Annotated in this window: 96 protein-coding genes and 2 pseudogenes; 74 read left to right on the top strand and 24 right to left on the bottom strand. The window is 72.4% G+C overall.

All coding sequences use genetic code 11. From position 1 onward, the window contains the following. Positions 1 to 119: 119 nt before the first annotated feature. The 7 genes from ACFHWS_RS09145 to ACFHWS_RS09115 all read left to right on the top strand — a co-directional run bounded on the left by ACFHWS_RS09145 (position 120) and on the right by ACFHWS_RS09115 (position 8773). A complete protein-coding gene (locus tag ACFHWS_RS09145) occupies positions 120 to 422 on the top strand; it encodes a hypothetical protein (protein WP_416551704.1) in 303 nt (100 codons plus the stop codon). Beyond that, positions 385 to 840, top strand: coding sequence for a hypothetical protein (locus tag ACFHWS_RS09140; protein WP_416551706.1), 456 nt, complete (start codon positions 385 to 387; stop codon positions 838 to 840). The genes ACFHWS_RS09145 and ACFHWS_RS09140 overlap by 38 nt, the downstream gene beginning before the upstream one ends. 442 nt (positions 841 to 1282) lie before the next feature. Next, positions 1283 to 1903, top strand: coding sequence for a C39 family peptidase (locus tag ACFHWS_RS09135; protein WP_416567989.1), 621 nt, complete (start codon positions 1283 to 1285; stop codon positions 1901 to 1903). A gap of 517 nt (positions 1904 to 2420) precedes the next feature. Next, complete coding sequence (locus tag ACFHWS_RS09130; RefSeq protein ID WP_281550622.1) at positions 2421 to 2891, top strand: SAV_6107 family HEPN domain-containing protein; 471 nt, start codon at positions 2421 to 2423, stop codon at positions 2889 to 2891. A gap of 123 nt (positions 2892 to 3014) precedes the next feature. Continuing rightward, positions 3015 to 3812 carry a hypothetical protein gene (locus ACFHWS_RS09125; protein ID WP_353850346.1) on the top strand — a complete coding sequence of 266 codons (798 nt, stop codon included), beginning with the start codon at positions 3015 to 3017 and terminating at the stop codon, positions 3810 to 3812. 37 nt (positions 3813 to 3849) lie between these two features. Continuing rightward, positions 3850 to 5445, top strand: a complete 1596-nt coding sequence (locus ACFHWS_RS09120) for a DNA polymerase Y family protein (RefSeq protein ID WP_416568015.1) — start codon at positions 3850 to 3852, stop codon at positions 5443 to 5445. Then, a complete protein-coding gene (locus ACFHWS_RS09115) occupies positions 5438 to 8773 on the top strand; it encodes an error-prone DNA polymerase (protein ID WP_416567988.1) in 3336 nt (1111 codons plus the stop codon). Before ACFHWS_RS09120 ends, ACFHWS_RS09115 begins: the two co-directional genes overlap by 8 nt. A gap of 23 nt (positions 8774 to 8796) precedes the next feature. Here the strand turns inward: ACFHWS_RS09115 and ACFHWS_RS09110 are convergent, their stop codons facing one another. Both ACFHWS_RS09110 and ACFHWS_RS09105 read right to left on the bottom strand, forming a co-directional pair. Next, the gene (locus ACFHWS_RS09110; protein WP_416551715.1) at positions 8797 to 9792 is read right to left on the bottom strand and encodes an HAAS signaling domain-containing protein; all 996 of its coding nucleotides are present in this window, start codon (positions 9790 to 9792) and stop codon (positions 8797 to 8799) included. After that, on the bottom strand, positions 9789 to 10121 hold the full coding sequence (locus ACFHWS_RS09105; RefSeq protein ID WP_123602621.1) for a PadR family transcriptional regulator: 333 nt from the start codon (positions 10119 to 10121) through the stop codon (positions 9789 to 9791). Before ACFHWS_RS09105 ends, ACFHWS_RS09110 begins: the two co-directional genes overlap by 4 nt. Before the next feature lie 148 nt (positions 10122 to 10269). Between ACFHWS_RS09105 and ACFHWS_RS09100 the strand changes: the two genes are divergently transcribed. From ACFHWS_RS09100 to ACFHWS_RS09090, 3 genes are all read left to right on the top strand, one after another. After that, positions 10270 to 11016 (top strand): methyltransferase domain-containing protein, encoded by a 747-nt coding sequence (locus tag ACFHWS_RS09100; protein WP_416551716.1) that lies wholly within the window; start codon positions 10270 to 10272, stop codon positions 11014 to 11016. Beyond that, positions 11013 to 12203, top strand: a complete 1191-nt coding sequence (locus tag ACFHWS_RS09095; RefSeq protein WP_416567987.1) for an alkaline phosphatase family protein — start codon at positions 11013 to 11015, stop codon at positions 12201 to 12203. Before ACFHWS_RS09100 ends, ACFHWS_RS09095 begins: the two co-directional genes overlap by 4 nt. Positions 12204 to 12485: 282 nt before the next feature. Beyond that, on the top strand, positions 12486 to 12872 hold the full coding sequence (locus tag ACFHWS_RS09090; RefSeq protein ID WP_416567986.1) for a DUF3040 domain-containing protein: 387 nt from the start codon (positions 12486 to 12488) through the stop codon (positions 12870 to 12872). A 257-nt stretch (positions 12873 to 13129) separates the two neighbouring features. Here the strand turns inward: ACFHWS_RS09090 and ACFHWS_RS09085 are convergent, their stop codons facing one another. The 3 genes from ACFHWS_RS09085 to ACFHWS_RS09075 are packed head-to-tail and all read right to left on the bottom strand — an operon-like array spanning position 13130 to position 18006. Then, positions 13130 to 15637: a transglutaminase TgpA family protein gene (locus ACFHWS_RS09085; protein WP_416567985.1), complete on the bottom strand. Its 2508-nt coding sequence runs from the start codon at positions 15635 to 15637 to the stop codon at positions 13130 to 13132. Next, complete coding sequence (locus tag ACFHWS_RS09080; RefSeq protein WP_416551721.1) at positions 15634 to 16932, bottom strand: DUF58 domain-containing protein; 1299 nt, start codon at positions 16930 to 16932, stop codon at positions 15634 to 15636. The genes ACFHWS_RS09085 and ACFHWS_RS09080 overlap by 4 nt, the downstream gene beginning before the upstream one ends. Positions 16933 to 16935: 3 nt before the next feature. After that, complete coding sequence (locus tag ACFHWS_RS09075; protein WP_416551723.1) at positions 16936 to 18006, bottom strand: AAA family ATPase; 1071 nt, start codon at positions 18004 to 18006, stop codon at positions 16936 to 16938. Positions 18007 to 18455: 449 nt separating this feature from the next. On the opposite strand from ACFHWS_RS09075, the gene ACFHWS_RS09070 reads away from it, so the two are divergent. From ACFHWS_RS09070 to leuS, 8 genes and pseudogenes are all read left to right on the top strand, one after another. Further along, the gene (locus tag ACFHWS_RS09070) at positions 18456 to 19118 is read left to right on the top strand and encodes a universal stress protein (RefSeq protein ID WP_416551725.1); all 663 of its coding nucleotides are present in this window, start codon (positions 18456 to 18458) and stop codon (positions 19116 to 19118) included. 75 nt (positions 19119 to 19193) lie between these two features. Then, a complete protein-coding gene (mbhE, locus tag ACFHWS_RS09065) occupies positions 19194 to 22037 on the top strand; it encodes a hydrogen gas-evolving membrane-bound hydrogenase subunit E (RefSeq protein WP_416568014.1) in 2844 nt (947 codons plus the stop codon). Next, positions 22034 to 22357, top strand: a pseudogene (locus ACFHWS_RS09060) (sodium:proton antiporter); the annotation flags it as partial. The gene mbhE and the pseudogene ACFHWS_RS09060, both read left to right, overlap by 4 nt. 146 nt (positions 22358 to 22503) lie before the next feature. Further along, on the top strand, positions 22504 to 24012 hold the full coding sequence (locus ACFHWS_RS09055; protein ID WP_416551727.1) for a monovalent cation/H+ antiporter subunit D family protein: 1509 nt from the start codon (positions 22504 to 22506) through the stop codon (positions 24010 to 24012). Between the two features lie 113 nt (positions 24013 to 24125). Continuing rightward, complete coding sequence (locus tag ACFHWS_RS09050) at positions 24126 to 24548, top strand: Na+/H+ antiporter subunit E (RefSeq protein WP_416551813.1); 423 nt, start codon at positions 24126 to 24128, stop codon at positions 24546 to 24548. Positions 24549 to 24586: 38 nt separating this feature from the next. Further along, complete coding sequence (locus ACFHWS_RS09045) at positions 24587 to 24802, top strand: monovalent cation/H+ antiporter complex subunit F (protein ID WP_416551814.1); 216 nt, start codon at positions 24587 to 24589, stop codon at positions 24800 to 24802. Then, the gene (mnhG, locus tag ACFHWS_RS09040; protein ID WP_416551728.1) at positions 24799 to 25179 is read left to right on the top strand and encodes a monovalent cation/H(+) antiporter subunit G; all 381 of its coding nucleotides are present in this window, start codon (positions 24799 to 24801) and stop codon (positions 25177 to 25179) included. The genes ACFHWS_RS09045 and mnhG overlap by 4 nt, the downstream gene beginning before the upstream one ends. Positions 25180 to 25451: 272 nt before the next feature. Beyond that, positions 25452 to 28292, top strand: coding sequence for a leucine--tRNA ligase (leuS, locus tag ACFHWS_RS09035; RefSeq protein WP_416551729.1), 2841 nt, complete (start codon positions 25452 to 25454; stop codon positions 28290 to 28292). Here the strand turns inward: leuS and ACFHWS_RS09030 are convergent. From ACFHWS_RS09030 to ACFHWS_RS09020, 3 genes are read right to left on the bottom strand one after another with little or no spacing between them, the layout of a single operon-like run. After that, positions 28276 to 29019, bottom strand: coding sequence for a TVP38/TMEM64 family protein (locus ACFHWS_RS09030; RefSeq protein ID WP_416551730.1), 744 nt, complete (start codon positions 29017 to 29019; stop codon positions 28276 to 28278). The genes leuS and ACFHWS_RS09030 overlap by 17 nt on opposite strands. Further along, positions 29016 to 29714, bottom strand: a complete 699-nt coding sequence (locus tag ACFHWS_RS09025; RefSeq protein ID WP_416551815.1) for a type 1 glutamine amidotransferase — start codon at positions 29712 to 29714, stop codon at positions 29016 to 29018. Before ACFHWS_RS09025 ends, ACFHWS_RS09030 begins: the two co-directional genes overlap by 4 nt. A gap of 40 nt (positions 29715 to 29754) precedes the next feature. Continuing rightward, positions 29755 to 30975 carry a MurT ligase domain-containing protein gene (locus tag ACFHWS_RS09020; RefSeq protein ID WP_416551816.1) on the bottom strand — a complete coding sequence of 407 codons (1221 nt, stop codon included), beginning with the start codon at positions 30973 to 30975 and terminating at the stop codon, positions 29755 to 29757. A gap of 84 nt (positions 30976 to 31059) precedes the next feature. Here ACFHWS_RS09020 and ACFHWS_RS09015 point away from each other — a divergent pair, with 84 nt between their 5' ends. From ACFHWS_RS09015 to ACFHWS_RS08895, 25 genes are all read left to right on the top strand, one after another. Further along, positions 31060 to 32553, top strand: a complete 1494-nt coding sequence (locus ACFHWS_RS09015; RefSeq protein ID WP_416551731.1) for a hypothetical protein — start codon at positions 31060 to 31062, stop codon at positions 32551 to 32553. After that, positions 32454 to 33161 (top strand): AAA domain-containing protein, encoded by a 708-nt coding sequence (locus ACFHWS_RS09010; RefSeq protein ID WP_416568013.1) that lies wholly within the window; start codon positions 32454 to 32456, stop codon positions 33159 to 33161. The genes ACFHWS_RS09015 and ACFHWS_RS09010 overlap by 100 nt, the downstream gene beginning before the upstream one ends. A 591-nt stretch (positions 33162 to 33752) precedes the next feature. Beyond that, positions 33753 to 34184 carry a division/cell wall cluster transcriptional repressor MraZ gene (gene mraZ / locus ACFHWS_RS09005; RefSeq protein ID WP_123602607.1) on the top strand — a complete coding sequence of 144 codons (432 nt, stop codon included), beginning with the start codon at positions 33753 to 33755 and terminating at the stop codon, positions 34182 to 34184. 265 nt (positions 34185 to 34449) lie between these two features. Beyond that, on the top strand, positions 34450 to 35583 hold the full coding sequence (rsmH, locus tag ACFHWS_RS09000; protein WP_416567984.1) for a 16S rRNA (cytosine(1402)-N(4))-methyltransferase RsmH: 1134 nt from the start codon (positions 34450 to 34452) through the stop codon (positions 35581 to 35583). 11 nt (positions 35584 to 35594) lie between these two features. Beyond that, entirely contained in the window at positions 35595 to 36173 is a 579-nt protein-coding gene (locus ACFHWS_RS08995; RefSeq protein WP_123602605.1) for a hypothetical protein, read from the top strand. A gap of 5 nt (positions 36174 to 36178) precedes the next feature. Next, positions 36179 to 38413 carry a penicillin-binding transpeptidase domain-containing protein gene (locus ACFHWS_RS08990; protein WP_416567983.1) on the top strand — a complete coding sequence of 745 codons (2235 nt, stop codon included), beginning with the start codon at positions 36179 to 36181 and terminating at the stop codon, positions 38411 to 38413. 55 nt (positions 38414 to 38468) lie between these two features. Next, positions 38469 to 40058: a UDP-N-acetylmuramoyl-L-alanyl-D-glutamate--2,6-diaminopimelate ligase gene (locus ACFHWS_RS08985; protein WP_416567982.1), complete on the top strand. Its 1590-nt coding sequence runs from the start codon at positions 38469 to 38471 to the stop codon at positions 40056 to 40058. Next, the gene (locus tag ACFHWS_RS08980) at positions 40055 to 41500 is read left to right on the top strand and encodes a UDP-N-acetylmuramoyl-tripeptide--D-alanyl-D-alanine ligase (protein WP_416551736.1); all 1446 of its coding nucleotides are present in this window, start codon (positions 40055 to 40057) and stop codon (positions 41498 to 41500) included. Before ACFHWS_RS08985 ends, ACFHWS_RS08980 begins: the two co-directional genes overlap by 4 nt. Beyond that, the gene (mraY, locus tag ACFHWS_RS08975) at positions 41497 to 42621 is read left to right on the top strand and encodes a phospho-N-acetylmuramoyl-pentapeptide-transferase (RefSeq protein ID WP_416551737.1); all 1125 of its coding nucleotides are present in this window, start codon (positions 41497 to 41499) and stop codon (positions 42619 to 42621) included. The genes ACFHWS_RS08980 and mraY overlap by 4 nt, the downstream gene beginning before the upstream one ends. A gap of 228 nt (positions 42622 to 42849) precedes the next feature. Next, entirely contained in the window at positions 42850 to 44256 is a 1407-nt protein-coding gene (locus ACFHWS_RS08970) for an FtsW/RodA/SpoVE family cell cycle protein (RefSeq protein WP_416551817.1), read from the top strand. Between the two features lie 127 nt (positions 44257 to 44383). Further along, complete coding sequence (gene murG, locus ACFHWS_RS08965; RefSeq protein ID WP_416551738.1) at positions 44384 to 45490, top strand: undecaprenyldiphospho-muramoylpentapeptide beta-N-acetylglucosaminyltransferase; 1107 nt, start codon at positions 44384 to 44386, stop codon at positions 45488 to 45490. Between the two features lie 21 nt (positions 45491 to 45511). After that, a complete protein-coding gene (gene murC, locus ACFHWS_RS08960) occupies positions 45512 to 46945 on the top strand; it encodes a UDP-N-acetylmuramate--L-alanine ligase (protein WP_416551739.1) in 1434 nt (477 codons plus the stop codon). A gap of 188 nt (positions 46946 to 47133) precedes the next feature. Further along, a complete protein-coding gene (locus tag ACFHWS_RS08955) occupies positions 47134 to 47871 on the top strand; it encodes a cell division protein FtsQ/DivIB (protein ID WP_416551818.1) in 738 nt (245 codons plus the stop codon). A gap of 290 nt (positions 47872 to 48161) precedes the next feature. Further along, positions 48162 to 49280 (top strand): cell division protein FtsZ, encoded by a 1119-nt coding sequence (gene ftsZ, locus ACFHWS_RS08950; protein ID WP_416551740.1) that lies wholly within the window; start codon positions 48162 to 48164, stop codon positions 49278 to 49280. Further along, positions 49277 to 50017, top strand: coding sequence for a YggS family pyridoxal phosphate-dependent enzyme (locus ACFHWS_RS08945; protein WP_416551741.1), 741 nt, complete (start codon positions 49277 to 49279; stop codon positions 50015 to 50017). Before ftsZ ends, ACFHWS_RS08945 begins: the two co-directional genes overlap by 4 nt. 186 nt (positions 50018 to 50203) lie before the next feature. After that, a complete protein-coding gene (locus ACFHWS_RS08940; protein ID WP_416551742.1) occupies positions 50204 to 50881 on the top strand; it encodes a cell division protein SepF in 678 nt (225 codons plus the stop codon). A gap of 25 nt (positions 50882 to 50906) precedes the next feature. Next, the gene (locus ACFHWS_RS08935) at positions 50907 to 51212 is read left to right on the top strand and encodes a YggT family protein (RefSeq protein WP_123602596.1); all 306 of its coding nucleotides are present in this window, start codon (positions 50907 to 50909) and stop codon (positions 51210 to 51212) included. 40 nt (positions 51213 to 51252) lie between these two features. Beyond that, on the top strand, positions 51253 to 52062 hold the full coding sequence (locus tag ACFHWS_RS08930) for a DivIVA domain-containing protein (protein ID WP_416551743.1): 810 nt from the start codon (positions 51253 to 51255) through the stop codon (positions 52060 to 52062). A 52-nt stretch (positions 52063 to 52114) separates the two neighbouring features. Further along, positions 52115 to 52687, top strand: coding sequence for a hypothetical protein (locus ACFHWS_RS08925; RefSeq protein WP_416567981.1), 573 nt, complete (start codon positions 52115 to 52117; stop codon positions 52685 to 52687). Positions 52688 to 52772: 85 nt separating this feature from the next. Next, entirely contained in the window at positions 52773 to 53063 is a 291-nt protein-coding gene (locus ACFHWS_RS08920; protein WP_416551819.1) for a DUF167 domain-containing protein, read from the top strand. A 397-nt stretch (positions 53064 to 53460) separates the two neighbouring features. Then, positions 53461 to 53880 (top strand): TraR/DksA family transcriptional regulator, encoded by a 420-nt coding sequence (locus ACFHWS_RS08915; RefSeq protein ID WP_278174555.1) that lies wholly within the window; start codon positions 53461 to 53463, stop codon positions 53878 to 53880. A gap of 56 nt (positions 53881 to 53936) precedes the next feature. Next, a complete protein-coding gene (gene lspA, locus ACFHWS_RS08910) occupies positions 53937 to 54563 on the top strand; it encodes a signal peptidase II (protein ID WP_416568012.1) in 627 nt (208 codons plus the stop codon). Further along, positions 54560 to 55501: an RluA family pseudouridine synthase gene (locus ACFHWS_RS08905; protein ID WP_416551745.1), complete on the top strand. Its 942-nt coding sequence runs from the start codon at positions 54560 to 54562 to the stop codon at positions 55499 to 55501. Before lspA ends, ACFHWS_RS08905 begins: the two co-directional genes overlap by 4 nt. 59 nt (positions 55502 to 55560) lie before the next feature. Further along, positions 55561 to 56844 carry a hypothetical protein gene (locus ACFHWS_RS08900; RefSeq protein WP_416551746.1) on the top strand — a complete coding sequence of 428 codons (1284 nt, stop codon included), beginning with the start codon at positions 55561 to 55563 and terminating at the stop codon, positions 56842 to 56844. Between the two features lie 200 nt (positions 56845 to 57044). Continuing rightward, positions 57045 to 58523, top strand: coding sequence for an AAA family ATPase (locus ACFHWS_RS08895; protein ID WP_416568011.1), 1479 nt, complete (start codon positions 57045 to 57047; stop codon positions 58521 to 58523). Positions 58524 to 58773: 250 nt separating this feature from the next. Here the strand turns inward: ACFHWS_RS08895 and ACFHWS_RS08890 are convergent, their stop codons facing one another. Then, a complete protein-coding gene (locus ACFHWS_RS08890) occupies positions 58774 to 60357 on the bottom strand; it encodes a hypothetical protein (RefSeq protein ID WP_416567980.1) in 1584 nt (527 codons plus the stop codon). Positions 60358 to 60550: 193 nt separating this feature from the next. On the opposite strand from ACFHWS_RS08890, the gene dnaE reads away from it, so the two are divergent. Together dnaE and ACFHWS_RS08880 are read left to right on the top strand one after the other, a co-directional pair. After that, positions 60551 to 64093, top strand: a complete 3543-nt coding sequence (dnaE, locus tag ACFHWS_RS08885; protein ID WP_416551748.1) for a DNA polymerase III subunit alpha — start codon at positions 60551 to 60553, stop codon at positions 64091 to 64093. Positions 64094 to 64114: 21 nt separating this feature from the next. After that, on the top strand, positions 64115 to 64936 hold the full coding sequence (locus ACFHWS_RS08880) for a DUF2567 domain-containing protein (RefSeq protein WP_416551749.1): 822 nt from the start codon (positions 64115 to 64117) through the stop codon (positions 64934 to 64936). Here the strand turns inward: ACFHWS_RS08880 and ACFHWS_RS08875 are convergent. Beyond that, the gene (locus tag ACFHWS_RS08875; RefSeq protein WP_416551750.1) at positions 64851 to 65552 is read right to left on the bottom strand and encodes an LON peptidase substrate-binding domain-containing protein; all 702 of its coding nucleotides are present in this window, start codon (positions 65550 to 65552) and stop codon (positions 64851 to 64853) included. The genes ACFHWS_RS08880 and ACFHWS_RS08875 overlap by 86 nt on opposite strands. Before the next feature lie 87 nt (positions 65553 to 65639). On the opposite strand from ACFHWS_RS08875, the gene hisD reads away from it, so the two are divergent. From hisD to hisF, 8 genes are read left to right on the top strand one after another with little or no spacing between them, the layout of a single operon-like run. Next, positions 65640 to 67022, top strand: a complete 1383-nt coding sequence (hisD, locus tag ACFHWS_RS08870) for a histidinol dehydrogenase (protein WP_416551751.1) — start codon at positions 65640 to 65642, stop codon at positions 67020 to 67022. Further along, entirely contained in the window at positions 67019 to 68203 is a 1185-nt protein-coding gene (locus tag ACFHWS_RS08865) for a histidinol-phosphate transaminase (RefSeq protein WP_416551752.1), read from the top strand. The genes hisD and ACFHWS_RS08865 overlap by 4 nt, the downstream gene beginning before the upstream one ends. Continuing rightward, positions 68203 to 68814 carry an imidazoleglycerol-phosphate dehydratase HisB gene (gene hisB / locus ACFHWS_RS08860; protein WP_416551753.1) on the top strand — a complete coding sequence of 204 codons (612 nt, stop codon included), beginning with the start codon at positions 68203 to 68205 and terminating at the stop codon, positions 68812 to 68814. The genes ACFHWS_RS08865 and hisB overlap by 1 nt, the downstream gene beginning before the upstream one ends. Position 68815: 1 nt before the next feature. Next, positions 68816 to 68986 carry a hypothetical protein gene (locus tag ACFHWS_RS08855; RefSeq protein ID WP_416551754.1) on the top strand — a complete coding sequence of 57 codons (171 nt, stop codon included), beginning with the start codon at positions 68816 to 68818 and terminating at the stop codon, positions 68984 to 68986. Further along, complete coding sequence (gene hisH / locus ACFHWS_RS08850; RefSeq protein WP_416551755.1) at positions 68986 to 69651, top strand: imidazole glycerol phosphate synthase subunit HisH; 666 nt, start codon at positions 68986 to 68988, stop codon at positions 69649 to 69651. The genes ACFHWS_RS08855 and hisH overlap by 1 nt, the downstream gene beginning before the upstream one ends. Beyond that, positions 69648 to 69974, top strand: a complete 327-nt coding sequence (locus ACFHWS_RS08845; protein WP_416551756.1) for a hypothetical protein — start codon at positions 69648 to 69650, stop codon at positions 69972 to 69974. Before hisH ends, ACFHWS_RS08845 begins: the two co-directional genes overlap by 4 nt. Before the next feature lie 27 nt (positions 69975 to 70001). After that, entirely contained in the window at positions 70002 to 70748 is a 747-nt protein-coding gene (gene priA, locus ACFHWS_RS08840; protein ID WP_416551757.1) for a bifunctional 1-(5-phosphoribosyl)-5-((5-phosphoribosylamino)methylideneamino)imidazole-4-carboxamide isomerase/phosphoribosylanthranilate isomerase PriA, read from the top strand. Then, the gene (hisF, locus tag ACFHWS_RS08835) at positions 70745 to 71527 is read left to right on the top strand and encodes an imidazole glycerol phosphate synthase subunit HisF (protein WP_416551758.1); all 783 of its coding nucleotides are present in this window, start codon (positions 70745 to 70747) and stop codon (positions 71525 to 71527) included. The genes priA and hisF overlap by 4 nt, the downstream gene beginning before the upstream one ends. Before the next feature lie 33 nt (positions 71528 to 71560). Here the strand turns inward: hisF and ACFHWS_RS08830 are convergent, their stop codons facing one another. After that, positions 71561 to 72034, bottom strand: coding sequence for a hypothetical protein (locus tag ACFHWS_RS08830; RefSeq protein ID WP_416551759.1), 474 nt, complete (start codon positions 72032 to 72034; stop codon positions 71561 to 71563). A gap of 56 nt (positions 72035 to 72090) precedes the next feature. On the opposite strand from ACFHWS_RS08830, the gene ACFHWS_RS08825 reads away from it, so the two are divergent. Beyond that, positions 72091 to 73608: a beta-N-acetylhexosaminidase gene (locus tag ACFHWS_RS08825; protein WP_416567979.1), complete on the top strand. Its 1518-nt coding sequence runs from the start codon at positions 72091 to 72093 to the stop codon at positions 73606 to 73608. Here ACFHWS_RS08825 and ACFHWS_RS08820 read toward each other — a convergent pair. Then, on the bottom strand, positions 73583 to 74314 hold the full coding sequence (locus ACFHWS_RS08820) for a YczE/YyaS/YitT family protein (protein ID WP_416567978.1): 732 nt from the start codon (positions 74312 to 74314) through the stop codon (positions 73583 to 73585). The genes ACFHWS_RS08825 and ACFHWS_RS08820 overlap by 26 nt on opposite strands. A gap of 59 nt (positions 74315 to 74373) precedes the next feature. Between ACFHWS_RS08820 and ACFHWS_RS08815 the strand changes: the two genes are divergently transcribed. Continuing rightward, entirely contained in the window at positions 74374 to 75834 is a 1461-nt protein-coding gene (locus ACFHWS_RS08815; protein ID WP_416567977.1) for a PLP-dependent aminotransferase family protein, read from the top strand. Between the two features lie 25 nt (positions 75835 to 75859). Here the strand turns inward: ACFHWS_RS08815 and ACFHWS_RS08810 are convergent, their stop codons facing one another. Continuing rightward, positions 75860 to 77686: an AMP-dependent synthetase/ligase gene (locus ACFHWS_RS08810; protein WP_416568010.1), complete on the bottom strand. Its 1827-nt coding sequence runs from the start codon at positions 77684 to 77686 to the stop codon at positions 75860 to 75862. 370 nt (positions 77687 to 78056) lie between these two features. Here ACFHWS_RS08810 and ACFHWS_RS08805 point away from each other — a divergent pair, with 370 nt between their 5' ends. Beyond that, positions 78057 to 79271: a S8 family peptidase gene (locus ACFHWS_RS08805; RefSeq protein ID WP_416567976.1), complete on the top strand. Its 1215-nt coding sequence runs from the start codon at positions 78057 to 78059 to the stop codon at positions 79269 to 79271. A gap of 276 nt (positions 79272 to 79547) precedes the next feature. Continuing rightward, on the top strand, positions 79548 to 80951 hold the full coding sequence (locus ACFHWS_RS08800) for a S8 family peptidase (protein WP_416567975.1): 1404 nt from the start codon (positions 79548 to 79550) through the stop codon (positions 80949 to 80951). Positions 80952 to 81109: 158 nt separating this feature from the next. Here the strand turns inward: ACFHWS_RS08800 and ACFHWS_RS08795 are convergent, their stop codons facing one another. The 3 genes from ACFHWS_RS08795 to ACFHWS_RS08785 form a co-directional block, all read right to left on the bottom strand. Continuing rightward, the gene (locus ACFHWS_RS08795) at positions 81110 to 81241 is read right to left on the bottom strand and encodes a hypothetical protein (RefSeq protein ID WP_416567974.1); all 132 of its coding nucleotides are present in this window, start codon (positions 81239 to 81241) and stop codon (positions 81110 to 81112) included. Positions 81242 to 81410: 169 nt separating this feature from the next. Beyond that, positions 81411 to 82355 carry a terpene synthase family protein gene (locus ACFHWS_RS08790; RefSeq protein WP_416551765.1) on the bottom strand — a complete coding sequence of 315 codons (945 nt, stop codon included), beginning with the start codon at positions 82353 to 82355 and terminating at the stop codon, positions 81411 to 81413. 87 nt (positions 82356 to 82442) lie between these two features. Then, complete coding sequence (locus tag ACFHWS_RS08785) at positions 82443 to 83072, bottom strand: TIGR03085 family metal-binding protein (protein ID WP_416567973.1); 630 nt, start codon at positions 83070 to 83072, stop codon at positions 82443 to 82445. Between the two features lie 175 nt (positions 83073 to 83247). Between ACFHWS_RS08785 and ACFHWS_RS08780 the strand changes: the two genes are divergently transcribed. Together ACFHWS_RS08780 and ACFHWS_RS08775 are read left to right on the top strand one after the other, a co-directional pair. Further along, the gene (locus tag ACFHWS_RS08780) at positions 83248 to 85179 is read left to right on the top strand and encodes an ABC transporter ATP-binding protein (RefSeq protein WP_416551767.1); all 1932 of its coding nucleotides are present in this window, start codon (positions 83248 to 83250) and stop codon (positions 85177 to 85179) included. 113 nt (positions 85180 to 85292) lie between these two features. Further along, positions 85293 to 87026, top strand: coding sequence for an ABC transporter ATP-binding protein (locus tag ACFHWS_RS08775; RefSeq protein WP_278174553.1), 1734 nt, complete (start codon positions 85293 to 85295; stop codon positions 87024 to 87026). Between the two features lie 64 nt (positions 87027 to 87090). On the opposite strand, the gene rpsD is transcribed toward ACFHWS_RS08775, so the two are convergent. After that, positions 87091 to 87702, bottom strand: a complete 612-nt coding sequence (gene rpsD, locus ACFHWS_RS08770) for a 30S ribosomal protein S4 (protein WP_416551768.1) — start codon at positions 87700 to 87702, stop codon at positions 87091 to 87093. A 74-nt stretch (positions 87703 to 87776) separates the two neighbouring features. On the opposite strand from rpsD, the gene ACFHWS_RS08765 reads away from it, so the two are divergent. Further along, positions 87777 to 88526: a DUF2470 domain-containing protein gene (locus ACFHWS_RS08765; RefSeq protein ID WP_416567972.1), complete on the top strand. Its 750-nt coding sequence runs from the start codon at positions 87777 to 87779 to the stop codon at positions 88524 to 88526. 16 nt (positions 88527 to 88542) lie between these two features. Here ACFHWS_RS08765 and ACFHWS_RS08760 read toward each other — a convergent pair whose 3' ends face one another. From ACFHWS_RS08760 to ACFHWS_RS08745, 4 genes are all read right to left on the bottom strand, one after another. Then, positions 88543 to 89169 (bottom strand): TetR family transcriptional regulator, encoded by a 627-nt coding sequence (locus ACFHWS_RS08760; protein ID WP_416551770.1) that lies wholly within the window; start codon positions 89167 to 89169, stop codon positions 88543 to 88545. A gap of 26 nt (positions 89170 to 89195) precedes the next feature. Beyond that, positions 89196 to 89951 (bottom strand): ABC transporter permease, encoded by a 756-nt coding sequence (locus ACFHWS_RS08755; RefSeq protein WP_416551771.1) that lies wholly within the window; start codon positions 89949 to 89951, stop codon positions 89196 to 89198. Further along, positions 89948 to 90688, bottom strand: a complete 741-nt coding sequence (locus ACFHWS_RS08750; RefSeq protein WP_416551772.1) for an ABC transporter ATP-binding protein — start codon at positions 90686 to 90688, stop codon at positions 89948 to 89950. Before ACFHWS_RS08750 ends, ACFHWS_RS08755 begins: the two co-directional genes overlap by 4 nt. 107 nt (positions 90689 to 90795) lie before the next feature. Further along, positions 90796 to 91989, bottom strand: coding sequence for a hypothetical protein (locus ACFHWS_RS08745; RefSeq protein ID WP_416567971.1), 1194 nt, complete (start codon positions 91987 to 91989; stop codon positions 90796 to 90798). 372 nt (positions 91990 to 92361) lie between these two features. On the opposite strand from ACFHWS_RS08745, the gene hisI reads away from it, so the two are divergent. From hisI to ACFHWS_RS08730, 3 genes are read left to right on the top strand one after another with little or no spacing between them, the layout of a single operon-like run. Next, on the top strand, positions 92362 to 92805 hold the full coding sequence (gene hisI / locus ACFHWS_RS08740) for a phosphoribosyl-AMP cyclohydrolase (protein WP_416551774.1): 444 nt from the start codon (positions 92362 to 92364) through the stop codon (positions 92803 to 92805). Next, a complete protein-coding gene (locus ACFHWS_RS08735; RefSeq protein WP_416567970.1) occupies positions 92805 to 94361 on the top strand; it encodes an anthranilate synthase component I in 1557 nt (518 codons plus the stop codon). Before hisI ends, ACFHWS_RS08735 begins: the two co-directional genes overlap by 1 nt. Further along, positions 94358 to 95035, top strand: coding sequence for a Trp biosynthesis-associated membrane protein (locus tag ACFHWS_RS08730; protein WP_416567969.1), 678 nt, complete (start codon positions 94358 to 94360; stop codon positions 95033 to 95035). The genes ACFHWS_RS08735 and ACFHWS_RS08730 overlap by 4 nt, the downstream gene beginning before the upstream one ends. Before the next feature lie 67 nt (positions 95036 to 95102). Here the strand turns inward: ACFHWS_RS08730 and ACFHWS_RS08725 are convergent. After that, positions 95103 to 95345, bottom strand: a pseudogene (locus ACFHWS_RS08725) (hypothetical protein); the annotation flags it as partial. Between the two features lie 435 nt (positions 95346 to 95780). Between ACFHWS_RS08725 and trpC the strand changes: the two are divergent. From trpC to ACFHWS_RS08700, 5 genes are all read left to right on the top strand, one after another. Continuing rightward, positions 95781 to 96584 carry an indole-3-glycerol phosphate synthase TrpC gene (trpC, locus tag ACFHWS_RS08720; RefSeq protein WP_416551824.1) on the top strand — a complete coding sequence of 268 codons (804 nt, stop codon included), beginning with the start codon at positions 95781 to 95783 and terminating at the stop codon, positions 96582 to 96584. Next, on the top strand, positions 96581 to 97849 hold the full coding sequence (trpB, locus tag ACFHWS_RS08715) for a tryptophan synthase subunit beta (protein WP_416567968.1): 1269 nt from the start codon (positions 96581 to 96583) through the stop codon (positions 97847 to 97849). The genes trpC and trpB overlap by 4 nt, the downstream gene beginning before the upstream one ends. After that, positions 97846 to 98646 (top strand): tryptophan synthase subunit alpha, encoded by an 801-nt coding sequence (trpA, locus tag ACFHWS_RS08710; protein WP_416551778.1) that lies wholly within the window; start codon positions 97846 to 97848, stop codon positions 98644 to 98646. The genes trpB and trpA overlap by 4 nt, the downstream gene beginning before the upstream one ends. A 117-nt stretch (positions 98647 to 98763) precedes the next feature. Beyond that, entirely contained in the window at positions 98764 to 100023 is a 1260-nt protein-coding gene (gene lgt, locus ACFHWS_RS08705) for a prolipoprotein diacylglyceryl transferase (RefSeq protein ID WP_416567967.1), read from the top strand. Positions 100024 to 100067: 44 nt separating this feature from the next. After that, a complete protein-coding gene (locus tag ACFHWS_RS08700) occupies positions 100068 to 101264 on the top strand; it encodes an FAD-dependent oxidoreductase (protein ID WP_416551780.1) in 1197 nt (398 codons plus the stop codon). Positions 101265 to 101357: 93 nt separating this feature from the next. On the opposite strand, the gene ACFHWS_RS08695 is transcribed toward ACFHWS_RS08700, so the two are convergent. Continuing rightward, entirely contained in the window at positions 101358 to 102446 is a 1089-nt protein-coding gene (locus ACFHWS_RS08695) for a GNAT family N-acetyltransferase (protein ID WP_416567966.1), read from the bottom strand. 146 nt (positions 102447 to 102592) lie between these two features. On the opposite strand from ACFHWS_RS08695, the gene gltB reads away from it, so the two are divergent. The 3 genes from gltB (at position 102593) to ACFHWS_RS08680 (ending at position 109748) form a co-directional block, all read left to right on the top strand. After that, positions 102593 to 107212 (top strand): glutamate synthase large subunit, encoded by a 4620-nt coding sequence (gene gltB / locus ACFHWS_RS08690; RefSeq protein WP_416551782.1) that lies wholly within the window; start codon positions 102593 to 102595, stop codon positions 107210 to 107212. After that, positions 107205 to 108773: a glutamate synthase subunit beta gene (locus tag ACFHWS_RS08685; RefSeq protein WP_416551783.1), complete on the top strand. Its 1569-nt coding sequence runs from the start codon at positions 107205 to 107207 to the stop codon at positions 108771 to 108773. The genes gltB and ACFHWS_RS08685 overlap by 8 nt, the downstream gene beginning before the upstream one ends. A gap of 168 nt (positions 108774 to 108941) precedes the next feature. Next, positions 108942 to 109748, top strand: coding sequence for an SGNH/GDSL hydrolase family protein (locus tag ACFHWS_RS08680; RefSeq protein WP_416551784.1), 807 nt, complete (start codon positions 108942 to 108944; stop codon positions 109746 to 109748). A gap of 75 nt (positions 109749 to 109823) precedes the next feature. Here the strand turns inward: ACFHWS_RS08680 and ACFHWS_RS08675 are convergent, their stop codons facing one another. Further along, the gene (locus tag ACFHWS_RS08675; RefSeq protein ID WP_416551785.1) at positions 109824 to 110561 is read right to left on the bottom strand and encodes a hypothetical protein; all 738 of its coding nucleotides are present in this window, start codon (positions 110559 to 110561) and stop codon (positions 109824 to 109826) included. A 246-nt stretch (positions 110562 to 110807) separates the two neighbouring features. On the opposite strand from ACFHWS_RS08675, the gene ACFHWS_RS08670 reads away from it, so the two are divergent. The 3 genes from ACFHWS_RS08670 (at position 110808) to ACFHWS_RS08660 (ending at position 115178) form a co-directional block, all read left to right on the top strand. Continuing rightward, positions 110808 to 111491: a S1 family peptidase gene (locus ACFHWS_RS08670; protein ID WP_416567965.1), complete on the top strand. Its 684-nt coding sequence runs from the start codon at positions 110808 to 110810 to the stop codon at positions 111489 to 111491. A 130-nt stretch (positions 111492 to 111621) separates the two neighbouring features. Then, positions 111622 to 114195, top strand: coding sequence for an FtsK/SpoIIIE domain-containing protein (locus tag ACFHWS_RS08665; protein ID WP_416551787.1), 2574 nt, complete (start codon positions 111622 to 111624; stop codon positions 114193 to 114195). A 5-nt stretch (positions 114196 to 114200) separates the two neighbouring features. Further along, positions 114201 to 115178, top strand: coding sequence for a hypothetical protein (locus ACFHWS_RS08660; RefSeq protein WP_416567964.1), 978 nt, complete (start codon positions 114201 to 114203; stop codon positions 115176 to 115178). Positions 115179 to 115343 lie beyond the last annotated feature (165 nt).

Raw genomic sequence — 115343 nt, 5'->3', positions numbered from 1 at the left:
TGATCGGCAACCGGCAGGTCGGTGCCGGTCAGGCGTTCGGGAGACGAGGGGTAAGCGTGCAGCGAACGGGGCGGTCGCGGCCGTACGGAGGTATCGGGTCGGGCCGGTGGGTCCGGGCGGTGGCCGGTCTCGTCGCGGCCGCCGTCACGGTGACGGCCGTCACCGGCTGCTGCGACGACGAACGGATGGCCGCCTTCGAGGAGGCGATCATGCCGATCGTCGTCGAGATCGCCAAGGAATCTGTGGCGGCGCTGCCGGCGCCGTACCGGATCGTCGCCGAGGTCGGCATCTACGCCACCGAGGAGGCGGCCCGCGAGCAGGCTACCGACCAGGACGCCACCTATCTGATGATCAACCAGACGAGCGACGGTACGCAGCGGGTAAGTGTCTTCCGGATCGACACCACCCGCAAGTTGCGGTGACCGGCTCGTCTTCGACGGTGACGACCTGCACTACGACCTGGACACCGGGCGGTTCGGCGACCCGGAGCAGGATCCGGAGTTCGCTGCGGCGGTGGATCTGGTGGAGCCCCGGTCCGCCGGCACCTGGAGCTCGCTGACCGGCGGCCAGGCCGCCCTGCGTAACGGCGCACAGGCCGCAGACTGGGACGAAGGTACGCCGACCCTCGGCGGCTGCGCGTCACTGCCCGACTCGGCCTGGAACGACGAGGAGGTCGTCCAGGGCATGTTCAGCGGCAACCGGTGGCGACGGCTGTTTCCGGTCTACTGCATCCGGACCAGCGACGGGCGGTACGGCACCCTCACCCAGCGCACGTCGGTCGACGGCGAGGAAGGCCCGCTGCAACTGGAGTACGTGCTGTGGAAGAAGCCGGGCGACTGACCAGGGTCGGCGGCGTCCCGTTTGCGCGGTTAGGCCCGTCTGCGCGGTTCGGTGCGGCGCGGCGGGCGGGTGGCGAGGCATCCGGGCTCTGGTGGAACATCGGCCGGCCGGGCGGCGTTGGATCCCGGCGTTGGACCGAGTAGGCGAGCGGCCCGGCTGATCTGCCGGGCCTGATCCGCCTGATCCGCCTGGTCTGTCGCCCGGCGTGGGTGCGGCCGGATCTGCGGCCCCGCCCGGTGCGGAATGCCGGGCACCCCCGGATGGTTGTATCCGGTGCGCCGGTGAGACCGCCCCCCGCCTGGACCGGCGGGTGTGCGCAGGTCGGAGCGCATCATTTGAGTTCGACTTTCTTGTGCGTGTTCTGTTCTGTCCCGTTCGTGACCGGTCATCGACCCGGTGGGTCTGGTGTCCGGTTCATTCCCCTCGGAACGGAGATTCTGCTATGAACACGATTTTCCGTAAGTCTGCTCTGTCGGTTGCTGGTCTGCTGACCGCTGGTGGTGTGGTGGCCGCTCCTGCGGTGGCGGCGCAGGCCGCTGGTCCGGGTGCCGCTGATGGTGGTGCGCGTGAGGTGGCGGTGCAGTACGAGGCGCAGCCGAATTTCTACTACTGCGGGCCGGCGGCGACGCGGATCGCGTTGACGGCGCAGGGTCATGCTCCGTCGCAGGATGAGGTGGCGGGCAAGTTGGGGACGACCGAGGCTGGCACCGACTCGGCTGAGGAGACGACCCGGGTGCTGAACGAGGTGACCGGTGGCGACGAGTACGAGACGGTGTCGATCGGTGCGGCCGCGGCGAAGCCGGAGCACGTGGAGAAGCTGAAGGCCGATGTGCGTGAGGCCGTGGACGACGACCGGGCCGTGGTGGCGAACATCATGGGTACGGCGTCGGACGTCGACGGGGTGGCGCATTCGTACGAGGGTGGGCACTACCTGACGGTGACGGGTTACCGCGACGGTGGTGACACGGTGAAGATCGCCGACCCGTACTACGAGGGTCAGGAGTACTGGATGGACCTCGACGCGTTGGCCGACTGGACCGCCAAGCGCGGCTACTCCGCCTGAGCCGTCCCTGAGCCACGTCCCTGAGCTCTGCCCAGGTCGAACCCGATGAGGTTGCTTGACCGGTCCGCTGGCCGGGTCCCGTACGCCGGGATCCGGCCAGCGGCGTTTGGCGTGCCTGACGTTGCATTTTCGTCGGTGGCAGGGTGTACTGTGAAGCAGAGGTTAGAACGGGTGTTCGATAACAGGTAGCTCTGCTGGTTGGGTCCGCCGGTCAGCAACGGCACCACCGGAGTCGACACCCGTCCTGGCCGCCGGGAGGAGCGATTCGCGGCGCGAGTCCCGGCAGTGCGGCGCCGCGAGCCGCACGCCCCGGCACTGGACTTTCGCGGGTCCAGCGCCACCAGGCAGGACCGCTGCCCGCCGCCCCCGACCCCCGGGCGGCGGGCAGCGGACCCCGCCAGCATCGTCGGTGCGGATGCGGTGTGGGGAAGCATCCGCATCCGCACCGGCGACGCCCCGCCGACGTCTTCCTCCGTGGGCGGGCACCCGAACAGGTGAAACGCGCGGAGGAGGATCCATGCCGACCACTTCGGCACCGGCCCAGGCACCCACGGTGCCGGCGCACCTGCTGCCCAACCGCACCCCGGCCCAGTTGCTCGTCCTCGCCCGGCACGGGCTGACTGAAGCGGGCAACACCCGCCCCGACGGGCTGCGGTACGCGGCAGCCCACCTGGCCGCCCTGCGCGCCGCCGCCGCGATGCTCGCCGCCCGCGCCCGGCCCGCCCCCACCCGCCGCAACCGGGTCACCAGTGTCTGGGCCCTGCTGATGATGGTCGCCCCCGAGATGGCCGAGTGGGCCACCTTCTTCGCCGCCGGCGCCAGCAAACGGGCCGCCGCCGAAGCCGGCATCCCCCGGGTGGTCACCGCCCGGGAAGCCGATGACCTGCTGCGCTCTGCCGGGCAGTTCGTCTCCCTGGTCGAGGACACCCTCGGGCTGGCCCACCAACCAGCTCTCGACCCGGCTCTCGACGGCCTGGCCGCTGCCTGACCGACCAACCCACGCAGGCGTGACTTCTGTCGCCGCCGGCACCCGTGGCGCCGGCGGCGATCACGCGCGCACACCACCACCAAGACCAACACCAGTGAGCGAAACCCGGGGGAGAGAAGCAGGATGGCGGGGCGAATGGTGGCCGGCACGGCGGCGTTGTCCGCCGTCGCCGCCGGCCTGGTCCGTCCGGCCAGTGCGTTCGCCGGCGGCGCCGGATCAGCGGCGACGGCCGGTACGCCGGACCCGACCGGCCTGCCCGGGGCGGGCGGCATCGACCGGGTGCTTCCCGTCCCGACCATGCTCACCGGCCTGCTCCCCGGACGAGGGCTGCGCCGCGGCTCCACCGTCAACGTGCTGCCCCACCGGTCGGCCCGGCTCGGCGCGACCTCGCTGCTGTTGGCCCTGCTCGCCGAGGCGTCCCGGGCGGGGCTGTGGTGCGCCGTCGTCGGAGTGCCGGCGCTGGGCGTCACCGCCGCAGCCGAGCTGGGCATCGCCCTGGACCGGCTGGCCCTGGTGCCCAACCCCGGACCGGACTGGCCGGCGGTGGTCGCCGCGCTGATCGACGGGGTGGACGTGGTGGTGGTCGCCGCCCCCGCCGCCGTGACAGCGCAGGTGACCGGCAGGCTCGCCGCCCGGGCCCGGCAGCGGGGCTGCGTGCTGGTGCCCTGCGGCCGGTGGGACGCCCCCGACGTAACCCTGCAGGTGGTGAACGGCCGCTGGGAAGGGCTCGGGCCGGGCCGGGGCCGGCTACGCCGTCGGGAAATGGTCGTCTCCGCCCGGGGCCGGGGAGCGCTGACCCGGCCCCGGGAGATCCGGATCTGGCTGCCCGGTGGCCCACCCACCCCGGCAGCCGCCGCGCCGGCCGGCGGCATCACCCGCCGGACCCGCCGTGCCGAGCTGACCCTGGTGCAGCGGCGATGAGCCGCACTGAGCTGACCCTGGTGCGGCCGGGATGAACATGGCCACCCCGGCTGGCCGACCCGGCCTGCCCACCCGGGCGCTGGTCGTCTGGTGCCCCGACTGGCCGGTTACCGCCGCCGAGATCATCGACGGCGTGCCGGCCACCGGGCCGGTCGCCGTACTGCACGCCAACCGGGTGATCGCCTGCTCCGCCGCGGCCCGCGCCGACGGCGTACACCCCGGGTTGCGCCGACGGGAGGCGCAGAGCCGCTGCCCCGGGCTCACCGTGCTCGACCACGACCCGGCCCGCGACGCCCGGGCGTTCGAGCCGGTCGTCGCCGCGATCGAACAGATCGTCGCCGGAGTCGAGGTGCACCGCCCCGGGACGTGCGCCGTCGCCGCCCGTGGCCCGGCCCGCTACTTCGGCGGCGAGGAGGCCGCCGCCGAGCAGATCGTCGAACACGTCGCGCAGGTCTGCGAGGTCGAAAGCCAGGTGGGTGTCGCCGACGGGTTCTTCGCCGCCGGGCTGGCCGCCCGTACCGGCCGGATCGTCCCGCCCGGCGACAGCCGCACGTTCCTGGCCGGGCTGCCGCTGCGGGTGCTCGGCCGACCCGACCTGGCCGGCCTGCTGCGCCGGCTCGGTCTGCGTACCCTCGGGGATTTCGCCGCGCTGCCGGCCCGCGACGTGCTCGCCCGGTTCGGCCCCGACGCGGCGCTGGCCCACCGGCTGGCCGGCGGGCGCGACGAACAGCCGTTCACCCCCCGACAGCCGCCGCCCGAACTGTCCGTCACCGCCGACTACGACGAACCGCTCGACCGGGTCGACGCGGCCGCGTTCGCCGCCCGCGCCCTGGCCGAGCAGCTGCACGACCAGCTCAGCGGGTACGGACTGGCCTGCACCCGGGTCGGCATCGAAGCGGTCACCGCACACGGCCAGGAACTGCACCGCGTCTGGCGGCACGATGGCATGCTCACCGCTGCGGCGATCACCGACCGGCTGCGCTGGCAGCTCGACGGCTGGCTCACCGGCGCCGCCGCCCGCCGCCCGGGTGCCGGTAGCACCGCGTCACCGCCGCCGCCCACCGCCGGAATCGTCCGGTTGCGGCTCGTCCCGGACGGGGTACTCGCCCGGGTCGCCCTGCAGCCCGGCCTGTGGGGGGAGATCGGCGCGGAGGATGCCCGGGCCCGTCGGGCGTTGACCCGGGTGCAGGGGCTGCTCGGGCCCGACGCGGTGGTCACCGCCGTGCTCGGTGGCGGCCGGTCCCCGGTCGACCAGGTCCGACTGGTGCCGTGGGGCGACGAACGGGCGCCGGCCCGGCCCGGCCAGCCGCCGTGGCCCGGCCGGTTGCCACCGCCGGCACCGGCTGTCGTGCTGCCCGCCCCGCTGCCGGCCGAGGTGTACGACGCGGCAGGCGAACCGGTCACCGTCAGCGCCCGGCTGGTGGTCAGCGCCGCGCCGGCCCGGGTCGCCGTCGGCACGGGCATCCCGGTCGACGTCACCGGCTGGACCGGCCCGTGGCCGCTCGACGAACGCTGGTGGGCACCGGCCGAGGCGCGCCGCCGGGCCCGGTTCCAGGTCGCGCTCGCCGACGGCAGCGCCCTGCTGATCGCCCGCACCGACGGGCGCTGGGTGGTGGAGGCCGTCTATGACTGACGACCCGATCGTGGTCGACCCACTCGCGGTGGACGGCGACGGCGGCGACGCGCCGGGCTGGACCCGCAAACGGGCACCGTACACACCGCCGCCGGGGCTGGCCGCGCCGTCGACCTCGCCGCTGGTCACCGCCGGGGGCGGGCCGGTCACGCCGTACGCCGAACTGCACTGCCACAGCAACTTCAGTTTCCTCGACGGGGCCAGCCACCCGGAGGAACTCGTCGAGGAGGCGGTCCGGCTGGAGTTGACCGCGCTGGCCGTCACCGACCACGACGGCTTCTACGGGGTGGTGCGGTTCGCCGAGGCGGCCGCCGCGTACGGACTGCCGACCGTGTTCGGCGCAGAGCTGTCCCTCAGCACCATGGACACCGCAGACCGGCGGGCGGCACCACGCACCGGGGAGCCGGACCCGGCCGGGCGGCACCTGCTGGCGCTGGCCCGTGGCCCGGCCGGGTACGCCCGGCTGGCCCGGGTCATCTCCCGGGCGCAGCTGCGCGGCGGGGAGAAGGGCCGACCCGACTACGGCAGCCTGGAGCAGGTCGCCGCCGAGCTGCGCGACCACGTACTGGTGCTCACCGGCTGCCGCAAGGGCACCGTGCCGGCGGCGCTGCGTACCGGCGGGGTGGCCGCCGCCGACGCGGAGCTGGACCGGCTGGTGGCGCTGTTCGGCGCGGACGGCGTCGCCGTCGAGCTGACCGACCACGGGCATCCGGACGACGGCGACCGCAACGACGCCCTCGCCGCGTTGGCCGGCACCCGTGGGCTGCCGACGGTGGCCAGCGGCAACGTGCACTACGCCACGCCGGCCCGGCACCGGATGGCCGGCGTGCTGGCCGCGATCCGGGCCCGCCGTGGCCTGGACGACATCGACGGCTGGCTGCCCGCCGCCGGCGCCGCCCACCTGCGCTCCGGCGCCGAGATGGCGGCCCGGTTCGCCGACTACCCGGGTGCGGTGGCCCGGGCCGCCGGCTACGGCGCCGAGCTCGCCTTCGACCTGCAGCTGGTCGCCCCCCGGCTGCCGGACCACCCGGTGCCGGCCGGGCACACCGAGATGAGCTGGCTGCGGGAGCTGACCTGGCGGGGCGCGCTGGACCGGTACGGCCCGCGCGAGGCGCACCCGGAGGCGTACCGGCAACTCGACCACGAGCTCGACATGATCGAACGGCTGGACTTCCCCGGCTACTTCCTGGTCGTGCACGACATCGTGGCGTTCTGCCGGGAACAGGACATCTACTGCCAGGGACGGGGGTCGGCGGCCAACTCGGCGGTCTGCTACGCGCTGCGGATCACCAACGTCGACGCGGTCCGCCACCAGCTGCTGTTCGAACGGTTCCTCGCTCCGGAACGCGACGGCCCGCCGGACATCGACGTCGACATCGAGTCCGGCCGCCGCGAGGAGGTCATCCAGTACGTGTACCGCCGCTACGGCCGGGAACACACCGCCCAGGTGGCCAACGTGATCTCGTACCGGCCCCGGTCGGCGGTGCGCGACGTGGCCCGCGCGTTCGGGTTCTCGCCCGGCCAGCAGGACGCCTGGAGCAAACAGATCGACCACTATGGCGCGGTGGCGGCGGCCGGGGAGGACATTCCGGCGCAGGTGGTGGCGTACGCCGACGAACTGCAGACCTTCCCCCGGCATCTGGGCGTCCACTCCGGCGGGATGGTGATCTGCGACCGGCCGGTGATCGAGGTGTGCCCGGTGGAGTGGGCCCGGATGCCGGGGCGCACCGTGCTGCAGTGGGACAAGGACGACTGCGCCAGCGTCGGCCTGGTCAAGTTCGACCTGCTCGGGCTGGGCATGCTCACCGCGCTGCACGACGCACACGACCTGATCGGCTCCGAACTGGACCTGAGTGCCATGTCGCTGGACGACCCCGAGGTGTACGCGATGCTGTGCCGGGCCGACTCGGTCGGGGTGTTCCAGGTGGAGAGCCGCGCCCAGATGGCCACCCTGCCCCGGCTGAAACCGACCTGCTTCTACGACCTGGTCGTCGAGGTGGCGCTGATCCGGCCCGGCCCGATCCAGGGCGGCTCGGTGCACCCGTACATCCGCCGGCGCAACGGCCAGGACCCGGTGACCTACCCGCATCCGCTGATGCGCAACGCGCTGGAGAAGACCCTCGGCGTGCCGCTGTTCCAGGAGCAGCTGATGCAGCTGGCGATCGACCTGGCCGGCTTCGACGCCGCCGGCGCCGACCAGCTGCGCCGGGCGATGGGGTCGAAACGGTCGGCGTCTCGGATGGCCGCCATCCGCGACCGGCTGTACGCCGGGATGGCCGGCCGGGGCATCACCGGTGAACTGGCCGACGACATCTACCTGAAGCTGTCCGCGTTCGCCAGCTTCGGGTTCCCGGAGAGCCACGCGATGAGCTTCGCCTACCTGGTGTACGCCAGCGCCTGGCTCAAGCGCTACCACCCGGCGCCGTTCCTGGCCGCGCTGCTCAACGCCCAGCCGATGGGGTTCTACTCGCCGCAGACCCTGGTCGACGACGCCCGCCGGCACGGGGTGCGGGTGCACCGGCCGGACGTCAACGCCAGCGGTGCGGCGGCCACCCTGGTCGTTGACGCCCGCACCCGGTGGGGTGGCGCGCCGGGGGAGCCGCCGCACCGGTGGGGGGTCGGCGGCCCGCAGGTGCGCCTCGGCCTGTCGGCGGTCCGGGGCATCGGCGACGACCTGGCCGAGCGGATCGAGGCCGAGCGGGCCTCGCACGGGCCGTACCGGGACATGCCGGACCTGGCCCGCCGGGTCGGGCTGACCGCCGCCCAACTGGAGGCGCTGGCCACCGCCGACGCGTTCGCCTGTTTCGGGCTGACCCGTCGGCAGGCGCTGTGGGGGGCCGGGGCGGCCGCGCAGGAACGCGCCGACCGGCTGCCCGGGGTCGCCGTCGGGGTCGCCGCGCCGACCCTGCCCGGTCTGGACGAGGTGGACGCGTTGACGGCCGACGTGTGGGCCACCGGGCTGTCACCGGACACCCACCCGGTGCGGTTCGTCCGGGACCGGCTGGCCGCCGCCGGGGCGGTGCCGATCGCCGCTCTGGGTCGGGTCGTCGCCGGCACCCGGGTCCGGGTCGGTGGCATCGTCACCCACCGGCAGCGCCCGGCGACCGCCAGCGGGGTGACGTTCGTGAACCTGGAGGACGAGACCGGGATGCTCAACGTGACCTGCTCACCCGGGCTGTGGCAGCGCTACCGGACAGTGGCCCGGTCCAGCGCGGCCCTGCTGGTGCGGGGCCGGCTGGAGAAGGCCGAAGGGGTGATCAACCTGGTCGCCGACCGGCTGGACGCGGTGACCACCCCGGTCAGCCCGACGTCCCGGGACTTCCGCTGACCGCCGGATCCGCCGCGCGCAGGTCAGCTCGGCGACGGGCCGGGTACCGACGGGCTGGGTGCCGGGGTGGTGTCGGGGCTCGGGGGCAGCGCCGGCAGCTCGAACGGGTTCCGCTCGGGACAGAACGGGTAGGTGTACTGCACGTTCGAGTCGCGCAAGGTGATTCGGCCGCCCATACGCGAGAGGCTCTGCCCGACCCGCAGCTGCTCCAGGCCTGGCAACTCACACCAGTTCGGGAAGCCGAGGAGGATCGGCTCGCCGTTCTCGTCGAACAGCCGGGCGCCCTCGATCAGCCGGCCCTGGCTGTCGTAGACGTAAACATCCAGTGGAGACGCTGAAGACGGCAACGGGGGACTGAGGTAGGCCGCACCACCGTTCGACTCCATCACGACGACCGGACCTTCTTCCGCCGGCGGGAAGAGTACGAACGCGGCTGAGCACAGCACCACCAGGGCGCTGGCCACCACAGTCGCCCGCCGGGGCCACCGGGACAGTCGCTGTCCCCGGCGGCCGAGCCAGACGGAGCCGATCGTCATGCCGGTGAGCACCAGCACCCCGGCCGCGATGCTGCCGCCGGGCGCGGGCAGCGGTCCGACCAGCTCGCCGGCGGCGAGGTACGCGAACAGCGTCGCCGCCAGGTAGCCGCGCAGCACCCACCAGCTGGGGCGCAGCGACCGCAGGAACTCGCTGGCGGTGCCGTAGCCGAGGACCGGCCCGATCCGGCGGTCGATCCGGCCCAGCCGGTCGCGGGTGGCCTGCCAGGCGACGGCCGCCCGGTGGCCGACCCCCGGCGTCGCCGCCGGGGCGTCCAGCGCGGCACTGGTACGCAGTTCGGCGGCGTACTCCGTCGGGTCGCCGAGCCGGTCGACCAGCGTGCCGTCGCCTTCGGCGAGCACCTCGGCGAGGTGCTCGGGCAGATCCTCGAGCAGTTCGCCGCGGACCTGGTCCGGCAGGTCGGCCAGCGCGGACCGGACCTGCTCGACGTAGTGCGTGATCTCAGCCTGCGTCGCGGCGTTCACGCCGCCACCCCCCGATCGTCAAGTAGGTTGTCCATCGTCGTGGCGAAGCTGCGCCAGGTCTTGCCGGAGCGGGTCAACTGGTCACGCCCGGCGCCGTTGAGCGAGTAGTACTTGCGGTGCGGGCCCTCCTCGGACGGGACCACGTAGGTGGTGAGCAGACCGGCCTGGAACAGCCGGCGCAGCGTGCCGTACACCGAGGCGTCGCCGACCTCGGTCAGCCCGGCGGTGCGTAGTCGCCGCAGGATGTCGTAGCCGTAGCCGTCCTCGTGCTGCAGCACAGCGAGGACGGCCAGGTCGAGCACCCCTTTGAGAAGCTGGGTGGTATCCACGCCTCACAGACTACTTCGCAGTGCGATGTACCGTCAATCGCGGAGTACCGCCCCGGCGACCACCGGCGCGCCCGGATCTGGCCGCACCGCACAGGGGTGGGCCGCACCGGACCGAGTGGGACCGGGTCGGGCCGATAGGCTCGCGCGAGTGGAACTGACACACATCCCGGCCGCCCAGGCGGCCGGCCCGCGAACCGCCGTGGTCTGGTCCGTACTGCGTCACGAACTGGACCGGCAGCCCGGCCGCAGGCTCACCGTGGTCGACGTCGGCGGCGGCACCGGTGGCTTCGCGGTGCCGCTGGCCGAGGCCGGACACCAGGTGACCGTGGTCGACGCCAGCCCCGACGCGCTGGCCGCGCTCACCCGCCGGGCCGCCGACGCCGGGGTCGCCGACCGGATCACCGCCGCCCAAGGCGACGGCGACGCGCTCGGCGAGCTGATCGCGCCGGCCAGCGTCGACCTGGTGCTCTGCCACGCGGTGCTGGAGGTGGTCGACGAGCCGGCCCGGGTGGTGGAGTCGCTGGCCACGGTGCTGCGGCCGGGCGGGGCGGCCAGCGTACTGGTCGCCGGCCGCGCCGCGGCGGTGCTGGCCCGCGCGGTCAACGGACATCTCGACCTCGCCGCCGCACTGCTCGCCGACTCACAGGGCGCCGCCGGCGCGCGGGACACGCTACGGCGCCGCTACGACGCCGACCGCGCCGTCGATCTGCTCGCCGCCGCCGGGCTGCGGGTCGAGCAGATCCACGGGGTACGGGTGCTGTCCGACCTGCTGCCGGCGGCCGTCGCCGAGGGCGACCCGCAGGCCCTGCTCGCCCTGGAGCTCGCCGTCGCCGCCCAGCCGCCGTACCGGGACCTCGCCACCCAGCTGCACCTGTTCGCCCGGCGTCCGCTGTGACAGCGGCGGACCCGCCGGCTGCGGAGCTGCTGCGCCCGGTGCGTCCGGAGTACGGCGCGGCCAGCCTCGCCGACGTGCTGCCCAGTGTGCTGGCGGTGCTCGGGGTGCCCGGCGCGAGTGACGTACTCGGCCTCACCGGGCCGCTCACCGGGGTGCGGCGCGTCGTCGTGCTGCTGGTCGACGGGCTCGGCTGGCACCAACTGCCGGCAGCTGGCGAGCACGCCCCGACGCTGGCCGCGCTCGTCGCCGGTCGGTACGCGCGGCGGCTCACCACCGGCTTTCCGTCCACCACGCCGACCAGCCTGGTCAGCTTCGGCACCGGCGCCGCGCCGGGGGCGCACGGGGTGCTGGGCTTCCGCAGCCTGGTGCCCGGCACCGACCGGGTGCTCAACCACGTCGACTGGCGGGACGACCCGGACCCGCGGCGGTGGCAGCCGGTGTCGACCCAGCTGGAACGGGCAGCGGCCGCCGGGGTGGCGGTCACCGTGGTCAGCCGGCCCGAGTTCGCCGGCAGCGGGCTGACGGTCGCCGCCAACCGGGGCGGTGCGTACCGGGGCGCGGCCGACACCGACGCCCTCGCCGCCGGGCTGCTCGACGCGGTCACCGCCGGCGACGCTCCGGTGCTGGTCTCCGGCTACCATCCCGACCTGGACCGGCACGGCCACCTGTCCGGGGTCGGTTCCCCGCCCTGGCGGGCCGCCGCCGCCGACCTGGACCGGCTGCTGGACCGGGTGCTGGCCGATCTGCCCCGGGACGCGGCGCTGCTGGTGACCGCCGACCACGGCCAGCTGAATGTGCCGGCCGACCCGCGACACCGGTTCGACCTGGACACCGACCCCCGGCTGCGGGCCGGCGTGCGGGTGGTCGCCGGGGAGCCCCGCGCCCGCTACCTGCACCCGGTGCCGGGCGCGGTGGGCGACGTCATCGCCGGGTGGCGGGCCGTCCTCGGCCCGGCGGCCCGGGTGGCCGAGCGGGACGAGCTGATCGCCGAAGGCTGGTTCGGCCCGGTGCCACCGGATCATTTGGGCCGGATCGGTGACGTCGTGGTGATCTGTCGGGACCGGTCCGTCGTGGTGGCCACCCGGACCGACCCGGTCGGCTCCGCGCTGGTCGGCTTCCACGGTGGAGTGACCGAGGTCGAGATGGCCGTTCCACTTCTGATCGCCACCGGTGCGGGTCCCGAGTGATTTGCCCGGTTGGGTGTGCTATGGGAGTGAAACTCGCGGTGCGGCAGGCGAGAAAGATCGAGTTCCTGGTGTGACGAGGGCCGGGCAGCGGTGCACTGTCCGGTCGGGCGGCTACTCTGTTACCAGGTGATGACGTCCGCCGGACGGAAAATCAACCTAGGCGGTCCGTCGTCCGGCTTTCCGACCCGCGACCCCCCTCGTAGACTTGCGGGTAAGCAGCCGGTTGGCTGCCACGGTCTGTCGGTCCGACCGGGCTGACCAACGTGACCGGGGAGGAGTGCCGTGCCGCTCTCGGAGCACGAGCAGCGGCTGTTCGAGCAGATCGAGCGGTCGCTTGCCGAGGACCCCAAATTCGCCTCGGCCGTGCGCGCCAGCGACCCGCGTTTCTACACGCGGCGTCGCCTGCTCGTCGCTGCCGGTGTGATCATCATTGGCCTTGCCCTGGTCGTTTACGGCACAGTGAGCAAAGTGCCACTGCTCGGTGTGGCCGGCTTCGTGGTCATGCTCGGGGCGGCGGCGTTCGCCATGCAGTCCCAGCGCAAGTCGAACTCGCCCGACCTGCGGGTGGTCGGCGGGACCACGCGCCGGAAGACCCGCAGCGGGCGACGGTCATCGCTGATCGACCGGCTGGACGAACGCTGGCGCCAGCGGCCGGAGGGCCACCGCTGACCTAGCCTGCGGGCATCAGCCGCCCGGTCCGGCGTGACCGGGCGGTCGTGTCGTGCCCACCTACCGGCCCGCCACGCCGGGCAGCGGCGGTCGGCCACGGATCTCGTCGACTGACCGTGCTGCTTGACTGACCGCGCTGCGATCGAGCGTCCCGGCACGTGGGCGATTATGCCCGGTACGCCGACCCGAGGTGGCGGTTTCGCGAAACCCAGTCGGTGTGACTCGACAGACCGGCCGGTCCGCAGACCCGGGACGGGTCAACGACCCGCCCGGTTGGCCAACAGCCGGCGCGGGCTCAACCGCACCGCCGCGTCGCGCCACCGGCCGACGACCGAGAACACCCGGCTGTACGCCTCGACGATCGCGTCCCGCCAGCGCAGCAGTACCGACAGCGGCAGCAGCCGGGCCGCCAACCGGGTACGCCAACCCACCCCGGCCGCCAACGCCGCCCGTACCCGGCCCAACGCCTCGACCAGCGGCTCGCCCGGCACCGGCTGACGGGCGTACCGGGCCCGCTCCTCCGCCCGGCTGAGCAGCTGGACCGCGTCGGCCGCCGTACCGTGGACCGACTCCAGACCGGCCAACCGCCCCGCCGTCGCCCGCGGCGTCTCCGACCGGTCGACCGGCATCCGCAGGTCGACCAGGGTGTCGACCAGTTCGCTCCAGACGGCGTGCGCGTGCTGCCGGGCGGCCCCGGCGTCGGCACCGGTGACCGTCATCACCGGGGCAGCACCGGCGGCGGTCCCGCTCGCGGCGGGGGAGTCGGTGTCCCGAGTGTCCGTCGGGTCGGTGCCCGCCGGGGTCACCGGAGCCAGGACCCGGGCCAGCCGCCGACGGCGTACCGTCGCGCGTCGGGACGCCGGCAGGGCCGCCAACACGAGCACCGCGACCACCCCGGCGAGGGTCCACCACGGCCAACGGGGACCGGCGGTGGAATCAGCGGCGGATCCGGCACCCAGCGCACCCGGGTCGAGCTGGCCGGGTCCGGTCTCTGGCAGCGCCGTCGTCGACGGCGCGGCGGACGGGGCCGCGCTCGGTCCGGCGCTCGGGCCGGCGTCCGGCGGGGCGTCCACGTCCGGCGCCCACTCGGAGCGCACCGAGCCGGGGATGCTTGCCGCCGGGGTCGGGTCGAACGGCACCCAGCCGAGCCCGGCGAAGTAGACCTCGGTCCACGCGTGCAGGTTGAGGTTGGTCAGTGTGTACGTGTTCTCCAGCCGCTGGGAGCCGTTGGTGAAACCGAACGCCACCCGGGCCGGCACGTCCGCGGCGCGGACCAGCCACGCCATCGCGGCGGCGTACTGCTGGCAGAAACCGACCTTGTTGTCCAGGAAGTTGACGATGTCCTGGCTGGCCGTGCCGCCCTCGGTAGCCAGGCTGTAGGTGAAACCGTTGTCCCGGGAGAAGTGCTCGTAGATGGCCAGCACGCGGTCGTAGTCGCTGCGCGCGCCGGCGGTCAGCTCCCCGACCAGCTCGGTCACCTGCGGCACCTGCGGCACTGCGGTGAACGCCTGCCGCAGGTCGTCGTCGGCCGGCAGCGGTTGGGACCGGCGTAGTGCCCCCGGGGTGTAGCTGGTGCGGACGTACTCGAATCCGTAGGTCATGTTGCGGGCCCGCGACCGGCCGGAGAAGACGATCTGCGCGGTGAGGTCGTAGGCCCAGCTGCCATCCACGTCGCGCATCTGCACCGGCACCGCGTAGGTCGGCAGCAGCGCCATGTTGAAGTTTCCGGTGACCTCGACGGTCGCCTCGTACGCCTGGTGGCTGACCCCGGTGTTGCGGATGTCCGGGTCGGTCCGCGGGTCGGGCAGCGACCGGGCCGAGTCCGGCCGCCCGCGTGGCGGGCGACTGGCGAAACCGTCTTCTCGCAGCTCATCGGCGATGCCGATTCGCAGGTACGCCGGGTCCGGGTCGTTTGTCGTCACCCGGATCATCTCGGTGACCTCGCTCTGGTTGAGCTGGCCGCTCAACGCCGCGAACAGGTTCACCTGGCCGGGTCCGTTGCCCAGCCCGTTGCCCCCGGTCCCGCCGCCGCTGAGGTTGGTCAGCAGCCCGGACGTCATGCCGGGGATGGTCAGCGGGATCAGCACCGCGATGACCACCCCGAGCACGGCGAGCCGGCGACCGGCGGCGGCCAGCGGCGACGGCTCCCAGACGTCAACGTCCCGGCCGTCGCCGGTGAATCGGCGGCCGAACCGACGGACCCGGTCGACGTTGTCGGCCATCAGCAGCCACAGGTAGCCGACCGCGCCGACCACGAACGGTGCCGCCGGAACGCTGTCGACGTAGATCGCCACCGGCACCGAGTAGATCGCCAGCATCGGCAGGCCGGCCAGCGCCGGCCGGCGCAGGGTCACCGTGAGCACGTCGACGACGACCGCGACCGAACCGATCCCCAGCGCGGTGATGAACAGCAGCGCGTCGCCGTCGGGCACCGGTACGCCGTACGCGTGCACGTCTTGCGCCGACTGGGCCAGCAGCGCGCCGAAATGGCCGATCGTCGCCGGCGACGGCAGCACCGCGAGCAACTCGTCGCCGCTGGGGAACAGCCAGGTCAGGGCGAGGAGCAGCGCGCCGATCATGGCCACCGGGTGCAGCCATCCGGGAGCCCGCAACGAGCGGACCAGCATCCCGGCGCCACCGATCATGGTCACGGTGATCGCGCACTGCACCAGCCAGGTCCAGTCCTGGAAGATGGTGGCCATCGGCGCGGCCGCCATCAGGGTGGCTGCCGCCGCGACCAGACCGAGGTGTCTACGGGTGGTCAATTCACTCCTCCGGCTATCGTCTCGGCCAGCGCGGCCCGCCAGGCGAAGCCCTGGGAACCCCGGGCGAGCTGCGGCCACAGCGACGGAAACTGGTCACCGTGGTTCACGCCGATCACCCGCCAGCCGCTCTGCAGCAGCGACAGCGCGGCGGCACCGTGCGCCCGGTCGGCCTCGGTCCGCTCGTCAGGGCTCAGATTCATCCAGGTCGAGCTGTCGATCAGCAGGCCGACGCAGGTCGACCGGTTGCCCCGCAACCCGGCCAGCAGCTCCGCCTCGGGCGGGGTGAGCGCCCCGAACAACGCCACCACCAGCGAACTGTCCGAACGGCGGCGTACCTGTTCGACCAGGGTGGCGATGTCGCTGCGCTGGCTGGCGGTGACGTCGGCCAGCCGGTCGAGCAGCATGCCGTCCCCGTCGGCCTCGGTGGCGTCGGCGTCGATGCCGGTGTCGGTGACCAGCCGCAGCCGGTAGCCGTTCGACCGGAAGTGCACGGCGATGCTCGCCGCCGCCGCCACCGCCCACTCGAAGCTCGCCGTCGGGCCCTCGCCACGGTGCGCGTACGCCCGGGTGTCGAGCACCACGGTCGCCCGGGTCTCCCACGGCTGCTCCTCCCGGCGCACCATCAGTTCACCGGTGCGGGCGGTCGACTTCCAGTGCACTCGGCGCAGGTCGTCACCGCGGCGGTACTCGCGGGTGGCGGAGTCGTCGTCGCCGTGCACCGCCACCGACCGGGCCCGGCTGTCACCGGATCCGGCGTACTCGCTGGCGAGTCGGACCGACGGCAGCGCGGTGACCTGCGGGATGACCGTGAGCCGGTCGACGCTGGGGAAGGCCCGGGTCAGCTCGCACAGGCCGAACGGGTCGGTGAGCCGGACCACCAGCGGCCCGACCTCGTAGCGGCCGCGGACCTCGGCCCGCACCGTGTACGCCACCGAACTGGCCTGCTGGGCACCGAGCCGTTCCAGCACCACCCGGGGCCGGCTGCCCAGGGCGTACGGCAGCCGGTCCTCCAGCAGCAGGGTGCCGGTGGGCAGCCGGGACAGGTTCTGCAGTCGCAGCACCACCCGGGCGTTGGAGCCGACCGGGACCCGGTGCGGCTCCAACGCCCGGGTGCAGGCCAGCTTGTACCGGCTACGGCCCACGTACAGGGCGGCCAGCAGCGGCAGGACGGCCAGCAGGATGGCGACCCGCAGCAGGTCCTTCTCGCCGAGGATCAGCGCCGAGACGACCGCCGCCGCACCGGCGGCCAGGAACGACCGGCCGCGGGTGGTGAGGCCGCGCAGCGCCGCCCGCATCGGTCACCGCCCTCGCGGCTCGAAGGGGACCGCCATCGTGCCGTCCGCCGGGCCGAACTGGCGACCGTCGTACGCCGCAGCGGCCGGCCGTTGCCGTTCGTGGGGTAACGGCATCCGGTGCACCAGCTCGGCGATGATCGCGTCGGTGGTCCGCCGGGCGAGTTGGGCCTCGGCGGTCGGGATCAGCCGGTGGGCCAGCACCGGAACGGCGAGCGCCTGCAGGTCGTCCGGGAGCACGTAGTCGCGGCCCTCCAGCGCGGCGACCGCGCGGGCGGTACGCAGCAGCTGCAGCGTCGACCGGGGCGAGGCACCGAGCCGCAGCTCCGGGGACTCACGGGTGGCGGTCACCAGGTCCACCGCGTACTGCTTGACCGGGTCGGCGACGTGTACCTCCCGGACGGTGGCGATCAGCCGCCGTACCCCCGCCGCGTCGGAGACCGGCTGCAACTGGTGCACCGGACCTGCCGCGCCGTGCCCGTCGAGCATGGCCAGCTCGGCGCTCGGGTCGGGGTAGCCCATCGCGATCCGGGCGGTGAACCGGTCCCGCTGCGCCTCCGGCAGCGGGTAGGTGCCCTCCATCTCGATCGGGTTCTGGGTGGCGATCACCATGAACGGCGTCCGCAGCTCGTAGGTGGTGCCGTCGACGGTGACCTGTCGCTCCTCCATGCATTCGAGTAGCGCGGCCTGGGTCTTCGGGGACGCCCGGTTGATCTCGTCGCCGACCACCAGGTTGGCGAAGACCGCGCCCGGTTTGAACTCGAAGTCGTGGTTGTCCTGGTTGTAGACGCTGACTCCGGTCACGTCGCTGGGCAGCAGGTCCGGGGTGAACTGGATCCGGCGTACGGAGCAGTCGATCGACCTGGCCAGCGTCTTGGCGAGTTTGGTCTTGCCGACTCCGGGAACGTCCTCGATCAGGAGGTGTCCCTCCGCGAGCAGGACGGCGAGTGCCAGCCGAACCGTGGCGGTCTTGCCCTCTATGACCTGATCTATGTTGGCCACGATGGCGTCGGACACGGCGCGGAACTCGTCATGGGGCATCGGAGCACCCAGATCGTCCCAGCTGTCTTGGGTCACGATCCTCCTCCTCGTCGTACGGCGTCACGCGGGTCGGTCGCTCCGGCCGCCCGCCGTCGGTCAGGTGGGGGACCGTCGTCTCCCGCCGCAGGGACCCCACATGCCTCTCAGGCTATCCATCTTTCGCAGGTCCGCCATCCACAGGACGGCGTGGTCTGCTCACCCGCCCCTGCTCACCGTGGGCGACCCGGTCGTGGACGGACGGTCCGGGCATCGCGCGGGAGCGGACCGGGCGGCACCCGCTCCCACCGGGAGTACGGGCCGGTGACCGGTCCGGTTCAAGTGCCCACCCGGACCACTCGCCCCGCCCCGACCGACACCACCCGCCGGTGTGAACTCGCCGGGCGGCCGGGTAGGACCGGTATTTCCCGGGTAGTCGGCGACGCCAGCGGTGACCAGGCCAGATAGTCGGGCCGGGCCGACCGGTACGTGCAACCGGAGGGAGCTGGATGTCCACAGCCGGCTACATCGTGACCGTCGTCGCCGTCTGGGTGCTCTCCGGGATCGTAGCGGTGGCGGTGTTCATCACCCGGCACGGCCAACGCGCCTGGTACTGGTATCCGTTGGGCGCCGTGCTCGGACTGCTCTTCGTCCCGATCGCGGTGGAGCGCGGATCGCGACCGACGGGGCGGTTGGAGACCCGCCCGGCATCGGCCGACACCGGGCCGAGTGCACCCGGCACCGGGCCCCGGGTGCTGGTCGGCCTGGACGGCTCCGCCGACTCCGAGCACGCCCTGCGTACGGCGCACCGGGTGCTCGCCGGTCGCGCCAGCGAGCTGATCCTGACCACCGTGGTCGACGTCGCCGCGGTCGAGCGGGGCGAACGCACCGCCGAAGAGGTCGACCAGCTGGACCGGGCGCGGGACCTGCTCACCGATCGGGCGGCCCGACTGCGCCGCGCCGACGGGCCGCCCCTGCCGAGCAGCATCGAGATAGTCACCGGCCGGCCCGCCCGGGCCCTGCTGGATGTCGCGCGGGCTCGCGACGTGGACATGATCGTGGTCGGGCGGCGGGGCAGTGGACTGTCCAACCGGCTGCTCGGCAGCGTCGCCGACCAGGTGCTCCGGGACGCCACCCGGCCGGTGCTGCTGGCCGCCAGCGAGGACGGTTGAGGTGCGACCGGCGACCGTCGACCGGTGCCGGGCCGGTCCGTACGCCCGGACCACCGCCGCGGCGAGGGGTGCCCGTTGACGATGGTCGCGGTGCTGGCCCTGTTGATCGGGCTCGCCGCCGCCGTACCACTGCTCACCCGCTCGCTCGGCCGCGACGCCGGCTACCCGCTCGCGGTCGGCTACCTGTTGGGTTGCGGGCTGCTCGCCTCCCGGCTGCCGGTGGTGCTGGACAACGGCGCGGTCGGGGTCTCCGCGCGCTGGCTGCCGTCGCTGGACATCGCGTTCGCGCTGCGGCTCGACGGCCTGGCGATGGTCTTCGGGCTGCTGGTGCTCGGGGTCGGCGCGCTGATCATGATGTACTGCCCGCGCTACCTCGCCCCGCACCGCCCGTGCGCCGCGCTCTACACGCTGCTGACCCTGTTCACCGTGGCGATGCTCGGCCTGGTCTTCGCCGCCGACACCGTACTGCTGTTCCTGTTCTGGGAGCTGACCACGGTCTGCTCATTCTTTCTGATCGGTCTGGCCAGTCCGGCGGCGGCCCGCCCCGCAACCCGGGCGTTGCTGGTCACCGCCGGTGGCGGCTTGGCGCTGCTGGCGGCGGTCGTGGTGATGGTGGTCGCGCTGGGCACCAGCGACCTGACCACCATCCTGGCCTACCCCGACCGGCTGCTCGGCTCGCCGGTCGCCTGGGTGGTCGGTGGGCTGCTGATCGTCGCGGCGTTCACCAAGTCCGCGCAGTTCCCGTTTCACTTCTGGCTGCCCAGCGCGATGGTGGCGATCACCCCGGTCAGCGCCTACCTGCACGCCGCGACGATGGTCAAGGCCGGGATCTACCTGCTGATCCGGTTCTCGCCGATCTACGCCGAGCAGGCTGCCTGGACCATCGTGCTGGTCCTCGGCGGGCTCGGCACCGCGCTGGCGGGTGCGTTCCTCGCGCTGCGCCAGCACGACCTGAAGGCCATGCTGGCGTACTCGACGGTCAGCCAGCTCGGGCTGCTGGTCGGGGTTATCGGGGTCGGCACCCCGGCGGCGCTGGCCGCCGCGGTGCTGCACACCGTCGCGCACGCGTTGTTCAAGGCCACCCTGTTCATGCTCGTCGGCATCATCGACCGGGAAGCCGGCAGCCGGGACATCCGACAGCTCTCCGGCCTGCGCCACGTGATGCCGGTGACCGCCACCCTGACTGGGCTGGCCGCGATGTCGATGGCCGGCCTGCCGCCGTTGCTCGGCTTCGTCAGCAAGGAGGCGATCTTCGATGCGTTGATCAAGACCGGGGTCGATCCGTGGCTCAGCCCGTCGGCCGAGGTACTGGCGGTTTCGGCGTCGGCCCTGACCTTCGCGTACGGCGCCCGGATCGTCTATGAGACCTTCGCCGGACCGCCGCGACAGCCGGAGCTGTACGAGCCAGCGTGGACGTTTCTCACCCCGGCGGCGATCGCCGCGCTGCTGAGCCTGCTGCTCGGCCCGGCGGCCGCGCTGCTCGGCCCGTTGATTGACCAGGCGACCGAAAACGCGTCCCCCGGCGGCGATCCGCCGTACGTGGCGTTCTGGCACGGCTTCAACCCGGCACTGGCGTTGTCGGCGCTCACCGTGCTGGCTGGTACGGCCCTGTTCATCGCCCGCAGCCGGGTCGACCAGCTGGTGCAGTCGGTCCGGCTGCCGCCCGCCGGGGCGGTCACCTTCGACCGTTGCTACGGCGCGCTGCTGAGACTGGGCGGGATCGTCGGCCGGCCGACCCGCTACGACTCGCCGGCCGCCCATCTGTTCCGGCCGGTGCTGCTGCTGGTGCTGCTCGGGGCGGCCGGCAGCGCCGCGCTGGGATCGATGCCGCCCTGGCCGGCCGCAAGCGCGGCGGCCGGCGACTGGCCGCTGTTGGTGCTGCTGGCGGTGGCCCTGGCCGGGATCGTGCTGGCCAGGTCGGCGCTCGCGGCGGTCGGGCTGCTGAGCCTGGTCGGTCTGATGGTCGCCACCTGGTTCCTGCTCGCCGGCGCGCCGGACGTGGCGCTGACCCTGATGCTCGTCGAGGTACTGACCGCAGTCGTCACGATGCTCGTCCTGCGCCGGCTGCCGGCCCGGCTGCCGGGCGCCGGGCGCCAGCCGGTCAGCTTTTTCGCCGCCGCGCTGGCCGTCGCCGCCGGGGCCGTCGCGGTGGCCGCGACGGTCGGGCTGACCGGTCGTCGTGACCTGTCCGCCCCAGGGGACTACTTCCTGCGGACTGCGAAACCGGCGACCGGGGGCGGCAACGTGGTCAACGTGATCCTGGTCGAGTTCCGGGCGTTCGACACCCTCGGTGAGGCGACCGTCCTCGTCGCCGTGGCACTCGGGCTGGTCGGGCTGTTCCGGACCGCCGGACGCGGCGTCGTCGGCGGGCCTGGCGCCGCTGGCGGGCCTGGCGGCACCGCTGGGCGCGGCCGCACCGGAACCGGCCCGGCCGTACCGGATCCGGTGCTCCGGTTCGCGCACCGACTGCTCACCCCGGTGATGCTGGTGGTCTCGGCGTGGCTGTTCCTACGCGGCCACGACGAGCCCGGCGGCGGCTTCGTCGCCGCGCTGGTGGCCGGGATCGCGGTCGGGCTCGGCCAGCTGGCGTACGTGGCGTACGCCGGCCGCTCACCGATGACGGCCGGCCGGCTGCGGCCCCGGCCGCTGCTCGCCGCAGGGCTGCTGACCTGTCTCGGGATCGGCCTGTCCGCGCTGCTGGCCGGTGAGCCGTTCCTGACGCCGTCGCCGGGACTGAAACTGTCGGTGCTCGGCTTCTCGGTGTCCCTGGTGACCTTCTTCGACCTCGGCGTCTATCTGATGGTGTTGGGCCTGATCACGGCGGCGGTACGGCGGCTCGGCACGGTGGTCCCGTCGGACGCTGGCGTCGCATCGGACGCGCCGGTCCCGCCGGACGCGGCGGGGGTGCGGGCACCGTGACCGTCGCGTTGGTGATCGGCCTGCTCACCGCGGCCGGCGTCTATCTGATCCTGCACCGCGGCCTGATCCGGGTCGTCATCGGCTTCGTCCTGCTCGGCCACGCCGTCAACATCCTGCTGCTCGCCTCGGGCGGGCTGTGGCGCCGGCAGCCGCCGTTCGGCGACATCGACCCGGCGGCGACGGCCGATCCGCTGCCCCAGGCCTTCGCGCTCACCGCCATCGTGATCACCTTCGGCATCACGATCTTCCTGCTCGCGCTCGCGGTGGTCGACCGGCCGCGGCCGGGCCGACCCGACTTGGAGCTGGGCGAGGCCGGTCCGGACGGCAGGGACGGTCCGGACGGCGCGGCGGGACCGGAGCCGGAACCCGGCCCGGAGCCGGTGCTGACCGAGCCACGGTCGATGTCCGACCAGGTCGCCGAACACGGTCGGACAGCGGCCGGCGGCGACACCGGGGAGCTGCCCCGATGAATGCGCCGCTGCCGCTGGTCGGTCCGATCGTGCTGCCACTGGTAGTGGCCGGACTACTGCTGGCCGTGCCGCGTCGGTTGACGCTGCACCGGATCGGCTGGCTGGGTACCGGCGCGGCTGTGCTCGCCCAGGGCGGTACGCTGCTGGCCGCGACCCGCCGTGGTGAGGTGCTGACCGAACGGATCGGTGGCTGGCCGGCCGGCTTCGCGATCACCCTGGCGGCGGACACCTTCAGCGCGCTGATGGTCACGGTCGTGGCGCTGGTCGTGCTGCTGTGCGGGGTCTTCGCCATCGGTTCCGGGGACGACCGACGGCCGTACCTGGTCCCACTGGCGCTGATGACGAGCGCCGGCGCGTTCGGGGCCTTCCTGACCGCCGACCTGTTCAACCTGTTCGTGCTGATCGAGGTCATGCTGGTGCCGTCTTACGTGCTGCTGACCGCCGGCGCCGGCCGGGAGCGGACGGTGGCCGGTCGGATCTACGTGACCGTCAATCTGCTGGCGTCCACGATCCTGCTGGCCGGGGTGGGGCTGGTCTACGCCGTCGCCGGCACCGTCGATCTCGGCGAACTGGCCGGGGCGGCCGGCCGCGACGGCGCGTTGGCCCTCGCCGGCACCGTGGTGCTGCTCGCCCTGGCGGTGAAGGCCGCGGTGGTGCCGCTGCACGGCTGGCTGCCCCGCAGTTACCCGTACGCGCCACCGGTGGTCACCGCGCTGTTCTCCGGCATCCTCACCAAGGTCGGCGGGTACGCGATCGTCCGGATCGTGGCGGTGGTCTACGACGGCGCGGTCGACTACCGGTGGGTGATCGGGCTGGCCGCCGCCGTGACCATGGTGATCGGCGTCCTCGGGGCGCTCGGCGAGACCACGATGCGTTCAGTGCTCGCGTTCCACATGGTCAGCCAGATCGGCTACCTGCTGATCGGGCTGGTGGTGTTCAGCCCGGCCGCACTCACCGCGGCGATCTTCTTCCTGGTGCAGTACATCCTGGTCAAGGCGGCGCTGTTCCTCTGCGCCGGTGCGGTGGTGGTCGGCTACGGCACCGATCGGCTGGACCGGCTCGGTGGGCTGGCCACGGCGCACCGGCTGCTCGCCCTGGCCTTCATCGGCGCGGGGCTGTCGCTGGCCGGGATGCCGCCGTTCTCCGGATTCCTGGCCAAGTTCCTGCTGCTGCGGGCCGCGGTCGCCGACGGCAACTATCTGATCTTCGCGGTCGCGGTGCTGGTCAGCCTCGGGACACTCATCTCGATGATCAAGATCTGGGATCTGGCGTTCTGGGGCGAACCCGCGCCCGCACCCCCGGACCCGGCCGGCCACCCGCCCGCCCGCACCACCGACGACGTACCGCCGCGGATCGCCACCTGGCTGACCGGGCCGGCGGTGCTGCTCGCGGCCCTCACCCTGCTGCTGGGGTCGGCCGCGCAGCCCCTGCTCGGTCTGGCGGCCACCGCAGCCGACGGACTGATCGACCCGAGTGCCTATGTAGAGGCGGTGACCGGACGGTGACCAGACGAACGCGACGGACGGAAGAGCCCCGTACCGGCCAGGTGGAGAGCCGCACCGGCCGGCGAGCCGGCGGTGGCCGGGCCGGCAGGCCGCGCCGGGGGCCGGTCCGGACGCTGCTGCACTGGCCGGTCCGGACGCTGCGCCGGGCCGGCCGGGTGCTGGGCTTTGTCGGCTACTTCACCGGTCGTCTGGTGGTGGCGAACGTGGTCGTCGCCCGGGAGATCGTCACGCCGGGCAGCGGGCTGTCGCCGGGGATCGTCGAGTTCCCGCTGCGGACCCGGACCGGCACCGAGATGGTGCTGATGGCGCTGGCCGTCGGACTGACCCCGGGCACACTCACCGTGGCGGTCCGGCCGCAACCGCCGACCCTGTTCGTGCACGGTATGCATGCCGAGGACCCGCAGCGGTTCCGTGCCGAACTCGCCCGGCTACAGGACCACCTGCTGCCCGCCGCGCGCCCGGTCGACGCGGTCGACGCGGTCGACGCGGTCGAGCCGGTCGACCCGGCCGACCAGCCGGGGGGAGCCCGCCGGTGACCGGACTCGACCTCGTTCTCGCCGTCCTGGCCCTGGCGATGGCGACGGCGATCATCCGTCTGGTGATCGGCCCGACCGACGCCGACCGTGCCGCCGCCGTCGACTTCGGCTTCTTCGTCTTCATCGCCGGGGTGGCGGTCCTCGCCGCCCGGCTGCGGATCGCCGAACTGCTCGACATCGTGCTGACCGCGACCCTGGTCGGGTTCCTCGCCACGGTCGCGCTCGCCCGCCTGGTGCATCGGAGGAGCCGGTGACCGGCTGGAACGTGCTCGCCGGGGTACTGCTCGGTGCGGGCACCCTGCTGATCGGGATCACCGGGCTCGGCATGCTACGGCTGCCCGACGTCTACAACCGGATGAACGCGGTGGCGAAGGCGGCCAGCCTGGGCCTGGTGCTCATCCTGCTCGGCGTGCTGACCCTGCTGCCCAGCCCACGGACCGCGGCGGTGGTGACCCTGGCCGTGCTGCTGCAGGTGGTCACCGCGCCGGTCGGCGGGTACGCGCTGGCCCGGGCGGCCTACCTGTCCGGTGCGCCGATGAGCCCGCAGAGCAGGTTCGACGCCCTCGCCGAGCAGGGCGAGAGACGGCCGGGCGCGGTGCCGGAGGGACCGGGGGAGGCCAGCCGACCGTAGCCGTCGCCGTAGCCGTCGCCGTCGCCGCCGCCGTCGCCGTCGCCGGAGGCGGCGGTGAGGGCGGTCCACCTGGTTCTCCGACCCGGAGTACACTGGCGCCATGGCCGGCGCCTTCCTGCTCCTTCTCCGGCCGTGCTGACCCACCAGGCCGCCTGATCGGCGCAGCGGCCGTCCGGCGGCGGCAGCACGGCGACCCCTCCTGTGGAGGGGTTTTTTCATGCCCACGACCAACACATCACAGCCCACAACCGACCCTGAGGTGGCGACCGACGATGAGCGAGGCAGTCGAGACCGCGGCGGACACCCCACCGTTCCGGTACACCGCCGCGATGGCCGGCGAGATCGAGCGACGGTGGCAGCAGCGGTGGGAACGTGACGGCACCTTCCACGCGCCCAACCCGGTCGGCCCGCTGGCCGACCCGGCCCACCCGCGCGCCGACGCCGAGAAGCTCTTCCTGCTGGACATGTTCCCGTACCCGTCCGGCGCGGGGCTGCACGTCGGCCACCCGCTGGGTTTCATCGGCACCGACTGCTACGGCCGCTACCAGCGGATGGCCGGCCGCAACGTGCTGCACGCGATGGGCTTCGACGCCTTCGGCCTGCCCGCCGAGCAGTACGCGGTGCAGACCGGACAGCACCCGCAGACCACCACCGAGGCCAACATCGAACGGTACCGGGCCCAGCTGCGGATGCTGGGGCTGGCCCACGACGACCGGCGGTCGGTGGCCACCACAGACGTGGAGTTCTACCGCTGGACCCAGTGGATCTTCCTGCAGGTCTTCAACTCGTGGTACGACACCGAGGCCGGCAAGGCCCGGCCGGTCAGTGACCTGATCGCCGCGTACGAGTCGGGTCGGCGCGCCACCCCGGACGGACGTGCCTGGTCCGAGCTGACCGACCGGGAACGCCGCGAGCTGGTCGACGCGCACCGGCTGGCGTACGTCTCCGAGGCGCCGGTCAACTGGTGCCCCGGTCTGGGCACCGTGCTGGCCAATGAGGAGGTCACCGCCGACGGCCGGTCCGAGCGGGGCAACTTCCCGGTCTTCAAGCGCAACCTGCGGCAGTGGATGATGCGGATCACCACCTACGCCGACCGGCTGCTGACCGACCTGGACCTGCTGGACTGGCCCGAGCCGATCAAGCTGATGCAGCGCAACTGGATCGGCCGGTCCACCGGTGCCCACATCGTCTTCCCGACCGACGCCGCCCCGATCGAGGTCTTCACCACCCGACCGGACACCGTCTTCGGCGCCACCTACATGGTGCTGGCTCCCGAGCATGCCCTGGTCGACGAGCTGGTGCCGACCGCCTGGCCGGCGGGCACCCGGCCGGCGTGGACCGGCGGACACGCCACCCCGGCCGAGGCGGTCGAGGCGTACCGCAAGCAGGCGGCCGGGCGCACCGACGCCGAGCGGCAGGCCGAGACCCGCGACAAGTCCGGCGTCTTCGTCGGCGCGTACGCCACCAACCCGGTCAACGGCGCCCGGCTGCCGATCTTCATCGCCGACTACGTACTGGCCGGCTACGGCACCGGGGCGATCATGGCGGTGCCGGCGCAGGACGAGCGGGACTGGGACTTCGCCGAGGTGTTCGACCTGCCGATCGTGCGGACCGTGACGCCGCCGGCGGACTTTACCGGCAAGGCGTACACCGGTGACGGACCGGCGATGAACAGCGACTTCCTGAACGGTCTGGGCGTGACCGAGGCCAAGGAGCGGATCATCGCCTGGCTGGAGGCGGGCGGCCACGGCCGGGGCGCGGTCACCTACCGGCTGCGGGACTGGCTGTTCAGCCGGCAGCGCTACTGGGGCGAGCCGTTCCCGATCGTGTACGACGAAACCGGGCTGCCGATTCCGCTGCCGGAGGAGATGCTGCCGCTGGAGCTGCCGGAGATCGACGACTTTTCGCCGCGTACCTTCGACCCTGACGACGCCGCATCCGACCCGGAGACCCCGCTGTCGCGAGCCGCCGACTGGGTCGAGGTGGAGCTGGACCTGACCGGGGTGCCGGGTGCGCCGGCCGGCCGGCGGCGCTACCGCCGGGAGACCAACACGATGCCGCAGTGGGCCGGCTCCTGCTGGTACGAGCTGCGCTACGCCGACCCGGCCAACAGCGACGCCTTCGTCGACCCGGCCAACGAGCGGTACTGGATGGGTCCGGCGTCGTCGGCCGACTGCGGCGGTGTCGACCTGTACGTCGGCGGGGTCGAGCACGCCGTGCTGCACCTGCTGTACGCCCGGTTCTGGCACAAGGTGCTGTTCGACCTGGGGCACGTGTCCAGCGTCGAGCCGTTCCGCCGCCTGTTCAACCAGGGCTACATCCAGGCATACGCGTACACCGACGCGCGCGGCGCGTACGTCGACGCGGCGGCGGTGACCGAGCGCGACGGCGGCTGGTTCCACGGCGACACCGCGGTCAACCGCGAGTACGGCAAGATGGGCAAGAGCCTGCGCAACGTGGTCACCCCGGACGAGATGTGCGAGGCGTACGGCGCCGACACGTTCCGGGTGTACGAGATGTCGATGGGCCCGCTGGAGGTGTCCCGCCCCTGGGAGACCCGGGCGGTGGTCGGCTCGTACCGGTTCCTGCAGCGGGTGTGGCGGGCCCTGGTCGACGAGCAGTCCGGGGCGTCCCGGGTGACCGACGACCCGGCCGACGACGAGCTGCGCCGGTTGACGCACCGGGTGATCGACGGCGTCCGGTCGGACATGGACGGGCTGCGGTTCAACACCGCGATCGCCAAGCTGATCGAGCTGACCAACGCGTTGACCCGGCTGCCGGCCACCCCCCGCGAGGTGGCTGAGCCGCTGGTGCTGATGCTGGCCCCGTTCGCCCCGCACGTCGCCGAGGAGCTGTGGCAGCGGCTCGGCCACACCGGTTCGCTGACCTACGCCGACTTCCCGTCGGCCGACCCGGCGCTGCTGCGGGCCGCGTCGGTGACCTATCCGGTGCAGGTGGCCGGCAAGGTCCGGGGCCGCGTCGAGGTGCCGGCCGAGGCCGCCGAGGACGAGGTACGGGCCGCCGCGTTGGACGCCGTCGCCGAGCACCTGGCCGGCCGTACGCCGCGCAAGGTGATCGTGGTCCCGGGCCGAATGGTCAGCGTGGTCCCGTGACCCGCAGCGCCGCGCGGTCCGCCCGGACCGCGCGGCGCCAGCGCAGCAGCAGCACGACGGTGGCCGCCGCACCCAGGCCGGCGGGCGCGGCGGCCAGCCAGTTGATCTCACCGGGGGCGACCACCGCCGCGCCGATCACCGCGTAGCCGACCGCGGTCGGCGCCGACGCCAGCACGCTGCCGATCAGGAACGGGACCAGCCGGGCACCGGTGGTGCCGTAGCCGTAGCTGACCATGCCGAACCCGCTGATCGGCAGCAGCCGGACCATGATCACGCCCAGCACGCTCTGGGTGGCGAACCAGCGGTCCAGCCGGGCCAGCCGTAACCTGATCCGGTCGGCTCGCCCGGCCAGGCCGGCCGGCGGGGCCGCCATCGAGGTCCGGCTGACGACGTACTCCCGGCCGAGCCACCGTCCGACAACGAAGCCGATCAGCGCAGCCAGCGCGGCCGCGGCGAGGCTGTAGCCGGCACCCGCCACCGGGCCGAACAGCGCTCCCCAGGTCAGGGTGATGAACGTGCGGGGGACCAGCACGGTCAGCAGCAGCGCGCCGCCGACCACGGCCAGCACCGGACCGGCCGCTCCGAGCTGGTCGGGCAGCCCGGTCAGTGCCGCCAACTCGGGCCGGGGAGCCAGCAGCACCAGCAGGGCGCAGCCACCGATCAGGGTGAGCAGGGCCGCGAACCGGGCCACCGCCGGCTCGCGCAGTGCCCGGCCCAGCCGCCTCACGTGCGGATCGCGGCCGTCCGTTCGGCCCGCAGCCGGTCGGCCCACAGGTCGTTGAGCGGCGGCAAGCTGGCCGCGCCGATCGCCCAGCGCAGCAGCAGATCCGCCAGCGCCGGGTTGCGGGCCAGCGCCGGGCCGTGCGCGTAGGTGCCCAGGATGTTGCCCCGCCAGGCGCCCTCGCTGGTCCCGTCGTTGCCGACCCCGGCGGTGACCCGGGCCAGCGGCGAGACGCCGTTGCCGAGATGGGTGCGCCCGCCGTGGTTCTCGAAACCGCTCAGCGGTGGTACGCCGAGCCGCGGGTCGATGTCGCCGGCGAGTTCGCCGACCGCCCGGCTCGGTCCCCGGTCGGAGTACAGGTCCAGCAACTCCAGGCCGGTGCACTGGGTGCCCTTGGCGAAGAACGAGGTGCCCAGCAACTGGTAGCCGGCGCAGACCGCGAAGATCACTGAGCCCTGGTCGACCGCGCGGTGCAACCCGGTGTCGGCCCGTAGCCGCTGGGCGGCCAGCGCCTGCGGGCCGTCCTCGCCGCCGCCGATCAGGTAGATGTCGGCCGACTGCGGCACCGGCTGGTCGGAGCGGATCTCGGTGAGCTCCACCGGTATGCCGCGCTGCTGGGCTCGACGGGCCAGGATCAGCAGGTTGCCCCGGTCGCCGTAGGTGGACAGCAGGTCGGGGTAGATCCAGACCAGGCGGAGCACGCTGGGCCCGCCGATCGACGGGCCGGTGGCCGGAAATGACTCAGTTGACACGGTCCAGCTCCGCTCGGATGTCCTGGAATGCGGTGTAGTTCGCGATGACCTCCAGTCGGCCGGGCGGCACCGAGGCGATCGCCGCGTTGAGCGACGGGACGTGCAGGAACGGCACGTCGTTGACCTCCAGCCGGACGGCGAGGTCGAAGGCGCGGTCCCCGGTGATCAGTACCTGGCGGCCGCGCAGCGGCGAGAAGTCGACATCGAACAGCCAGGAGGTGTCCAGTCCGTCGGGGTCGCGGGCGTTGATCGACAGCAGTGTCGGTGCCTGATCAGCCATGTCGAACGCCTCCAGCCAACTGGCCGGGTTCTTGGCCAGCAGCAGCCGGATGGTCCGCCCGTTGCGGACCACCTGCGCGTACCGGCCGGCCACCGAGGTGACCACCGCCAGCCGGGACACCGCGGCCACCGGGCGTACGCCGAACTCGGCGGCCACCGCCAGCGCGGTGGCGGCGTTGCCGATGTTGACCTGCCCGGGCAGTTGCAGCGTCACCTTGTGCCAGGCGCCGCTCGGGTCGATGACACCGTCCTCGTCGACCACCCACTCCGGGTCGGGCCGGCGCAGCGGGCAGCCGGCGCACCACCACTGGTTGTCGGAGCGTTCGATCGCCGAACCGCACTCCGGGCAGACCCACGAGTCGTCGTGCCAGCGCTGCCCGGCACTGAACCAGGAGACCGAGCCGGCGGTCGCGGCCGCCCACACCACCATCGGGTCGTCGGCGTTGGCCACCACCTTGATCTCGGGATGCTCGGCCAGCGCCACCTGCCACAGCTGGGCCATCATCGCCACCTCCTTAGCCCGGTCCAGCTGGTCCCGAGAGAGGTTCAGCAGGGCGACCACCCGGGGGCTGGTGGCCTCGAGTACCTGAGCCAGGTAATGCTCGTCCACTTCGAGCACCGCGTACGGCGTGGTGCCGGCCTTGGCCAGCGCGGAGGTGTGCCCGGTCGGCATGTTCGCGCCGTACGAGTTCGTCGCGACCCGGCCGAGTACGCCGACCGCCGCCGCGGCGAGCCGGGTGGTGGTGGTCTTGCCGTTGGTGCCGGAGACCAGCGCGACGGACCGCCCGGCGGCGAGATGCGCCAGCAGCTCCGGATCGATCTTGAGGCCGATCCAACCGCCGATCACCGACCCGTCACCTCGCCCAGCGGCCCGCGACAGCGCCGCAGCGGTGCGGGACACCGAGCTTGCCACCTTCGCCCGCAAGGGCATCTTCGCGTCCGTCACGCGAGCGAGGTTACCGGACCCTGTCCGGCGCCGATCGACGCACGGACGCGTTGGTACGGTCGACGACCGATGAGTAGCTCAACGGTCGCCACCGCGCTGCGGGCGTTGGCCGAGCTGGCGCCCGCCGCACCCGAGCGGATGTTGGACGTGACCCGGGGCGGCCAGCCGCTGCTCTGGCTCGCCGATCCGGACCGGCACCAGCGTGATGCCGCCACCGACCGGTTGGCCGCGGTCGACCTGTTGCACCGCGACGAGCGGATTCTGCGACGCGGCCTGGGTCTGGTCGTCGGCACCGTCGAACGGGACGGGGTCCGTCGCCGGGTCCGGCTGCCGTTGCTGTCCGAACCGGTCCGGTTGGAGCGTGCGCTGCGTGGTTACCGGGTGGTGTCGGCCGGGGAGTTGGAGCTGACCTCCCTGGTCACGGATCGCGCCGTGGCGGCGAACCTGGAATCGGTGCCGGGTCTGGGCGGGCCGGGTTGGCTGACGGCGACCGGGACGCAGGCATGGCTGGCGGTGCTGTTCACCGTCCGGGATGTCTACGGGGTGGCGCTCGCCGACGGACTACGGGCCTGGGCCGGCCGGGACCTGACCGGCACCGCGCTGGCGGCGGTCTACCAGCCGACGCCGACCGGCGCTGGCGGCGGTGCCGGCGAAACAACGGCGGGGTATGCAGCCACGCCCGACGCCCGGTTCGACGCCGCTGCGGTCGAGTCGCCGTTGCCGCTGACCGCCGCCCAGTCGGACGTGGTCCGGCGGGTCCGGCGGGAACGACTCACCGTCGTGTCGGGTCCGCCGGGCAACGGCAAGGGCCACACCGTGGTGGCCGCCGCCCTGGACACGGTCGACCGGGAGACCGGCCTAATCCGGCTAGCCCTGGAGACCGAGGAACTGGCCGCCGCAGCTACGTCGTGGGAGCCGCTGCTCGGTGCGCTGTCACTGACCGCACCGGGCGCGTTCGCCGCACCCGGGATGGACCTCGCCGGTGCCGCGCGCCAGGTCCGGCTGGCACGCGGCGCGGGCTGGAACTGGCGGACGAGGTGGCTGCGGCGGGCCGCCCGTCGCTGGCTGCGGCGTCGGCTCGGTGTCGCCGTCGACCTCGCCGGGGACACCGACGGTGCGTTGGACCAGGTCGCCGATGCGGTTGAGGCGGCCCGGGCGGTGGCGGCTCGGGCTCGGCTCGCCGCTGCGGGCGGCACTGATCTGGCGGCGTACTGGGACCGGCTCGATGAGGCCGACCGGGAGCTCGCCGAACGGGTCGCGACCGCGATGCGGGACCGCGCCGGCAGCGAGCGTCGATGGGATCCGGCGGCCCGGCGCAACGCCGGGGCGTTGGCGAGCTGGTCATCCTTGACGAGGCCTCGCACAGCGACCAGATCCGGGCTGCCCCGGCGCTGGCCCGGGCCCGTCGGGCGCTGGTCGTCGGTGACCCACGGCAGTTGCGCTTCGTTTCCTTCGTCGCCGACGTGGACGTGGCCGACACGCTCGACCGACACGGTCTGGACGACCGGCTCGACGTCCGCCGGGTCAGCGCCTTCGATCTCGCCGCTGCCAGCGCACCGGTGACCTGGCTCGACGAGCACCGCCGCTGCGTACCGCAGCTGATCGAGTTTGCGGCCCGGCGGTTCTACGCTGACCGGTTCGCGGTCACCACCCGCCACCCGGCGAACGAGTCGATCGACGTGATCGCGGTGCGGCAGGTGGTGTCGGCGGCCACCGTGGACGGGGTGAATACGGCGGGGGTGACCGCCACCGTCGAGGTGGTGCGGGAGCTCGCGACTTCCGGCCGGTCGCAGATCAGCGTCGTCACCCCGTTTCGCGCGCAGGCCGACGCGCTGGAGGCGGCACTGGTCGCAGAATTTCCGGTGGAGCGGATCGAGGAGCTGGGCCTGCGGGTCGGCACCGAGCACACGATCCAGGGCGGCGCGGCCGACACGGTGGTGGCGTCGTTCGCGGCAACCGACGACGATCCGCCGGCCAGGTTACGTTTCCTGGCCGATCCGCACCTTGTTCAATGTCCTGATCACGCGGGCGCGCCGGCAGTTGGTGGTGGTGACCTCGCTGACCGCCGCCGACGGCCTGGTAAGGGAGTCTCTGCGGTACGCGCGCCAACCGCCGCCGGCGGTGCCGTGCGGTGGCGTGGCGACCACCGCCGGGGTCAGCGGTTGGGCTGAACAGCTCGGTGCCCGGCTGACCGAAAACGGCGGCGTGGTGCGGTTCGACTACCCGGTCGGACGGTGGACGGTGGACATCTGTCTCGGTGTCGGCGCCGACACCGTCGGTCTCAACCGTGTGGTCCATCCGGACGGTCCGCAAGCGCACCTGGCGCGGCAGCGGGCGTTGCGCCGGGCCGGTTGGGCGTTGGTCGACGCTTTCGCCTCCCGCTGGAACGGTGACCCGGTGCGGGCGGCGCTGGAGATCCTTGCCGGGCAGCGGGCCGCCATTGGGAGCCGACAGCCGCTACCGCGATCGGGAGCGGACAGCCCCTGCCATCGTCGCCGCGGGCGGTGTCGGTGTCCGCGCCGGACGGGAGAGAACGATGTCGCGCTGTCGGAAAGCGGACCGGCGCCCGCCCGCCCTCCACTCGGCACCACCCCCGCTGACGTGCAGTTTTGTCGGAGAGTTGGGCGTGTTTCGGTCGCGATTCTGGTTGCGGGTGGAGGGAAGTGGAGTAGAGTGGGGCGCGATGGCGGGGCCGGGAGGGCCCGCCGGCCCCGGGGGATGCGGCACCGCGAATGCCGTTCATGGGCAAGGGGGGTTGGGCCGTGTTTCTCGGCACCCATACTCCGCGCCTGGACGAAAAGGGCCGGTTGATCCTTCCAGCCAAGTTTCGGGACGAGCTGGCGGGAGGTGTCGTGATCACCAAGGGGCAGGAACGCTGTCTGTACGTGTTCCCGACGCCGGAGTTCCAGCGGATCGCCGAGCAGCTGCGCGAGCAACCGATGACGCACAAGGCGGCGCGGGCCTACAGCCGGGTCTTCTTTGCCAGCGCGCATGACGAGGTGCCCGACAAGCAGGGCCGGGTGACGATCCCGGCGCATCTGCGGGAGTACGCCGGGCTCGGCCGCGACCTCGTGGTGATCGGGGCGAGCAGCCGGGTGGAGATCTGGGACAAGCAGGCATGGGAGACATACCTCTCCGATAGCGAGGACGACTTCGCGGACATCGAAGAGGGGGTGCTGCCCGGCGGACTGTAGGGCAACGGATGATCGACCGCCCGGCTCTTCGTCGGGTGTCGGTGGCTGACGCGAGAGCCGCCGGTCGGCACCGGTCGTCCGACGTACTGCGAGATCTCCAGCCGCTCCCGCACCTGGCGCCACTTCCCCGGCGCCAGGCGCGTGTTTCGAGCACCGGTCCGGCACGGGCGGTGGGCGGGAGTAGAGCGGATGGGGATCTGGCGGTACGACGAGCGGCAACGCAGCAACCGGGCACGGCACGGCAGGCAGGCCACTGGGGGTCGACATGGGGGAGCTTCGCGGTACGCACGTACCGGTGCTGCTCGAGCGGTGTCTCGAGCTGCTCGCCCCCGCGCTGGACCGCGGTGACCGGCCGACCGTGCACGTCGATGCGACTCTCGGCCTGGGTGGTCACGCCCATGCGGTGCTGGCGGCGTTCCCGCTGGTCACCCTGGTAGGGCTGGACCGTGACCGGGAAGCGCTGGCACACGCCCGGGCGAGGTTGGCCGGGTTCGCCGACCGGGTCCATTTGGTCCACGCGGTCTACGACGAGTTGCCCGAGGTCCTTGACCAGCTCGAGCTGTCCGGGGTGGACAGCGTGTTGTTCGATCTGGGGGTGTCCTCACTGCAGCTCGACGCGCCCGAGCGCGGGTTCGCCTACTCCCGGGACGTCGCCCTGGACATGCGGATGGACCAGGGGCGGGGGACCACAGCTGAGGAGATCGTCAACGGCTACCCCCCGGGGGACCTGGTCCGGGTGCTGCGGGAGTACGGCGAGGAGCGGTTCGCCAGCCGGATCGTCTCGGCGATCGTGCGGGAGCGGCAGCGGCAGCCGATCACCTCGTCGACGCGACTGGCTGAACTGGTCGAGTCGGCGGTGCCGGCGGCTACCCGAAGAACTGGGGGAAACCCCGCGAAGAGAACGTTTCAAGCGTTGCGTATCGAGGTAAACGAGGAGCTGGCGGTGCTGCGCAGGGCGCTGCCGGCAGCGCTGGACGCGTTGCACGTCGGCGGACGCATGGTGGTGCTGTCCTACCACTCGCTGGAGGACCGGATCACCAAGCAGACGTTGGCTGGCCGGGCGCGCAGCACCGCACCGGTGGAGCTGCCGGTCGAGCTGCCGGGCACCGGCCCGACGCTGCGGTTGCTCGGCCGGGGTGCCGAGCAGGCCGGCGAGGCGGAGATCGCGGCCAACCCGCGGGCGGCGTCGGTACGGCTGCGCGCGGCGGAGTACATCGGACAGGCGGCGGTGCGCAGTGCCGGCACCGCCGGGCGGGGAAAGGGTGGGGCCGCCCGCGAACGGCCCCACCCGGGGAGAGCACCACACCGGCCCGACTCGGCGGCGTCCGGGCCATCCACACCGGACGGGATCGCCGGCCGGCGGAGACGTCACGATCGGGGTCGTGACGAGAAGGAGTAGGGGGAGGGGAGATGAACGTCGAGAAGCGCGACCGCTCGGGGCAGGTCGGTCAGCGCGGCGCCCGGGTGGGCGCACCGCGGTCGGGGGGCCGGACCGCGGCGCGGCGCAGCAACCCGTCAGGGGGCTACGTGACCCAGGGCAGCGCGGCGCTGCAGGAGCAGCCCACGACTCAGGACTCGGTCCGGGTCTGGGACAGCTCGGCGGAGCCGGCGCCGCCGCGACTGCGGGTCGCACCGCCGGCACCGGTGTCGGTGCCCCGGGCACCGTTCATCGCGATGATCCTGGTGGTCGTCGTCGGTGGGGTGCTCGGTGTGCTGCTGGTCAACACCAAGATCAACGAGAACGCGGTGCGGATCGGCACGCTGCAGCAGCAGCAGTCGAACCTGGATCTGCAGGAGCAGCAGCTGGAGAAGGAAATCGCGCAGTACGAGGCGCCGAACAACCTGGCCGCCCAGGCTCGCAAGCTCGGCCTGGTCGAGTCCGGTCCGCCAGCGTTCATCCGGCTGCCGGACGGACGGATCATCGGCGTACCGCAGCCGGCCACCGGTGAGCCGGCCATCACCAGCTCGCAGCAGGGGGCGGGGGAGTAAGCCGGGTGGCTGACCGTTCCGATCCGCCGCGCCGGGATCCACGTGGATCCCGGCGCGGCGGCGTCGGTGAACCCGGCCCGATCGGCGGCATCGCCGACGCCCGCGCCTACACCCCCCGGGGTAGGACGGTGCGCGAGTCTGCCGAGCAACGCCGCACCGGCCGCGCCGAACGCAGTCGGGATCCGTTCCGGCCCGCGCTGCAGGTGCTCGACGGGGGTCGGTCCACCAGCGGTCGGCCGCCAGCCCGGACCGGTCCGGCGGACCCCGGCGACCGGGGTACCGGACCACGTCGCGACGCCGACCGGCGGAGCACGTCGCGCCGCGGCGTCGACCCGGACGGGGCAGCGCGGCGCGGAGCCGACTCCAACCGCCACCGGTCGACCACCGGCCATGCCGGGGCGGACGGCAAGTCCCGGCAGGCGTCGTCCGGCTCCGCCCGGCGTGCCCCGGGCCCGGCCCGACAGGGCACCCGGGGCCGCCCACGGCGGCCCGCCACCCTGCCCCGGCTGGCCGACCCCCGGCGCCGGCTGCGGCTGGGCACCTTTCTCACCCTGGCCATGTTCGTGGTGATCGGGATCCGGCTGATCGTGCTGCAGGTCGTTGACGCCCCGGCGTACGCCGACGGCGGCGTCTGGGACCGGATCGGCTCGGTCGTCGTGCCCGCCCCCCGGGGCAGCATCTACGACCGTACCGGCGCTGTGCTGGCACACAGCGTCGCCGCCCGGTTCGTCTACTCCGACCCGGGTCTGGTCGAGGATCCGCACGCGACGGCGGAGGCGCTGTCACCGCTGCTCGGCATCCCCCGCTCCACGCTGCTGGACCGGCTGGTCCCGCAGACCCGCGAGGACGGGCAGGAGTCGCGGTTCGAGTTCCTGGCTCGTGGGGTGGACGTCGAGCTTGCCGACCAGGTGATGGACCTGGAACTGGCGGGTATCGGGGTGGACTACGACGAACGGCGCGAGGTGCCCGGCAACGACCTGGCCGCGAACCTGCTCGGCTTCGTCGGTCTGGACATGAACGGCCTGGAAGGCATCGAGGCGCGCTACGACGAGGTGCTGCGCGGGGTGAACGGGCAGCGGATCGCCGAGCAGGGCAACCGCGACCTGCGGTTGGCCGAGATTCCCGGCGGCTACCGGCAGGAGACCGAGCCGCAGCCCGGCAGTTCGCTGGTGCTCACCATTGACCGGGACCTGCAGTACGAGGTGCAACGGATCCTCAGCGCAACGCTGGAGCAGTGCGCCGTCAGTGTGGCCGCTGCGGTGGTGCTGGACCCGCGTACCGGGGAGGTTCTCGCCCAGGCCAGCGAGCCCACCTACAACGCCGCCGACGCGTGGTCCAGCGATCCGTCCGACCGGCAGGACATCGCCACCACGTTCACCGCCGAACCCGGCTCGGTGCACAAACCGCTGGTGCTCGGAGCTGCCCTGGAGGAAGGGCTGATCGGGCCGGACACCACACTCGACCTCGGTCCGACGATCCGCAAGGGCGACACCACCTTCCGGGACACCCGCCCGATCGAGGCGGGTGTCGCGACCAGCCTGGCCGGTATGCTGGCCTACTCGTCGAACGTCGGCACGATCAAGATCGCCGACCAGCTCGGGCCGGAGCGGCTGCACGCGTACCAGCAGGCGTTCGGTCTGGGCAGCCCGACCGGGGTCGGACTACCCGGCGAGGCCAGCGGCAGGGTGCTGCCGCTGGACGAGTGGAGCGCCTCGTCGTACGGGTCGGTGCCGCTCGGGCACAGCGTCGACGCCACCCCGCTGCAGATGGCCGCCGCCTACGCGGCGATCGCCAACGACGGCGTCTACGTACCGCCCCGACTGGTCCGGGAGATCGTTGACGAGCACGGGCAGCGCGCCCCGACCGAGGCGCCGACCACCCGCCGGGTGCTCAGTGCCGACAACGCCGCCGCGCTGCGCATGATCATGGAAGGCGTCACCACCATCCCTGGTGCCACCGGCACCGCGGCGGCGGTCCCCGGATACCGGGTGGCCGGCAAGACCGGCACCGGTCGGCGGATCGTCAACGGCTCCGTCGCCCCCGGTGCGGTGACGTCGTTCATCGGCATGGCGCCGGCCGACGACCCGCGCTACGTGGTCGCCGTGGTGTCGCACACCCCCGGTGGTGGCTGCGGGGACGTCGCCGCCCCAGCGTTTCGCGACATGATGCGCTTCACCCTGCTGCACTACCGGGTACCGCCGACCGGCACCGAGCCACCCGAGTTCGTGGTGCACCCGTGACGCTCCGTGCCCGGGCGACGTGCGGGAGTCACCCGTACGGACGAAACGCCGCGCGATGCGGAGCGACCGGTACGCCGCTGCGCGGGCCCGGACCGCGGACCGGGTAGGGTCTAGCGCCGTGCCCGGCAATCCACGACCCCGCACCAATCGTCCGATTCCGTTCGCGGAGCTCGCCGCGTCGCTGGCGGTGCCGCCACCGACCGCCGCAGCCCCGCTGATCAGCGGAATCACCCACGCCAGCAGCGACGTCAGGCCCGGTGACCTGTACGCCGCGCTGCCCGGAGCCCGCCGGCACGGCGCCGAGTTCGTCGCCGACGCCGGTGCCCGAGGCGCGGTGGCCGTGCTCACCGATCCAGCCGGCGCCCCGGCGGCTGCCGAAGCCGGGCTGCCCGCCCTGGTGGTCCCCGAGCCGAGGACGGTACTGGGCCGGGTCGCGGCGGTCGTCTACGGCGAGCCGACCCGGCACCTGGCCATGATCGGGTTGACCGGCACCGCCGGCAAGACCTCCACCGCGTACCTGGTCGAGTCGGGGCTGCGGGCCGCCGGCCAGTCGACCGGGTTGATCGGTACGGTCGAGACCCGCCTCGGCGACCTGATCGTGCCCAGCATGCGGACCACCCCCGAGGCGACCGATCTGCACGCGATGTTGGCCGTGGCCCGCGAGCACGGCGTGGTTAGCGTGGTGATGGAGGTGTCGAGCCACGCGCTGGTCCTGGACCGGGTCGGCGGTGTGCGGTTCGCGGTCGGCGGCTACACCAACTTCGGGTCGGACCACCTCGACTTTCACGCCGACGCCGCCGATTACTTCGCCGCCAAGGCCCGGCTCTTCGACGGCCGCTGCGCGGTCGAGGTGCTCAATCACGACGACCCGGCCCTGGAGCCGCTGCGTCGTCCACACACGGTCACCTACTCGGCCGCCGGGGACGCCGCCGCCACCTGGCGGGCTGCGGCGGTCAGCGACGACGGCTACCGGCAACACTTCATCGCCCTGGGCCCGGACGGGATCTCCATCGAGGCCGCCGTCGGGCTGCCGGGGCGGCACAACGTGGCGAACGCGCTGCTGGCCATCGCGACCCTGGTCGCGCTCGGCGTCGATTCGGCCACGGCCGCCGCCGGAGTGGCCGACTGCCCCGGCGTACCCGGCCGGTTGGAACAGGTCGCCGCCCCCGGCCCGGTGCTCGGCGTGGTGGACTACGCGCACAAGCCGGACGCTATCGTCGCCGTGCTGACCGCGCTGCGCGGTCTCGCCGACTCCCGGCGGGGCCGGCTGATTTGCGTGATCGGGGCCGGGGGCGACCGGGACCGGGGTAAACGTCCGACGATGGGCGCCGCCGCCGCCCGCGGTGCCGACCTGGTGATCGTCACCGACGACAACCCGCGGACCGAGGACCCGGCGGCGATCCGGGCCGAGGTACGCCACGGGGCCGACGGCGTCGCTGGAGCCGAGGTGGTGGAGGTCGCCGGCCGGCGGGCGGCGATCGACGAGGCGGTCCGGCTTGCCGGGCCCACCGACGTGGTCGCGCTGCTCGGCAAGGGCCACGAGCAGGGACAGGAGATCGACGGCAACGTCCAGCCGTTCGACGACCGGGTGGAGCTCGCGGCGTCACTGACCGCCCGGTTCCCGGCACTGGTGAGGCAGGCATGATCACGATGACGCTGGCCGAGGTGGCCGAGGCGGTTGGTGGGCGGCTGCAGGACGCCGATCCAGCCAGCCGGGTCACCGGCGGGGTGGAGTTCGACTCCCGCAGGATCGGGCCCGGCGGGCTGTTCGTCGCCTTCGCCGGCGAGCGGGTCGACGGGCACGACTTCGCCGGCGCGGCGCTCGCCGCCGGAGCCGTCGCGGTGCTCGGCACCCGCCCGATCGCCGTCGACGGCGGCGCCACCCCGGTGCCGATGGTGCTCGTCGGCGATCCGCTCGACGCGATGGCCCGGCTGGCCCGGGCGGTCCTGGACCGACTGCCCCAGCTGACCGTGATCGGCCTGACCGGATCGTCGGGAAAGACCACGACCAAGGACCTGATCGCGCAGCTCGTCGCCGGGATCGGCCCGACGGTGGCGCCGGCCGGCTCGTTCAACAACGAGCTCGGCCACCCGTACACCGTGCTGCAGGCCGACGCCGAGACCCGGTTCCTGGTGCTTGAGATGGGCGCCCGGGGCATCGGCCACATCCGGCACCTGTGCGAAGTCGCGCCGCCCCGGATCGGCGTGGTGATCAACGTCGGGGTCGCGCACCTCGGGGAGTTCGGTTCGGTCGACGCCATCGCCACCGCAAAGGGCGAGCTGGTCGAGGCGTTGCCGGTTGACGGCGTCGCGGTGCTCAACGCCGACGACCCCCGGGTGCGGCAGATGGCTGAACGCACCGCCGGGCGGGTGGTGCTGGCCGGAGCGGACTCCGCGGCGACGGTGCGCGCCGAGAACGTCACAGTGGATGACCGCGGGAGGGCCGCGTACCAGCTGGTCACCCCGGCAGGGTCGGCGCCGGTGCGGCTAGCGGTGAGCGGCCGGCATCAGGTCGGTAACAGCCTGCTCGCCGCGGCCGTGGCGATCGAGCTGGGGATGTCCGACCCGGCGGAGCTGGCGGCCGGGCTCGGCCAGCTCCGGCTGGTCTCGACTCGTCGGATGGACGTGATCGACCGGGCGGACGGAATCACCGTGATCGACGATTCCTACAACGCCAACCCCGCCTCCACGGCGGCGGCGCTGCGGGCGTTGGTCGATCTCGGCTCGGGGCGACGGACCACCGCGGTGCTTGGCTATATGGCCGAGCTTGGCGAGTACGAGGAGCAGGGGCACGCCGAGGTTGGCAGGTTGGCTGCCGAGCTCGGCGTGCACCGGCTGCTGGTGGTGGGTGAACAGGCCGCGCCGATCCGGCATGGGGCGGCGGCGGTTGCGACGTGGGAAGGGGAGTCGGTGCTGGTCACCGATCAACAGGCGGCGATCGACCTGCTCCGGCGGGAACTCACCGACGGGGACGTGGTGCTGGTGAAGGGCTCGCGGTACCGCACCTGGGAGGTCGTCGACGCGCTGCGCGACGGATCGGCCTCCGAGGGTACGCCGGTGACCGGGGTCGGGGAGGCGACGGCGTGAGAGCGGTCATCGTCGCGGCGGCCGTGGCCTTCCTGGTGTCGCTGTTCGGCACCCCGGTGGCGATCAAAGTCTTCACGCGGCTCAAGGCCGGCCAGCCGATCCGGGCCGAAGGCCCGGTCATGCACCAGGGCAAGAAGGGCACGCCGACGATGGGCGGCGTGGTCTTCATTGTGGCGACGGTGGTCGCGTACGTCGCCGGTCACCTCGCCCTGACCACTTTGCCGGCCCAGCAGATCGCCCAGGTCGGGCCGACCATCACCGCGCTCGTATTGCTCGGCCTGTTGGTCTTCTCCGGGGCAGTCGGCTTTGTTGACGACTTCCTCAAGGTCCGCAAACGCAACAGCGCCGGGCTGAACAAGCGGGGCAAGCTACTCGGTCAGATCCTGGTCGGCGCGGTGTTCGGGGTGATCGCGCTGTACTTCCCGAGCACGATGGTGGACTCCACCGGCGACGCGACCAACACCGAGACGGTCGGCAGCACCACGCTGTCGTTCATCCGCGACATCGACGCCCTCGACGTCGGCAAGGCCGCGTCGGTGGTCATCTTCATCCTGGTGGTGATGGCCACGACCAACGGCGTCAACCTGACCGACGGGCTGGACGGTCTGGCCACCGGCGCGTCGGTGATGGTGCTCGGCACCTACGCGTTGATCGCCTTCTGGCAGTACCGGCACTGGTGCGCCGACCCGAACTACACCGCCCAGTACTGCTACCAGGTGCGCGACCCGCTGGAGATCGCGTTGATCGCTGGTGCGGCAGCCGGAGCCTGTGTCGGTTTCCTCTGGTGGAACACCTCGCCGGCGCGGATCTTCATGGGTGACACCGGCGCGCTCGGGCTCGGCGGGCTGATCGCCGGGATGGCGATGGCCACCAGGACCATGCTGCTGCTGCTGATCATCGGTGGGCTCTTCGTCATCATCACCATGTCGGTGGTGATCCAGATCATCTCGTTCCGCACCACCGGCAAGCGGGTGTTCCGGATGTCGCCTCTGCAGCACCATTTCGAACTGGCCGGGTGGAGCGAGGTCAACATCGTCGTCCGGTTCTGGATCATCGCCGGGATCGGCGTGGCGATCGGCCTCGGCCTGTTCTACAGCGAGTTCCTTGCGGTGATGGGCTAGCCCAGCCGGCCCGCGCCCGTTGCGGCGGCCGGCCCGACACGCCGGCGCGGTGTTGATGTCCGGCCGCCGAGGGCGGCAGCGCCGATGATGGACCGATGGCGACGACAGGTGGCGGCCCGGATGAGCGCTGACTCGGGCCGGTCCGTCACTGATCGGCCTGGCACCGCTGCGGACCGGCCTGTCCCAAATCGGCACGGCCCTGCGGCCCGGCTGGATCCGACCGGCGGACTGGCCGCGTTGCGTGGTCTGCTGGCCCGGCCGCTCGCGTCGTACTATCTGCTGATCTTCAGCAGCGGGCTGCTGCTGATGATCGGCCTGACCATGGTCTTCTCCGCGACCAGCATCAAGGCGTACATCGACGACGGCAGCGCGTTCAGCGTGCTGAGCCGGCAGGCGACCTTCGCGGTGATCGGTCTGGTCGCGTTCTGGATCTGCCAACGGCTGCCGGCAGCAACGTTTCGTAGTCTGGGCATCGTGGTGCTCGGCGCGGCGGTCGCCCTGCTGCTACTGCTCAACGGCCTGCTGCTGGTGTCCACGCTGGCGGGCTGGCAGGCCGCCCGGGTCGGTCCGGTGGAGGCGGAGCTGCTCTGGCTCTACTTCGGTTCCTTCCAGCTGCAACCGTCCGAGCTGGCCAAGCTCGGCCTGGTGCTGTGGGGTGCCGACGTCATCGCCCGCAAGGGTGCCGAGCTGGGTCACTGGCGGGAGTTGGCCATCCCGCTGTTCCCCGCCGTCGGCCTGCTGTTCCTCCTGGTCGGCTACAACGACCTGGGCACCATGCTGTGCATCCTGGCCCTGGTCGTCGGGCTGCTCTGGGCGGCCGGTGTACCGCTGCGGATCTTCGCCACGTTGGGCGCGGTCGGGCTGGTCGGCATCGGCCTGCTGATCGCCGCCGCCTGGCAGGGCGCCGGTTCCGGTGCCCAGGACGCGGACAACTACCGGCTGGCCCGGCTGACATCGTTCTTCACCCCACCGGACCAGTGCGTCGACGACTGCTACCAGGCGCTGCAGGCGAGGTACGCGATCGCGAACGGGGGATGGTTCGGTGAAGGGCTCGGCTCCAGCCGGTTGAAGTGGGGCTACCTGCCGCAGGCCGAGGACGATTTCATCTTCGCCATCGTCGCCGAGGAACTCGGGGTGGTCGGCTGCGTCGTGGTGCTGGCCCTGTTCGCGGTCCTCGCGTACACCGCGTTGCGGATCGCCCGTCGGGTGGACGACCCGTTCCGGCGACTTGCCGCCGCCGCGGCGGCCAGCTGGCTGATCAGCCAGGCGGTGATCAATATATCCGGGGTGATCGGGCTGCTGCCGATCACCGGTATTCCGCTGCCGTTCATCTCCGCGGGTGGCAGCGCGCTGGTGGTGACGCTCGCCGCGATCGGCATGCTGGCGTCGTTCGCCCGGGCCGAACCCGACGCCGCCCGAGCGCTCAACGCCCGTCCGCCGGCCCGCTGGGTGCGACTAGTTTGGGCCCCGCTGCCGCCGATGCCCCGCCAGCGCCACCCGGCCAAGCCGCGGATGACCGGCGTCGGACCGCGGCGGGCCGGCACCGGGCAGCCGGGCGGTCGCGGTACGTCACGGTCGGGTAGCCAGAGCGAATCGGCGCCGCCCCGTGTGCCACGGCGACGGGACGGGCGTTAACGTACCCCCGCGAAGCGCGCATCCGGGTCGACGGGCCCCGTACGCACCGCCCGGCGTGCCGCGTAAGCCGTCGGTGGTCCCGTCGGGTCCGCCGCGCGGCCACCGAGTCGAGCGAGAGGAGATGCTGATGGGTCCGCTGCGATCGGTGGTGCTGGCAGGTGGGGGGTCCGGTGGGCACATCTACCCGCTGTTGGCGTTCGCCGACTGTCTGCGTCGGCACGACCCGAGCGTGCAGATCACCTGTCTCGGTACCCCCAGAGGGCTAGAGAACGAGCTGATTCCGCCGAAAGGGTACGATCTGCGGTTGATCCCCGCACATCAGCTGCCTCGGTCGGTCAACATGGACCTCGTGCGTACACCAGACCGGATGTTCAAGGCCGCCCGCGCCGCCGGCAAGGTCATCGACGAGGTACGGGCCGAGGTGGTGGTGGGCTTCGGCGGGTACGTGTCCGTACCGGCCTACCTGGCGGCGTGGCGTCGTGAGATGCCGATCGTGGTGCACGAGGTGAACGTGCCTCCGGGGGTGGCCAACCGGATGGGTATGAAGTTCACCAAGCACGTCGCGGTGGGCTTCCCACACCAGCCGGGCCAGGCCGAGTCGCTGCGCGACGCCCGGGTGGTCGGAGTGCCGCTGCGCCGATCCATCACCGGGCTGGACCGGGCGGCCACTCGGGAAGCCGCCCGAGCGCACTTCGGGCTGCGGCCGGATCTGCCGACGGTCTTCGTCTCCGGTGGATCCCAGGGTGCCCGGTCGATCAACCTGGCGGTTTCCGGTGCGGCCAAGGAGCTGGCTCGGGCCGGTGTCCAGGTGCTGCACGCGATCGGTGCCCGCAACGAGCCGGTCTCGGTACCCAGTGATCTGCCGGTGCCGTACGTGACGCTGCCGTACCTGTCGGAGATGGAGCTCGGGTACGCCGCAGCCGACCTGATGGTCTGCCGGGGGGGTGCGATGACCTGCGCCGAGGTCGCCGCGATCGGACTGCCTGCGGTCTACGTGCCCTATCCGCACAGCAATCAGGAGCAGAAGCGAAACGCGCTGCCGGTGGTCGAGGCCGGCGGCGGTCTGCTCGTCGATGATGCCGAACTGACCCCGGCCTGGGTGGAGCAGGTCGTGGTCCCGTTGGCCCGCGACCCGCAGCGGCTGGCCGCGATGGGCTCGGCGGCGGCGCAGTACGGTCGCCGCGACGGCGACGAGGCGCTGCTCGACTTCGTCTACGAGGCGGTGTCCCGATGACCCGCACGGGAAGGTGACCACGTGAACATCACCGAGTTCGCCCCCACCGGCACGCTCACCGCCGAGGAGCTGGGGACCGTACACCTGATCGGTATCGGCGGGGTCGGGATGAGCGGCCTGGCCCGCCTGCTGCTGACCAGGGGGATCCCGGTGACCGGCAGCGAACTGCGGGACTGGCCGTCGCTGGCGGTGCTACGGGCGCTCGGCGGCACCATTCACATGAGCCACGAGGAGGCCAATCTCGACGGGGTGGACACGGTGGTCTACTCCACCGCCATCCCGGCCGACCATGTGGAGCTGGCGGCCGCCCGTCGGCGCGGGCTGCGGGTGCTGCACCGGTCGGAGGCCCTTGCGGCGGCAATGACCGGCCGGCGGACCATCGCGGTCGCCGGCACCCACGGCAAGACCACGACCACCTCGATGGTGACCCTGACCCTGCAGCGGGCCGGCGAAGACCCGTCGTTCGTCATTGGCGGCGAGATTTCCGAGGTGGGTTCGAACGCCCACCACGGTACGGGTGAGTACTTCGTTGTCGAGGCCGACGAGAGTGACCGTTCGTTCCTGCTCTACCGCCCGTTCGTGTCGATCATCACCAACATCGACGCGGACCACCTGAACACGTACGGTGATCTGGCCGGGCTCGCTGCGGGTTTCGCCGAGTTCGCCGGGTTGACCGATCCGGACGGGTTCGTGGTGACCTGCGCGGACAACCCCGGGACCCGGCAGCTCACCGAGGCGCTGCGCGACCAGGGTCGGACCGTCTACACCTACGGCGAGTCCGCTGACGCAGATCTGCGGCTGTCCGAGATCACGTCGTCCGCAGCCGGGGTCCGCTATCTGGCCACGCTGGACGGTACGACGCTCGGCGAGATCGCCCTGCCGGTGCCCGGCCGGCATCTCGGGCTCAACAGCGCCGCTGCGGTGCTCACCGCGCTGCGCCTCGGGCTGCCGTTGAGTGACGTGGTCGCCGCCCTGGGCGCGTTTCCCGGGGTACGGCGCCGTTTCGAACGCAAGGGCTCGGTCGGCGGCGTCACCGTCTACGACGAGTACGCCTACCACCCGACGTCGATGACCGCGGCGCTGCACACCATGCGGGAGGTCGCCGGTGCCGGACGGCTGGTGGTGGTGTTCCAGCCCTACCGGGTCTACCGGACCCGGGACCTGCAGGCCGAGCTGGCCGCTGCCCTGGCGATCGCCGACGAGGTGATCGTGATGGAGGTGTTCGGACCGGGTGAGCTGCGGGAGCCGGGCGAGGGCGGGGTGGCGCTGACGGCGGACGTCCCGTTGTCGGACGATCAAAAGGTGTTCGTACCGTCCTGGGAGGACGTCCCGCCGGAGGTGGTCCGCCGCTGCCAGCCGGGTGACCTGGTGGTCACGATGGGCGCTCCACCGATTTCGTTGCTGGGTGACGAACTGCTCTCCGCGCTCGCCGTTGCGGCGGCTGACGCAGGATGACCCCGCCAGGTCGCTCGCCGCGGCCCGGCTCGGGCCGGTCCGGCGCCGGTCGGGTCGGCGATGTCCGCCCGGCAGGTCGGACTGGTCGGGCCGGGGTGCCTGCCGCCCGGTCCGGTCCGGCGGGAGCGGACAGCGGACACACCCGGCGCCAGCCGGGCGGCGCGGACGGGTCCACCGGCCGCTGGCGGCTGGTTCGAGCGAGCCGGGAGGCGGTGCCGCCGTCGGTCCGGCGGTTCATGCGCCGGGCCCGGCGACGACGGTTGCGGGCCGCGCTGCCCTGGGCGGTGGCCGGCGGCCTGGCGGCCCTGGCCGCGGTCGGCTGGTGGGTGGTCTCGGCGACCTCGGTGTTCGGCGTGGAACAGGTCCGGGTCGCTGGGGCGGAGCTGGTGACCGAGTCGGACGTACGGCAGGCCGCGCAGATTCCGCCGGGAACCCCACTGGCCCGGGTGGATCTGGTCGCGGTGGCTGACCGGGTCTCCGGCCTGGCTGCGGTGGAGCGGGTGGTGGCGAGCCGGGACTGGCCGGGTACGGTGGTGATCACCGTGGTGGAGCGGGTACCGGCCGCCGTGGTGCCTCGAGGCGACGCGTTCGTGGTGGTCGATGGGGCCGGGGTGGCTTTCCGGACACTGGCCGCGCGCCCGGACGACTTGGCGGTCGTCCGGCTGGATACGGCCGAGTTCGACCAGGCGCTGGTCCGCGACGCGGTCGGGGTGCTCGAGTCGCTGACCGCCCAGCTACGTGAGGTGCTGGTGGAGATGGTGGTCAGCGGCCCGGCCGGGATCGAGCTGCGGATCGCCGACGACCGGGTGGTGATCTGGGGTGACGCCACGGAGAATGCGGTCAAGGCCCGGGTCGCCGACGCGTTGCTGGTGCAGGACGGCAGCGTGATCGACGTCAGCGCGCCGGACGTGGTGACCATCCGCTGATCCGGCATGTCGTCTGGGTGATTTCAGGACGGCTCGGTGAAGAAGGTACATTACGGGCTGCCGAGACTGGCTCGGCCCGGCGCGGCCTGCGACACGCCCAGCATGGTCCTTGGATCACGCGGTACGTGCGCATACGTTGCCCGGAGAGGTTCAGTGGTTGACATAACTCTAAGCCTCTAGTAGAGGGTGAGGGTTCGCCCCCGCTCTCGTGTACCGACGGGTCTGTCCTCCGTGGTCCCAGTGGGCCGGGTCAGGCCGGCGCCCGCCACTCTCGAAGGGAAGGCACCCCGATGACACCTCCGCACAACTACCTGGCGGTCATCAAGGTCGTCGGCATCGGCGGAGGCGGAGTCAACGCCGTCAACCGGATGATCGAGGTTGGCCTCAAGGGCGTCGAGTTCATCGCGATCAACACCGACGCCCAGGCGTTGCTGATGAGTGACGCCGACGTCAAGCTCGACGTTGGCCGGGAGCTGACCCGGGGCCTCGGCGCCGGGGCGAACCCGGACGTCGGCAAGAACGCCGCGGAGGACCACCGCGACGAGATCGAAGAGGTGCTCAAGGGTGCCGACATGGTCTTCGTCACCTGCGGTGAAGGCGGTGGTACCGGCACCGGTGGGGCGCCGGTGGTGGCCAACATCGCCCGCAAGCTCGGTGCCCTGACGATCGGCGTGGTCACCCGGCCGTTCTCCTTCGAGGGCAAGCGACGCCAGGTGCAGGCCGAGGCCGGCATCGAGGAGCTGCGCAACCAGTGCGACACGCTGATCGTCATCCCGAACGATCGGCTGCTGGCCCTCGGTGACCGGGGGATCAGCATGATGGACGCCTTCCGGCAGGCCGACCAGGTGCTGCTCTCCGGTGTCCAGGGCATCACCGACCTGATCACCACGCCTGGCCTGATCAACCTGGACTTCGCCGACGTCAAGAGCGTGATGAGCGGGGCCGGCAGCGCGCTGATGGGGATCGGCAGTGCCCGGGGCGAGAACCGGGCGGTCGAGGCGGCCGAGGCGGCGATCTCCAGCCCACTGCTGGAGCAGAGCATGGACGGTGCCCGGGGGGTGCTGCTCTCCATCGCCGGTGGCTCCGATCTCGGCCTGTTCGAGATCAACGACGCGGCACAACTGGTCACCGACGCGGCGCACGCCGACGCCAACATCATCTTCGGGGCGGTCATCGACGACGCGCTGGGCGACGAGGTGCGGGTCACCGTCATCGCGGCCGGCTTCGACGGTGGGGCTCCCGCGTACAAGCCGGCCGAGGGTCCGCGTAAGGTCCCGGCCGCACCGGTATCACCGGCCGCGCCGGCCAGCCCGGCTGTCGCCCCGGCGCCTCAGACGCCGACCCAGCAGACCCGCCGGGTGCTCTTCGACGACGTTGACGTCCCGGACTTTCTCAAGAACGGGTCATGACCGTCGACACCGAACGGCGACGTGCGGAACTGGCCGACCGGCTGACCGCCGTACGGTCCCGGCTTGCCGCCGCCACGGCGGCGGCGGGTCGGCCGGCGGACAGCGTCACACTGATCGCGGTGACCAAGACCTATCCGGCCGCCGACGTGCGGCTGCTGGCCGAACTCGGGGTCACCGACGTCGGCGAGAACCGGGACCAGGAGGCGGCGGCCAAAGTCGCCGAGCTGGCCCCCGGACCGTCCGGCGCGCCCGGACTGCGCTGGCACTTCGTCGGCCAGTTGCAGCGCAACAAGTGCCGGTCGGTGGCGGGTTACGCGGACCTGGTGCACTCGGTCGACCGGGTGCCCCTGGCCCGGGCCCTGGCCGCCGCCGCCGGTCGGCGTGGTCGACCGCTCGACGTGCTGGTGCAGGTCAGCCTGGACGGCGTGACGGGGCGTGGTGGCGCGCTGCCGGACTCGGCGGATGCGGTGACCGGCTTCTGGCCGGTGGTCGAGTGCGTCCTGGGCACGTCCGATCTGCGACTCGCCGGGGTGATGGCGGTGGCTCCGCTCGACCAGCCGCCGGAGCCGGCGTTCGCCCGGCTGGCGGAGGTGTCTGCCCAGCTCAGAGCCGCCGCGCCGGAGGCGTGGATGGTCTCGGCCGGGATGAGCGCCGACCTGGAGGCGGCGGTGAACGCCGGCGCGACACATGTCCGTGTCGGAAGTGCGTTGCTCGGAAAGCGCCCAACGCTACGGTAGCCTGGCGGCGGATACCAAACTACATCAGTGTTGTTTGAGCCGGGCTCCCCGTCGTCGGGGGTCGACGTCCGTGACCGCACATCGGTCACGGCGGGGAGCCGGTTCGGACCGGTGGGCACTGCAGTGTTCACGCGCGACAGCGGCACGGCGGGGGCGCGTGCCGCACGGCGGACGGAGGGGCGCGGCATGGGTGCACTGCGCAAAGCGGGGGTCTGGCTAGGTCTGGTCGAGGAGGACGACGACCAGGGCTACGACGACGGCTACGACAAGGGTGGCTACCGAGAGTCGCGATACCGCGACAACAGGTACGCCGACGAGTTCGCCGACGACGAGGAGCCGGACGACCCACCACCACGCGCGCGGCCACCGGTGGAGCGGCTGCGGCCGTCGGAGCGGCTGCAGGCCCGGGCCGCCGAGCGGGAGCACCGGGGTCTGGATCCCGACCGGGGTGAGCGTGCCAGTGTGCGATCGATCACCCGGGCCGGTGCCGAGGCCGCGCCGGCCAGCTACCCGACCAGGGACAATCTGGCTCTGGCGCCACAGCCCGTGGTGCGGGAGCGGATGGTCGTCGCCGAGGAGGAGCAGCGGTACCAGATCACCACGCTGCACCCGACCACCTACCGGGAGGCCCGGACGATCGGGGAGCACTTTCGCGACGGCACGCCGGTGATCATCAACCTCACCGAGATGGATGAGGCCGACGCCCGCCGTCTGGTTGATTTCGCTGCCGGTCTGGCGTTCGGTCTGCGCGGTACGATCGAACGCGTCACCAACCGGGTGTTTCTGCTCTCACCGGCCAACGTCCAGGTCACCGCGGAGGACAAGGCCAAGATAGCCGAGGGTGGATTTTTCAGCCTGGGCTAGCCCTGACCCGAGGACCTCGCCTGCCGTGTTGTCAATCTTGTTTCAAGTCCTGTATCTGCTGCTGTACGTCTTTCTGCTCACCCTGTTGGCGAGGTTTGTCCTGAGCGCGGTGCTTCAGTATGGTCGACGCTGGCAACCCGGTCGGGGTGCCGCAGCCGGATTGGAATCGGTGTGGAGCGTCACTGATCCCCCCCTTAAGGCGTTGAGGCGGGTGATCCCACCACTGCGAATTGGTACCGTGAGCTTCGACCTGGCCTCCCTTGTGCTCCTGGTTATCCTGTTCGTGCTGATCACGTTCGTGGTGGAGCCGCTGATCAGGGCAACCAACTGACCGGCGCGCTACGCGGCCGCAACTGACCCGAGGAGTTTCGATGCCGCTAACCCCGGCCGACGTCCACAACGTCGCCTTCAAAAAGCCTCCGATCGGCAAGCGGGGGTACGACGAGGAGGAGGTCGACGCCTTCCTGGACGAGGTCGAGCGTGAGCTCGCCCGTCTGATTGAGGAGAACAACGAGCTGCGCGCCCAGGTGGAGCGCGGAGGTCGTGGCGGGCCGGCGGGCCCGGGTGGCGACCCGCGTCTCGCGGCGGAGCTCAACGATATGAAGGCCCAGCTCGACCGCGTACAGCGGGACAAGGCCGCCGCCGAGCAGGCCGCCCGTGCCATGCAGGCCGAGCTGGAGCAGGTCAGGTCGGCCGGTGGCCCGGTCGTCGGTGGTGGCGGCGGCGACGGCGAGCAGCAGGCACTGCGGGTGCTGATGATGGCCCAGCGGACGGCGGACGACCACGTCTCCGACGCCCGCCGGGAGGCGGACAAGCTGCTCACCGACGCCCGCACCAAGGCCGAGGAGGTCACCCGCGAGGCGCGGGCCAAGGCCGACGCACTGGAGCGGGACGCGCGGCAGCGCCACCAGGAGGCGATGGGTGGCCTGGACGCCAAGCGAACTGCCCTGCAGAAGCACATCGAGGAGCTCAAGCAGTTCGAGCGGGAGTACCGCACCCGGCTCAAGGCGTACCTGGAGAGCCAGCTGCGCGACCTGGACGGTCGCGGGCAGGGCCTCGAGGCCGAGATGGGGCGGGTCGAGGGCGGCCGCTCCGCGTCGGGTGGTGGTGGTCTGGCGACCGCCGGCCTGGCCAGCTCCTACGGCGGTGGGCGGTCCGGCGCGCTGGAGGCCGGCCGCTGAGGCCGAGCCTCTCGCGGGGGGTACGTCAGCAACGAGGCGGCGGGGGTGAGCCGTGATAGTGGCAAGTCTGGTGCTCATCCTCGTCGCCGTCACTCTGCTCGTGTTCGGCTTGGCGAGCGGGTCCAGCCTGCTGCTGGTCGGCTCGATCGTCGCCAGTCTGCTCGCGGCGGTGGCTCTCGTGGTCGGTGCTCGGCAGGCCGCTGCGGCCCGGGCCGGCAACCTGCGCACCGGCCCGTTCGACCCGGAGCCGGTTTCCCGGCCTGAGTTCGGCGTTGGCCCCGATCCGGACCAGTGGGTTGGTCAACGGTCATTCGCCGCGCCGGTCGGTCGGCAGCCGACCGACCCGGCCGACGACCGTCTCGGCAGCGGGGCAGCCGACGACGACCCGCCCGACGAACCGGCGGTCGAGGAGACGGGTGAAACCGATCACGCCCGGCTGGCCGGGCTCGATGCCGAGGTGATCGTGGTCGACGGACGGCCCCGCTACCACCGGGCGAGCTGCCTGCACCTGGTGGCCAGGGACGGTGAGCCGCTGCCGGTGCGGGAGGCCCTGGAACTTGGATTCACCCCGTGTGGGCTCTGCCAGCCGAACCGGACCCTGCTGGCCGAGTCCGGCCGCGTCTGAACAGGCGGCTTCCTTCGTGTCCCGTGCGAGCAGCCGCCGGCCCACCCGGCCGGCCGCCGGTGCCAGCGGGCGTCCGGAGACCGGCCTGGTGGTCGCCGTCCGGGTCAAGCCCGGTGCGTCCCGCGCCCGGATCGGTGGTTGTCACCCCGGCCCGCAGGGACCGGCGCTGATCGTCGCGGTCACTGCCCCGGCGGTGGACGGCCGTGCGACGGAGGCGGCCCGGCATGCGCTCGCGACAGCGCTCGACGTGCCGACCCGGCGGGTCACGCTACGGACCGGTGCCGCCAGTCGGGACAAGCTGTTCTCGGTGGACACCGTGTCCACCGACGAGGCCGAGGCGTTGGACGCCCGGCTGCGGCGGCTGCGGGACGGGTGAACGGTTGACCACCGACACCCCGACCACGCGGCACACTCCTCGACAAGGCGCGGCAACTGTCCTTCTTGGGTGATATGTCGGCGCACGCCGCGTCGTCGTTCCCTTCTGCTCGATCTGGCCAGGCAAATCGGTGCATCACCGGACGAAAGCTGTGCCATTGTTGTCGGATGTCTTCACGTTCCGTATCCTTGCGAATCTCCGGAGTGTGCAACGGACCCGTTGTACGCCCGTTTTGTGCTTTGGGGGCAGCATGGCCGAGCTGACGGGAGCGAGGTGCCGGCCGGGTCGGGAGACCCTGTCCACCGCGCCGCGCCGTGTACCGTCCGGCCTGCCGACGCCGGAGGATCCCGTACAGGCACTGCCGATCGCCGCGGGTGACGCGGCCGAGGGAGCGACGATGGCGAAGCCAGCCGACACGAAGACCGCCGCCCGCGGGCGAGCGGCCCGGGCACCGCGCAGCGCGGCCGAGACCACCAAGATCCAGATTGCCCTGCAGGCCCGTCGGGACGAGTTGCGAGCCGAGTATGATCAGACGCTGAGCGAGATCACCGAGCTGCAGCGGGAACGGCTGACCGACTCGGCCGGCGACGACCAGGCCGACACCGGCACCAAGACGTTCGAGCGGGAGCAGGAGATCTCCCTCGCCAAGAGCATCCTGGATCGCATCAACCAGGTCGAGCGGGCGCTGGAGCGGCTGGACGAGGGTAACTACGGCTGGTGTGAGCGGTGCGGCACGGACATTCCGGTCGAGCGGCTCGCTGCCTTCCCCTCGGCCACGCTCTGCGTGTCCTGCAAGCAGATCGAGGAGCGGCGCTAGCCGGGCGGTGACGGGCCCGACGCGGGTGAGCCGCTCCACTGAGAAGGGAGAGGCGTCTGTCCGCCGACGGCGATCCGCGCCCGGACGTTCCGAACGCCGGTGGCGACGCCCCGCCAGCACCTGAAGCGGGCCCTGGCGTGCCCGTCACCGGCCAGCCGGTGACGGGCACCGGCCGACGTGCGCTGTGGGTCTTCGCCCTGGTCGCGTCGGCGGCACTGCTCGTCGACCTCGGCGCGAAGCAGTGGGCGATCAGCGCCCTGAGCGACCGGGAACCGGTCCGCCTGCTGGGCGGCGCCCTCTACCTGACGCTGATCCGCAACAGCGGTGCGGCGTTCAGCCTCGGATCCGACTACACCTGGATATTCCCGCTCGTCACCGTGGCGGTCGTCGGCTGGATCGGCTGGTTGACCAGAGGGCTGCGGTCGCTGCCCTGGGCGGTGGCGCTCGGGCTGGTCCTCGGTGGGGCGCTCGGCAACCTCCTGGACCGGGTGTTCCGCGCCCCCGGGCCCTTTCTCGGCCATGTGGTGGACATGTTCAGCGTCTTCCATCCGTACGGCCAGGTTTTCCCGATCTTCAACGTGGCCGACAGCGCGTTGGTCGTCGGCGTACTCCTTGCCGTACTGCTGGAACTGACCGGCCGACAGCGCGACGGCCGCCGGCTGTCCGGAAAGGTGGACCGTTGACCACACCTGCCCGCCATGGGGAGCGACGGTCGCTGCCGGTGCCCGACGGGCTCGACGGCACCCGGCTCGATCAGGCCGTCTCCCGGCTGTTCGGACTGTCCCGCACTGCGGCCGCCGCGTTAGTGGAGTCCGGCGACGCCGCGGTGGACGGGGTGACCCGGCACAAGTCCGACCGGGTGACCGCCGGTGCCTGGCTGGAGGTGGTCCTGCCGGCGCCCGTCGCGGCTCCGGTGGTGATCGCCCAACCGGTCGACGGGCTGCGGGTCGAGTATGCCGACGAGGACATCGTGGTGGTGGACAAGCCGGTCGGCGTGGCGGCGCACCCGAGCCCCGGATGGACCGGCCCGACCGTGCTGGCCGGTCTGGCGGCTGCCGGTCACACCATCGCGACCAGTGGCGCGGCCGAACGCCAGGGCATCGTGCACCGGCTCGACGTCGGCACCAGCGGGCTGATGGTGGTGGCCAAGAGCGAGCGCGCGTACTCGGTACTCAAGCGTGCGTTCAAAGAACGCGAGGTGGACAAGCGGTACCACGCCGTCGTACAGGGGCATCTCGACCCGTTGCGCGGGACCATCGACGCCCCGATCGACCGCCACCCCACCCACGACTACCGGTGGGCGGTCGTCTCGGGCGGCAAACCCAGCGTCACCCACTACGAGACGGTGGAGGCATTCCCCGCCGCCAGCCTGGTCGACATCCGCCTGGAAACCGGCCGCACCCATCAGATCCGGGTGCACTTCTCCGCGCTGCGGCACCCGTGCCTAGGTGACCTGACGTACGGTGCGGATCCGACACTCGCCGCCCGACTCGGACTGACCCGCCAGTGGCTGCATGCCCGTGCGCTCAGTTTCCTACACCCCCGTACGGTGGAGGAAGTTCGCTTTCACAGCGACTACCCTGACGACTTGAAGCGTGCCTTGGCCGTGCTCGGCGATTGAGAGCCGGCGAACACGCGGTCACTCAGCGTCCACCCGCCATCGGGGAAGGAGAGTCGCCCGTGCGTGCCGGCGACCTGTTGCGGCGAATCGACCGACGGCTGCTGCCGATCCTGGTGGACGCCGCCGTCCGGCTCGCGCAGCGACCGGTCCGTCCCCAGCTGCTCGTCGGGGTGGCCGGGGTGTCGATCAGCGCGGTGCTGGTCGCCGCCGTCTGGGCGGTGGATCACGACGACGGCGCCGTCCGCGCGGTGGACGACATCGTGCAGGTGGGAGTAGCCGAGGGCGAGTCCATACCCGACTACCTCCGGGCGGTTCGTGGTGAGCTGGCCACCCTACCGGAGGATCCGGCCCCGGCCGGGTCGACTGGCGACAGCTACGCACTGGTGACTTTCGATGGATATCTGGCACCCGACCGGCTCGCCGCTGTCCTGTCCGGAGTGTCCGCCGTGGAGGTCTACACCCGGGTCCCGCTGGGACGGGAGAAGACTCAGGTGATCCGGATGCCGGCCTTCCAGCTGCCCGAGGACGTGCTGACCGGGATGGATCAGGTCACCGAGCGCAAGAACAGGCAGGCGACCGACTACCGCCGCCGGGTCGCCGAACTCGGCCGGGCGGCCGACCTGGACCAGTGGCTGGCCTACGACAAGGGCGCCCGGGTGGCCACCGCCGAGGCCGCCGCCTACCGCGAGCACTGTGCCTGCGTGTTCGCAGCGGTGGTCCAGGGCGTCCCGGTAGACCTGCGCAGGCTGGCCCGGCTGGCCGAGGTCCGGGCCGTCGATCCCGCGCCCGAGGTCCGCCGCCTGGACCGGGCGGTGTTCCTGCCTCCGCTACCGGAGTACGACGGGGTGGTGCCGATTGGCGACGCCGCGCTCACCAGCAGCGGGTTGCCGTTCGATGTTCTGGCCGCCGAGCCGAGCGGTGCGGCCGACAGTGCGGTCGGCGGTGGCCCGACCGGCGTCGCTCCGGCGACCGACGGCGCCCCGGACGTGGGGCCAGGGGCGCAGACCGGGCCCGCGCCCGACCACGATTCCGCCCCGGACAGCGCCGATTCCGCCCCGGACGCCGACGTCGGCACCCGGGACGGAGCCGACACGTCGCCGGCCGGTCCTGGGATCCCGGCAGCTCCTGGAAACCCGGTCGGTCCTGGAAACCCGGCAGCTCCTGGAAACCCGGCGGGTCGGGCCAACCCGTCGGCCGGGTCGGGGAGCCCGACCACGGCTCCGTCGGGCAGGTCGACCAGCGGTGCGGGCCGTCCGGCCACGCCGGCTGGCTGTACCCCGTTCCAGACCGGCGCGTCGTCGGCCACCGTCGGACCGTCGGGCTGCCCGGAGCACCCCCGGTGAACCTTGGTAGCGGGCCGGTATCGACCACCGGTGTCTCGGTTCCGTACGCTACCCCCGGTGCCGCCACGATCCTCGTAAGGTGACGGCTGCGGTGACCGGACTGGGGGAGTCCGGCAGAGATGGCCGGTAGGGGCGAACAACGGGCCTTTGGCGGTGTGGCCTGAACAGGTCTAGCTTCGTAGCCTGTCAGGCGGGGACCGATAGCGCTGGGAGGGCGAGCCGTGGAGGGCACCGAGTCCGGCTGGGGCCGGCCTGCCGAACCAGCGCCGCGCTGGCGTGCGCTGCTCGACCGGGCTCGCCTCGGTGGCCGTACCGGTGAGCAGCCAGAGGTTGCGGATCGCAGTGGGGCGGCGCCCCGCTCTCGGGAGAACGGTCGCGGAACCGCGCAGGTGCCCAACGGCGTCGCGCAGGTGCCGGGTCACCACCCGGAGCCGGGCAATCCCACCGGTTCCAGCTGGATGGGCGACTCCGGCCATCCAGCCGGTCCCGGTCGCGCGTCAGGCCTTGGCCGCCCTGCCGATCCCGGCTATCCGGCGGATCCCGGCTATCCGGCCGACCAGGGTCCACCGGCACCGGCCGCCGGTCGGTACGCCGCGCTGGCACCGCCTCCGGGCCCGGTAGCCCCGGGTGGCTACGCGCCCGGCTACCCGGTGATGCCCGGCCCTCCTCCGGACCGGGGCGCTCGCCCGGTGCGCCCGAGTGTGCCGCCACCCCAGGAGCAGGGTTTCCCGGGCGGCCCCGAGGTGGGCGGCTATCCGCCGGTCGCCGAGCCGCCCCGCCGGGCCGGGCCGGGGCCGGGGTACCCGCCGGGTCCGGACGGCGGCGGCGGATATCCGGCGCGGATCGAGTGGCGGGAGAGTCGGCCCGACGCCGAGGTCGACCGGGCCACTGGCATCCTGCGGCGCAACCTCGGCATACCGCGGGTGCTGGCGTTCGCGAATCCGAAGGGCGGGGTGCACAAGACGACGGCGACCGTCCTCGCTGCGGCGACGATCGGCAGCGTCCGTGGCCGCGGGGTGCTCGCCTGGGACGACAACGAGCTGCGCGGCACGCTCGGCCTGCGGGCCGGCAGCGCCCGACATGCCCGGACCATCCGCCATCTGATCTCCGATCTGGTGGAGATCGAGGGCGCGCACGGCTACGAGTTGACCGACCGGCTCGACGACTACCTCCGGCACGCCTCCGACGGCTCGTACGACGTACTCGCCGGTGAGGAGAGCCCTCGGTTTGCGCAGCGTCTCGACCCGCACACCGTACGGCGGGTGTTGGAGCTGCTCCGCCGCACCCACGACGTGATCTGTGTGGACACCGGCAACAACGTGGAGAGCGCGAACTGGCAGACCGTCCTGCAGGCCGCCGATCAGCTGGTGGTCACCTGCGTGCCCCGGGAGGACGCGGCGTTCACCGCGGACTGGATGCTGGACCTGCTGGACGACGTCGGCATGGGCGACCTGGTACGTAACGCGGTGACGTTGCTGTCCTGCCCGAGCCCGGGGGCGATGCCGTTGCTCGACGACCTGCGCCAGCACTTCGCCACCCGGACCCGGGCGGTGGCCGTGGTCCCCTACGATCCGGCGCTGGAGACCGGATCGTCGATCGAGTACGTGCAGTTGCAGCCGGAGACGCGGCAGGCGTGGCTGCAGGCGGCCTCGATGATGCTGGAGCCGTTCGTCCGCTGACGGTGCCACCCCACGATCGGTCAACTGTTGGTCGGCCGATCGTGGGGGGGTGACCCCTACGACCGATTCTGCGGGGCCGTGTCTGATCAAGCTATGTCGCTGCGCCACCAGTCGGTGACGGCGTCGTCTGGCTCAGCGGAGTGACCCCTGGCGCGACGGTCGCGATCCGCCAGGGTGACGCCGAGCGGGGCGCGAGAGCGGCCGGATCATGCGGGTGGAGCTGCGTCCGGCCTGACCGACGTGCGGTACGTCAGTCGGCCGGCACCCGGTCGGCCGTTGGCTGACAGCCGTGCGCCACCCCCCAGCGGGAGCATCGGCCGTCCGGGTAGGGCGTCGTGTGCGCGATCCAGGCGAAGTAGCCGGCGTGGTTGGTCCGCTCGTCGGGCAGGTACCGGTCGACGGTGGCGGACCCGGCGGAGGCGAGCACGAACAGCAGCGGCACGAGCAGCAGCCCGACCGGGGCGGTCGGCTCTCGGCCGGCTGGGCCGGTGGCGCCGGGGCCGGTGGCGCCGGTGCGGTCGCGCCAGCGTTGGACGGCGAGCAGGACACCGAATCCGGTGAGGATCAGTAGACAGTAGAGCACCACTGCGGTGGTCCGCGGATACAGCCGTACGGTCTGGGTCTCCCACTGTTCACTGGCCAGCCACATCCGCAGGAACCAGGCGCTGGCCGCGCACGCGCCGAGGGCGATCACGATGCTGCGGCGCCAGGCCAGCGCGAGGGCCAGCCCGAGCCCGCCCGCGAGCAGCAGGGTGAACAGCCCGACCCCGCCGAGTTCGCCGACCGGGGGCCAGACCGGGCCGACGTCGGCCGGTCGGTCGTTGCGCCACATCGCGATGTACGCCGGCTCGGTGTCGGTGTCGAAGTAGAAGTAGTCGTCGGAGGTGCCGCCGGTCGGGGCGAGCAGGCCGCGTAGATGTACCCAGCCGACCAGCACGAAGCTGACCACGGTCGCGCCGCCGAGTAGCAGGACCGACCGCCAGCCGGTCCGCCACGGGGCGGTCAGTGCGACGGCCACCAGCATGCCGCCCGCGCACCAGACGAACCATCCGGAGTAGAGCAGGAAGAGCAGCCCGAGGCCGACCCCGGCCAGCGTGCCGGCCAGCAGTGCCCGCCGGGCGGTCATCCGGTCCGCCCGGCGGACCGTCGACAGGAACTTCACCAGCACCGGGATCAGCATCACCAGGGTGATCTGCGGGTACGGCTTGACCGGTTCGATCATCGGCAGCATCGCCAGTACCCCGACGGTCACCGCCCAGAGCGGACGCAGCACCAACCGCCAGGCGAGGTAGGCGGCCGGGCCGAACAGGGCCGTACCGGCCAACTGGAGGTCCTTGAGGGCGAGGACGTGCGGTTGGTCGGTCAGCCGGGCCCAGGCCCCGATCATCCAGAAGACGGCCGGTGGGTAGTGGTCGGAGATTTCCTGCCCGGACCACAACGCGGCGGTCCATTCGAGAATCCACTGGTAGTCGCCGCCGCCGGCCCACAGCGGCAGCTGGGTGCCGCGCAGTGCCACCGCGATCCCACCGGCGACGAGCCCGGTGGCGAGCCCGGCGATCGCGGCGCAGCCGGCCCGGACGATGTACGGGCGGTGTGCCGGGGCGAGCAGCCGGTGGGTCAGCACCATCGCGACGACCAGCACGCCGGCCAGCACCGCGAACCGGAGCTGGAGTGCCGCCAGGCCGCTCACCTGGCCTTTCCGGTCCAGTGGATCGACATCTATGTCTTTGCTCCAGGCCAGGAACCCGAACGCGGTGCCGATGCTGACCAGCGCCTCGATGCCGATGCCGGCCAACCTGGAGCGAAATGTGGGTCTCTGTCTGATTGCCTTCACACAGAGACGGTAAACCCTCACTGGCGGTGTTGTCGGGTGGAGCTCGTGGTCCGCCGAGAGTGTCGCGAGTCGGGGCGGGCGAAAGTGGGTGTCGACCGGGTGGCGGTGGATCCCCGCGTGGCTCGATGCGGTGCCGGCGGCGACACGATAGGGTTCGCTGGTCGTGCCGGGACGGGAGAAGGGGGCCGGGTCGGTGTCCGATGGTTTTGTGCACCTGCACGTGCACACAGAGTATTCGATGCTCGATGGAGCGGCCCGGTTGAAGGAACTGTTCGCCGAGGCCAACCGTCTGGAAATGCCGGCCCTGGCGATGACCGACCACGGCAATCTTTTCGGCGCGTACGATTTCTTCAAGCAGGCGACCGGTGCCGGGGTGAAACCGATCATCGGCCTGGAGGCGTATCTGACGCCGGGGACGGATCGTCGGGACCGGACCAGGGTTCGGTGGGCCGACGGCGGGGAGAACGACGTCTCCGGTGGTGGCGCGTACACCCACATGACGATGCTGGCGGCGGACGCGGACGGCCTGCGTAACCTGTTCCGGCTGGGCTCGCGGGCGAGCCTGGAGGGGTACTTCTACAAGCCGCGTGCGGACCGGGAACTGCTGAACGAGTACGGCAAGGGGATCATCGCGACGACGGGGTGCCCGTCCGGTGAGGTCCAGACCTGGTTGCGGATCGGTGACTTCGAGAAGGCGTGCGCGTCGGCGGCTGAATTCCGCGACATCTTCGGGGCCGACAATTTCTACCTGGAGTTGATGGATCACGGTCTGGGTATCGAGACCCGGGTCCGGGATGATCTGATCCGGCTAGGTAAGCGGTTGAATCTCAAACCGGTCGCGACCAATGATCTGCACTACACGCATGAACGGGACGCGGATGCGCACGAGGTGCTGCTGTGCGTTCAGTCCGGTTCGACTATGGCGGACCCGAAGCGGTTCAAGTTCGACGCGCGGGACTTCTATCTGAAATCCGCTTCGGAGATGCGGAAACTGTGGGACGCCGAGGTGCCGGGGGCGTGTGACAACACTCTCGAGATCGCCGAGAAGATCGGCGACTATTCGGCGTTGTTCGCGTCCCGTGACCTGATGCCGCAGTTCCCGGTGCCGGCCGGGGAGACCGAGGAGTCGTTCCTGCGGGCCGAGGTGCTGCGTGGGCTGGAGCGCCGGTTCCCCGGTGGGGTGCCCGAAGGGCACCGCCGGCAGGCCGAGTACGAGCTCGACGTGATCCTCAAGATGGGTTTCCCCGGCTACTTCCTGGTGACCGCGGACCTGGTGCACTACGCCAAACGGGAGGGGATCCGGGTCGGTCCGGGCCGTGGTTCGGCGGCCGGGGCGCTGATCGCGTACGCCCTGGGTATCACGGAGCTGGACCCGATCCCGCACGGCCTGCTGTTCGAGCGGTTCCTGAATCCGGACCGGGTGTCGATGCCGGATATCGACATGGACTTCGACGAGCGTCGCCGCGGTGACATGATCCGGTACGCGACCGAGCGGTACGGCGAGGAGCGGGTCGCCCAGATCATCACCTACGGCACGATCAAGGCGAAGGCCGCGATCAAGGACGCGGCGCGGGTGCTCGGCTATCCGTTCGCGATGGGTGACCGGATCACCAAGGCGATGCCGCCGCCGGTGATGGGCAAGGACATCCCGCTGACCGGCATCTTCGACCCGAAGCACCCGCGCTACCCGGAGGCGGTGGAGTTCCGGGCGTTGTACGAGTCCGACGGCGAGGTCCGCAAGATCGTCGACACGGCCAAGGGTCTGGAGGGGCTGAAACGGCAGTGGGGGGTGCATGCGGCCGGGGTGATCCTGTCCCGGGATCCGCTCGTCGACGTGCTGCCGATCCAGAAGCGGGAGCAGGACGGGGCGATCATCACCCAGTGGGACATGGGCGCGTGTGAGTCCATCGGCCTGCTGAAGATGGACTTCCTCGGGCTGCGCAACCTGACCGTGATGGACGACTGCCTGGCCGGGATCGCCGACAACCAGAACCTCAACCTGGTCCTGGAGGATCTGCCGCTGGACGACAAGCGCGCCTACGAGCTGCTCGCCCGCGGTGACACGCTCGGGGTGTTCCAGCTCGACGGCGGGCCGATGCGGTCGCTGCTGCGGTCGATGGTGCCGGACAACTTCGAGGACATCTCCGCCGTCCTCGCCCTGTACCGGCCGGGTCCGATGGGCGCCAACGCGCACAACGAGTACGCCGACCGCAAGAACAACCGCAAACCGGTGGTGCCGATCCACCCCGAGCTGGCCGAACCGCTCGCCGACATCCTGGGCGACACCTACGGGTTGATCGTCTACCAGGAGCAGGTCATGGCGATCGCCCAGCAGCTGGCCGGCTACACGCTCGGCGCCGCTGACCTGCTGCGCCGGGCGATGGGCAAGAAGAAGAAGGAGATCCTGGACAAGGAGTACGTGCCGTTCTCGCAGGGCATGCGGGACAACGGCTACTCCGACGAGGCGATCAAGACGCTGTGGGACATCCTGGTCCCGTTCTCCGACTACGCGTTCAACAAGGCGCACACCGCCGGCTACGGCCTGGTGTCCTACTGGACCGCCTATCTGAAGGCCAACTACCCGGCCGAGTACATGGCCGCGCTGCTGACCAGCGTCGGCGACGACAAGGACAAGGCCGCCGTCTACCTGGCCGAGTGCCGGCGGATGAAGATCAAGGTGCTGCCGCCGGACGTCAACGCCTCCGGGGCCCGGTTCACCGCCGTCGGCGCCGACATCCGGTTCGGCCTGGCCGCCGTGCGTAACGTGGGCACGAACGTGGTCGACGCGATCGCCCGGTGCCGCAAGGACAAGGGCGCCTACACCGACTTCTACGACTTCCTGCGCAAGGTCGACCCGGTGGCCTGCAACAAACGCACCGTCGAGTCGTTGATCAAGGCGGGCGCGTTCGACTCCCTCGGCCACACCCGCCGGGGCCTGCTGACGGTGCACGCCGACGCGATCGACTCGTTCATGGACCTCAAACGCAACGAGGCGGTCGGCCAGTACGACCTGTTCGGCGACGCGTTCGGCGCCGCCGACCCGGCCGGCGGCGGCGCGGGCCCGATGGTGGTCACCCCGCCGATCCCCGACGACGAGTGGGACAAGACCGACCTGCTCACCTTCGAACGGGAGATGCTCGGCCTGTACGTCTCCGACCATCCGCTGTTCGGAGTCGAGCACGTCCTCGCCAACGCCGCCGACATGTCCATCGCCGCCCTCGCCGAGGACGGCGCGGTCGCCGACGGCACCGTGGTCGTCCTGGCCGGCATCCTCTCCGGGGTACAGCGGCGGATCACCAAGCAGGGCCGGGCGTGGGCGTCGGCCACCCTGGAGGACCTGGGCGGCGCCGTCGAGGTGCTGTTCTTCCCGAACACCTACGAACTCGTCGGCCAGTACATCGCCGAGGACGCCATCGTCGTGGTCAAGGGCCGGGTCGATCGACGCGACGACCAGCCCCGGCTGATGGCGATGGACCTGTCCGTACCGGAGATCACCGCCGCCGACGAGATCAAACCCATCGTGATCGCGCTGTCCCCGGCCCGCTGCACCCCGCCCCTGGTCGACAGCCTCCGCGACGTGCTGACCAGCCACCCCGGCTCGGCCGAGGTACACGTCAAACTCGTCAACGGCGGCCGCGCCACCCTGCTGCGCCTCGGCCCGCACCGGGTCGCCCCGACGACCGCCCTGATGGCCGACCTCAAGGCGCTCCTCGGCCCTACCGCCGTGGCCGGCTGAGACCTGCGAGAGGATCGACGGGTGAGTTCCACCGCCGACGCCGGCCCACCCGGCGACCCGACCGGCCCGTCCGGAGCGTCGCCGGCACCCTCGTCCGACGTCGGCGCGGCGGGGTCCACCCCGGCCGCCAGCCGGCGCCGGATCCGGCGACGGCCAGGGCTGTACGTCGCCGCCGCGATCACCGTGGGCGGTGCTCCGCTCGGCGTCGCCTGGTCGATGCTGGCCCCCTGGATCCCGGTGGTCAAGACCGAGCAGGGCGCGGCGGTACGGGGCGGCGACCCGGAGGTCTTCGTCGCCGCCGACGGCTGGTTCGCGATGCTCGGCGTCGGCTACGGGATCCTCGCCGGGATCGTCGTCTGGGCGTCGCTGCCCCGGTCCCGTGGCCCGTACGGGCTGGTCGCCGTCGCCGCCGGTGGGCTCGGCGCGGCGGCGCTGGCCTGGGCCCTGGGCCGGCAGATCGGCCTGGCCGGCTACCAGCGGGCGATCGAGGCGGCGGCGCTCGGTGCCCAGTTGGAGCGGCCACCGGACCTGCAGGCCGGCGACTTCGACCTGTGGTTCGGCGTGCTGCCGACGGTCACCGGCGCGTTCAGCGCTCCGGCGCTCGGCGCAGTGCTGGCGTACACCATGCTGGCCGGCTGGTCCAGCCACCCGGACCTGCGTCCGGGGCCGGACCGGGGCGAAGCCGGGCCTGACCTTCCGATCCTCCCAGCGGCCCCGGACGTTCGTCCGGCCCCGGACGTCGCCGCCGATCCGCGGATCAGTTCGGACTCGCCGGAACCGCCAACTCGGGCAACGGGACCGGCACCGCCCGCACCCGGCGCAGCAGCGCCACCTCCCGATTGAGCATCCGCAGCTCGGCCCGCAGCCGTCGGGCGGTGTCCAGCTCCGCTAGCAGCGCCTGCCGCTCGCTGATGTGCAACGCGGCGGTCGCCGCCACCAGGTGGGAGAGCACGGTCGGCGTCTCCGGCAGCTGCTCGGTGATCTCGGCAGAGTCGGTCCGGACCAGGTCGAGATACTGCCGGAACACCGCGAGCACCTGCGGGGCCAGCAGGTCGGCCAGCTCCTCGGACCCGGTCGGCTCGGGCAGCCACTGCACCGACGCGGTGAGGTACGGCGTACCTTCGGTGGCCAGGTCGGTGATCCGGAACCGGCGCCGGCCCACCGTCACGATGTCGTACCGTCCGTTCGGCAGCTCGGTGACCTGCCGCAGCTGAGCGGTGCAGCCGATTTCGTACAGGCTCACCGAGGTCGGTGCCGGCGCACCCGGCGGCCCGGCGCTCGGCAGCACCTCCCAGCCACGCCGGATCGCCACCACCCCGAACTCCCGGGTGACGCCCTCGGGCAGGCTGGTCAGATGCCGGACCAGTGCCCGGTAACGCTCCTCGAAGATGTGCAGAGGCAGCACCAACCCGGGGAAGAGCACCGTCCCGAGCGGAAAGACCGGTAGCCGCTGACCCACCGGTCGAGCCTAGCGTGGTCACGCTCACTGTCCCGTCCGCTGGACGGCCGGCGTCCGGCCAGTGGGAGGACGCCTAGACTCGCAAGCGTGCTGAACCGGATCGACCTGCGAGGCGGGTCACCTGACCCGCGTGGCCTGCTGCCCCGTGCCCAGCTCGACGTCTCCGTGGCGGTCGAGCGGATCCGCCCGCTGGTGGAGGCGGTCCGTGACCATGGCTACCCGGCGATCCGGGAGGCGGCCGAGCGGTTCGACGGGGTCAGCCCGCACCGGCTGCGGGTGCCCACCGAAGCGCTCGCCGCGGCCGAGCGCGACCTCGATCCCGGGGTCCGGGCCGCGCTGCTGGAATGCATTGACCGGGCCCGGCGGGTGCACGCCGACCAGCGCCGGACCGACGTCACCACCCAGGTGGTGCCCGGCGGCACCGTCACCGAACGCTGGGTGCCGGTCGGCCGGGTCGGGTTGTACGTGCCCGGCGGGTTGGCGGTGTACCCATCGACCGTGGTGATGAACGTGGTCCCCGCCCAGGTCGCCGGGGTGGCATCGCTGGTGGTGACCAGCCCGCCGCAGCGCGACAACGACGGGCTGCCCGATTCGCGGGTACTGGCCGCCTGCGCCCTGCTCGGCGTCGACGAGGTGTACGCGGTCGGCGGAGCCCAGGCCGTCGCGATGCTCGGCTACGGTGCCGCGGTCGACCCGGACGGGACCGACCGGTGCGCCCCGGTCGACGTGATCACCGGGCCGGGCAACATCTGGGTCACCGCCGCCAAACGGCTGCTGCGCGGGGTGGCCGGTATCGACGCCGAGGCCGGCCCGACCGAGATCGCCATCCTCGCCGACGACACCGCGGACCCGGTGCACGTCGCCGCCGACCTGATCAGCCAGGCCGAGCACGACCCGTTGGCGGCCAGCGTACTGGTCACCCCGTCGACCGGGCTGGCCGACGCGGTCGACCAGGAACTGGCCCGGCAGGTGCCGGCCACCCGGCACGCCGACCGGATCGCGACCGCGCTCGGCGGCGAGCAGTCCGGCACCGTCCTGGTCGACGACCTCGACGCGGGTCTGGCCGTGGTCGACGCGTACGCCGCCGAGCACCTGGAGATCCAGACCCGGGACGCCCGGCAGTGGGCGCTGCGGGTCCGCAACGCCGGGGCGGTCTTCGTCGGCGCGTACGCCCCGGTGTCGCTGGGCGACTACTGCGCCGGCTCCAACCACGTTCTGCCCACCGGCGGCTGCGCCCGGCACTCCTCGGGCCTGTCGGTGCAGTCCTTCCTGCGCGGCATCCATTTCGTCGAGTACGACGCGGACGCGTTGCGTGACGTCGCCGAGCACGTGGTCACCCTGGCCGAGGCGGAGGACCTGCCGGCGCACGGGCAGGCGGTCCGGGCCCGGTTCGCCGACCCGGCCGGCAGCGCCGCCCCGGCAGCGAACTCACCGGCCGTTTCCCCGGGCGGACCGGCGGTGACCAGATGACCGGCCCGGTCACCCTGGACGACCTGCCGATCCGCGACGATCTGCGCGGGCGCAGTCCGTACGGGGCACCGCAGTTGGACGTACCGGTGCGGCTCAACACCAATGAGAACTCCTACCCGCTGCCGGACGTCGTGGTCGAGGCGATCGCCGAGGCGGTCACCGCCGAGCTGCGGCAACTCAACCGCTACCCGGACCGGGACGCGGTCGCGCTGCGGGCCGATCTGGCCGGCTATCTCGGGCACGGGCTGACCACCGCCGGGGTGTGGGCGGCCAACGGCTCCAACGAGATTCAGCAGCAGTTGCTGCAGGCGTTCGCCGGTCCCGGCCGGGTGGCGCTCGGCTTCACCCCTGCGTACTCGATGCATCCGCTGCTGGCGGTGGGCACCGGCACCCGGTGGGTGGACGGCCGACGCGGACCCGACTTCGACCTGTCCGCCGACGACGCGGCCGGCCAGGTGGTCGAGCACCAGCCGGACCTGGTCTTCCTCTGCTCTCCGAACAACCCGACCGGGACCGCCCTGGACCCGGCGGTGGTGCGGGCGGTACTGGCCGCCGCGCCGGGCATGGTCGTCGTCGACGAGGCGTACGCCGAGTTCGCCCGCCCCGGCACGGCCAGCGCGGTGCGGCTGCTGTCGACGCATCCACGGCTGGTGGTGACCCGGACGATGAGCAAGGCGTTCGGTTTCGCTGGCGGTCGACTGGGCTACCTGGCGGCGCATCCCGCGGTGGTCGACGCGGTCCAACTGGTCCGCCTGCCCTACCATCTGTCGGCGCTGACCCAGGCGGCGGCCCGGGCGGCGCTGGCGCACCGGGACACCCTGCTCGGTACGGTACGGGTGATCATGCAGCAGCGGGACCGGATCGTCGCCGAGCTGCGTCGGCTCGGGCTCACCGTGGCGGACAGCGACGCCAACTTCGTGCTGTTCGGTGTCAACGGCGCCGGTGGCGCCACCGGCGACCAGCGGGCCGTCTGGCAGGCGTTGCTGGAACGCGGGGTGCTGGTCCGTGACGTCGGGCTGGCCGGCTGGCTGCGGGTGACCGCTGGGACGCCGCAGGAGACCGACGCGTTCCTCGACGCGATGACCGAGCAGGTCACCGGGTCCGAACCAGCCGCCACGTCGCAGACAGCCGCAAATCTCCTCCCTGGCCTGCGGGCCGGAGCGTCCACGGAAGGAATCTGATGAACCGCACCGCACGGGTCGAACGCACCACGGCCGAGACCAAGGTGCTGGTGGAGCTGGACCTCGACGGCACCGGCACCGCCGACATCGGCACCGGTGTCGGCTTCTACGACCACATGCTGCACCAGATCGCCCGGCACGGCGGGTTCGACCTGACCGTACAGACGGTCGGTGACCTGGAGATCGACGCGCACCACACGATGGAGGACACGGCGATCGCGCTGGGCACCGCGCTGCGCCAGGCGCTGGGCGACAAGGCGGGCATCCGCCGGTACGGCTCGGCCACCATCCCGATGGACGAGGTACTGGTACGGGCGGTGGTCGACCTGTCCGGCCGGCCGTACGTGGTGCACGACGAGCCGGCGCTGGCGCCGTACATCGGGCCGGTCTACCCGACCAGCATGACCCGGCACATCTGGGAGTCGCTCGGCCACTCGGCCATGATCACGCTGCACGTGTCGGTGCTGCGGGCCGCCCGCGACGGCGGCCACCCGGACGCGCACCACGTGGTTGAGGCCCAGTTCAAAGCGGTCTCGCGGGCGCTGCGCGAGGCGGTGGCGATCGACCCCCGGTCGGCCGGCTCGGTGCCCAGCACCAAAGGCGCGCTGTAACGTGGACAGCTTCCTGCCGGTGGCGCTGTTCGCGCTGGCCGGGGTGCTGGTCGGTGGCGTCTGGTCGCTGCACCGTCAGGGTGCCGGGCGGGGTGCCATCGGTCTGGCCGCCGGCCTCGCCCTGCTGGCGGTCGCCGCCGGCGTGTTCTGGTTGCTACCGGGAGGTGACTGATGGTCACGCCATCGCCGGCCGTCGTGGTGCTCGACTACGGCTCCGGCAATCTGCGCTCCGCCGAACGGGCTCTGGCCCGGGCCGGTGCCGAGGTGACCGTGACCGCCGACCTGGCCGCGGCCGACGCCGCCGCCGGACTGGTGGTGCCGGGCGTCGGCGCGTACGCGGCCTGCATGTCCGGTATCGACGAGCTGGGTGCGGCGCCGGTGATCGCGCGGCGGGTCGCCGAGGGCCGCCCGGTACTCGGCATCTGCGTCGGCATGCAGATCCTCTTCGAGTACGGCGAGGAGCACGGGGTGGTCACCAAAGGGCTCGGCCTGCTGCCCGGCGGGGTTCGCCGGCTGCCCGCCGAGCGGGTGCCGCACATGGGCTGGAACACCGTCGCCGCGCCGGCCGGCAGCACCTTGTTCGCCGGTTTGCCCGGCGACGCCCGGTTCTACTTCGTGCACTCGTACGCGGCACTCGCCGTCGACCAGCTGAGCGCCGCCGGCGCCCTGGTCACCACCACCGAACATGGAGCCGGTTTCGTGGCCGCCGCCGAACGTGACGCGCTGTCGGCGACGCAGTTCCATCCGGAGAAGTCCGCCCAGACCGGGGCGATCCTGCTGGGCAACTGGCTGGCCACGTTGACTCCACCGACCATGACGGGAGGGGAGGACCGGTGAGCAAGGAACGGGCCCGCCGCCGGGCCGCCCGGCTGGCCGAGGCGGAACGCGAGCGGGCCACCCGCGCCCGGACCAGCGCCCGCCGGCAGCGGCGCCGGTCCGCGCTGCGCCGGCTCACCCCGCGTCGGCCGGGCGGGCGCACCGGGCGGCTGTTCATCCGGCGTAGCCGCGCCGAACGTGCCGGGATCGCGGTGCTGACCGTGGCGGCGCTGGCGGTCGTCTGGCTGGCCGTGCCCGACATGGCGCTGCGCCTGCTGCTGATCGTCGTACTGCTGCTCGTGGCACCCGCCGTCGTGGTCATCGCACTCGGCCGACGGACCTGATACCCACCACCTTCGAGGAGACAATCCGTGACCCTGACCCTGCTTCCCGCTGTCGACGTCGCCGACGGCCAGGCCGTCCGCCTGGTCCAGGGCGCGGCCGGTAGCGAAACCTCCTACGGTGATCCGCTGGAGGCGGCGCTCGCCTGGCAGCGTGACGGGGCGGAGTGGATCCACCTGGTCGACCTCGACGCCGCCTTCGGTCGGGGCAGCAACGCCCATCTGCTCGCCGAGGTGGTCCGGCAGATCGACGTAGCGGTGGAGTTGTCCGGCGGGATCCGCGACGACGAGTCGCTCGCCGCCGCGCTGGGCACCGGCGCGGCCCGGGTCAACATCGGCACCGCCGCGTTGGAGGACCCGGTCTGGTGCGACCGGATCGTCGCCGAGTTCGGCGACCGGGTGGCGATCGGCCTGGACGTGCGTGGCCGTACGCTGGCCGCTCGAGGCTGGACCCGTGACGGTGGTGACCTGTTCGAGATCCTCGAACGGCTGGACAAGGCCGGGGCCGCGCGGTACGTCGTCACCGACATCACCAAGGACGGCACCATGCGGGGACCGAACCTGGACCTGCTCCGGGAGGTGTGCTCGCGGACCGACGCGCCGGTGATCGCCTCCGGCGGTGTGTCCACCCTGGATGATTTGCGGGCGCTCGCCACTTTGGAATCGGCCGGGGTGGAGGGAGTGATCGCAGGCAAGGCGTTGTACGCCGGCGCGTTCAGCGTCGCGCAGGCGCTCGCCGCGCTGCGCGACGCCGGCCGATCGGAGGCCTCGGCGTGACCGTCGCGGTCCGGGTGATCCCCTGCCTCGACGTGGACGCGGGCCGGGTGGTCAAGGGGGTCAACTTCGTCGACCTGCGTGACGCCGGGGACCCGGTCGAGTTGGCCGCAGCCTACGACGCGGCCGGCGCGGACGAGTTGACCTTCCTCGACGTCACCGCCTCCTCCGACGCCCGCGGCACCATGCTGGACGTGGTCCGTCGGACCGCCGAGTCGGTCTTCATCCCGCTCACCGTCGGCGGCGGGGTGCGGTCGGTGGAGAACGTGGACACGCTGCTGCGCGCCGGAGCGGACAAGGTCGGGGTGAACACCGCGGCGATCGCCCGACCCGATCTGATCGCCGAGATCGCCGACCGGTTTGGCCGGCAGGTGCTGGTGCTGTCCCTGGACGTGCGTCGCGCCGGGCCGCAGACGGTGGCCAGCGGTGACACGCCCAGCGGTTTCGAGGTGACCACGCACGGCGGTCGGCGGGGGACCGCGATCGACGCGGTGGCCTGGGCACGGCGCGGCGCCGAACTGGGCGCCGGGGAGATCCTGCTCAACTCGATGGACGCCGACGGAACCAAGGCGGGCTTCGACGTCGAACTCATCGCCGCGGTACGGGCGGTGGTCGACATCCCGGTGATCGCCAGTGGCGGGGCCGGTGCCACCGCGCACTTCCCGCCGGCGGTGGCCGCCGGGGCCGACGCGGTCCTCGCCGCGAGTGTGTTCCACTTCGGCGAGCTGACCATCGGCGCGGTCAAACGGGAGCTGCGCGACGCCGGCCACCCGGTGCGCTGACCGCCATAGCCGGCCCTGTCGACCCGCCCGAGGTCAGGCCCGGCCCTGCCGGGCGGCGGAGTTCTCCACCGGACGCCGGGGCGCCGGCGGTAGGAAACGCCCGGTGTATTCGAGCATCGCGGCGGCGTGGTCCTGGTCGTCCAGCTGCCAGTCGGCCTCGGCGGTGGTGTACCGCTGGTCGAGCACCCCGTGCACACTGTCCACGGTGGTGGTCAGACCGCTGCGTGGCCGGTCCCGCCACAGCCGTTCACCGGCCTCGGTCACCTGGAACCAGCCGTCGCTGACCGAGACCAGCCCGGCACCGAGTAGCCGGCGTACCCCGGTCTCGATCTCTTCCCGGGTGGGGATCGCCTGGTTGAGGTGTTCGGCGGTGGTGAGCACGTCGACCAGGCGTACCCCTTCGGGCCGGCGGCTCAGCGGAGACCTGCGGTGCCGACCCACCTTGCCCGCGATGACCGTCGAGACGAAGATCCACGCGTCCGACCAAGCCCACCCCTCGTCCATCATCTGCCCATGATGCCGCGCCGGGCGCGCGGGCGGAACTCCTGTGCTTGGCTGTGGACATGCTTTTGCCGCGTCCCACCCGGCTGATCCGTGCGGCCGGGCATTTCACCCTCGATGCGACGACCGGTGTGTGCGCGCCGGCCGGCGTCGCCGACCTGCTGCGCGAACTGCTCACCCCGGCGACCGGGCTGCCGCTGGCGGCAGCGGGGGCGCCCGGCGATGGCGTGATCAGTCTGCTGGTGCGCGACGATCCCGCGCTCGGTGCCGAGGGCTACCGGCTGCGGGTCGACCCGTCCGGGGTCCGGGCGGTGGCCGCCGCCGAGGCCGGGCTGCGCTGGGCGGTGCAGACGCTGCGTCAGTTGCTGCCCGACCAGGTGTACGCGGCCGGTCCGGTCACCGGGGTGCCGTGGCGGCTGCCGACGGTGGAGATCGTCGACGTGCCGGCGTACCCGTGGCGGGGATCGCTGCTCGACGTGGCCCGCTGGTGCCACCCGCTGCCGCTGCTCTACCGCTATGTCGATGTGCTGGCCATGCACAAGCTCAACACTCTGCACCTGCATCTGACCGACGACCAGGGTTGGCGGTTCGAGGTGCGGCGGTACCCCCGGTTGACCGAGGTGGGCGGGTTCCGGGCGGCGTCGCCGGCCGGTCATCTTCGGGACGGCCGCAGCGACTGGGTGCCGCACGGCGGCTGGTACCGGCAGGCAGAGCTGCGTGGCCTGGTGGCCTACGCGGCCCGGCGCGGTGTGCGGATCATGCCGGAGATCGACCTGCCCGGGCACGCTCAGGCGGCGATCGCGGCCTATCCCGAGTTCGGCAACGATCCGACCCGCCGGTTGGCCGTCGGGACGACCTGGGGGATCTCCACCCACGTACTCAACCTGGAACCGGCCACCCTGGCCGCCGTGCACCACATCCTCGACGAGGTGGTCGAGGTCTTTCCGTTCGAGTACGTGCACGTCGGCGGGGACGAGGTGCCGACCGCCGAGTGGGCGGCGAACCCGGCGGCCGTCGCCCGGGCCACCGAGCTCGGCCTGCCCCGGGTGGCCGACCTGCAGGGCTGGTGGACCGGGCGGCTGGCCGAGCATCTGGCCGGTCACGGTCGGCGGACCGCGGTCTGGGACGAACTGCTCGACCGGGGAGTTCCGGGCGGGTCCACCGTCTTCGCGTGGCGGGGCATCGACCGGATCGACCTGGCCCGGTCCGCCGGTCTTCCGGTGGTTGCCGCGCCGTACAGCCACACGTACTTCGACTGGGCCGAGTCCGACGATCCGGCCGAGCCGTTGGCCATCGCCGGGGTGCTGCCGCTGCGCACGGTGTACGGGTTCCAGCCCGGCGACGTGCTCGGGGTGCAGGGGCAGCTGTGGAGCGAGTACCTGCCCACCGAGCAGCGGGTGTGGTGGCGGGCCTTCCCCCGGCTGGCCGCGTTGGCGGAGGTGGGTTGGTCCGGACCGGTGCCGACCGACGACACCGGCGCGGTGCCGCCCGGGGTGTGGGCGGAGTTCCGTAGTCGGCTGACCGGGCAGCTGCGCCGGCTGGACCGGGTCGGCGTCAGCTACCGTCCGCCGGACGACTGACCGCCGGGACCGGCTCGGGCGCGGTCGCGCCGGTGGGTACGGTGCACAGCGGCAGGAAGAACTGCACCAGCGGTCCGATGCCGACCGCGTAGAGCACGGTGCCCAGCCCGCCGGTGCCGCCCAGCAGCCAGCCGCACGCCAGCACGGTCAGCTCGATCACGGTGCGGACGAGCCGGACCGAGCTGCGCGGGTGCCGGGCGACCCAGCCGGTCATCAGCCCGTCCCGGGGGCCGGGGCCCATCCGCGCCCCGATGTACAAGGCGGTGGCCAGGCCGTTGAGCACGATCCCGGTGACCAGGAACGCGCCCCGGACCGGCAGCTGCGTCGGTGCGGGCAGCAGTGCGAGACCGGCGTCCACCGCGACGCCGATCACCACCACGTTGCTGACCGTGCCGAGGCCGGGCCGCTGCCGCAGTGGTATCCACAGCAGCAGCACGGCTCCGCCGACGAACACCGTGACGGTCCCGAAGCTCAACCCGGTCAGCTGGGTCAACCCCTGGTGGAAGACGTCCCACGGGTTCAGCCCGAGATCCGACTCGATCATCAGCGCCATGCTGACGCCGTACAGGGCGAGGCCGGCGTAGAGCTGTCCGAGCCGTCGGGGCAGTCGCCGACCCGGGTGGCGGCCGGGGCGGCCGCCGGGATGGTGACCGGGGTTGGGGTCCGGTCTGCGGCGGAGTCCACCGCCGTTGCCAATCTTGGTCATGCATGCCACATTGAAGGCCAATCGGCGATCGCGATACGACCAATTGGAGGCAACTGGTTATGGCAGTGATCGTGCGGGGCAGCCAATTGGCCCGGCTGCTCGGCCAGTGGCATGCCCTGCCCGGCCGGCGGCGCAACCCGGACTACGCCGCGTTGGCCGGGGCGGTCCGCGGCCTGCTCGCCGACGGGCGGCTGCCGCTCGGCGTACGGCTGCCGGCCGAGCGGGAACTGGCCGAGGCGCTGCGGATCAGCCGGACCACCGTCACCGCCGCGTACCGCAGTCTGCGGGAGACCGGCCACCTGACCAGCCGCCGGGGGGCCGGCAGCTGGACCACGCTGCCCACCGGACACCAGGTGGCCAGCTCCGGGCTGTGGACCGCGGAGACCGCCCCCGACATGATCGACCTGGGGTACGCGGCGCTGGCCGCCCCACCCGAGCTGGTGCCGGCGGCCCGCGCCGCCGCCGAAGACCTGCCCCGCTACCTTCAGCACGCCGGCTACTACCCGACCGGGCTGGCCGAGCTGCGGGCCTCGGTCGCCCAGGGCTACACCCGGCGTGGTCTGCCCACCAGCGCGGAGCAGATCATGGTGACCAGCGGCACCCAGCACGCCCTCGACCTGGTGCTACGGCTGCTGCTGCCAGCTGGCGCACCGGTGCTGGTCGAGTCGCCTACCTACCCGAACGCGCTCGCCGCGCTCGCCGCCCGTCGGGCCCGGATCGCCACCCACGGACTGGCGACCACCGCCGGCGGCGGTTGGGACGCCGACCTGCTGCTCGGCGCGATCCGACAGGACGGGCCCCGGCTGGCCTACCTGATCCCCGAGTTCCAGAATCCGACCGGTCACCTGATGTCGGCCGAGCTGCGGGAACGGGTGGTCGCGGCGGCCCACGCCAGCGGCACCGACCTGGTGGTCGACGAGTCGTTCGTGGACCTGCCGCTGGACGGCACCCCGGTGCCACCGCCGACCGCGGTCTTCGATCGGCACTCCCGGGTGATCTCCATCGGGGGGATGAGTAAGCCCTACTGGGGTGGGCTGCGGATCGGCTGGGTACGGGCCTCGGCGCCGTTGGTACAGCGGCTCGCCGCCCTGCGGGTCGGGGTGGACATGGCCGGTCCGGTGCTCGACCAGCTGGTCGGGGTCCACCTGCTGGCCGCGGCGGACACCATCGTGCCGGCCCGGTTGGCGCAGCTCACCGCCCAGCGGGACGCGCTGCTCACCGAGCTGGCCAACGTGTTGCCCGAGTGGCGGGTCAGCGTGCCGCACGGCGGGGTGACCCTCTGGGCGGAGCTGGACGGCCCGATCTCCAGCGCGCTCGCCCGAGCGGCCGAGGAGTCCGGGGTACGGCTGGCCCCCGGCCCCAGGTTCGGCATCGACGGCACCCTGGAGCGGTTCCTGCGGTTGCCGTTCACCCTGCCGGTGCCGGTGCTGACCGACGCGGTACGGCGGATCGCCGCCGTGCGCTACGACCTTGACCGCACCAGCCGCCGTCAGTGGCGGGAGCCCGCCATGATCGCCTGACGGCGGCTGGTGCCCGACCCCACGGTCAGATCTCGGCGAGCTGACCGGCGTACATCCGGTCGATCTCGGCGGCGAAATTGTTCTCCACGATCCGGCGTTTGATTTTGAGCGACGGCGTCATCTCGCCGTCCTCGATGGTCAGGTCCCGACTGAGGATAGCGAACTTCTTGATTGTCTCCCACCGGTTGAGCTTGCCGTTGAGTTCGGCGACGTAGCCCGCCACCAGAGTGTGCACCTCGGGCGAGGCGACGATCTCGGCGTACGGCCGGCCAGCCAGCGGCCCGTCGGCTGCCCAGCCGGTGATGGCGTCCGGGTCCAGGGTGACCAGCATGGTGCAGTAGTTGCGGGCCTGGCCGATCACCACCGCCTGCGAGGTGTACGGGCAGACCGCCTTGAACAGGCCCTCGATGTGCGACGGTGCCACGTACTTGCCGCCGGACGTCTTGACCAGGTCCTTCTTGCGGTCGGTGATGGTCAGGAAGCCCTCGTCGTCGAGATTGCCGATGTCGCCGGTGCGGAAGAATCCGTCGGCGGTGAACGCCTCGGCGGTCTCCGCCGGCAGGTTGTGGTAGCCACGCATCACCGGTGCGCCGCGCAGCAGCACCTCGCCGTCCTCGTCGATGCGGCACTCCAGGTCGCCCAGCGCCTGCCCGACGGTGCCGATCTTGATCTGGACCGGCCGGTTGACGAAGTTGGCCGCGCTCGCCTCGGTCAGCCCGTAGCCCTCGCAGATCGGCAGGTTGGCGGCGGCGAAGAACTCGGCGATGTCCGGGCTCAGCGGCGCCGAACCGGAGACCAGCGCGTTGATGTGCCCGCCGAGGCGGGCCTGGAGCTTGCTGAAGACCAGTTTCTCGGCGATCGCGTACTTGAGCTTCAGCCCACCCGGCACCGGCCGGCCGGCCTGTTGCAGGGCCACCCGCTGGCGACCGACGCGGACCGCCCAGTCGAAGATCCGGGCCTTGGCGCCGCCGGCCTCCTGCGCTGTGGCGACCGCCTTGTTGTAGACCTTCTCGAAGATCCGCGGGGCGGCGCACATCAGCGTCGGCCGGACCACCGACAGCATGTCGACCAGCTTGTCCACCCGGCCGTCGACATAGGTCGGCAGCCCGACGTGGATGATGCTGCACAGCAGGGTCTTGCCGAACGAGTGTGACAGCGGCAGCCAGAGGTACTGCAGGTCGTCGGGGTTCATGATGCCCAGCTGGGACTGGGCGACGGCCTCCCAGCACCAGCCCCGGTGCAGCAGCTCGACGCCTTTGGGCCGGCCCGTGGTGCCGGAGGTGTAGATCAGGGTGGCCAGGTGCTCCGGCTCGATGGTGGTGGCGATCCGTTCGACCAGGCCGGGTTCCTCGGCGAGTGCTTGGGTGCCGCGTTCCTCCAGCTCGGCCAGGGTGAGCTGGGGGACCGTCGCGGCGGGGTCGGCTGCTCCGTCGATGAGCACCACGTGGGTCAGCGCCGGCAGGTCCGCGTCGGCCATCTTGTCGGCTTGGGCACGGTTCTCGGCGATCAGAATTTTCGAGCCGGAGTCGCCGACGATGAACGCCGCGTCGGCCGGCTCAGTGGTGGGGTAGACCGTGGTCGTCGCGCCGGCGGCGCACATGATGCCGAGATCGGCCAGCACCCATTCGATCCGGGTGTTGGCCAGGATGGCCACCCGGTCCTCGTTGCCGACGCCCAGTGCGTACAGGCCGGCGGCGATCGCCCTGGTCCGGCCGGCGACCTCGGCCCAGGTCATCCAGGTCAGGCCGGAGTCGCCGGGGGCGGGTCCGGCGATCGCGTTCCGGTCCGGCGTGGCAGCCACCCGCTGCAGAAACATGTCGGGAATCGACCGGTATGGGACGTCGAGAGCCATCGGGTCCGTCGCCTCCGCATATGTGATAGTGAGCGCTGTCACGTAAATTCTGTGTTACCGAACAGTAGTGCCAGGCTCGGTTTTCGGCTAGCCCCAAGCCACGCCCAGCGCGGCAAACCCGGCCAAGCCTCGCGGTGTCGTTCCTCGTCAAGGGCTGGTTCGCTCGTGCCCGGCGGTGTCCGGCCTCGGGGTCGGTGGCCGGCGCCCGGCGCCGGCCACCGGAAACCATGCGTCGGCGGTATGGGGATATCGATATATAAACCTGCCAACGCTCACGCATAGGATTTCATCAATCGATATCCCGCTCGCCCGCCCGCGACCGAGACGGCCACAAGCCGACGCGGGTGTCCGCATCCAGGAAGGAACAGGGATGACCGTTCTCCGTACCACTGGCCGCCGGCTACTGCTGGCCGGCTGCGCCGCCGCCGTCGCCACCGCGCTCGTCGGCAACCCGGCGGCCGCCGCTCCGGCCGGGGAGATCAAGCTCGCCGGCGGGGCCACCGCGGTCGCGGGCAGCTACATCGTGGTGTTCACCGACGCCGCCGTCGCAGCCCGGGGTGACGCAGCCCGCGCGGCCGCCGTCGCGGACCGGGCCGGCAGCCTCGCCGCACAGTACGGCGGTGCCGTCAACCGTGTCTTCGGCGCCGCGGTCAACGGCTTCGAGGCGCGGCTGTCGGCGTCGGCCGCCCGCCGGCTCGCCGCGCACTCGTCCGTGGCGTACGTGGAGCAGAACCACACCGTGTCGCTCGCCGCCACCCAGACGAACCCGCCGTCCTGGGGTCTGGACCGGATCGACCAGCGCAACCGGCCGCTGAACAACGCCTACACCTACCCCACGACGGCCAGCAACGTCACCGCGTACATCATCGACACCGGCATCCGCACCACGCACAACGACTTCGGTGGGCGGGCCCGCGCCGGCTACGACGCGTTCGGCGGCACGTCGGCGGACTGCAACGGGCACGGCACCCACGTCGCCGGTACGGTCGGCGGCAGCGCGTACGGGGTGGCCAAGGGTGTCCGGCTGGTCGCCGTGCGGGTGCTGAACTGCTCCGGCGGTGGCACCGTCGCCGGGGTCGTCGCCGGGGTCAACTGGGTCACCGCCAACGCGGTCAAGCCGGCGGTGGCGAACATGAGCCTCGGCGGTGGGGCCAGCAGCACGCTGGACAGCGCGGTGGCGAACTCGATCTCCTCCGGTGTCAGCTACGCGGTGGCGGCCGGCAACTCGAACGCCAACGCCTGCAACTACTCGCCGGCCCGGGTCTCCAGCGCGATCACCGTCGGCGCGACTACCAGCAGCGACGCCCGTGCGTCGTACTCCAACTACGGCCGCTGCCTGGACATCTTCGCGCCGGGCTCGTCGATCACCGCACCGTGGTACAACAGCAACACCGCCACCCGGACCATCAGCGGCACCTCGATGGCCGCTCCGCACGTGGCGGGTGCCGCCGCTCTGGTGCTCAGCCGGTTCCCCTCCTACAGCCCCTCCCAGGTGACCAGCTACCTGGTCAGCAACGCCACCACCGGCGTGGTGTCCGGTGCGGGCTCCGGCTCGCCGAACCGCCTGCTCTACGTGGTCAACTGATCCGGTGATCCGCTGACCGACCCGACAGCTCGAGCAGCGCGCGGCCCCTGGGCACCCCAGCGCCCGGGGGCCGCACCCTGCGGCATCTCGCCCACACTCCGACGGCGCTTAGGGTAGCCGGATGCATGCTGTCAGTGATATGACTCAAGAAATATAGGAAGTCGTCAATAGGCTCCGCCCTACGATCGGTCCGATCGGCATCGTCGATCGTTCATCTGTCCGCAGTAGATCGACTACTGCGGACAAAAGACCGAAGGAAGGACGGAGATGACACCCATGCGCACGCACGTCCGGCGCGCCCTGGTGCTGGTCGTGGCGGCAGCCGTCGCCACCATGACGGTCACCCCGCCGGCCACGGCCGCCCCCACCGGCGAGATCCGCCAGGCGGGTGGTGCCACCGCGGTGGCGGGCAGCTACATCGTCGCGTTGAAGGCCAGCGCGGTGAGCGGCTCCCGCTCCATGCGGACCGCCCGGATCGCGACCCGCGCCGCCGAACTCGCCGGGACCTACGGCGGCGTGGTCAACCGACTGTACGAGACCGCCTTCACCGGCTTCGAGATCAAGCTCTCCGAGGCCGCCGCCCGTCGCCTGGCGGCGCACTCGTCCGTGGCGTACGTGGAGCAGAACCACACCGTCTCGCTGGCCGGCACCCAGGTCAACCCGCCGTCCTGGGGCCTGGACCGGATCGACCAGCGTTACCTGCCGCTGAACCGCTCCTACACCTACCCGAACACCGGTTCGACGGTCACCGCGTACATCATCGACACCGGCATCCGGTTCGACCACACCGACCTGTCCCCCCGGGCCGTGCCCGGCTACGACGCGTTCGGCGGCACCGCGGCGGACTGCAACGGGCACGGCACCCATGTCGCCGGTACGGTCGGCGGCACCAGGTTCGGCGTCGCCAAGAAGGTCCGGCTGGTCGCCGTGCGGGTGCTCAACTGCAGCGGCAGCGGCACCGTCGCCGGAGTCCTCGCCGGCGTCAACTGGGTCACCACCAACGCTGCAGGCCGGCCGGCGGTCGCGAACATGAGCCTCGGTGGCGGTGCCAGCGCAACGCTGGACAGCGCGGTGACCGCCTCGATCTCCTCCGGAGTCAGCTACGCGGTGGCGGCCGGCAACTCGAACGCCGACGCCTGCAACTTCTCGCCGGCCCGGGTCCCGACCGCACTGACCGTCGGGGCCACCGACCGCAACGACAACCGGGCCTCCTACTCCAACTGGGGACGCTGCCTGGACCTGTTCGCGCCCGGATCGCAGATCACCTCGGCCTGGCACACCAGCCCGACCGCGACCAACACGATCAGCGGCACCTCGATGGCCGCGCCGCACGTGGCCGGCGCGGCCGCCATGGTGCTGCAGGCGTACCCGAACTACACCCCGGCGCAGGTGTCCGCGTTCATCCTGCGGATCGCCACGCCGAACGTGGTGGTCAACCCTGGGCCCGGCTCGCCGAACTTGCTGCTCTACGTCCTGTTCCGCAACGTCATCACCCCGGTACCGACGCTGACCGTCAGGCCGACTGTGATCCCGACCGTGATTCCGACCCTCACCCCGCGCCCGACCCTCACCCCGCGCCCGACCCTCACCCCGCGCCCGACCCTCACCCCGCGCCCGACGTTGACCGCGGTGCCGACGCTGACCCAGCGTCCGCCGCTGCTGCCCGCACCGATTGGCTGATCACGTCCGGCCGCCGAGACGGACATCACCCCGTCCCGGCGCCCGGCACGTTCGGGCCGCCGCGGCTGAGCGGTCCCGGCGGTCGTGGCCGTCGCCGTCCCAGCGGTCATCGTCCTGATCGTGAAGGTTCCGCTCGGCGCCGTCGGTCGTCGCGCCGGTCAGCGTGACGGCGAATGCGGTGCCGTCCGGGTGTGTGCGAAGGCGTTGCCCAGCACCGCGTCGACTGCGGCGGCCAGGTCCTCGGCGTCGATTCCCACCGGCGGACCGTCCGGCAAGTCGAGCCGCACCACCCGGGCGGTGTCCTCGGGCAGCTCCGACCGCCGGAGGACGACGTCGAGGTGAGCTTCGTGGGGCCGGCAGGGGAGCACGAGGTCGACGCCGTGTGCGTCGGTGACCAGCCGGAGATCGGCTGGGAGCTGGACGGCTGAATCCCGTCCACACCGGCGGTGCGACGCCCGGTCACTGGTACCGGCTGGAGATCACCGACCAGTCGTAGGTGCCACGGATCCAGTTTCGTCGCGTCGCGACCAGGCGGTGCACCGGCGGCGGCGCGTCGGTCAGCACCTCGGCCTGCAGCCGGAGGAACAGCGCGAGACCGTCGTTGAACCATTCGGCGGCGGTGGCCAGGGCCGCCGCCGGACCGTAGCCGGTCTCGTGGGCGATCACGGTGGCCAGGTTGTGGGGATCCTGGCCATGTTCCTTGCCGTACGAGAACAGGTCGTTGCACCAGCAGACCAGATCCGCCGCCACAGTGTTCAGTCTGGCGAGCGTCGGGTCAACCCGGTGACGGGAATGCGGCAGTCCGCTTTCTGCGAGGTCGGTGAGCGCGAAACTGGGCAGTACCGCGCCGGCGTGCCGGCGCATCTGGATGTACTCGGCGACCGCCGGCACCCGGCCCTGCTGGCGGTTGCCGGCCTCCCAGAGCAGCGCGAAGAGGTACTGGTGCAGCGAAGCGGTGAACCGCAGCAGGATCCCGGGCCGGCCCAGCCGGCGGACCCGGTGGCACAGATCCGCGAGGGTCAGCGCCAGTGGCGACCGGTCGCCCAGGTCGGTCGGTGGCGTGGCACCGGGTCCGTCGAGTGTCCGCATCAGCGGGCTGATCACCGGCGCGACCCGGCCCGGGTCGGTGCCGAGCCCGTCCTCGTCGCAGCGGTCGTCGAGCGCGAACAGCCAGGTGAACAGGTCGCTGAGCAGTTGCACGCGGACGACGTCGGCGTCGGGCGCGACCCGGGCGGCCAACTCGGCGGCGTTGGCGCGGCGCAGCCGGGCGGCACGCTGCGGATCAGCCGTCAGCCCGTGCCGGTCCGCCCAGCCCGCCGACGCCCTGGCGAGCGTCGACCGGTACGGGTTGACGCGGGGCCGGAACGGTGGGGCGACCACGGACGTCGGGGCGAACGCGCGCATACGGCCTCCAGCCGGCCGCCAAGGGGAGGGATGGCGTACCGGTATGATCATCATCGCGGTCCGGCCCGGCCACGACGAGGATCGCCGCTAGAAGCCGAAGCGGGCGTTACGCAATCGTTCTTCGACCGCAGCGGCGCAGTCGAGCTGGACCCGGGCCACCCGCTGTCGGCCGGTCAGGAAGAGCACCAGCTCCCCGGGCGGGGCGCTGAGCGACACCCGGTCCCCGCCGGTCCCGGTCGCCACGTCCCCGTAGCCGTCGGCGACGACGGTGACCGCGCCGGGGAACCGGCGCAGCCGCAGCCTGGTCAGCGCCGAGACGCGTTTCCACAGCGCGGCCTGCTCGCCGGGCGGCAGGTCCCGGGGGTGCCAGTCCGGCTGGGCCCGTCGGACGTCCTCATGATGGATGAAGAACTCCATCAGGTTGACCACTTCGTCGGTGATCCGGTTGCTCACCGGGCTCCACGCCGGTGGCTGCCGGACCATCCGGACCAGGTCGGGGAAGGGGCGGGCGGCGAGTTCGAGCCGGACCCGTTCACTGTAGCCGCGCAGCACCGGCAACCAGATGCCCGCTGCCGCGTCGGGCCGCTGCTCCCGGACGACCAGGTGCGCGGCGAGGTCCCGGGTGGTCCACCCGTCGTTCACCGTCGGGGCATCCGGACCAACGGCAAGGAACAGGTCGGCCAGGGCATGACGTTCCATTTGTGCGAACCGCGCCATGAACCGATCGTAGGCGGGCGACGGACGGCGCGCCGAGCGAGTCGACGTCGTGGTACCGGGTCGGGTGCCGGGACCGGGGGCGTGCTGTGGCGGTGGCCACAGTCGTCGTACCCCGCTGGCATCGTGGGTCGGTAAGGACGAGATTTGATGACCAGGACTTACAGTCGGGGGTAGCGTGGCCAATCGAACAAGCCGTGACGTCCTGCTCCGCGGCCTGTGGGTGCTCGGCCAGGGCATCCGCGAGCAGCCGGGGCTGTTCACCGTCGGCGTCAGCGGCAGCGTCGTGTTCGGGCTGCTCACCATCGCCAGCGCGTACGTGGTCGGGGCGATCGTGGGCGAGGTGGTGGTTCCGTCGATCGAGTCCGGGCGGGTGGAGACCGGCCTGCTCGGAGCCGGCGCGGCGGCCCTGCTGGCGGTGAGCGTGGTCAAGGTGGTGGGCATCTTCGGCCGGCGGCTCGGCGCCGGCTTCATGCAGTACCGTCTGCAGGCCAGCTACCGCCGCCGGGTCACCCGCCGCTACCTCGACCTGCCAATGTCCTGGCACCAGCGGCACCCCACCGGCACCCTGCTGTCGAACGCGAACTCCGACGTCGAGGCGACCTGGTTCCCGGTCGCCCCGCTACCGTTCGCCGTCGGCACGGTGGTGATGCTGGTCACGGCGATCGCCGCGCTGTTCGCCACCGACTGGGTGCTCGCACTGGTCGGGCTTGCGGTGTTCCCGGCGCTGTTCGCCCTCAACGTGGTCTACTCGCGCCGGATGGCCCCCCGGCAGGTCCGGGCACAGCAGCTGCGGGCCGAGGTCAGCGGGATCGCGCACGAGAGCTTCGACGGTGCCCTGGTGGTCAAGACCATGGGGCGGGAGGCCCAGGAGACCGCCCGGTTCGCCGGCCGGGCGGCCGAGCTGCGCGACGCGCTGATCTCCGTGGGCCGGCTGCGCGGGTTGTTCGACCCGTTGCTGGAGACCCTGCCCAGCCTTGGCACCCTCGCCGTGCTGCTGGTCGGTGCCGCCCGGCTGCGGCAGGGCGCGGTCAGCGTGGCCGACCTGGTCAGCGTCGCGTTCCTGTTCACCGTGCTGGCCTTCCCGGTCCGGGCGATCGGCTGGGTGCTGGCCGAGCTGCCCCGCAGCGTCGCCGGATGGGACCGGGTGCGGCACGTGCTCACGGCCACCGGCGAGATGCCGTACGGCGACACCGAACTGCCCGCCGCCGGCACCCCGGCGAGCCTGGTCTTCGACCGGGTCTGGTTCAGCTACCGGCCCCCGGTCGGCGAGCCCGCCGCGCCGGCCCCGGCCGACCAGTCCGTCGACCCGACTGCGGTCACCGCGCCCGGCACCGACGGCGCGCTGCCGCCGGTGCTGCGTGACGTGTCGTTCACCGTGCCCGCCGGGCGAACCGTGGCCCTGGTCGGGCCAACCGGAGCCGGCAAGTCGACCATCGCCGCGTTGGCCGCCCGGCTGGTCGATCCGACCGGCGGCCGGGTCGTGCTGGACGGCGTCGAACTGCCCCGGCTGACCGCCGGCTCGCTGGCCCGCACGGTCTCCCTGGTCGCCCAGGTGCCGTTCGCCTTCGACGACACGGTCCGGGCGAACGTCACTCTCGACCGGCCCGGGCTGACCGACGAGGTGGCCTGGTCGGCGCTGCGGCTGGCCGAGGCGGACGGGTTCGTAGCGGCGCTCGACGACGGGCTGGACACCGTCGTCGGTGAGCGCGGCACCACGCTTTCCGGCGGCCAGCGGCAGCGGCTCACCCTGGCCCGCGCGTTGGCCGGGCAGCCCCGGCTGCTGGTGCTCGACGACGCGACCAGCGCCGTCGACCCCCGGGTGGAGGCGGCGATCCTGGCCGCACTGCGCAGCTCCGAGTTCGCGACGTCGATTCTGATCGTCGCGTACCGGCGGGCAACCATCGCCCTCGCCGACGAGGTGGTCTACCTCGACCAGGGCCGGGTAGTGGACCACGGCACGCATCAGCAGCTGCTGTCCCGCTGTCCCGGCTACAACGACCTGGTGACCGCGTACGAGCAGGCGGAAGCGGAGCGGGAGCGGACCCGGACCGGCACCGACGGCGATCCCGGTGGCGGTCCGGCGCGGGCGGCGGAGGTGGTCGCGTGAGCGCGCCCACCGTCGACCGCGCCGGCGGCGAGCGTCGAGGCGACCCCGTCGACCCGTCGGGCGGGCCGGCCGCCAACCCACTGGCGGGCAGATCCGAGTCGACCTGGCAGACGATGCGCCGCGGGCTGGCGCTCTCCCCGGAGCTGCGGACCGGGCTGGCCGGCACCCTGCTGCTGGCGCTGGTGTCGATGATCGGCCGGGCCGCCATCCCGGTCGCGGTCCAGCAGGCGATCGACAACGGCCTGCGGGCGCCGGGCGGCCCCGATCTCGAAGTGGTGGGCACGATCGTCGCGGCCACCGCCGCCGTGCTGGTCGTGACGACCGTCTGCGGCTACTTCATGGTGCGCCGGCTGTTCACGGTCAGCGAGACCGCTCTCGCCGCCGTGCGGACCCGTGCGTTCCGTCACGTGCACGACCTGTCCATGCTGCACCAGCAGTCCGAGCGGCGCGGTTCGCTGGTCAGCCGGGTCACCAGCGACGTCGACCAGATCACCCAGTTCCTGCAGTGGGGCGGGGTCATCCTGCTGATCAGCATGGGTCAGGTGGTGGTGACCGCGGTCGTGATGGCGGTCTACTCGTGGCAGCTGACCCTGGTGGTCCTCGCCGCGTTCGTCCCCGCGCTGCTGATCATCCGGGCGTTCCAGCGTCGGCTCGCGGCCGCGTACGGCGTGGTTCGTCAGCGCACCGGCGCGCTGCTCGCCGCGGTCGCGGAGAGCGTGGTCGGCGCGGCGGTGATCCGGGCGTACGGCGTGTCCCGACGCACCGCCGGTCGGCTGGACGAGGCGATCGAAGGGCAGCGCCGCGCCCAGCAGCGCGCGCTGCGGACCAGCGTGGTCAGCTTCTCCACCGGGGAGATCGCCGCCGGTCTGGCGTTGGCCGGGGTGGTGGTGGTCGGCGTCCGGATGGGGGTGGACGGCGGGCTGACCGTCGGCCAGCTCACCGCGTTCCTGTTCCTGGTGACCCTGTTCATCCAGCCGGTCCAGATCGCCACCGAGGTGCTCAACGAGGCGCAGAACGCGATCGCCGGCTGGCGGCGGGTGCTCGACGTGCTGGACGTCGCCCCGGATGTGGCCGACCCGGGCGACGACGGGGTGCAGCTGCCGGGCGGGCCGCTGGACGTGCGGTTCGAGCAGGTTTGCTTTGCCTACCCGGGCGGGCCGCAGGTGCTCTCCGAGGTGACCCTGGAGATCCCGGCAAAGACCCGGGTGGCGGTGGTCGGCGAGACCGGCAGCGGCAAGACGACTTTCGCGAAGCTGCTCACCCGGCTGATGGACCCGGTGTCCGGGCAGGTGAAGCTCTCCGGTGTACCGCTCGACCGGGTCCGGTTCGAGTCGCTACGGTCCCGGGTGGTGATGGTTCCGCAGGACGGTTTCCTGTTCGACGCGACGGTCGCCGAGAATGTCCGGTTCGCCCGCCCGGAGCTCACCGACGGGCAGTTGTCCGCCGCCTTCGTGGAGCTGGGGCTGGCCGACTGGGTGACCGGCCTGCCGGACGGGGTGCACACCCCGGTCGGTGAGCGCGGCGAGGCGCTCAGCGTCGGTGAGCGGCAACTGGTGGCGCTGGTCCGGGCCTACGTGGCGGATCCAGATCTGCTGGTGCTCGACGAGGCGACCAGCGCGGTGGACCCGGCGACCGAGGTGCGGCTGCAGCGGACCCTGGAGGCGGTGACCAGGGGCCGGACCACGGTGGCGATCGCGCACCGACTGTCCACCGCCCAGGCCGCCGACGAGGTGATCGTCGTGGACCGTGGCCGGGTGGTGCAGCGCGGCCCGCACGAGGAACTGCTCGCCGATCCGGAGTCGGTCTACGGTCGGCTCTTCGCCTCCTGGCTGGAGCAGACCCGGTGACCGCCGGCTCCGCGCCGTACCCGCCGGGGCAGGTCACCGGGTCCGGCGGGAGCGGCGGCCGGGGTCAGCGGGAATAGAACTCGACGACCAGCTGCTCGTCGCAGATGATCGGCACCTCGCGGCGGGCGGGCTCGCGGACCAGGGTCGCGGTCAGTTCGGCGAGGCTGACCGACAGGTACGGCGCACCCGGTCCCTCGCCGACGTGCGCCCCGGCGGCAGCGATCTGGAACGGCGGTTTGGTCCGGCTGCGTTCCCGGACCTGGACCAGCTGACCCGGGCGCAGCCGGTACGACGGCCGGTCCACCTTGTGACCGTCCACGGTGAAGTGGCCGTGGGCGACGAGCTGTCGTGCCTGGTAGATGGTGCGAGCCAGGCCGGCCCGGTGCACGATCGCGTCGAGGCGTCGCTCCAACAACGTGACCAGGGCCTCGCCGGTCTTGCCGGTGCCGCGGACCGCGTCGTCGAAGGCGCGCCGCAGTTGGGTCTCGCTGACGTTGTACTGGTGCCGCAGGCGCTGCTTCTCCAGCAGCCGTACCTGGTAGTCGGAGGGCTTGCGACGGGCGCGACCGTGCACGCCGGGCGGGTACGGGCGCCGCTCGAAGTACCGGGTGCACTTGCGGGTCAGCGGGATGCCGAGGGCGCGGGAGATTCGCGCCTTGGGTCGTGGGTGGTTCACGTGGACGTCTCCGGGTTCAGTAGGTTAGCCTGCCCTCACTAAGGTGAGCCTAACTGATCTCGGAGGTCCGTGTCATGCAGCCCAGTCCCGCGGAGATCGCCCGGACGATGGCATTCGGCCGGCTGCCCGGCATGGCGCACGTCGCCTGCCGCCCCGGACCGCACGCCGTACGGCACGCGACCGACCCGATGGGGCGGATCCTGCTGCTCGCCGCCGGGTCCGACCTGCTCGACGGCGCGCTGCGACCCGTCCCCGGGACCGACGACACCGCCGTGGTGCTGGAGGTGGCCGACGTACCGCCGGTGGCCGGTTCGCCGACGCACGGCCGGGTCTGGGTGTCCGGCTGGGTCGGCCCGCTCGACGGTGCCCCTGCCCGGATGGCCGCGCTGGACTTCGCCGACGTGCACGCCTGCCCCGACCTGCTCGACGTCGGCCGGGGTGCCACCATCTTCCGGATGGAGGTGGCCGAGGTCCGGCTGGAACGCTGCGGCGTCACCATCGACGTCGACCCGGACGTGTACGCCGCCGCCGAGCCCGACCCGATCGGCGCCATCGAGTCGGAGCTGCTCGTCGACCTCGCCGACCACCACCGAGCCGAGATGACCGCGTTCATCCGCCGGCAGTTGCGCGACGCCGGTCACCGGTCGCTGGCCAGGGATCCGCAGGTCGTCCGGATGGACCGGTACGGGTTCGTGGTCGCGCTCGGCCCGCACGGGCCGCGCGCCCGGTTGGCCTTCCCGGCCCCGGTACGTGACCGCGCCGAACTCGCCCGCCTGCTGCACCCGGTGCTCTGCCGGCGCTGCACTCCACCGGCCGCCGCCTGACGCGGGCGGCGCGGGCTCAGCCCGACGTCGTCTCGGCCGCCCCGGCCGCTGTCGTCAGCGGCCCCGTCAGGTAGCGCTGGATCGTCGGACCGACCGCTGCGGCGACCTCGTCGGCCGCCATGGTGGACAGCGGTGCCAACCGCAGGATATACCGAACCACCAGCAGGCCGGCCATCTGCGAGGCCACCAGGGCGGACCGGACCGGCAGCTCCGCCTGGTCCAGGTCGAGTTGACCGAGCACCCGTCGGATGATCTGGGTGGTGACGAACTCGCGCATCAGCCGGGCGGTCCAGTCGTTGGTCAACGCCGACCGCAGCAGCGCCAGGGCAGCCACTCCGGCCGGCGAGTCCCAGACCCCCAGCACCAGTCGGACCAGCCGTTCGCCGACCTGCTCGGGCCCGCCCGCCAGCGCCTGCGGCAGCAGCTCGCCCGGATCCACCGGCGCGTCCATCGCGGCCAGGAACAGGTTGTCCTTGGTGCCGAAGTAGTGGTGCACCAGCGCCGGGTCCACGCCGGCCGCCGCCGCGATGGCGCGCACCGACGCCTGGTCGAAGCCACGTTCGCCGAAGACCTGCCGGGCGGCGGCCAGGATCGCCTCGCGGGTGTCCGGGTTGCCCGGTCGCCGGCCGGTGCGTCGTGCCATCAGTACCGCTTCCTGTCGCGTCTGGTTCAGCCGCTGCGGCGGCGCAGCGTCGCGGCGGCGAGCACCAGCGCGGCCACCACCGCCCCGGCGACCACGGTCAGGTCACGCCAGAGCGTCGCGGTCGGCTCCGGATGCGCCCCGACCTCGGTCAACGCCGACACGGCGTAGGACAGCGGCAGGACGTTGCTGACCGCCTCCAGCCAGCCGGCCATCTCGTCGCGGGCGACGAACAGGCCGCAGAGCAGCAGCTGTGGGATCACCACCACCGGCATGAACTGTACGGCCTGGAACTCGGTGCGGGCGAAGGCGCTGCATAGTAGGCCGAGCGCCACGCCGAGCAGGGCGTTGAGCACCGCTATCGCGATCACCAGCGCCGGGCTGCCGGCGGTGGACAGGTCGAACAGCCAGTACGCCACAGCACTGGCCACGGTGGCCTGCACCGCCGCCGCGAGCCCGAACGCGAGGCCGTAGCCGAACAGTAGGTCCAGCTTGCCCAGCGGGGTGGTGAGCAGTCGTTCCAGGGTGCCGCTGGTGCGTTCGCGCAGCATCGCGATGCTGGTCACCAGAAACATGATCACGAATGGGAAGACGCCGAGCATGACCAGGGCGACCCGGTCGAACAGCATCGGCTGCCCGCCGGTTGCCGGCTGGTCGCCGTACATGTAGTGAAGCAGGGTCAGCAGCAGCGCCGGTACGACGACCAGCAGCGCGACGGTACGCCGGTCGTGGCGCAGCTGGCGCAGCACGCGGCCGACGGTGGCGGCCAGGATCCTCGGGTTCACCGGTCTGCTCCTCGGCTCGGGTCGGTTGGCTGCCGGTCGCGGATCAGCCGCAGGAACGCTTCGTCCAGGTCGTCGGTGCCGGCGGCGGCGCGCACCGCCGCAGGTGTGTCGTCGGCGATCAGCCGCCCGTCGCGGATCAGCAGCAGCCGGTCGCACCGGCCGGCCTCGTCCATCACGTGGCTGGAGACCAGCAGGGTGGTGCCGGCGGCGGCGAGAGCGTGGAACCGGGCCCACAGCTCGGCCCGCAGCACCGGGTCCTGGCCGACGGTCGGCTCGTCGAGCACGACCAGTTCGGGGCGGCCGACCAGTGCGCAGGCCAGCGAGGCGCGGCTGCGCTGTCCGCCGGACAGGTCGGCGACCAGCTGCCCGGCGGCGGCCGCCAGGCCGACGTCCGCCACGGCCCGGTCGGCGTCGGCCGCCGGCAGGCCGTACAGCGCGGCGAAGTACCGGGCGTTCTCCCGGACGGTGAGGTCCGCGTAGACGCTGGGCGCCTGGGTCAGATACCCGACGGTACGCCGCAGCTGTGGCGCCCCGGCCGGCTGGCCGAACACCCGGACCTGTCCGGACCGGACGGTCTGCACGCCGACGACCGCCCGCATCAAGGTGCTCTTACCGCTGCCGCTCGGGCCGAGCAGACCGGTGACGCTGCCGCTGCCCACGGTGCACGAGATGCCGTGCAGCACGCGGCGCCGGCCGCGGTCGACCACGAGGTCGGTGACCTCGACGACAGGGTCCATGGCTGCCTCCGGATAACTCATCAGTTGTAGAACTCAACGATAGATGAATTATCTCGGCAGGTCGACCCGGGCGGGCGGGACGGAACGGGCCGCCCCGCCCGCAGCGGTCAGATCGCCAGCAGCCGGTCCAGGAACTCCCGGTACTGCCGCAACGCCATCCGCATCGACTCGGTGTCCGGCGTCTCGCTGTGCCGGTGCGGGTCAAGTTCGACCTGCTCGGCCAGCAGCCGCTCGGCCAGCGTACGGACGGTGTGCCCGACCAGTGACTGAGCCTGCGCCAGGGCGACCTCCGGTTCGTCGACGAACCGGGCCTTGATCTCGTGCCACTCGTCGCGCAGTTCGTCGGCGGCGTCCTCGGTCCAGATGGTGATCGGTGGCAGCGTTACGTCGCCCGGTCTCGCCGGCCGGGCTACTGCCGGCTGGTCGTCGTGTCCGGCCGCCGGCCCGGTCGTCTCCTCCATTGTGGTCAGCATGGCAGCCCGCTCCTCGTCGTCCTCGTCGTCCTCCGGATCTTCGCCGAAGTCCTCGTCGTCCTCATCGTCGTCGAACTGGTCGTCGTCGGCGGCGGCGTAGAACAGGTCACCGGCGTCGCCGTGCGCGGTGACGGTCTCCTCGTCCTCGGCCGGGTCGTCGTCCGTCTCGGCTGTCGGTCCCGACCGCTCGTCGTCATCCGGGTCCGCCGCGGCGGTCGGCCGGTCCGCCTCGTCCGTCCCATCCGGCTCGTCCGTCCCATCCGGCTCGACCGTCTGGTTCGCTGGAACATCGGTGTCGGCCGGCTCGTCGGTCCCGCCGGCCGGGCCGGCTGTCGGATCCCCATCGCCGTTCCCGTCCTGGTCGTCGGCTGCGGGGTCCTGCTCGACCGGCCCGGAATCCTCCCCGGCCGGTTCGGCGTCGGTCTCCGCCCGTTGCCCGTCCGCCCGTTGCCCGTCCGCCCGTTGCCCGTCCGCCTGGCCGTCGTCCGCCTGGCCGGCTGCCGGTGTCGGGGGGACACCCTGGGCCGGCGTCGTTGCGGCAGCCGGCGCGTCCCGGTCGTCGTCAGCGGAGTCACCGGCCGGTTCGCCGGTCACCTCGCCGTCGCCGCCGAGCAGTTGTGTGGCGATCGGCGGCAACGGGCTTGGGCCGTTGCGGTGGGCCGGCTTCGGCACGATCATCGGGATCTCCGTCGTCGCCTCGTTGATCGGATTGTCGTCGAGGGCGGGTCGGGGCGTCGGTACGGGAGTGCCGTGCACGGGACCCGGACCTGTGCCGGTCTCGTCCGGCTTCACCGGCCCGGTGTGCGCAGGGGTGGGGGTGGGCTGCATTGCTGATCCTCCGTCCGCTTCGGCGGGGCGACCCGGTCCCGGGGTGACCGGAGCCGTCCGCACGGGCGTGGTGCTGGGTGGTGCGCCGACTCGCTGCGTCGGCCACGGCCGACAGGCCCGGCGGACACACATCGCCGGCTCAGGCGTGGAACCTGAGCGGAAAGGTGCGATCGGCGGGCACCGGGATTCGGTCCGCCGAGCAGTGGGCGTGCCCGCAGACCTGGACCGTGGCGGCGCACCGCCAAGGTACTCCTGATGCCGCACCGGCACAGCCCCCGAACCGTCGATTCCGGCCGACCGCTGTCGGGCTCACGACACCGCATGCCGGACGCCGCGCCACGGCGGTCCGGGCGTACGGAACAATCGGGCACTGTGTCCGTACCAGATGAACCGGAAGCCGGCCCACCGACCACCGCCCGGCGACCCACGCCCGGCGACCCGCCACGGCGCTCCGCGCTCGATCCGGCCGTCGCGGCCCGGCTGCGCCGCTCCGCCGATGGGCTGATCGCCGCCGTCGTGCAGCGGCACGGCACCGGCGAGGTGCTGATGATGGCGTGGATGGACGACGAGGCGCTGCACCGCACTCTCACCACCGGGCGGGCCACCTACTGGTCGCGCAGCCGGCAGGAATACTGGGTCAAGGGTGCCACCTCCGGGCACCACCAGTATGTGCGGTCGGTGCGGCTGGACTGCGACGGCGACGCGGTGCTGGTCACGGTCGAGCAGGTCGGTGCCGCCTGCCACACCGGGGCCGACAACTGTTTTTTCGACGAGCTGCCGGTGACCGGCACCATCGCCGACCTCCAGGAGAATTGATGATCACCGGTACGGTCAGTCCGGACGAACCGACCTTCCAGACCCTGGCCCGGCAGCGTCGGGTGGTGCCGGTGACCCGGCGGCTGCTGGCCGACGGCGAGACCCCGGTCGGGGTGTACCGCAAGCTCGCCGGCGGACCCGGCACCTTCCTGCTGGAGTCCGCCGAACAGGGCGCCGGGTCGGCCGGCACCGCGTGGTCGCGCTACTCGTTCATCGGAGTACGCAGCGCGGCGACGCTGACCGAGTCCGGTGGCGGTGCGCACTGGCTCGGCGACCCGCCCGACGGGGTGCCCACCGAAGGTGACCCGGTCGAGGTGCTCCGGGCGACCGTCGCCGCGTTGACCGGGCCGCCCCCGGACACCGACCCCGTCGGCGGCCTGCCGCCGCTGACCGGCGGCCTGGTCGGCTACCTCAGCTACGACTTCGTCCGCCGGTTGGAGCGGATCCCCGAGCACACCGAGGATGATCTCGCGCTGCCCGAGTTCGGGTTGCTGCTCGCCACCGACCTGGTGGTGCTCGACCACTTCGACGGTACGGCGATCCTGGTCGCCAACGCGGTCCTGCCGGCGGCGGCCGACCCGGTCACCGCGGCAGCCGCCTACCACCACGCGATCGGTCGGCTCGACGCGATGACCACCGCCCTGTCCCGGCCCAACCCACCGATGGTGTCGATGATGGACGCGCCCGGTGCGCCCGGGCCGGCGGCCCGTAGCCGCACCGCCGCAGGCGCGTACCCCAAGGCGGTGGAGGAGGCCAAGGAGGCGATCCGGGCCGGCGAGTGCTTCCAGATCGTGCTGGCCCAGCGGTTCGAGCGGGACACCACCGCCGACCCGGTGGACGTCTACCGGGTGCTGCGGGCGACCAACCCCAGCCCGTACATGTACCTGCTGCGGTTCGACGACTTCGACGTGGTGGGCTCGTCACCGGAGGCGCACCTCAAGGTCACCGTCACCGCTGGCGGCACCCGGCGGGCGATGCTGCACCCGATCGCCGGCACCCGGCGGCGGGGTGCCACCCCGCAGGCCGATGCCGCCCTCGCCACCGAGCTGCTCAACGATCCGAAGGAGCGCGCTGAGCACGTGATGCTGGTCGACCTGGGCCGCAACGACCTCGGTCGGGTCTGCCGGCCGGGCACCGTCGAGGTGCCGGAGTTCGCCACCGTCGAGCGGTACAGCCACGTGATGCACATCGTGTCGACGGTGGTGGGCGAGTTGCGCGAGGACCGGACCGCGTTCGACGCGCTGGCGGCCACCTTTCCGGCCGGCACCCTGTCCGGCGCGCCGAAGGTCCGGGCGATGGAGATCATCGAGGAGCTGGAGCCGACCCGTCGGGGCCTGTACGGCGGCACCGTCGGCTACTTCGGGTTCGGCGGCGACCTGGACATGGCGATCGCGATCCGGACCGCACTGATCCGTGGCAGCCGCGCCTACGTGCAGGCCGGTGCGGGGATCGTGGCGGACTCGGATCCGGCCGCCGAGGAACGGGAGACGCAGAGCAAGGCGGCGGCGGTGCTGGTGGCGATCGCCGCCGCCGAGACGCTGCGTCCGGCCCGGTGACCGGCCCCGGTCTGTCGGCCGCGCCGTGGCGGGCGTTGGCCGGCGCCGCCGTCACCTGTCTGGCCGGGGCCGGCCTGGTGCTGTACGCGGCCGGGCGGGACTGGGCGGTCGAGGTGACCGGGCGCCCAGTGCCGCTGCCGGCCGTCGAGGTGGCCCGCACCGGTGCCGACGTGCTGCCGTGGCTGCCGGCGGTCGCTCTGGTCGGACTGGCCGGCACCGGCGCGGTGCTGGCCACCCGAGGGCTGGCCCGGCGGTTGGTCGGCGCGCTGCTCGCGGTCCTCGGCGTGGCGATGGCGGCCGGTGGGCTGACGGTGCTGCTCACTGGCGCAGGTCCGGCCGGTCCGACGACGGACAGCACCGTGTCGGCTCCGCAGTGGCCGGCGGCGACTGTGGTCGGTGCGGTGCTGCTCGCCGCCGGTGGGTCGGTCACCGCGCTGCGCTCCCGGCAATGGCCGGCGATGGGCGCCCGGTACGAGCGGAGCCGGCCCGGTGGCGGCCGGCCCGGTGGCGGCCGGTCCGGTGGCGGCCGGTCCGGTGCCGACGGGTCCGGTCCGGGTGCCGACGGCCGGGCGGCTGGTCTGGGCGGCCGGTCTAGGCGGTCGACGCTGGACGCGTGGAACGCTCTGGACCGGGGCGAGGACCCGACCGACGACGACCCGGGCGCCGACCGGTGACGGCTGCGGTGGCGGTGACGGCTTCAGCGGTGGCGGCTTCAGCGGTGGCGGTTGGCTCATCAGCGGCGTCGGATACCTCGACGGACCGGGCGGCGGTGAGCGTGGCCACCAGCCGGCGGATCTCGTCCCGCTGGTGGGCGCGGGCCCGGTCGGCGCAGATCGCCTCCCAGGCATTGCCCTTGGCGGTACGTACCCGGTGATCGCCGATCACGGCGCGTTCCATGGTGTGCACGACCTCGGCGGCCAGCGAGACCACGGCCCGGGGGATGGCGATCAGGTCGACGTTGGCGTCCCGTGGTGTGCTGCTCATGGCGTCCCCCAGGTGGTTGCGCGGCCGGCGGCTACCGCCGACCAGTCTGCCCGAACCCCATGCTGACCGGAGGCTGTTTCACGGCGGTGACCCGCAGGTCAACTATCACCCAACGGACCGGGCGGCACCCGTACCGCCGGTGTTGATCTGCACCACAGCGGAGCCGGCACCGCCGACGCGATACGATCAGCGTCGATGGAGTCCGGTGGTGCCCGGGTGGCCCGGCCCGCTGGCAGCCGTTGGCACGGTGGGTGATGCTCTTCTCACAAAAGATCGGCATTATGCCCCAGCCCAGATGGTGAGGCGCGCCATACCCCCGACTCCAGCTCACCTGCGCCGCCACCTAGCATCGGGCGCATGACACCCGGAGAGGGGAGTCCGTTGGTGACTGCTGACCAGGAGGACAACGCCGGACCGTCGGCGCCGGCGCTCGGAGTGCTCGACGAGATCATCGCCGGCGTCCGAGCCGAGGTTGACCGCCGCGAAGGGCTGGTCCCGCTGAGCCGGATCCGTGAGCTCGCCGCCGCCGCGCCACCGCCGATCGACGCCTGCGCAGCGCTGCGCAAGCCCGGGGTCGGGGTGATCGCCGAGGTCAAGCGGGCCTCGCCGTCCAAGGGCGCGCTGGCCGACATCCCGGACCCGGCCGTTCTGGCCTCGGAGTACGCCGCCGGTGGTGCCCGCTGCATCAGCGTGCTGACCGAGCAGCGCTGGTTCGGCGGCTCACTGGACGACCTCACCGCCGTACGGGCCGCCGTCGACGTGCCGGTACTGCGCAAGGACTTCATCGTCTCCAGCTACCAGGTCCACGAGGCCCGCGCCTACGGCGCCGACCTGGTCCTGTTGATGGTGGTCGCGCTGGAGCAGAACGTGCTGGTCGGTCTGCTGGAGCGGATCGAGTCGCTGGGCATGACCGCGCTGGTCGAGGTGCACACCGAGGAGGAGGCCGACCGAGCCCTCGAAGCCGGTGCCCAGATCATCGGGGTCAACGCCCGAGACCTGCGCACCCTGGAGGTGGACCGGTCGGTGTTCGAGCGGATCGCGCCAGGGCTGCCGAACAGTGTCGTCAAGATCGCCGAGTCGGGGGTGCGCGGACCGCACGACCTCATCCGGTACGCGTCGGCCGGCGCCGACGCGGTCCTGGTCGGCGAGGGCCTGGTGACCCAGAAGAGCCCCCGGGACGCGGTCGCCGAGCTGGTCAACGCCGGCAATCACCCGGCGACGCCGAGGCCGGTCCGATGAGCGCCCCGAACGCCGCCGGCACCGGTGCGCAACCCGCCGCGCTGCCCGACTACACCGGCCACTTCGGCCGCTACGGCGGGCGGTTCGTGCCCGAAGCGCTGATCGCCGCCCTCGACGAGCTGGACGTCGCGTACCGGCAGGCGATGGCCGACGACGGCTTCCGGGCCGACTTCGACCGGCTGCTGCGCGACTACGCCGGCACCCCGTCGCTGCTCTACCGGGCCGAGCGGCTGTCCGCGCAGGTCGGCGCGACGGTGCTGCTCAAGCGCGAGGACCTCAACCACACCGGCGCGCACAAGGTGCGCAACGTGCTCGGCCAGGCGTTGCTGACCCGGCGGATGGGCAAGCCCCGGATCATCGCCGAGACCGGCGCCGGTCAGCACGGTGTGGCCAGTGCCACCGCCGCCGCCCTGCTGGACCTCGAATGCGTGGTCTACATGGGCGAGGTGGACACCGAACGGCAGGCGCTCAACGTGGCCCGGATGCGGATGCTCGGTGCCACCGTGGTGCCGGTGACCACCGGGTCGCGCACCCTCAAGGACGCGCTCAACGAGGCGCTGCGCGACTGGGTGGCCAGCGTCGACCACACCCACTATCTGATCGGCACCGCCGCCGGGCCGCACCCGTTCCCGGCGATGGTCCGCGACTTCGTGCGCGGTATCGGTGACGAGGCCCGCCAGCAGTGCCTGGACAGCCTCGGCGCGCTACCGGACGCGGTCACCGCCTGCGTCGGCGGCGGCTCCAACGCCATCGGCATCTTCCACGCCTTCGTCGGCGACGACCAGGTCCGGCTGTACGGCTTCGAGGCCGGCGGCGACGGGGTGGGCACCGGCCGGCACGCGGCCAGCATCACCGGCGGTGCCGCCGGTGTGCTGCACGGCGCGCGTACCTACCTGCTGCAGGACGCCGACGGGCAGACCCTGGACTCGCACTCGATCTCGGCCGGGTTGGACTACCCGGCGGTCGGGCCGGAGCACGCCTGGCTGCACGACGCCGGCCGGGCCCGCTACCGACCGGTCACCGACGCCGAGGCGATGTCGGCGTTCCAGCTGCTCTGCCGCACCGAGGGGATCATCCCGGCGATCGAGAGCGCACACGCTCTCGCCGGCACGCTGCGGGTCATCCCGGAGCTCACCGCCGAGCTGGGCCGTGAGCCGACCATTGTGGTCAACCTCTCCGGCCGCGGCGACAAGGACGTGCACACCGCCGGCGCGTACTTCGGCATTCTCGACGGGCAGGACCGACTCGACGGGCAGGACCGATGAGCATCTCGGTGGCGTTCGACAAGGCCCGGGCCGAGGGCCGCGCCGTGCTGGTCGGCTGCATGCCGGCCGGCTTTCCCAACGTCGACGACAGCATCGTCGCGATGCGGGCGATGGTCGACGCGGGGGTCGACGTCATCGAGGTCGAGCTGCCCTACTCCGACCCGGTGATGGACGGCCCGGTGATTCAGCGGGCCAGCGACATCGCCCTGGCCGGCGGGGTCCGCACCGCTGACGCACTGCGGATCATCGAGGCGGTCGCCGCGACCGGCGCGCCGGTGGTCACCATGACCTACTGGAACCCGATCGAGCGGTACGGCGTGAACGCCTTCGCCCGTGACCTGGCGGCGGCCGGGGGTACCGGGCTGATCACCCCGGACCTGATCCCGGATGAGGCGGACGAGTGGCTGGCCGCCTCGGACGCGTACGGCCTGGACCGGACCTTCCTCGTCTCGCCGTCGTCGACCGACGCCCGGCTGGCGATGACCGTGCGGCACTGCCGGGGCTTCGTCTACGCCACCGCGTTGATGGGTGTCACCGGGGCCCGCGAGCAGTCCTCCGGCGCGGCACCGACCCTGGTCGGCCGGCTGCGCCAGGTCACCGACCTGCCGGTCGGCGTCGGCCTCGGGGTGGGCAACGGCGCCCAGGCCGCCGAGGTGGGTTCGTTCGCCGACGGGGTGATCGTCGGCAGCGCGTTGATCCGGTGCCTGCTGGACGCAGCCGATCTGCCCGCCGGGCTGGCCGCGCTGCGTTCGCTCAGCGGTGAACTCGTCGCCGGCGTACGCGCCGTGACCCGGTGAAGCGGCTTGGGCGACCCGGCAAAGCAGGGCACCGTGACCTGGTAAGCCGGCGACACGCCTGACGCTGGCCGGCTGGGGGTCCCGGGTTGGCGGGTCGCGACGGTAGCGTGTGCACCCGTGACACTCGCCGCGATTCCCAGCCCGGCCACCGCAGTCTGGCAACTTGGTCCAGTTCCCATCCGGGCGTACGCGCTCTGCATCGTCCTCGGCATCGTGGTGGCCAGCGCGGTCACCGAGTACCGGCTCCGCCAGCGCGGGGTCCGCCCGTGGGCGGTGCTGGACATCGCCATCTGGGCGGTGCCGTTCGGCATTCTCGGTGCCCGGCTCTACCACGTCGTCTCCTCACCGCAGGCGTACTTCGGCGCCAACGGCATCCCGATCGAAGCCTTCTACATCTGGCAGGGCGGTCTCGGTATCTGGGGCGCCGTCGCCGGTGGCGCGGTCGGCGCCTGGCTGGCCGGCCGCCAGCTGGGCATCCCGCTCAGCGTGGTCGCCGACGCACTCGCCCCCGGCCTGCCGCTCGCCCAGGCCGTCGGCCGGTTCGGCAACTGGTTCAACAACGAGTTGTACGGCGGCCCGACCACGTTGCCGTGGGGCCTGCAGGTGCACCAGATGGACCGCAGCAACCCGGGTCAGGCGCTGCGCGACCCGGAGGGCAACCCGGTGCTGGAGCCGGGGCTCTACCATCCGACGTTCCTGTACGAGGCGATCTGGAACGTCGGTGTCGCCGCGCTGGTGTTGCTCGCCGACCGCCGTTGGAAGCTCGGTGCCGGTCGGGCCTTCGCGGTGTACGTGGCGGGCTACACCGCCGGCCGGTTCTGGATCGAGATGATGCGGACCGACGAGGCCAACGAGATCCTCGGTGTCCGGCTGAACGTGTGGACCTCGGCGGTGGTCTTCCTGGCCGCGCTGGTTTATCTCGTCCGGGTACGCGGCCCGCAACAGTTCCTTGTCCCGCTGGACGCCGAGGGTCGGCCGTTGCCACCTGTAGGCGCGTCGACCCCGGCCGCCGGCGGTTCGACCGACGCCGGGTCGGGCACCGCCGAGCCGACCGAAAGCGGGGCGGCCGAGTCCGGGGCAACCGGTGGGGTGTCCCAGATCGACGTCTCGGGCAGGAAACCCACCGCCGAGTTGGCCGCCGGCTACCGAGTGGTTACCGAGGAACAGTTCCGGCGGTACGAGAGCACCGGTGAGCTGCCGGCCGAGACCACCGCCGGAACGGATACCGGCAGCACCACCGACCCCGGCGCGGACGGTGCCGACGACGGTGTCACCGAGAGCGACGCCGACGCCAAGACCGGCACCGAGACCGGCACCGAGACCGGAGCCGACGCCGAGACCGGAGCCGGCACCGGCACCGGTAAGACCGGAAGCTGACCGCCGGTCGGCGGGTGCCGATCGACCGGGGGAGAGGGGGCGGGATGCGTACTGCGGTCGTGGTGGGGGCGGGCATCGGCGGTCTGGCGGTCGCCGGTGCCCTGGCCCGCACCGGTTGGCGGGTCACCCTGCTGGAACGTGAGGACCGGGTCCGGTCCGACGGCACCGCCCTGGTGCTCTGGGCCAACGGTGTCCGCGCATTGCGGGCGTTGGGCCTCGGCGCCGGGCTGGAGGCGATCGCCACCCCAGTGTCGTACACCGGGGTACGCCGCCCCGACGGGCAGTGGCTGGTGCAGCCCCGGCCGCAGCCGGAGGACCGGGCCCCGGTGGTGGTGCACCGGGAGGATCTGCACGACGCGTTGATCGCAGGTCTCGGCGAGCAGGCCGAGATCCGCACCGGGGTGACCGTGAAGGGCCTGCGACCGGCGGTGGACCGGCCGGCAGTGACCATCGGCCGGGGCGTCGTCGAGGCCGACCTGGTGGTGGCGGCGGACGGCGTGCACAGCGCGCTGCGTCCGGCGTTGGCCCCGGGCAGTTCGGTGGTCAGCTCAGGGAGTTCGGCCTGGCGGGCGGTGATCCCCTGGTACCGGGCGCCGCAGCTGGCTGCCGGCCAGGTCGGCGGCGAGATACTCGGCGCCGGCTATCGGTTCGTCTCGGCCTCGTTGGGTGAACGGGGTTCGGCCGGCGGCTCCAGCCGGGGCGGCATCTACTGGGTGGCGACCGCCGCCGGGGCCTCCCGCCCGGAGCCGCCGGCGACCCAGCTGACCCTGCTGCGCCGCTGGTTCGCCGGCTGGCCGGCCCCGGTGGGCGAGCTGCTCGCCGCCACCGAGCCGGCCGACCTGGTGCAGCAGGAGGTCCGCGAGCTGCGGCCGCTGCCTCCGGCGTACGGGTTCCCGGTCGGGCCGGGCGGAGTGGTGCTGCTCGGTGACGCGGCGCACGCGATGCCGCATCATCTCGGGCAGGGCGCGTGCCTGGCGTTCGAGGACGCGGCGACGCTGTGCGCCCTGGTCCGGAACACCGTGCCAGGGCCGGCGCTGGCCGCAGCGGTCGATTCGTACAGCCGGTTGCGCCGGCCGCGGGCGGTGGCGATGGTGCGCCAGACCCGGCGGATGGCGGCGGTGCTGTCGGCGCGGGGACGGCTGGCGCTGCGGGCCCGGGACGCGACGCTCGGCACGATCAGCCCTCGGCTGATGGGCAGTGTGGCCGCCACCGCAGCGAAGTGGCAGCCGCCGCCGTCCTGACCGTATCGCCTGTGGCAAGTGGGCCGGTCGCCTGCGGCGATTGGGCCGGTCGCCTGCGGCGATTGGGCCGGTCGCCTGCGGCGATTGGGCCGGTCAGCCGACAAGATGGGCGGTGGGCTCGGCGATGCAGGAGGTACCCACTCGGCGGAAGCCGAGTCGGTGGTAGAGCATCGCCACGTCGTCGTCGCCGGCGGCCAGGAAGATCAGGTCGACGCCGGCGGCGAGCGCGTGCCGGGCCAGCGCGGCGGTGATCGCAGACGCCAGACCCTGGCGGCGGGCCGGTGCCACGGTGCCGACACCGACGATCTCGGCGACGTCGTCGACCCGGTTGAGCGATCCGACGGCGGCCAGCTGCCCGGCCGAGGGCAGCCCGGCCGAGGGCAGCCCGGCCGAGGGCAGCCCGGCCGAGGGCAGCCCGGCCAGGGCGATGGTGTGGCTGCCGGCGGCGATCGCCGACCGTTCGCGGTCGACTAGGGTGTCCGGCAGGGCCGGGTCGTCGGTCGCCGCCGCGACAGGTGAGGCCGTCGGGCCTGTCGTGGCCAGCGGTTCGATGCTGTCCGGTGGGGCTGCCGGGGCGGTGGTGGCGAGCCCGCCGGGGGCCGGCGCGGGCGGCCCGGCCGCGCCGCCCGCGCCGCCGCCGGGACTGCCACTGTCGACAGTGGGAAATGTCACTGTAACAATCTCGGGGGTGTCCGCGCCGACGGCCGGCAGTCCGGTACCGGTGCCGTCGGACGGGGCGAACGCGGCCTGGGCGATGGTGAACCAGGTGGTGAGATCTGCCGCGAAGTCGGGTGAGTCCGGGTCGAGCAGCCGTACCGGCCGGTCGGCGAACCGGCCAACCGGGGGCAGAGCGGTCGGGTCGAGCACCATCAGCGGTGCCTGCCGCACGCCGAGCCCGGCCGATCGGGCCACCGCCAGCAGGTCGGGGTTGATCTCGTGGATCCATTCGAAGGACTCGGGAAGGCCCAGTTCGCGCTGCCGGGCGCGTACGGTGGTGATGTCGGCGGCGGCCGGCGGCGCGGTCACGCCTACCCGGGGGCGGGCGTAGAACGGCCAACCCGCCTCCCCATTCCGCACGAAAAGTACATAGTCACCCAGCTCTTCGGGGCGGGCGGCAGCACGCGGTACGGCATCGCAGAACCGGTCCAGCCGGCCAAGGAGTTCGTTCTCCTGGTTGGCCACCTTGTGAGACTACACGTCCCATACAATGGACGTGTGATCAATTCGCACTGGTGATGTCCGGTGGCCCCTCACGTAGACTCAGAAAACTCTCCAGGGCCGACGTCGTCCCGAAATCTGTTCATGCGCGAGTGACGACAGGAGGCCCGGTGGTTCTTCCGTACCCGCAGGGACCGCACCCCTGCCCGCCGCAGGCATCCCAGCCGCCGGCGCAGGGTCTCTACGACCCCGCCCACGAGCACGACGCGTGTGGTGTCTCTTTCGTGGCGGACCTCAACGGCCGCCGCTCGCACGACGTGGTGGCCAAGGGCCTGGCCGCGCTGTGCCGGCTCGACCACCGTGGTGCGCGGGGTGCGGAGCAGAACACCGGTGACGGCGCCGGCATCATGATCCAGGTCCCGGACGCGTTCCTACGGGCCGTCGTCGACTTCGACCTGCCGCCGGCCGGGCAGTACGCCACCGGCCTGGTGTTCCTGCCCGCAGACCCGGCCGACGAGGCCCGGGTCCGCCGGATCGTCGAGAAGTACGCCCTGGTCGAGGGTGCCGACGTACTCGGCTGGCGGGACGTGCCGGTGCAGCCGGACGGGCTCGGCGAGACCGCCGACGCCGCCCGCCCCCGGATCGCGCAGCTCTTCCTGTCCGCGCAGCGGCTGACCGACTCGGCGGCCGGCCCGGCCGGCACCCCGTTGGCCGGGCTGGACCTGGACCGGGTGGCGTTCTGCGTACGCAAGCAGGCCGAGCGGGAGAGCGCCGAGCGCGGCGTGACCGCCTACTTCCCGTCGCTGTCCGGCCGGACCATGGTCTACAAGGGCATGCTCACCCCGGACCAGCTGCCCGAGTTCTACCCCGACCTGCGCGACGAGCGGGTGGCCAGCGCGATCGCCCTGGTGCACTCCCGGTTCTCCACCAACACGTTTCCGTCCTGGCCGCTGTCGCACCCGTACCGGTTCATCGCGCACAACGGCGAGATCAACACGATCCGGGGCAACAAGAACTGGATGAACGCCCGCGAGGCGCTGCTCGCCACGCCGGACATCCCCGGCAACATCCGCCGGCTGTTCCCGGTCTGCACCCCGCAGGCGTCCGACTCGGCCAACTTCGACGAGGTCCTCGAACTGCTACACCTGGCCGGGCGCAGCCTGCCGCACGCCGTCCTGATGATGATCCCGGAGGCATGGGAGAACGACCCCGGGATGGAGCCGGCGAAGCGTGACTTCTACCGCTTCCACGCCAGCCTGATGGAGCCGTGGGACGGTCCGGCCTCGGTTGCCTTCACCGACGGTGAGCTGGTCGGCGCGGTGCTGGACCGCAACGGGCTGCGGCCGGGCCGCTGGTGGCGCACCAGCGACGGCCTGGTGGTGCTGGGCAGCGAAGCCGGCGTGCTCGATCTCGACCCGGCGACCGTGGTCGCCAAGGGCCGGCTGCGGCCGGGGCGGATGTTCCTGGTCGACACCGCCGCCGGGCGCATCGTCGAAGACGAGGAAATCAAGGCCGAGCTGGCCGCCGCCCACCCGTACGGCGACTGGCTGCACGCCGGCCTGATCGACCTGCGGGACCTGCCGGAGCGGGACCACATCGTCTATACGCATGACTCGGTGCAGCGCCGCCAGCAGACCTTCGGCTACACCGAGGAGGAGCTGAAGATCCTGATCGCGCCGATGGCCCGCAAGGGCATCGAGCCGATCGGGTCGATGGGCACCGACACCCCGGTCTCGCCGCTGTCCACCCGGCCCCGGCTGCTGTTCGATTACTTCCACCAGCTGTTCGCCCAGGTCACCAACCCGCCGCTGGACGCCATCCGGGAGGAGATGGTGACCAGCCTGCAGTCCACCATCGGCCCGGAGGCCAACCTGCTCGACCCGGGTCCGGCCTCCTGCCGGCAGATCGTGCTGCCGTACCCGATCATCGACAACGACGAGCTGGCCAAGATCCTGTCCATCGACGAGGACGGCGACCTGCCCGGCTTCAAGGCGGTCCGGGTCTCCGGCCTGTACCCGCTGCGCGACGGCGCCGCTGGCATCAAGGCCCGGCTCACCGAGATCTGCCGGCACGTGTCCGAGGCGATCGAGGACGGAGTACGGATCTTCGTGCTGTCGGACCGGGACTCGACCCTCGACCTGGCGCCGATCCCGTCGCTGCTGCTCACCGCCGCCGTGCACCAGCATCTGGTGCGCGAGCAGACTCGCACCCAGGTGGCGCTGGTCGTCGAGTCCGGTGACTGCCGGGAGGTGCACCACGCCGCCGTGCTGATCGGCTACGGTGCCGCTGGAGTCAACCCGTACCTGGCCTTCGAATCGGTCGAGGACCTGATCGCCACCGGCGCGCTGGCCGGCATCACCTCCGCCGAGGCGATCCGCAACTACGTCAAGGCGCTCGGCAAGGGCGTACTCAAGATCATGTCGAAGATGGGCATTTCCACGGTTTCCTCGTACTGCGGGGCACAGGTCTTCGAAGCGGTCGGTCTGGATCCCCGGCTGGTCGAGCGCTACTTCGCCGGCACCCCGGGCACCGTCGGCGGGGTCGGGTTGTCCGGCATCCACGCCGAGGTCGCCGCCCGGCACGCCCGCGCCTACCCGTCGAACAGCGCCGAACGCTCGCACCGCCGCCTCGACGTCGGCGGCGAGTACCAGTGGCGGCGCGAAGGCGAACTGCACCTGTTCAACCCGGAGACGGTGTTCCTGCTGCAGCACGCCACCCGCTCCGGGCAGTACGACGTGTTCCGCCGCTACACCACCACCGTCGACAACCTGGCCGCCGAGGCCGGCTCGCTGCGTGGACTGTTCACCCTGCGCGACGGGGTCCGCGAGCCGGTGCCGATCGACGAGGTCGAGCCGGCCAGCGAGATCGTCAAGCGGTTCTCCACCGGCGCCATGAGCTACGGCTCGATCTCCGCCGAGTCGCACGAGACCCTCGCCATCGCGATGAACCGCCTCGGCGGGCGGTCCAACACCGGCGAGGGCGGCGAGGACGTCGACCGGCTCTACGACCCGGCCCGCCGTTCGGCGGTCAAGCAGATCGCCTCCGGCCGGTTCGGCGTCACCAGCGAGTACCTGGTCAACGCCGACGACCTGCAGATCAAAATGGCGCAGGGGGCCAAGCCGGGTGAGGGCGGCCAGCTGCCCGGCAACAAGGTGTGGCCGTGGATCGCCAAGACCCGCCACGCCACCCCCGGCGTCGGGCTGATCTCCCCGCCGCCGCACCACGACATCTACTCGATCGAGGACCTCGCCCAGCTGGTGCACGACCTCAAGTGCGTCAACCCGGCCGCCCGGGTGCACGTCAAGCTGGTCAGCGAGATCGGCGTCGGCACCGTCGCCGCCGGTGTCGCCAAGCTCAAGGCCGACGTCATCCTGATCTCCGGGCACGACGGCGGCACCGGCGCGTCCCCGCTGAACTCGCTCAAGCACGCCGGCACCCCGTGGGAGCTGGGCCTGGCCGAGACTCAGCAGACGCTGCTGCTGAACAAACTGCGCGACCGGGTCACCGTCCAGGTCGACGGCCAGCTCAAGACCGGCCGCGACGTGCTGATCGCGGCGCTGCTCGGTGCCGAGGAGTACGGCTTCGCCACCGCCCCGCTGATCGTCTCCGGCTGCGTGATGATGCGCGTCTGCCACCTGGACACCTGCCCGGTCGGCATCGCCACCCAGAACCCGGTGCTGCGGGAACGCTTCACCGGCAAGCCGGAGTTCGTGGAGAACTTCTTCCTGTTCCTCGCCGAGGAGGTCCGCAGCTACCTGGCCGAGCTGGGTTTCCGGTCGATCGACGAGGCGATCGGTCGGGCCGACCTGCTGGACACCACGCCGGCCGTGGAGCACTGGAAGGCCAAGGGCCTGGACCTGTCCGCGGTGTTGCACGTGCCGGCGCTGCCGGCCGGCGCCGCGCTGCGCGGCGTCCGCGCCCAGGACCACGGCCTGGACAAGGCGCTCGACAACGAGCTGATCGCCCTGGCCGGGCCGGCGTTGACCGACCGGGCCCCGGTGCGGGCGTCGGTGCCGGTACGCAACGAGCACCGCAGCGTCGGCGCGATGCTCGGCGGCGAGGTGACCCGCCGGGTCGGCGGGGCCGGGCTGCCCGACGACACCATCGAGTTCACCCTGACCGGCACCGCCGGGCAGTCGTTCGGTGCGTTCCTGCCGCGCGGGGTGACGCTGCGGCTGGTCGGCGACGCCAACGACTACGTCGGCAAGGGTCTGTCCGGTGGCCGGCTGATCGTGCGTCCGGACCCGGCGGCCCCGTTCGCCGCGCCCGGTGGTGCCGGCGCCGAGGAGCAGATCATCGCCGGCAACACCATCCTGTACGGGGCGACCGCCGGGGAACTGTTCCTGCGCGGGCGGGTGGGCGAACGGTTCGCGGTGCGCAACTCCGGCGCGGTCACCGTTGTCGAGGGCGTCGGCGACCACGGCTGCGAGTACATGACCGGCGGTACGGTCGTGGTGCTCGGCCCGACCGGGCGCAACTTCGCCGCCGGTATGTCCGGCGGTACGGCGTACCTGTGGCGCCTCGACGAGCAGCTGGTCAATCGGGAGTTGGTGGATCTGGAGCCGGTGGCCGCCGACGCCGAGCCGATGCTGCGTGAGTTGGTCGAGCGGCACTTCGCCGAGACCGACTCGGCGGTGGCCGAGGCTCTGCTCAAGCGCTGGCCGGAGGCGGTGGAGGAGTTCACAGTGGTGGTCCCGCGCGACTACCGCCGGGTGTTGGAGACGATGAGGGCCGCCGAAGCCGCCGGCCGTGACGTGGATGAGGCCGTCATGGAGGTGGCTCGTGCCTGACCCGACCGGATTCCTGCGGATCGACCGGCGGCTGCCGCACCGCCGACCCGTGCCGGTGCGGATCATGGACTGGCGGGAGGTCTATCCGCCGGCCGCCGACGAGCTGATCCGCGAGCAGGCGACCCGCTGCATGGACTGCGGCATCCCGTTCTGCCACGACGGCTGTCCGCTGGGCAACCGCATCCCGGACTGGAACGACCTGGTCCGTACCGGTGGCTGGGCGGCGGCGATCGAGTCGCTGCACGCCACCAACAACTTTCCGGAGTTCACCGGCCGGCTCTGCCCGGCGCCGTGCGAGGCGGCCTGCGTGCTGGGCATCGCCGGGGGTGCGCCGGTCACCATCAAGCAGGTCGAGGTGGAGATCATCAACCGGGCGGTGGGTGCCGGCCTGGTCACCCCGCATCCGGTGCCGGATCCGTCCGGCCGGCGGGTCGCGGTGGTCGGTTCCGGCCCGGCGGGGCTGGCCGCCGCCCAGCAGTTGGCCCGCGCCGGGCATGCGGTCACCGTGTTCGAGCGCGACGACGCCATCGGCGGCCTGATGCGGTACGGCATCCCTGACTTCAAGTTGGAGAAGGAGCACATCGACCTGCGGTTGGCCCAGTTGGCGGCCGAGGGCGTGCAGTTCCGTACCGGGGTGAACGTCGGCGTCGACGTGACCGCCGAGCAGCTGCGGGCCGACCACGATGCGGTGCTGCTGGCCTGCGGGGCGCTGGCCGGCCGGGACACCCCGGCGACGCCGGGCCGGGCGCTGCGTGGGGTGCATCTGGCGATGGAGCACCTGGTCGAGTCGAACCGGGTGGTGGCGGCTGCGGCGGCGCACGCCCGCACGGCCGAGGCGGCCGGGGTGGTGGCCGTCGAGCCGCCGTCGGAGTCCGGGTCATCGCACGTGGACGGCGTACCGGTGGACCGGCCGGCGATCGACGCGGCCGGCCGGCATGTGGTGATCATCGGCGGTGGTGACACCGCCGCCGACTGTCTCGGGGTGGCGCACCGGCAGGGTGCGGCCGGGGTGTACCAGCTGGATCTCTACCCGGAGCCGCCGAGCGCCCGCGACGAGGCCCGGGACCCGTGGCCGACCTGGCCGTGGGTGCTGCGCGAGTATCCGGCGCACGAGGAGGGCGGCGAGCGGGTCTTCGCCGTCGCGGTGCAGGAGTTCGTCGACGACGGCACCGGCGCGGTACGGGCGGTCCGGATCGCCGAGGTGACGGTGACCAAGCGTGACGGCGAGCGGATCCTGACCGTGGTGCCGGGCACCGAGCGGGAGCTGCCGGCGGACCTGGTGCTGCTGGCGATCGGCTTCGAGGGCACCGAGCAGCAGCCGTTGCTGGAGCAGCTGCGGCTGGTCCGTAACCGGCGCGGGGCGATCGACTCCGACGGTGCCTGGCAGACCGCTACCAAGGGGGTCTTCGTCGCCGGTGACATGCACCGGGGGGCATCGCTGATCGTGTGGGCGATCGCCGAGGGACGGGCAGCGGCGGCCGCCATCCACTCGTACCTCGGTGGGGTGGGGGAGTTGCCGGCACCGGTGGTGCCGACGGCACAGCCACTCGCCGCTCGGTGACCGGGACCGTTCCGTTCGGCCCTGCTGAAGATCTGCTGGTCTTCGGTGGGGTCGTTCCTCTTTCGGGGATGCAGATGTTTCGATAGCATTACTGGCTAGTAACAACCGTTACTCCCCACGGCCACGCGCGCGGCCACGAGGATCCCCCCATCCTTGTGAGGTCCGTCCATGCTCCTTCGTCCCCTGGCCCGCGCCGCCGTCGCGCTGGCCGTCACCCTTGGCGCCACCGGCGTCGGCGTCGTCGCGGCCACCGCCCCGGCATCCGCCGCACCCGCCGCCGTTCACTACGTCGCCCTCGGCGACTCGTTCTCGTCCGGCGTTGGCGCTGGCCCCTACGAGACGACCTGCCTGCGCAGCGACCGCTCGTACGCGCCGCTGTGGGCGGCCGCCAACTCCCCGGCCAGCTTCCGCTTCGTCGCCTGCGGCGGTGCGGTCACTGACGACGTGCTCGACAACCAGGTGTCCGCGCTTGACGCCGGCACCACGATGGTCACCATCACCATCGGTGGCAACGACGCCGGATTCGCCGATGTCGTGCTCAGCTGCCGGCTGGGCAGCGAGTCCTCCTGCGCCAGCGCGGTCGACCGGGCCGAACGGTTCGCCACCACCGAACTGCCCGGCCGGCTCGACGCCACCTACGCCGCGATCCGGCAGCGGGCACCGCACGCGCAGCTGATCGTGCTCGGCTACCCGCGCCTGTTCGACGAGGTCCGCTACTGCGGTCTGTTCGGTATGAGCCTGACCAAGCGGTCCATCATCAACGACGCGGCGGACCTGCTGGCCGACGTTACTGCCGCCCGCGCGTCGGCTGCCGGGGCCACCTTCGTGGACACCCGGCCGCAGTTCGCCGGGCACGGCGTATGTGCTGGCAGCCCATGGATCAACGACTTCTCCGCGTTGATCGCCGCGTACCACCCGAACGCCGCCGGCTACCGCGACGGGTATCTGGCCGCGCTCAACACGGTCACCGGCTGACAGTTTCACGTACCGAACGGAGCCAAGTACCTGGCGGTCCGGTCCCCGCCCGCACCACGGGGACCGGACCGTCCGTCAGGTAGTTGCCTGATCCCGGTCCCGGTCCCGGTCGTCATCGCTGGGAGCTGGCCGGTTGCTGAGGAAGTAGGCGCCGAGCGCGCCGGCCAGGGTGCCGAAGACGACGACCGAGTACGCGGCCAGAACAAGCTCCAGACCTTGGGCGAACGGGTCCCGCGCGGCCATCCGCTGACCGGTGATCGTGGTGAGCGTGACGTCGTGCAGCGCCTGCGCGTAGCTCGGATACGAGCCGGAGACCACCAGCAGTTGGCCGGCGGCGAGGATGAGGCTCACCGTCACCGCGAAGAGCCAGGCTAGACGGTCGGTGAGTAGCCGACCGGCGGAGCGCGAACCGCGTACGGCGGCGGAAATGGCCGCACCGGCGCGGGCCGTCCGTAAGGCCAACGCCACCCGGGCGAACCGCAGCACCGGTACGGCCAGGAAGAGCAGCTGCCACCAGTTGCGCCGCCAGAACCGGCCCGGGTGGTGCCGGCCCAGCCAGGCCCGCAGCGAGAACTCGGCGACGAAGACCACCCACAGCACCCAGCTGGCCGCGCCCAGAACGGCGGCCGTCGGCGGATGGGTGGTGACGAACTGTCCGATCACCAGGAGCAGGAACAGCACACCGAGGACGCCGAGCGGCTTGTCGAGGCGGTCGGCGAACCGGCGCAACGTCTCGTCGCGCTCGGTACCGTCGCGGGTGCCGTGTCTGGTCTCGCGGCCGTCGTCGGTGCCGTCGTTGTCGCCAGGTCGCATCGATCGCACTTCCGACGGTCGTCGGGACACTCCGATTACGGATACTAGGGGCTTATCGGGCTCGGTGCTGGCACTACCGGCCGCTCCGAGTGCCGACCAGGCCGTCCGGCACCGGGCCGACCGCGCTGCTAATTATGCAGGCGAATGCGTATTGTGTGTCGATATCCTCAGCGATAAGATCGACGCCGGGGACCTTCGATGAGGGCGACGCCAGGGCTGGGCGTTCGCTCGGTGAGGAGCACCATCTTGCGTCTCCGCCAACTATTGATTGCGGTCGTGACGGCACTCGCCGGCGCTGTCATGACTCCGTCGACATCCGCTGCCGCACCGCAGCAGATCATCGGCGGCGACACCGTTTCATCAGCGCCCTGGGTAGCCGCTGTCTACAGCGACGGCTCGTTCAGATGCTCCGGCTCGATCATCGCCTCCCGCTGGGTGCTCACCGCGGAGCACTGCATCGGCGGCTCGATGTCGGTCCGGGTCGGCAGTGTCCATCACGCCACCGGCGGCCAGGTGAGTGCGGTCAGCGCGACCTACTCCCAATACGGATACCTATACGACATCGGGCTGCTGTATCTCAGCACACCGATCGTGACCACGTATGTCACGCTCGCCGCCAGCAACCCGCCGGTCGGCTCGACCAACACCATCTACGGCTGGGGCCGTACCTGTCTCAACTGTCACCTGTCACCACAGCTCAAGACAGCCTCGGTGCAGGTGGTGTCGGTGCGGGGCCGGGACGCGTACGAGGGACCGGCGCTGCGCAGCTCCCCGGTGACCGGCATCGCCTGGCAGGGCGACTCGGGCGGCCCGCAGTTCTACAACGGACAACAGGTGGGTGTCTGCTCGAACTCCAACGGGTCGACCTCGCAGAACTACGCCTCGGTCGCTGCCAGCCGCGACTGGATCACCTCGATCACCGGCGTCTGACCGTCGGCACCTGACCGTCCTGACCCGGCTGCCCGGCCGGCGACCGCCGCCGGCCCGGCAGCCGGGTTAACAGCGCCCGCCCGATTCGGATAGTGTTCCGGTGGCTACCCGAGTGGCAGGTGGGGGTGGGATGAGCTTCGGTGCCGCGTACCGTCGGGCGGTCGCCGCCCACCGGCAGGCCGTGACCCACCTGACCACCGCACGATCGGCTATAGCGGACGGCCCGGCACCACCGCCGCCGGACCTCGGCGACGTCACCGAACGGCTGCGCCACGTCGGCGAAACCCTCACCACCGGCGCGACCAGCGCCACCCAGGACCTGTCCGCCGGCCCGGCACCGGTGCGGGTCGGCATGGCCCGCCCGGTCGGGCTGGCCGGCACCGGCGACCCGGTCGAGTTCCCCGCGCTGGTGCCGCTCGGCGCCGGCACCCACCTGGCCATCGACGCCGACGCCCGGCAGCCACGGATCGCCGCCCTGCTGCGCAGCCTCGTCGTTCGGCTGCTCGCCGCCGCCCAACCCGGCACGGTACGGGTGACCGCGCTGGACACCACCTCGATGGGAGCCACCTTCCTGCCGCTGCGCCCGCTGGTCGAAGCCGGTGTGCTGACGGCACCGGCCGCCACCGACGCCGAAGCCAAGGAACGCCTCGACGACGCCGACCAGCACGTACGCGCCGCCCAGGCCCGCACCGGCGGGCAGCCGGGGGAGCTGCTGGTGGTGGTCGCGGCGGCGCTGCCGGACAGCCGCGCCGAACTGATGCGCCTCGCCGCGCTCACCCACGCCGGCACCACCGCCCGGGTCTGCGTGATCGTCGCCGGCTACCCGCCGACCGGCACCGGAGCGCAGCCGCCGACGCTCGGCCCGACCACCCAGCTGCGACTCGACGGCAACCGGGGCTGGGTCGGCGACCCGCCCGGCCAGCCGTTCAGCTCCGACGGCAGCGGGCTGGCCGCACCGGTCGCCCTCGACGGCGACCCGCCGGCCCGGGTCGTGCAGGCCCTCGCCGACCGGCTCGGCGAGATTCACCGGCGCGGCTCCGCACTCGACTTCGCCGACCTGCTGCCGCCCCGGGTCTGGACCGAGACCGCCGGCACCGGCCTGCACACCGTCGTCGGCCGCGCCGGCCGGGAGCCGGCGATCCTCGCCTTCGACGACGTCACCCCGCACTGGCTGGTCGGTGGGCGCACCGGCTCCGGCAAGACCGTCTTCCTACTCGACCTGCTGTACGGCCTGGCCGCCCGCTACCCACCCGACGAGCTGGCGCTCTACCTGCTCGACTTCAAGGAAGGCGTCAGCTTCACCGAGTTCGTGCCGACCGGCCGCGACCCGTCGTGGATCCCGCACGCCCGCGCCGTCGGCATCGAATCCGACCGGGAGTACGGCGTCGCCGTGCTGCGCGAACTGCGCCGCGAGCTGAACCGGCGGGCGGCGGCGATGAAACGCCACGGCGTGACGAAACTGGCCGACCTGCCCCGCGACGGTGCCCCGACGCCGCGTACCGTCGCCGTGATCGACGAGTTCCACGTGCTGTTCGACGGCAACGACTCGGTCGCCCGAGAGGCCGCCGCCCTGCTGGAGGAGCTGGCCCGCAAAGGCCGGTCGTACGGCGTACACCTGGTGCTGGCCAGCCAGAGCATGTCCGGAATCGAAGCCCTGTACGGCAAGACCGACTCGATCTTCGGCCAGTTCCCGCTGCGGGTGGCGCTGCCCGGCGGCAACGGCGTCCTCGATCCGCTCAACCACACCGCCGGTGGGCTGCCGGTCGGGCAGGCGATCGTCAACGCCTCGGCCGGCATCGCCGGCGCCAACACGGTCGTCCGGTTCCCGGACGCGCACGGCGGGGCCCGGCGGATCGCCGCGCTGCGCCACGAGCTGTGGCAGGCCCGCGCCGCCGGCTCCCGGCCACCGGCGATCTTCAAGGGGTACGAGGCGGCGCACCTCGACGGCGACCCGACGTACCGCTCACTGGCCCCCGGCGGGCGGCGCCCCCTCGCCCTGGTCGGCCGGCAGGTCGACGTGGACCTGACGTCGGCGGTGTTCCCGCTGGACGCCACCCCGGGCCGGCACATCGCGGTGGTCGGCACCACCGGCCACGCCGCCGACGTGCTGCACGCCGCCACGGTCAGCCTGGCCCGGCAGGAGCCGGCCGGCCACCCCCGGTTCCTGTTCGCCCCGCTGGTCGCCTCCGCCGACGAGGTCGCCGATGAAACCGCTGAGGCGCTGCACGCCCTCGGGCACTCGATCACCCGGCTGACCGCCGCCGAGCTGCGCGAGGAGCTGCGCCGACTGGCCAACCCGGACACCGCCGCGTCGGCCGACGGCGGCCGGACGTACCTGGTGGTGTTCGGCATGGACGCCGCCGCCGGGGTGCTCGGCGCGAAGGACGACATGTTCCGGTCCGGGCTGGACGACCTGCAGGTGGTGCTGCGTCAGGGTCCCGGCCACGGCGTACACCTGCTGGGTTGGTGGCGCGGGCTGCGCCGGCTCGCCGACGACCTGGGCGGCTCGCACAACCGCGACGACCTGGCCTGCCTGGTGGCGATGAACGTGCCCGGCGGTGAGCTGGGCTCCTACCTGGGCACCCACGACCTGGCGTACCGGCCGCGGCCGAACCGGGCGCTGCTGATCGACCGGCACGACCAGCGGACCCGGCTGATCGTGCCGTTCGCGTTGCCCGGCCGCGAGCTGGACGAGGAGGGCTGAGCGCGGTGAGCAGCGACTTCGACGAGTACGCCGCCCTGGCCGGGCACCTGCACGACCTGCACCGCACAGGCCAGGCCGGTGCGGCACAGCATCAGACGCGGCGGCAGTGGCTCACCGGCTACGCCGACCAGCTCGGCCAGCGGCTGCACGCCCAGTGGCAGCGGCTGGCGGCGATCGCCCAGGCCGCCGGCGAGCAGGCACCGCCCGCGCCGCCGCCGATCGCGGCGAATCCGGCCGCCGGCAGCGCGTCGGGCCAGCAACAGTCCGGCGGGTACGGCGCCTCGCCGGCCGGCGTCCCGTGGCCACCGCCCCCACCGCCCCCACCGCCCCCACCGGGCCGGGCGATGCCGGGTCAGGCGATGCCGGGGCCGGTCGGGCTTCCGCCACCGCCGCGCCGCCCCGAGCTGGCCACCGGCGAACAGCCGGTGCCGTTGCCGACTGGGGCATCCGGGCCGCTTTCCCCTGCCGCCGGCTCGGTACAGCCGTACGGCGGAGCGGGCGCGGCCGGCCCGGTGTCGGCGGCGCCGGTCTCCGGCGACCCGGCGGCGGCTGGCGGGTTCCCACCGGATCCGGAGCAGGAGCTGGAGGCGGCCCGCCGGCAACTCGACGAGGCCGACGCTGCCGCCACCGAGGCGGAGCGGGCCGCCGGCCGCCCGCCGCTACTGCCCGGCTGGTCACCGCTGGCCCGGGCAGTCACCGTCTACCTGGGGTTCGCGGCCGCCGTCGCCGTCCTGCAGTTCGGGTTCTTCCTGAACCCGGTGACCGCCGGCGTCGACTACAGCACCAAGTGGATCTGGTCCTGCGCCGGCTTCCCGGCGACCGGCTTCTTCGCCGCGTACTTCGTGATCAGCAAGTGGGGCACCGCCCGGCTGGAAACCGACGGCGGCCCCCGGTTCCCGAAGCTGGGGTTCCTGATCAGCTTCGCCGGTGCCGCCGCCTCGATGCTCCTGCTGCTGGTCCTCCTCCAACTCGACGAGTTCTGAGCCGGCGGCGGATCGCAGGGCGGTTTGCGCAGCATGGAGCAACCCTTCGCAGCTGCTGGCTCGACGGCTGCCCTGGGCAACGAGCCGTGTGGGATGTCATCGAGTGAGCCCTTTTCATGCTGCGTAGCGGTCGGTCTCGACGTGGTGCAGAACGAGGATGGCCTG

The sequence above is a fragment of the Micromonospora sp. LOL_013 genome (assembly GCF_048060315.1).
Taxonomy (GTDB): Bacteria; Actinomycetota; Actinomycetes; order Mycobacteriales; family Micromonosporaceae; genus Micromonospora_E.
Note: the sequence above shows the minus strand (reverse complement) of the source record. Positions and strands in the feature narration are given on the sequence as shown.

Coding starts and splice junctions, on each gene's coding strand:
- ACFHWS_RS08675 (WP_416551785.1), bottom strand. CDS start 110,561: ATGCGACCTGGCGACAACGACGGCACCGACGACGGCCGCGAGACCAGA.
- ACFHWS_RS08915 (WP_278174555.1), top strand. CDS start 53,461: ATGGCGAAGCCAGCCGACACGAAGACCGCCGCCCGCGGGCGAGCGGCC.
- ACFHWS_RS08665 (WP_416551787.1), top strand. CDS start 111,622: ATGAGCTTCGGTGCCGCGTACCGTCGGGCGGTCGCCGCCCACCGGCAG.
- ACFHWS_RS08985 (WP_416567982.1), top strand. CDS start 38,469: ATGCGGAGCGACCGGTACGCCGCTGCGCGGGCCCGGACCGCGGACCGG.
- ACFHWS_RS09080 (WP_416551721.1), bottom strand. CDS start 16,932: ATGCGGGCGGCGCTGCGCGGCCTCACCACCCGCGGCCGGTCGTTCCTG.
- ACFHWS_RS08700 (WP_416551780.1), top strand. CDS start 100,068: ATGCGTACTGCGGTCGTGGTGGGGGCGGGCATCGGCGGTCTGGCGGTC.
- ACFHWS_RS09130 (WP_281550622.1), top strand. CDS start 2,421: ATGCCGACCACTTCGGCACCGGCCCAGGCACCCACGGTGCCGGCGCAC.
- ACFHWS_RS09045 (WP_416551814.1), top strand. CDS start 24,587: ATGGCGACGGCGATCATCCGTCTGGTGATCGGCCCGACCGACGCCGAC.
- ACFHWS_RS08800 (WP_416567975.1), top strand. CDS start 79,548: ATGCGCACGCACGTCCGGCGCGCCCTGGTGCTGGTCGTGGCGGCAGCC.
- ACFHWS_RS08940 (WP_416551742.1), top strand. CDS start 50,204: ATGGGTGCACTGCGCAAAGCGGGGGTCTGGCTAGGTCTGGTCGAGGAG.
- ACFHWS_RS09015 (WP_416551731.1), top strand. CDS start 31,060: ATGAGTAGCTCAACGGTCGCCACCGCGCTGCGGGCGTTGGCCGAGCTG.
- ACFHWS_RS08930 (WP_416551743.1), top strand. CDS start 51,253: ATGCCGCTAACCCCGGCCGACGTCCACAACGTCGCCTTCAAAAAGCCT.
- ACFHWS_RS08735 (WP_416567970.1), top strand. CDS start 92,805: ATGATCACCGGTACGGTCAGTCCGGACGAACCGACCTTCCAGACCCTG.
- ACFHWS_RS09070 (WP_416551725.1), top strand. CDS start 18,456: ATGTCCACAGCCGGCTACATCGTGACCGTCGTCGCCGTCTGGGTGCTC.
- ACFHWS_RS08995 (WP_123602605.1), top strand. CDS start 35,595: ATGAACGTCGAGAAGCGCGACCGCTCGGGGCAGGTCGGTCAGCGCGGC.
- ACFHWS_RS09115 (WP_416567988.1), top strand. CDS start 5,438: ATGACTGACGACCCGATCGTGGTCGACCCACTCGCGGTGGACGGCGAC.
- ACFHWS_RS08785 (WP_416567973.1), bottom strand. CDS start 83,072: ATGGCGCGGTTCGCACAAATGGAACGTCATGCCCTGGCCGACCTGTTC.
- ACFHWS_RS08745 (WP_416567971.1), bottom strand. CDS start 91,989: ATGCAGCCCACCCCCACCCCTGCGCACACCGGGCCGGTGAAGCCGGAC.
- ACFHWS_RS09120 (WP_416568015.1), top strand. CDS start 3,850: ATGGCCACCCCGGCTGGCCGACCCGGCCTGCCCACCCGGGCGCTGGTC.
- ACFHWS_RS08830 (WP_416551759.1), bottom strand. CDS start 72,034: ATGATGGACGAGGGGTGGGCTTGGTCGGACGCGTGGATCTTCGTCTCG.
- ftsZ (WP_416551740.1), top strand. CDS start 48,162: ATGACACCTCCGCACAACTACCTGGCGGTCATCAAGGTCGTCGGCATC.
- ACFHWS_RS08945 (WP_416551741.1), top strand. CDS start 49,277: ATGACCGTCGACACCGAACGGCGACGTGCGGAACTGGCCGACCGGCTG.
- hisB (WP_416551753.1), top strand. CDS start 68,203: ATGAACCGCACCGCACGGGTCGAACGCACCACGGCCGAGACCAAGGTG.
- ACFHWS_RS08790 (WP_416551765.1), bottom strand. CDS start 82,355: ATGCGCGCGTTCGCCCCGACGTCCGTGGTCGCCCCACCGTTCCGGCCC.
- ACFHWS_RS09055 (WP_416551727.1), top strand. CDS start 22,504: ATGAATGCGCCGCTGCCGCTGGTCGGTCCGATCGTGCTGCCACTGGTA.
- ACFHWS_RS08815 (WP_416567977.1), top strand. CDS start 74,374: ATGGCAGTGATCGTGCGGGGCAGCCAATTGGCCCGGCTGCTCGGCCAG.
- ACFHWS_RS08825 (WP_416567979.1), top strand. CDS start 72,091: ATGCTTTTGCCGCGTCCCACCCGGCTGATCCGTGCGGCCGGGCATTTC.
- ACFHWS_RS08765 (WP_416567972.1), top strand. CDS start 87,777: ATGCAGCCCAGTCCCGCGGAGATCGCCCGGACGATGGCATTCGGCCGG.
- trpA (WP_416551778.1), top strand. CDS start 97,846: ATGAGCATCTCGGTGGCGTTCGACAAGGCCCGGGCCGAGGGCCGCGCC.
- trpB (WP_416567968.1), top strand. CDS start 96,581: ATGAGCGCCCCGAACGCCGCCGGCACCGGTGCGCAACCCGCCGCGCTG.
- ACFHWS_RS08820 (WP_416567978.1), bottom strand. CDS start 74,314: ATGACCAAGATTGGCAACGGCGGTGGACTCCGCCGCAGACCGGACCCC.
- ACFHWS_RS08810 (WP_416568010.1), bottom strand. CDS start 77,686: ATGGCTCTCGACGTCCCATACCGGTCGATTCCCGACATGTTTCTGCAG.
- ACFHWS_RS08680 (WP_416551784.1), top strand. CDS start 108,942: ATGCTCCTTCGTCCCCTGGCCCGCGCCGCCGTCGCGCTGGCCGTCACC.
- ACFHWS_RS09125 (WP_353850346.1), top strand. CDS start 3,015: ATGGCGGGGCGAATGGTGGCCGGCACGGCGGCGTTGTCCGCCGTCGCC.
- ACFHWS_RS08750 (WP_416551772.1), bottom strand. CDS start 90,688: ATGGACCCTGTCGTCGAGGTCACCGACCTCGTGGTCGACCGCGGCCGG.
- ACFHWS_RS09135 (WP_416567989.1), top strand. CDS start 1,283: ATGAACACGATTTTCCGTAAGTCTGCTCTGTCGGTTGCTGGTCTGCTG.
- leuS (WP_416551729.1), top strand. CDS start 25,452: ATGAGCGAGGCAGTCGAGACCGCGGCGGACACCCCACCGTTCCGGTAC.
- ACFHWS_RS08805 (WP_416567976.1), top strand. CDS start 78,057: ATGACCGTTCTCCGTACCACTGGCCGCCGGCTACTGCTGGCCGGCTGC.
- rsmH (WP_416567984.1), top strand. CDS start 34,450: ATGGGGGAGCTTCGCGGTACGCACGTACCGGTGCTGCTCGAGCGGTGT.
- ACFHWS_RS08980 (WP_416551736.1), top strand. CDS start 40,055: ATGATCACGATGACGCTGGCCGAGGTGGCCGAGGCGGTTGGTGGGCGG.
- ACFHWS_RS08760 (WP_416551770.1), bottom strand. CDS start 89,169: ATGGCACGACGCACCGGCCGGCGACCGGGCAACCCGGACACCCGCGAG.
- ACFHWS_RS09020 (WP_416551816.1), bottom strand. CDS start 30,975: ATGCCCTTGCGGGCGAAGGTGGCAAGCTCGGTGTCCCGCACCGCTGCG.
- hisH (WP_416551755.1), top strand. CDS start 68,986: ATGGTCACGCCATCGCCGGCCGTCGTGGTGCTCGACTACGGCTCCGGC.
- murG (WP_416551738.1), top strand. CDS start 44,384: ATGGGTCCGCTGCGATCGGTGGTGCTGGCAGGTGGGGGGTCCGGTGGG.
- ACFHWS_RS08775 (WP_278174553.1), top strand. CDS start 85,293: ATGCGCCGCGGGCTGGCGCTCTCCCCGGAGCTGCGGACCGGGCTGGCC.
- ACFHWS_RS08865 (WP_416551752.1), top strand. CDS start 67,019: ATGACCGGCCCGGTCACCCTGGACGACCTGCCGATCCGCGACGATCTG.